At 70.2% G+C, this 114,177-nt stretch carries 101 protein-coding genes and 1 other RNA gene (2 of these 102 only partly in view); 34 read left to right on the plus strand and 68 right to left on the minus strand.

Annotated features, from left to right (window positions below; genetic code table 11):
- A protein-coding gene (locus ABGB18_RS20490; protein WP_347697143.1) for an acyl-CoA synthetase crosses the window boundary here: on the minus strand, window positions 1-704 show its 5' portion. Its footprint begins 844 nt before the window's first position; the window shows 704 of its 1,548 coding nt (coding positions 1-704); the start codon lies at window positions 702-704; its stop codon lies off the left edge, out of view.
- 113 nt (window positions 705-817) lie between these two features.
- Here ABGB18_RS20490 and ABGB18_RS20495 point away from each other — a divergent pair, with 113 nt between their 5' ends.
- Both ABGB18_RS20495 and ABGB18_RS20500 read left to right on the plus strand, forming a co-directional pair.
- Window positions 818-1,627 (plus strand): crotonase/enoyl-CoA hydratase family protein, encoded by an 810-nt coding sequence (locus ABGB18_RS20495; protein ID WP_347697144.1) that lies wholly within the window; start codon window positions 818-820, stop codon window positions 1,625-1,627.
- Between the two features lie 49 nt (window positions 1,628-1,676).
- On the plus strand, window positions 1,677-1,952 hold the full coding sequence (locus tag ABGB18_RS20500; RefSeq protein ID WP_347697145.1) for a PhdYeFM domain-containing protein: 276 nt from the start codon (window positions 1,677-1,679) through the stop codon (window positions 1,950-1,952).
- Between the two features lie 14 nt (window positions 1,953-1,966).
- Here ABGB18_RS20500 and ABGB18_RS20505 read toward each other — a convergent pair whose 3' ends face one another.
- The 4 genes from ABGB18_RS20505 to ABGB18_RS20520 form a co-directional block, all read right to left on the minus strand.
- On the minus strand, window positions 1,967-3,073 hold the full coding sequence (locus ABGB18_RS20505; protein WP_347697146.1) for a nitronate monooxygenase family protein: 1,107 nt from the start codon (window positions 3,071-3,073) through the stop codon (window positions 1,967-1,969).
- 174 nt (window positions 3,074-3,247) lie between these two features.
- Window positions 3,248-4,162 carry a DUF3068 domain-containing protein gene (locus ABGB18_RS20510; RefSeq protein ID WP_347697147.1) on the minus strand — a complete coding sequence of 305 codons (915 nt, stop codon included), beginning with the start codon at window positions 4,160-4,162 and terminating at the stop codon, window positions 3,248-3,250.
- Between the two features lie 245 nt (window positions 4,163-4,407).
- Entirely contained in the window at window positions 4,408-6,642 is a 2,235-nt protein-coding gene (locus tag ABGB18_RS20515; RefSeq protein ID WP_347697148.1) for an acyl-CoA dehydrogenase, read from the minus strand.
- A gap of 72 nt (window positions 6,643-6,714) precedes the next feature.
- The gene (locus ABGB18_RS20520) at window positions 6,715-7,527 is read right to left on the minus strand and encodes a hypothetical protein (RefSeq protein ID WP_347697149.1); all 813 of its coding nucleotides are present in this window, start codon (window positions 7,525-7,527) and stop codon (window positions 6,715-6,717) included.
- Between the two features lie 626 nt (window positions 7,528-8,153).
- On the opposite strand from ABGB18_RS20520, the gene ABGB18_RS20525 reads away from it, so the two are divergent.
- Entirely contained in the window at window positions 8,154-9,584 is a 1,431-nt protein-coding gene (locus ABGB18_RS20525) for an AMP-binding protein (protein ID WP_347697150.1), read from the plus strand.
- An 18-nt stretch (window positions 9,585-9,602) separates the two neighbouring features.
- On the plus strand, window positions 9,603-10,655 hold the full coding sequence (locus ABGB18_RS20530) for a trypsin-like peptidase domain-containing protein (RefSeq protein WP_347697151.1): 1,053 nt from the start codon (window positions 9,603-9,605) through the stop codon (window positions 10,653-10,655).
- Window positions 10,656-10,716: 61 nt separating this feature from the next.
- Here ABGB18_RS20530 and ABGB18_RS20535 read toward each other — a convergent pair whose 3' ends face one another.
- Window positions 10,717-11,685, minus strand: coding sequence for a GlxA family transcriptional regulator (locus tag ABGB18_RS20535; RefSeq protein WP_347697152.1), 969 nt, complete (start codon window positions 11,683-11,685; stop codon window positions 10,717-10,719).
- Window positions 11,686-11,785: 100 nt separating this feature from the next.
- Between ABGB18_RS20535 and ABGB18_RS20540 the strand changes: the two genes are divergently transcribed.
- On the plus strand, window positions 11,786-12,193 hold the full coding sequence (locus tag ABGB18_RS20540; RefSeq protein ID WP_347697153.1) for a hypothetical protein: 408 nt from the start codon (window positions 11,786-11,788) through the stop codon (window positions 12,191-12,193).
- Here the strand turns inward: ABGB18_RS20540 and ABGB18_RS20545 are convergent.
- The 10 genes from ABGB18_RS20545 to ftsE all read right to left on the minus strand — a co-directional run bounded on the left by ABGB18_RS20545 (window position 12,138) and on the right by ftsE (window position 22,408).
- Entirely contained in the window at window positions 12,138-13,355 is a 1,218-nt protein-coding gene (locus ABGB18_RS20545; RefSeq protein ID WP_347697154.1) for a hypothetical protein, read from the minus strand. The genes ABGB18_RS20540 and ABGB18_RS20545 overlap by 56 nt on opposite strands.
- Window positions 13,352-14,731, minus strand: a complete 1,380-nt coding sequence (locus ABGB18_RS20550; RefSeq protein ID WP_347697155.1) for a hypothetical protein — start codon at window positions 14,729-14,731, stop codon at window positions 13,352-13,354. The genes ABGB18_RS20545 and ABGB18_RS20550 overlap by 4 nt, the downstream gene beginning before the upstream one ends.
- Window positions 14,732-14,896: 165 nt before the next feature.
- On the minus strand, window positions 14,897-15,739 hold the full coding sequence (locus tag ABGB18_RS20555; protein ID WP_347697156.1) for a phosphatidylinositol-specific phospholipase C/glycerophosphodiester phosphodiesterase family protein: 843 nt from the start codon (window positions 15,737-15,739) through the stop codon (window positions 14,897-14,899).
- An 88-nt stretch (window positions 15,740-15,827) separates the two neighbouring features.
- Entirely contained in the window at window positions 15,828-16,457 is a 630-nt protein-coding gene (locus ABGB18_RS20560; protein ID WP_347697157.1) for a hypothetical protein, read from the minus strand.
- Window positions 16,454-17,377 carry a hypothetical protein gene (locus tag ABGB18_RS20565; RefSeq protein WP_347697158.1) on the minus strand — a complete coding sequence of 308 codons (924 nt, stop codon included), beginning with the start codon at window positions 17,375-17,377 and terminating at the stop codon, window positions 16,454-16,456. Before ABGB18_RS20565 ends, ABGB18_RS20560 begins: the two co-directional genes overlap by 4 nt.
- Before the next feature lie 185 nt (window positions 17,378-17,562).
- Window positions 17,563-17,946, minus strand: a transfer-messenger RNA (tmRNA) gene (gene ssrA / locus ABGB18_RS20570).
- 427 nt (window positions 17,947-18,373) lie between these two features.
- A complete protein-coding gene (locus ABGB18_RS20575; protein ID WP_347697159.1) occupies window positions 18,374-20,230 on the minus strand; it encodes a penicillin-binding transpeptidase domain-containing protein in 1,857 nt (618 codons plus the stop codon).
- A 7-nt stretch (window positions 20,231-20,237) separates the two neighbouring features.
- The gene (smpB, locus tag ABGB18_RS20580) at window positions 20,238-20,705 is read right to left on the minus strand and encodes an SsrA-binding protein SmpB (RefSeq protein WP_347697160.1); all 468 of its coding nucleotides are present in this window, start codon (window positions 20,703-20,705) and stop codon (window positions 20,238-20,240) included.
- Between the two features lie 86 nt (window positions 20,706-20,791).
- Window positions 20,792-21,697 carry a permease-like cell division protein FtsX gene (gene ftsX / locus ABGB18_RS20585; RefSeq protein WP_347697161.1) on the minus strand — a complete coding sequence of 302 codons (906 nt, stop codon included), beginning with the start codon at window positions 21,695-21,697 and terminating at the stop codon, window positions 20,792-20,794.
- 21 nt (window positions 21,698-21,718) lie between these two features.
- Window positions 21,719-22,408: a cell division ATP-binding protein FtsE gene (gene ftsE / locus ABGB18_RS20590; RefSeq protein ID WP_347697162.1), complete on the minus strand. Its 690-nt coding sequence runs from the start codon at window positions 22,406-22,408 to the stop codon at window positions 21,719-21,721.
- A 203-nt stretch (window positions 22,409-22,611) separates the two neighbouring features.
- Between ftsE and ABGB18_RS20595 the strand changes: the two genes are divergently transcribed.
- Complete coding sequence (locus ABGB18_RS20595) at window positions 22,612-22,803, plus strand: hypothetical protein (RefSeq protein WP_347697163.1); 192 nt, start codon at window positions 22,612-22,614, stop codon at window positions 22,801-22,803.
- A 7-nt stretch (window positions 22,804-22,810) separates the two neighbouring features.
- Here ABGB18_RS20595 and prfB read toward each other — a convergent pair whose 3' ends face one another.
- Window positions 22,811-23,926 carry a peptide chain release factor 2 gene (gene prfB, locus ABGB18_RS20600; protein ID WP_347697164.1) on the minus strand — a complete coding sequence of 372 codons (1,116 nt, stop codon included), beginning with the start codon at window positions 23,924-23,926 and terminating at the stop codon, window positions 22,811-22,813.
- Between the two features lie 47 nt (window positions 23,927-23,973).
- On the opposite strand from prfB, the gene ABGB18_RS20605 reads away from it, so the two are divergent.
- The gene (locus ABGB18_RS20605; RefSeq protein WP_347697165.1) at window positions 23,974-25,017 is read left to right on the plus strand and encodes a hypothetical protein; all 1,044 of its coding nucleotides are present in this window, start codon (window positions 23,974-23,976) and stop codon (window positions 25,015-25,017) included.
- A gap of 134 nt (window positions 25,018-25,151) precedes the next feature.
- Here ABGB18_RS20605 and ABGB18_RS20610 read toward each other — a convergent pair whose 3' ends face one another.
- The 4 genes from ABGB18_RS20610 to ABGB18_RS20625 form a co-directional block, all read right to left on the minus strand.
- On the minus strand, window positions 25,152-30,029 hold the full coding sequence (locus tag ABGB18_RS20610; protein WP_347697166.1) for an NAD-glutamate dehydrogenase: 4,878 nt from the start codon (window positions 30,027-30,029) through the stop codon (window positions 25,152-25,154).
- A 38-nt stretch (window positions 30,030-30,067) separates the two neighbouring features.
- Complete coding sequence (locus ABGB18_RS20615) at window positions 30,068-30,871, minus strand: tryptophan 2,3-dioxygenase family protein (RefSeq protein WP_347697167.1); 804 nt, start codon at window positions 30,869-30,871, stop codon at window positions 30,068-30,070.
- A gap of 84 nt (window positions 30,872-30,955) precedes the next feature.
- Complete coding sequence (locus ABGB18_RS20620; protein ID WP_347697168.1) at window positions 30,956-31,156, minus strand: zf-HC2 domain-containing protein; 201 nt, start codon at window positions 31,154-31,156, stop codon at window positions 30,956-30,958.
- Complete coding sequence (locus tag ABGB18_RS20625; RefSeq protein ID WP_347697169.1) at window positions 31,156-31,710, minus strand: sigma-70 family RNA polymerase sigma factor; 555 nt, start codon at window positions 31,708-31,710, stop codon at window positions 31,156-31,158. The genes ABGB18_RS20620 and ABGB18_RS20625 overlap by 1 nt, the downstream gene beginning before the upstream one ends.
- 108 nt (window positions 31,711-31,818) lie before the next feature.
- Here ABGB18_RS20625 and ABGB18_RS20630 point away from each other — a divergent pair, with 108 nt between their 5' ends.
- From ABGB18_RS20630 to ABGB18_RS20655, 6 genes are all read left to right on the plus strand, one after another.
- The gene (locus ABGB18_RS20630) at window positions 31,819-32,463 is read left to right on the plus strand and encodes a DUF4142 domain-containing protein (RefSeq protein WP_347697170.1); all 645 of its coding nucleotides are present in this window, start codon (window positions 31,819-31,821) and stop codon (window positions 32,461-32,463) included.
- Window positions 32,460-33,986, plus strand: coding sequence for a DUF1996 domain-containing protein (locus tag ABGB18_RS20635; protein WP_347697171.1), 1,527 nt, complete (start codon window positions 32,460-32,462; stop codon window positions 33,984-33,986). Before ABGB18_RS20630 ends, ABGB18_RS20635 begins: the two co-directional genes overlap by 4 nt.
- 67 nt (window positions 33,987-34,053) lie before the next feature.
- Window positions 34,054-34,887, plus strand: coding sequence for a hypothetical protein (locus ABGB18_RS20640; RefSeq protein WP_347697172.1), 834 nt, complete (start codon window positions 34,054-34,056; stop codon window positions 34,885-34,887).
- A 49-nt stretch (window positions 34,888-34,936) separates the two neighbouring features.
- Complete coding sequence (locus tag ABGB18_RS20645) at window positions 34,937-35,404, plus strand: hypothetical protein (protein WP_347697173.1); 468 nt, start codon at window positions 34,937-34,939, stop codon at window positions 35,402-35,404.
- A gap of 6 nt (window positions 35,405-35,410) precedes the next feature.
- The gene (locus tag ABGB18_RS20650; protein ID WP_347697174.1) at window positions 35,411-36,541 is read left to right on the plus strand and encodes an NADH-ubiquinone oxidoreductase-F iron-sulfur binding region domain-containing protein; all 1,131 of its coding nucleotides are present in this window, start codon (window positions 35,411-35,413) and stop codon (window positions 36,539-36,541) included.
- Between the two features lie 420 nt (window positions 36,542-36,961).
- The gene (locus tag ABGB18_RS20655; RefSeq protein WP_347697260.1) at window positions 36,962-37,120 is read left to right on the plus strand and encodes a BBE domain-containing protein; all 159 of its coding nucleotides are present in this window, start codon (window positions 36,962-36,964) and stop codon (window positions 37,118-37,120) included.
- On the opposite strand, the gene ABGB18_RS20660 is transcribed toward ABGB18_RS20655, so the two are convergent.
- Window positions 37,098-38,087, minus strand: coding sequence for a L,D-transpeptidase family protein (locus ABGB18_RS20660; RefSeq protein ID WP_347697175.1), 990 nt, complete (start codon window positions 38,085-38,087; stop codon window positions 37,098-37,100). The genes ABGB18_RS20655 and ABGB18_RS20660 overlap by 23 nt on opposite strands.
- Before the next feature lie 167 nt (window positions 38,088-38,254).
- On the opposite strand from ABGB18_RS20660, the gene ABGB18_RS20665 reads away from it, so the two are divergent.
- Entirely contained in the window at window positions 38,255-38,890 is a 636-nt protein-coding gene (locus ABGB18_RS20665) for a GNAT family protein (protein WP_347697176.1), read from the plus strand.
- 44 nt (window positions 38,891-38,934) lie between these two features.
- Here ABGB18_RS20665 and rhaS read toward each other — a convergent pair whose 3' ends face one another.
- From rhaS to ABGB18_RS20700, 7 genes are all read right to left on the minus strand, one after another.
- Window positions 38,935-40,020, minus strand: a complete 1,086-nt coding sequence (gene rhaS, locus ABGB18_RS20670; protein WP_347697177.1) for a rhamnose ABC transporter substrate-binding protein — start codon at window positions 40,018-40,020, stop codon at window positions 38,935-38,937.
- Entirely contained in the window at window positions 40,017-41,096 is a 1,080-nt protein-coding gene (locus ABGB18_RS20675; protein ID WP_347697178.1) for an ABC transporter permease, read from the minus strand. Before ABGB18_RS20675 ends, rhaS begins: the two co-directional genes overlap by 4 nt.
- Window positions 41,086-42,126, minus strand: coding sequence for an ABC transporter permease (locus ABGB18_RS20680; protein WP_347697179.1), 1,041 nt, complete (start codon window positions 42,124-42,126; stop codon window positions 41,086-41,088). The genes ABGB18_RS20675 and ABGB18_RS20680 overlap by 11 nt, the downstream gene beginning before the upstream one ends.
- Window positions 42,127-42,172: 46 nt before the next feature.
- The gene (locus tag ABGB18_RS20685) at window positions 42,173-43,669 is read right to left on the minus strand and encodes a sugar ABC transporter ATP-binding protein (protein ID WP_347697180.1); all 1,497 of its coding nucleotides are present in this window, start codon (window positions 43,667-43,669) and stop codon (window positions 42,173-42,175) included.
- Window positions 43,670-43,850: 181 nt separating this feature from the next.
- Window positions 43,851-45,818, minus strand: coding sequence for an acetoacetate--CoA ligase (locus ABGB18_RS20690; protein WP_347697181.1), 1,968 nt, complete (start codon window positions 45,816-45,818; stop codon window positions 43,851-43,853).
- A gap of 58 nt (window positions 45,819-45,876) precedes the next feature.
- Entirely contained in the window at window positions 45,877-46,734 is an 858-nt protein-coding gene (locus tag ABGB18_RS20695) for a serine hydrolase (protein WP_347697182.1), read from the minus strand.
- On the minus strand, window positions 46,731-47,660 hold the full coding sequence (locus tag ABGB18_RS20700; RefSeq protein WP_347697183.1) for a LysR family transcriptional regulator: 930 nt from the start codon (window positions 47,658-47,660) through the stop codon (window positions 46,731-46,733). Before ABGB18_RS20700 ends, ABGB18_RS20695 begins: the two co-directional genes overlap by 4 nt.
- 167 nt (window positions 47,661-47,827) lie before the next feature.
- Between ABGB18_RS20700 and ABGB18_RS20705 the strand changes: the two genes are divergently transcribed.
- On the plus strand, window positions 47,828-49,351 hold the full coding sequence (locus ABGB18_RS20705) for a penicillin-binding transpeptidase domain-containing protein (protein ID WP_347697184.1): 1,524 nt from the start codon (window positions 47,828-47,830) through the stop codon (window positions 49,349-49,351).
- Window positions 49,352-49,372: 21 nt separating this feature from the next.
- Here ABGB18_RS20705 and ABGB18_RS20710 read toward each other — a convergent pair whose 3' ends face one another.
- The 11 genes from ABGB18_RS20710 to ABGB18_RS20760 all read right to left on the minus strand — a co-directional run bounded on the left by ABGB18_RS20710 (window position 49,373) and on the right by ABGB18_RS20760 (window position 58,112).
- Window positions 49,373-50,080, minus strand: a complete 708-nt coding sequence (locus tag ABGB18_RS20710; RefSeq protein WP_347697185.1) for a haloacid dehalogenase-like hydrolase — start codon at window positions 50,078-50,080, stop codon at window positions 49,373-49,375.
- Between the two features lie 94 nt (window positions 50,081-50,174).
- Window positions 50,175-50,801 (minus strand): HAD hydrolase-like protein, encoded by a 627-nt coding sequence (locus ABGB18_RS20715; RefSeq protein ID WP_347697186.1) that lies wholly within the window; start codon window positions 50,799-50,801, stop codon window positions 50,175-50,177.
- 88 nt (window positions 50,802-50,889) lie between these two features.
- Window positions 50,890-51,336 (minus strand): DUF2690 domain-containing protein, encoded by a 447-nt coding sequence (locus tag ABGB18_RS20720; protein WP_347697187.1) that lies wholly within the window; start codon window positions 51,334-51,336, stop codon window positions 50,890-50,892.
- Window positions 51,337-51,433: 97 nt separating this feature from the next.
- Window positions 51,434-51,943, minus strand: a complete 510-nt coding sequence (locus ABGB18_RS20725; RefSeq protein WP_347697188.1) for a hypothetical protein — start codon at window positions 51,941-51,943, stop codon at window positions 51,434-51,436.
- A 123-nt stretch (window positions 51,944-52,066) separates the two neighbouring features.
- On the minus strand, window positions 52,067-52,714 hold the full coding sequence (locus ABGB18_RS20730; RefSeq protein WP_347697189.1) for an HAD family phosphatase: 648 nt from the start codon (window positions 52,712-52,714) through the stop codon (window positions 52,067-52,069).
- 176 nt (window positions 52,715-52,890) lie between these two features.
- Complete coding sequence (gene nagZ, locus ABGB18_RS20735) at window positions 52,891-54,189, minus strand: beta-N-acetylhexosaminidase (protein ID WP_347697190.1); 1,299 nt, start codon at window positions 54,187-54,189, stop codon at window positions 52,891-52,893.
- A 78-nt stretch (window positions 54,190-54,267) separates the two neighbouring features.
- Complete coding sequence (ptsP, locus tag ABGB18_RS20740; protein WP_347697191.1) at window positions 54,268-55,935, minus strand: phosphoenolpyruvate--protein phosphotransferase; 1,668 nt, start codon at window positions 55,933-55,935, stop codon at window positions 54,268-54,270.
- Window positions 55,932-56,192, minus strand: a complete 261-nt coding sequence (locus ABGB18_RS20745) for an HPr family phosphocarrier protein (RefSeq protein ID WP_347697192.1) — start codon at window positions 56,190-56,192, stop codon at window positions 55,932-55,934. The genes ptsP and ABGB18_RS20745 overlap by 4 nt, the downstream gene beginning before the upstream one ends.
- 154 nt (window positions 56,193-56,346) lie before the next feature.
- Window positions 56,347-56,793, minus strand: a complete 447-nt coding sequence (locus ABGB18_RS20750) for a PTS glucose transporter subunit IIA (protein WP_347697193.1) — start codon at window positions 56,791-56,793, stop codon at window positions 56,347-56,349.
- Between the two features lie 10 nt (window positions 56,794-56,803).
- Window positions 56,804-57,040, minus strand: coding sequence for a PTS glucose/sucrose transporter subunit IIB (locus ABGB18_RS20755; protein WP_347697194.1), 237 nt, complete (start codon window positions 57,038-57,040; stop codon window positions 56,804-56,806).
- 37 nt (window positions 57,041-57,077) lie between these two features.
- The gene (locus ABGB18_RS20760; RefSeq protein ID WP_347697195.1) at window positions 57,078-58,112 is read right to left on the minus strand and encodes an SIS domain-containing protein; all 1,035 of its coding nucleotides are present in this window, start codon (window positions 58,110-58,112) and stop codon (window positions 57,078-57,080) included.
- A 123-nt stretch (window positions 58,113-58,235) separates the two neighbouring features.
- On the opposite strand from ABGB18_RS20760, the gene ABGB18_RS20765 reads away from it, so the two are divergent.
- From ABGB18_RS20765 to ABGB18_RS20775, 3 genes are all read left to right on the plus strand, one after another.
- Window positions 58,236-58,976 (plus strand): GntR family transcriptional regulator, encoded by a 741-nt coding sequence (locus ABGB18_RS20765; RefSeq protein WP_347697196.1) that lies wholly within the window; start codon window positions 58,236-58,238, stop codon window positions 58,974-58,976.
- Between the two features lie 461 nt (window positions 58,977-59,437).
- Window positions 59,438-60,706, plus strand: a complete 1,269-nt coding sequence (locus ABGB18_RS20770) for a PTS transporter subunit EIIC (RefSeq protein ID WP_347697197.1) — start codon at window positions 59,438-59,440, stop codon at window positions 60,704-60,706.
- 548 nt (window positions 60,707-61,254) lie between these two features.
- A complete protein-coding gene (locus ABGB18_RS20775) occupies window positions 61,255-61,713 on the plus strand; it encodes an Rv3235 family protein (RefSeq protein ID WP_347697198.1) in 459 nt (152 codons plus the stop codon).
- 51 nt (window positions 61,714-61,764) lie between these two features.
- Here the strand turns inward: ABGB18_RS20775 and secA are convergent, their stop codons facing one another.
- The gene (gene secA / locus ABGB18_RS20780) at window positions 61,765-64,554 is read right to left on the minus strand and encodes a preprotein translocase subunit SecA (RefSeq protein ID WP_347697199.1); all 2,790 of its coding nucleotides are present in this window, start codon (window positions 64,552-64,554) and stop codon (window positions 61,765-61,767) included.
- A gap of 223 nt (window positions 64,555-64,777) precedes the next feature.
- On the opposite strand from secA, the gene ABGB18_RS20785 reads away from it, so the two are divergent.
- Both ABGB18_RS20785 and ABGB18_RS20790 read left to right on the plus strand, forming a co-directional pair.
- Window positions 64,778-65,038: an HGxxPAAW family protein gene (locus tag ABGB18_RS20785; RefSeq protein WP_347697200.1), complete on the plus strand. Its 261-nt coding sequence runs from the start codon at window positions 64,778-64,780 to the stop codon at window positions 65,036-65,038.
- A gap of 489 nt (window positions 65,039-65,527) precedes the next feature.
- Complete coding sequence (locus ABGB18_RS20790; protein ID WP_347697201.1) at window positions 65,528-66,817, plus strand: crosslink repair DNA glycosylase YcaQ family protein; 1,290 nt, start codon at window positions 65,528-65,530, stop codon at window positions 66,815-66,817.
- Here the strand turns inward: ABGB18_RS20790 and ABGB18_RS20795 are convergent.
- From ABGB18_RS20795 to mtrA, 6 genes are all read right to left on the minus strand, one after another.
- Complete coding sequence (locus tag ABGB18_RS20795; RefSeq protein ID WP_347697202.1) at window positions 66,810-67,508, minus strand: response regulator transcription factor; 699 nt, start codon at window positions 67,506-67,508, stop codon at window positions 66,810-66,812. The genes ABGB18_RS20790 and ABGB18_RS20795 overlap by 8 nt on opposite strands.
- A gap of 171 nt (window positions 67,509-67,679) precedes the next feature.
- A complete protein-coding gene (raiA, locus tag ABGB18_RS20800; RefSeq protein WP_347697203.1) occupies window positions 67,680-68,345 on the minus strand; it encodes a ribosome-associated translation inhibitor RaiA in 666 nt (221 codons plus the stop codon).
- 614 nt (window positions 68,346-68,959) lie between these two features.
- On the minus strand, window positions 68,960-69,655 hold the full coding sequence (locus ABGB18_RS20805) for a ComF family protein (protein WP_347697204.1): 696 nt from the start codon (window positions 69,653-69,655) through the stop codon (window positions 68,960-68,962).
- 264 nt (window positions 69,656-69,919) lie between these two features.
- Window positions 69,920-71,644: an LpqB family beta-propeller domain-containing protein gene (locus tag ABGB18_RS20810; protein ID WP_347697205.1), complete on the minus strand. Its 1,725-nt coding sequence runs from the start codon at window positions 71,642-71,644 to the stop codon at window positions 69,920-69,922.
- Entirely contained in the window at window positions 71,631-73,376 is a 1,746-nt protein-coding gene (mtrB, locus tag ABGB18_RS20815) for an MtrAB system histidine kinase MtrB (RefSeq protein WP_347697206.1), read from the minus strand. Before mtrB ends, ABGB18_RS20810 begins: the two co-directional genes overlap by 14 nt.
- 18 nt (window positions 73,377-73,394) lie before the next feature.
- Window positions 73,395-74,072 (minus strand): MtrAB system response regulator MtrA, encoded by a 678-nt coding sequence (mtrA, locus tag ABGB18_RS20820; protein ID WP_043620615.1) that lies wholly within the window; start codon window positions 74,070-74,072, stop codon window positions 73,395-73,397.
- A 268-nt stretch (window positions 74,073-74,340) separates the two neighbouring features.
- Here mtrA and ABGB18_RS20825 point away from each other — a divergent pair, with 268 nt between their 5' ends.
- From ABGB18_RS20825 to ABGB18_RS20845, 5 genes are all read left to right on the plus strand, one after another.
- Window positions 74,341-75,612, plus strand: a complete 1,272-nt coding sequence (locus ABGB18_RS20825; RefSeq protein WP_347697207.1) for a glycerophosphoryl diester phosphodiesterase membrane domain-containing protein — start codon at window positions 74,341-74,343, stop codon at window positions 75,610-75,612.
- Window positions 75,582-76,316 (plus strand): DUF4129 domain-containing protein, encoded by a 735-nt coding sequence (locus ABGB18_RS20830; protein WP_347697208.1) that lies wholly within the window; start codon window positions 75,582-75,584, stop codon window positions 76,314-76,316. Before ABGB18_RS20825 ends, ABGB18_RS20830 begins: the two co-directional genes overlap by 31 nt.
- Window positions 76,313-77,500, plus strand: coding sequence for a DUF4350 domain-containing protein (locus ABGB18_RS20835; protein ID WP_347697209.1), 1,188 nt, complete (start codon window positions 76,313-76,315; stop codon window positions 77,498-77,500). The genes ABGB18_RS20830 and ABGB18_RS20835 overlap by 4 nt, the downstream gene beginning before the upstream one ends.
- The gene (locus tag ABGB18_RS20840) at window positions 77,490-78,470 is read left to right on the plus strand and encodes a MoxR family ATPase (RefSeq protein ID WP_347697210.1); all 981 of its coding nucleotides are present in this window, start codon (window positions 77,490-77,492) and stop codon (window positions 78,468-78,470) included. The genes ABGB18_RS20835 and ABGB18_RS20840 overlap by 11 nt, the downstream gene beginning before the upstream one ends.
- Window positions 78,471-78,552: 82 nt before the next feature.
- Window positions 78,553-79,926 (plus strand): DUF58 domain-containing protein, encoded by a 1,374-nt coding sequence (locus ABGB18_RS20845; RefSeq protein ID WP_347697211.1) that lies wholly within the window; start codon window positions 78,553-78,555, stop codon window positions 79,924-79,926.
- A gap of 26 nt (window positions 79,927-79,952) precedes the next feature.
- On the opposite strand, the gene ABGB18_RS20850 is transcribed toward ABGB18_RS20845, so the two are convergent.
- Entirely contained in the window at window positions 79,953-80,945 is a 993-nt protein-coding gene (locus tag ABGB18_RS20850; protein ID WP_347697212.1) for a stage II sporulation protein M, read from the minus strand.
- Window positions 80,946-80,996: 51 nt separating this feature from the next.
- Between ABGB18_RS20850 and ABGB18_RS20855 the strand changes: the two genes are divergently transcribed.
- A complete protein-coding gene (locus ABGB18_RS20855; RefSeq protein ID WP_347697213.1) occupies window positions 80,997-81,974 on the plus strand; it encodes an RDD family protein in 978 nt (325 codons plus the stop codon).
- A gap of 24 nt (window positions 81,975-81,998) precedes the next feature.
- Here ABGB18_RS20855 and ABGB18_RS20860 read toward each other — a convergent pair whose 3' ends face one another.
- Both ABGB18_RS20860 and ABGB18_RS20865 read right to left on the minus strand, forming a co-directional pair.
- Window positions 81,999-83,381, minus strand: coding sequence for a hypothetical protein (locus ABGB18_RS20860; RefSeq protein ID WP_347697214.1), 1,383 nt, complete (start codon window positions 83,379-83,381; stop codon window positions 81,999-82,001).
- A 212-nt stretch (window positions 83,382-83,593) separates the two neighbouring features.
- Window positions 83,594-84,994 carry a hypothetical protein gene (locus ABGB18_RS20865; RefSeq protein WP_347697215.1) on the minus strand — a complete coding sequence of 467 codons (1,401 nt, stop codon included), beginning with the start codon at window positions 84,992-84,994 and terminating at the stop codon, window positions 83,594-83,596.
- A gap of 168 nt (window positions 84,995-85,162) precedes the next feature.
- Here ABGB18_RS20865 and ABGB18_RS20870 point away from each other — a divergent pair, with 168 nt between their 5' ends.
- Window positions 85,163-85,798 (plus strand): DUF305 domain-containing protein, encoded by a 636-nt coding sequence (locus ABGB18_RS20870; RefSeq protein ID WP_347697216.1) that lies wholly within the window; start codon window positions 85,163-85,165, stop codon window positions 85,796-85,798.
- Between the two features lie 117 nt (window positions 85,799-85,915).
- Here ABGB18_RS20870 and ABGB18_RS20875 read toward each other — a convergent pair whose 3' ends face one another.
- Both ABGB18_RS20875 and ahcY read right to left on the minus strand, forming a co-directional pair.
- Window positions 85,916-87,169 carry an adenosylhomocysteinase gene (locus ABGB18_RS20875; RefSeq protein WP_347697217.1) on the minus strand — a complete coding sequence of 418 codons (1,254 nt, stop codon included), beginning with the start codon at window positions 87,167-87,169 and terminating at the stop codon, window positions 85,916-85,918.
- A 247-nt stretch (window positions 87,170-87,416) separates the two neighbouring features.
- Complete coding sequence (ahcY, locus tag ABGB18_RS20880; RefSeq protein ID WP_347697218.1) at window positions 87,417-88,844, minus strand: adenosylhomocysteinase; 1,428 nt, start codon at window positions 88,842-88,844, stop codon at window positions 87,417-87,419.
- Between the two features lie 103 nt (window positions 88,845-88,947).
- Between ahcY and ABGB18_RS20885 the strand changes: the two genes are divergently transcribed.
- Entirely contained in the window at window positions 88,948-89,286 is a 339-nt protein-coding gene (locus tag ABGB18_RS20885; RefSeq protein WP_347697219.1) for a MerR family DNA-binding transcriptional regulator, read from the plus strand.
- Window positions 89,287-89,304: 18 nt separating this feature from the next.
- Here the strand turns inward: ABGB18_RS20885 and ABGB18_RS20890 are convergent, their stop codons facing one another.
- The 5 genes from ABGB18_RS20890 to ABGB18_RS20910 are packed head-to-tail and all read right to left on the minus strand — an operon-like array spanning window position 89,305 to window position 93,320.
- Entirely contained in the window at window positions 89,305-90,237 is a 933-nt protein-coding gene (locus tag ABGB18_RS20890) for a cation diffusion facilitator family transporter (protein ID WP_347697220.1), read from the minus strand.
- A 50-nt stretch (window positions 90,238-90,287) separates the two neighbouring features.
- Complete coding sequence (locus ABGB18_RS20895; RefSeq protein ID WP_347697221.1) at window positions 90,288-91,394, minus strand: SIS domain-containing protein; 1,107 nt, start codon at window positions 91,392-91,394, stop codon at window positions 90,288-90,290.
- Complete coding sequence (locus ABGB18_RS20900) at window positions 91,391-91,558, minus strand: Trm112 family protein (protein WP_347697222.1); 168 nt, start codon at window positions 91,556-91,558, stop codon at window positions 91,391-91,393. Before ABGB18_RS20900 ends, ABGB18_RS20895 begins: the two co-directional genes overlap by 4 nt.
- Window positions 91,555-92,904, minus strand: a complete 1,350-nt coding sequence (locus ABGB18_RS20905; protein ID WP_347697223.1) for a phosphomannomutase/phosphoglucomutase — start codon at window positions 92,902-92,904, stop codon at window positions 91,555-91,557. The genes ABGB18_RS20900 and ABGB18_RS20905 overlap by 4 nt, the downstream gene beginning before the upstream one ends.
- 47 nt (window positions 92,905-92,951) lie before the next feature.
- The gene (locus tag ABGB18_RS20910) at window positions 92,952-93,320 is read right to left on the minus strand and encodes a DUF3499 domain-containing protein (RefSeq protein ID WP_347697224.1); all 369 of its coding nucleotides are present in this window, start codon (window positions 93,318-93,320) and stop codon (window positions 92,952-92,954) included.
- 289 nt (window positions 93,321-93,609) lie between these two features.
- Here ABGB18_RS20910 and ABGB18_RS20915 point away from each other — a divergent pair, with 289 nt between their 5' ends.
- Window positions 93,610-94,050 carry a metallopeptidase family protein gene (locus ABGB18_RS20915; RefSeq protein WP_090930138.1) on the plus strand — a complete coding sequence of 147 codons (441 nt, stop codon included), beginning with the start codon at window positions 93,610-93,612 and terminating at the stop codon, window positions 94,048-94,050.
- A 236-nt stretch (window positions 94,051-94,286) separates the two neighbouring features.
- Here ABGB18_RS20915 and ABGB18_RS20920 read toward each other — a convergent pair whose 3' ends face one another.
- Window positions 94,287-94,547, minus strand: coding sequence for a WhiB family transcriptional regulator (locus ABGB18_RS20920; protein WP_020546325.1), 261 nt, complete (start codon window positions 94,545-94,547; stop codon window positions 94,287-94,289).
- A gap of 319 nt (window positions 94,548-94,866) precedes the next feature.
- On the minus strand, window positions 94,867-96,858 hold the full coding sequence (locus ABGB18_RS20925; protein WP_347697225.1) for a hypothetical protein: 1,992 nt from the start codon (window positions 96,856-96,858) through the stop codon (window positions 94,867-94,869).
- A gap of 181 nt (window positions 96,859-97,039) precedes the next feature.
- On the opposite strand from ABGB18_RS20925, the gene cofD reads away from it, so the two are divergent.
- The 3 genes from cofD (at window position 97,040) to ABGB18_RS20940 (ending at window position 100,248) form a co-directional block, all read left to right on the plus strand.
- Window positions 97,040-97,978: a 2-phospho-L-lactate transferase gene (gene cofD, locus ABGB18_RS20930; RefSeq protein WP_347697226.1), complete on the plus strand. Its 939-nt coding sequence runs from the start codon at window positions 97,040-97,042 to the stop codon at window positions 97,976-97,978.
- Entirely contained in the window at window positions 97,975-99,282 is a 1,308-nt protein-coding gene (locus ABGB18_RS20935) for a coenzyme F420-0:L-glutamate ligase (protein WP_347697227.1), read from the plus strand. The genes cofD and ABGB18_RS20935 overlap by 4 nt, the downstream gene beginning before the upstream one ends.
- A 228-nt stretch (window positions 99,283-99,510) precedes the next feature.
- Entirely contained in the window at window positions 99,511-100,248 is a 738-nt protein-coding gene (locus ABGB18_RS20940) for a lytic polysaccharide monooxygenase (RefSeq protein WP_347697228.1), read from the plus strand.
- Between the two features lie 157 nt (window positions 100,249-100,405).
- On the opposite strand, the gene ABGB18_RS20945 is transcribed toward ABGB18_RS20940, so the two are convergent.
- The 6 genes from ABGB18_RS20945 to ABGB18_RS20970 form a co-directional block, all read right to left on the minus strand.
- A complete protein-coding gene (locus ABGB18_RS20945) occupies window positions 100,406-102,985 on the minus strand; it encodes a bifunctional FO biosynthesis protein CofGH (RefSeq protein ID WP_347697229.1) in 2,580 nt (859 codons plus the stop codon).
- Between the two features lie 51 nt (window positions 102,986-103,036).
- Entirely contained in the window at window positions 103,037-103,933 is an 897-nt protein-coding gene (locus ABGB18_RS20950) for a DNA-3-methyladenine glycosylase 2 family protein (protein ID WP_347697230.1), read from the minus strand.
- Window positions 103,934-104,028: 95 nt separating this feature from the next.
- Entirely contained in the window at window positions 104,029-105,120 is a 1,092-nt protein-coding gene (locus ABGB18_RS20955; protein ID WP_347697261.1) for an NDP-sugar synthase, read from the minus strand.
- A 20-nt stretch (window positions 105,121-105,140) separates the two neighbouring features.
- A complete protein-coding gene (locus ABGB18_RS20960; protein ID WP_347697231.1) occupies window positions 105,141-106,256 on the minus strand; it encodes a glycosyltransferase family 1 protein in 1,116 nt (371 codons plus the stop codon).
- Between the two features lie 94 nt (window positions 106,257-106,350).
- Window positions 106,351-107,364, minus strand: a complete 1,014-nt coding sequence (locus ABGB18_RS20965; RefSeq protein WP_347697232.1) for a lysylphosphatidylglycerol synthase transmembrane domain-containing protein — start codon at window positions 107,362-107,364, stop codon at window positions 106,351-106,353.
- Window positions 107,361-108,188 carry a class I SAM-dependent methyltransferase gene (locus ABGB18_RS20970; RefSeq protein WP_347697233.1) on the minus strand — a complete coding sequence of 276 codons (828 nt, stop codon included), beginning with the start codon at window positions 108,186-108,188 and terminating at the stop codon, window positions 107,361-107,363. The genes ABGB18_RS20965 and ABGB18_RS20970 overlap by 4 nt, the downstream gene beginning before the upstream one ends.
- A 90-nt stretch (window positions 108,189-108,278) precedes the next feature.
- Here ABGB18_RS20970 and ABGB18_RS20975 point away from each other — a divergent pair, with 90 nt between their 5' ends.
- Complete coding sequence (locus tag ABGB18_RS20975; RefSeq protein ID WP_347697234.1) at window positions 108,279-109,238, plus strand: lysylphosphatidylglycerol synthase transmembrane domain-containing protein; 960 nt, start codon at window positions 108,279-108,281, stop codon at window positions 109,236-109,238.
- Here ABGB18_RS20975 and ABGB18_RS20980 read toward each other — a convergent pair.
- The 3 genes from ABGB18_RS20980 to ABGB18_RS20990 form a co-directional block, all read right to left on the minus strand.
- Window positions 109,139-110,200 carry a glycosyltransferase family 4 protein gene (locus tag ABGB18_RS20980; protein WP_347697235.1) on the minus strand — a complete coding sequence of 354 codons (1,062 nt, stop codon included), beginning with the start codon at window positions 110,198-110,200 and terminating at the stop codon, window positions 109,139-109,141. The two genes, ABGB18_RS20975 and ABGB18_RS20980, sit on opposite strands and share 100 nt — an antisense overlap.
- A 2-nt stretch (window positions 110,201-110,202) precedes the next feature.
- A complete protein-coding gene (locus tag ABGB18_RS20985; RefSeq protein WP_347697236.1) occupies window positions 110,203-111,132 on the minus strand; it encodes a glycosyltransferase family 2 protein in 930 nt (309 codons plus the stop codon).
- Window positions 111,133-111,208: 76 nt separating this feature from the next.
- On the minus strand, window positions 111,209-113,200 hold the full coding sequence (locus ABGB18_RS20990) for a hypothetical protein (protein WP_347697237.1): 1,992 nt from the start codon (window positions 113,198-113,200) through the stop codon (window positions 111,209-111,211).
- Window positions 113,201-113,453: 253 nt separating this feature from the next.
- On the opposite strand from ABGB18_RS20990, the gene ABGB18_RS20995 reads away from it, so the two are divergent.
- Window positions 113,454-114,177: the start of a hypothetical protein gene (locus ABGB18_RS20995; RefSeq protein ID WP_347697262.1), read on the plus strand. The gene runs 761 nt beyond the window's last position; only the first 724 of its 1,485 coding nucleotides appear in the window; the start codon lies at window positions 113,454-113,456; its stop codon lies beyond the right edge, outside the window.

Here is a 114,177-nt window from a genome sequence, read left to right on the forward strand (position 1 = left end):
CATCTGTCCATGTAGACGAGCGTGTGGCCCAGGTGCAGGGCACTGCCGCCGAACTGCGTCACCGCGGTGTGGTAGCTCGGGGAGGTGACCAGGTGCGTGTTCGGCCGTCCCGGGGTGATGCCGAACAGTCCGAGCAGGAACGTCATCAGCTCGGCGGCCTCGTCCGGGTCCAGACCGCTCAGGCGGCGCCTGACCCCTTTGGGACGGCCGGTGGTGCCCGAGGTGTAGTGCATGGTGACCCCGGCGGTGCGGTCGGCGGGGGCGGTGTCCGGCTGCCCGCCGGTCAGCTCGCTCACCGGCCGGAACCCCGGCACCCCGTCACCCAGCAGGAAGCGCCGGTGGGGTGCCAGGTCCGCGGCGCCCCTGGCACCCTCCACGGCGTGTCGGGGGTGCACGAAGAACGCCTTGGCCTCGCTGTCGGCGACGATGTAGGTGATCTCGGGGCCGGTCAGGTGCCAGTTGACCGGGGTGTAGTACCAGCCGGCCTGCAGCGCGGCCAGGTAGAGGACCAGGCCGTCGGCCCCGTTCGGGACCAGGCCGCAGATGCCGTCGCCGGCCTTGAGCCCGAGCTCACGCAGGCCGTGCACGAGCCGGTTCGACCGGGCCAGCAGGTCGCCCGCGCGGTGCTCGGTGCCGTCGGGGTCCACGGCCGCGATCCACTCGGGATCCGCCTGTGCGAGCCTCCAGAAACCGAGTGTGCCCATCCGAACTCCTCCGGCGCGAGCAAAACAGGAACCTGTTCTCATTTGTTGCTGGGAGCGTATCCTGGGGCCGAAGTGTGTAGCAAGCGCTTGATTTCGCCACGTCGGAGGCACCCGTGGAACTCCTGCCGATCAGCACCCCCCACTGCCGGATCGAGCGCGACGGCCACGTCCTGACCGTCACCATGAACCGGCCCGAGGCCCGCAACGCGCTCTCCTCGGACATGCTGGTCGGCCTGGCCTCGGCGTGGGCGTACGCGTCCGAGGAGCCAGGAATCCGGGTGGCGATCCTGACCGGCGCGGCGGGCACGTTCTGCTCGGGCGCCGACCTGAAGGCCATGGGACAGCCCTCGACGGACCCGGAGGCGCGGGCCAGGGCCGCCAGGATCGGCAACGTCCACTGGAAGGGCCTGCTGCGCGAGGACCTGCCGACCAAGCCGATCATCTGCGCGGTCGAGGGCTACGCGGTGGCCGGAGGCACGGAGCTGCTGGTGGGGACCGACCTGCGGGTGGTGGCCGAGTCGGCGACGCTGGGCCTGTTCGAGGCCAGGCGGGCGCTGTTCCCGATGGGCGGCAGCGCCGTACGCCTGCCCCGGCAGATCCCCTACTGCCATGCCATGGATCTGCTCCTCACCGGCCGCGCGATCACGGCGGCCGAGGCGCTCCAGATGGGCCTGGTCAACCGGGTGGTCCCGGACGGGCAGGCGCTGCCGGCGGCCCGCGAACTGGCCGCCGACGTGGCCGCCTCGGGCCCGCTGGCCGTGCAGGCCATCCTGCGCGTCTACCGCGACACGCTGGGCCTGCCGGAGCAGGCGGCGCTGAAGGTCTCGGACGAGCTCGGCTGGCCGGTCATCGGCTCCGAGGACGCCAAGGAGGGCACTCGCGCCTTCCGCGAGAAGCGCCCCCCGACCTACCACGGGCGCTGAAGCCCGAATCGGTCGCCCAGGAGGCTGCACGGGGCTACGGTAGCCGCCGATGAAGGTCATCACGCAGCGGGATTTCCGCGACAACTGCGCCGCCGTCCTGGATCAGGTCGAGGCCGGCGAGGTCTTCCGCATCACCCGCGAGGAAGTCGAGATCGCGGAGCTGCGGCCGCTTCCGCGCAGGCGGCGCTTGAGCGCCGAAGAACTCGTCGCCAGGCATCGCGTGCTCCCCGGCGTGGAGCACGCGAAGATGCGCGGGGAGGCCGACGAGTTCTTCGGCTCCGAAGACCGCATCGACGACGATCCCTGGGAACGGCGCAATGGCTGATCGCCCATGTGAGATCAGTCGCGGGTGAGCCTGCTCAGGCGCTCAAGGGCCTCACCGAACTCCTCCACCAGGCCGAACACGACGTCCTTGGTCGAGCGGACCTGGTTGGTGATCCCGATGATCTGACCGGCGGGGAACGTGGCCAGGTCCGAGGACTCCGAACGGCCGATCCGCCGCAGGGCGTCCGACACCAGCATGAACTGCAGCGGCATCGGCAGCGTCCCCGGCGACTCCTCCGCCTCCCACGCCTCCGTCCAGGCGTTCCTGAGCAGGCGGGCCGGCTTGCCCGTCCAGCTCCGCGAGCGCACGGTGTCCCGGGAGGTGGCCTCCAGGATGCGGCGCCGGGCCGTCTCGGGGGTGTCGGCCTCCTCGACGGTGAGCCAGAGGGAGCCGGTCCAGACGCCCTCCGCGCCCAGCGCCATGCCCGCGGCCATCTGGCGGCCGTTGCCGATGCCGCCCGCGGCCAGCACCGGCACGTCCACGGCGTCCACCACCTGCGGTATCAGGACCATGGTCGAGATCTCGCCGGTGTGGCCGCCCGCCTCCATGCCCTGCGCGACCACCACGTCCACGCCCACCTCCACCTGCTTGAGCGCGTGGCGCGGGGTGGAGGCCAGGGCCGCCACCTTGACCCCCCGCTCGTGGGCGAGCCTCACGAGGTCGGCGGGCGGCGGGCCGAGGGCGTTGGCCAGCAGCGCGATCGGGTGCCGCAGCGCGACCTCCACCTGCGGCCGGGCCGTGGCGTCCGTCCAGCCGAGCAGCACCCGGCCGGGCTCGGCGTCCGCGGCGGGCGCCGGAACTCCGTGCCGGGCCAGCAGGTCCTCGACGAACGCGCGGTGCCCGTCGGGGATCATCGACTGCAGGCGGCCGAGCAGCTCCTCCGGGGCGAAATCCGCGCCCTCATACGAGGCCGGCATGACGACGTCCACCCCGTACGGCCGGCCGTCCACGTGGTCGTCGATCCACTTGAGCTCCATCTCGAGCTCTTCCGGCGTGAAGTAGAGAGCCCCGAGCACCCCCATGCCGCCCGCGCGGCTGACGGCGGCCACCACATCGCGGCAGTGGCTGAAAGCGAAGATCGGGAGCTCGATTCCGAACATGTCAGTGACACGTGTCCGCATGGCCCGACAATACGTCCGCAGAACACCTGACTGCAACGCGTTCTAGACTAGAACCTTTCGTCGGTACCGGTGGGTTATCTGACTTGATAACTGGTTCTAGTCAGGCCACCAGACGACATTAAGAAAGGCCCGCGAATTGTCGCGGGCCAGGAATATGGGTAAGCGTTCGGCGGGTTACTCGGCCGGGCGGCGGCCCAGCACGACACCCACCAGCACGAGGACGACGCCCACGGCGAGCAGCACCAGCGGGATGGTGTCGCGCAGCAGGCCGATCCGGTCCTTGCTCTCCTCCGCCTTCCGCACGAGCTCACCGACGGTCCGCTCGGTCATCTTGGCGGTGCCGACGAAGGCCGCCGAGCGCTCCACGCCGTCCTGGGTCTTCAGCACCTCGTGGCGCCGCATCTCCTGCCGCACCGGGAAGCCGGTGACGGGCTCGACCCAGAACGTCGTCTTGCCGTCGTACCAGCGGTCCACCCGCACGTCACCGGTGGCGCCGGCGATGCCGAGCACCCTGGCGGGCAGGGCGCGGGTCTCCGTCCTGGTCGGCGGCACGTCCTGCTCGAAGACGTAGACGGGCAGGCCGTTGACGGTGTCCTCGCGGACGAACGTGGCGCCGAACGCCTTGCGCGCCGTGGCGTTGAACACCTTGTACGTCTGCTTCCGCACGTCGAACGGGAACTTGTAGACCTGACCCTCGATCGTGACCGGCGACTTGTGGACGCTGGTCCCGCAGCAGTTGACGCCGACGCCCGAGTGGCGGTCGAAGGCACTGCGCCGCTCGGTGACGTCGATCAGCGAGCGCGAGTTCGTCACGTCGTTGACCACCGTGGCCTCGTCCCAGACCACCCGGTCGGCGTCGGCCTCTTTCACGTCACCGCGCGTGGTGACGATGATGTCGAGGTCGCCGGTGAGGACCTTCAGGTCCTGCGGCGAGAAGTACCGGGCGTCCTTCACCTCCAACCGCGAGATGAGGAACTGGTCGGCGGGAGCGGAGACGATCTCCCCGGCGGCCCAGAATCTCAGCAGCGGGGCCAGGGTGACGAAGAAAGCGCCGAACCCGATGAGGACCAGCGTCGAGATGCGACCCATCGAGCCTCCGCATGTAGAACATGTTCTCGCCCATGTCGATGTCGGGCAACAAAGTAGGACCGGGGTGGCCCCCGTCACCCGCGCCCCTGCCACCGCAACCAACTCAATAGAAACAAGTTCTGCCGTGGCTCCGGCCTCCTGATCCGGTGTTCGGGACCGTGTGCGGCATCCCGCAATGAGACCACAACCGCGGGCGCCGCCGTCCCCCCACGGCCCGTGGAGGGACGGGCGGCTCGGTCATCCGGCTACTTGCCCGGCTCGGGGTCCCTGGGCAGGCCCAGCATGCGCTCGCCGATGATGTTGAGCTGCACCTCGGTGGTGCCGCCGTAGATGGTCATGGCCCTGGTGGCGAGCACCGCCCGGTTCCAGTAGCCGGCGTCGCCGAGCTTCATGTCGGCGGCCACCACCGCCGCGGGGCCGAGCAGGTCCACGGCCGTCTCCGAGACGTGCTGGGCGTGGGAGGTGGACAGCAGCTTGCGTACGGAGGCGTCGGCGCCCGGCTCGGACCCGGCGAGCTGCTTGAGCGTGACCCGCAGCGACAGCGCGTTGATCGAGTGGCCCTCGCAGACGACCCGGGCGACGTGCTCGGCCTCGGCCGGCGTGAGCTCCCGCCCCAGCCGCCCGATCAGGCCGACCAGGTCGGGCACGGAGGCGCCGGTGCCGCCCGAGCCGGACGACAGCGAGACACGCTCGTTGGACAGCGTGTTGCGGGCCACCTTCCAGCCCTCGCCCACCTCGCCCACGACCAGGTCGTCGGGCACGAAGACGTCGTCGAGGAAGACCTCGTTGAACAGGTTCTCGCCGGTCATCTCGGTCAGCGGCCGGACGGTGACGCCGGGGGCCTTCATGTCGACCAGGAAGTAGGTGATGCCGTCGTGCTTGGAGCCCTCGCTGGAGTTGCGGGCGATGCAGATGCCCCACTCGGCGACGTGGGCGACAGAGGTCCAGATCTTCTGGCCGTTGAGCTTCCAGCCGCCCTCGACCCGCTCCGCCTTCATCTGCAGCGAGGCCAGGTCGGATCCCGCGCCGGGCTCGGAGAAGAGCTGGCACCAGATCATCTCGCCGCTCAGCGTCTTGGGCAGGAAGCGTTCCTGCTGCTCGGGGGTGCCGTAGGCGGCTATGGACGGCACCACCCAGGCTCCGATGATCATGGCGGGCAGGCGTACCTTGGCGGCCTTGAGCTCCTGGGCGATCAGCACCTGCTCCAGCGGCTTGGCGTCGCGGCCCCACGGCCGGGGCAGGTGGGACATGACGAAGCCGCGCCCGGCCAGCTCCCGCTTCTGCTCCTGGCCGTCGAGCCGAGCGATCTCCGCGATCTCGGCGCGGATGGACTCGCGCAGCTCCTCGGCGTCCTCCGGCAGGTCGATCTCCATCGCGCGGGAGACGCCCCGCAGGGCCAGCTCCGTCACCGTGGCCGCCCAGCCGGTCGCGGGGCCGAGCAGGGCGCGCAGGGTGAGGGCGCGGCGGTAGTAGAGGTGCACGTCGTGCTCGAAGGTGTAGCCGATGCCGCCGAACGTCTGGATGGCGTCCTTCGCGCACTGGACGGCGGCGTCGGGGGCCATCATCCCGGCGATGGCCGCGGCGAACGCCAGCTCCTCGGCCGCGCTCCCGTGGGTCCCGGCCGGCTCCGGCCTGGATCGCCGCTCCGCGGCCCTGGTGGCGTCCCACACCGTGGCCCGGGCCTGCTCCAGGGCGACCAGCATGCGGGAGAGCTTGTGCTTGATGCCCTGGAACTGGCCGATCGGGCGGCCGAACTGGACGCGTACCTTGGCGTAGTCGGCGGCCGCCGTGACGCACCACGAGGCCAGGCCCGCCGCCTCGGCGCCGAGCAGGATCGCGGCCAGGTGGCGCACGTCGGCGCTCTCCACGCCGTCCAGCACCCGCTCGTCCGGCACGGTCGTCTCCGCCAGCTCCACCTTGGCCACCGGCCTGGTCAGGTCGAGGGACCTGACCGGGGTGACCGTGGCGGCGGAGGCGTCGAGCGCGATCCACTCCTCGCCCTCGGCGGTGGTCACGGGGAGCACCAGCACGTCGGCCAGCGAGCCGCCGAGCACCGGCTCGGCCGTGCCGGTCACGACCAGGGAGCCGTCGTCGGCCCGGGTGCCGGTGAGCGTGCCGGTCAGGACGCCGGGCAGCGCGACGGCGCCGGTGAGCGTGCCGTCGGCGAGACCTTCGAGCAGCTCGTGCCGCTTGGAGGCGTGGATCACCGCACTGGCCAGCACGGTCGGCACGTACGGTCCCGGCGCCACGCGCTCGGCCAGCGCCTCGATGGCCACGGCGGTCTCCAGCAGGCCGTAGCCGGACCCGCCGGACTCCTCGGACAGGTGCAGGCCGAGGAGTCCCTGCTCGGCGAGGCCCGGCCAGAACGGCGGGCGCCCGTCCACCTCGGCACGGAGCGACTCGGCGGGGATGTTCCGCTCGGCCCAGCCGCGCACCGACTCGCGGAGTGCCTCGTGCTCCTCGCTCAACCCGATCGCCATCTGCTCACCCTCCAGCCAGGTCAAAATCCATGCCCAGAATCATATTCTAGAGCATACTTCTGACCCCGCCACCTAGAGCGGCCGAACCTGCTGCGCCAGGGTGTTCAGATCGCGCCAGTGCGCCTTGTTCGCCTCGGGGATGGAGGCCAGCAACATCGCCGGCTTGGTCTTGCCCACCTCGACGACCGCCAGCATGGCCTGGGCGGTCTGCTTCTTGCCGTCCACGAGATAGGTGACCTTGTAACCGAGCGTCCAGCCCTTGCCCACCGGGATCTTCTGGGAGGCGGTCCAGGAGATCGTGGCGCCCTTGGGGTACTGGGTGAGGATGGTCCAGCGGACCCCCTCGGTGGCGATCTTGCGGTAGTCGGCGTTCGAGGAGGGCTTCTCGGCGGGCGAGTCACCCGGGTACATCGCCGAGCCGATCACCGTGAACGGCATCTTCACCTCGCCGATGCGCTGCGCGATCGTGAACGGCGGGTACGACCTGGCCTTCCACGGCGAGGCCAGCTTGGGGTAGCTGATCCCGTTCGTCTTGTCGGTGATCAGGCCGATGACGGCGGCCTGGGTGCCGGACAGGGTGGCGTACGCCTTGCTCTCGGGCACCGGCGGCAGCACGATCGGGGTCGCGGTGGCCGACGGGGTGGGCGAGGACGTGGGGATGGCACTCGGCGGCACGGGGGCGACGGAGACGGCCTGCTCGGCCTGCCGGTTGGCGGGCACGTCGCCGGAGAACAGCATGAAGATCAGCGCCACCGCCACGATGGTGCCGACGCTGGCGCCGATCAGGTAGACGACTCTGACCGGGATGTCACCGGGGCCCCAGGCGGGCGGCTTGAGCGGCACCTGCTCCGGCAGGTGCTCCGAAGGCCGCGACGGATACCGCACCGGGGGCTGCCCCAGGTGCTGGACGGGTGACTGGCTCGGGTACTGAACAGGCTGCTGGTTCGGGTACTGACCAGGTGACTGGCCCGGATGCTGACCCGTCTGCTGACCCGTCTGCTGACCCAGGTGTTGAGCGGGAGGCTGGCTCGGGTGCTGACCGAGAGGCTGGCTCGGGTGCTGAGCGGGTGGCAGACGGAGGTGCTGGGCCGGAAACGGCGGGGGAAACTGCGGCGGCTGCCCGAAAGGCCGCGCGGCGGCCTGCGGCCCGACCACGAGCGGCGGCTGCACCGGCGGCGGCGTCTCAGCCTGCGGCGGCTGCACCGAAGGCAGCGTCGCAGACTGGTCCGGGGGCGACACAGGGGCCTGCCGCGGGCCCTGGGCCGGGGCCTTCTGCTGGGAGGGCTCCTGCGGGGGGCTTATCGGCATGGACGGCCCGGGAGCCGGGGGTTTGGAGATCCTGATCGTCTCCTCGGCGGGCAGAACAACCTTCGGGAACGGATTGGTGGATGAAGCATCAAAGGAAGGTTTCTGGTCGCCGACGTCCGCCATGGCCTTGAGGTTACGTCACCTGGGCGAGGGATAATTCCGCTATTCCCCCTGCAGAATCTAATTCTGTAAGGTCTGCGGACATGAGGGGTTTCTTCGAGATCGCGGCCGACGACCCTGAACGCCCTGCCCTCCTCGGCGCCGAGGGCACCACCTACGGGGCGCTGCTGACCCGCGTGAACCAGGCTTCCAACGGCCTGACCTCGCGCGGAGTCCGCCCCGGCGACTGCGTGGTCACCGTGCTGAAGAACGGGCCGGACGCGCTGACCATGATGCTCGCCACATACCAGATCGGGGCCTACCTGGTCCCCGTCAACTGGCACTTCACAGCCGAGGAGATCGACTACATCGTCACCGACTGCGGAGCCGGGGTGGTCGTCTCGCCCGAGGCCCTGACGGTCGGCGAGCTGGTGTCGGGGCAGTCCTCCGAGGCGCCCCCGCGCCGGCGGGCCGGGTCGATGATGCTCTACACCTCGGGCACCACCGGCCGCCCGAAAGGGGTACGGCGGCGGCTGCTGGACCTGACCCCGGAGGAGCTGTACCCGATCCTGATGCGCAAGAGCTGGCGCCACTTCGGCCTGCCGCAGGGCGGGGTGCACCTGGTGTGCTCGCAGCTCTACCACTCGGCACCGTACGGGCAGGCCATGATGGCACTGCAGTTCGGGCACTCGATCGTGGCGCCCGAGCGGTTCGAGGCCGCCGAGACGCTGCGGCTGATCGAGCGGTATCGGGTGACGAACGCCTTCATGGTGCCCACGATGTTCCACCGGCTGCTGGGGGTGCCGGACAAGGAGTCGTACGACCTGTCGTCCCTGACCCATCTCTACCACGGAGCCGCGCCGTGCCCGCCGGCCGTCAAGCAGGCGATGATCGACTGGGTCGGGCCGGTGTTGTGGGAGTACTACGGCTCCACGGAGGCGGCCGTGGCGACCATGGTGTCCTCGGAGGAGTGGCTGGCCAGGCCGGGCACGGTCGGGCGGGCGCTGGACGGGATGAAGTTCACGATCGTCGGTGAGGACGGCCGCGAGGCGGACCCCGGCTCGCCGGGGCTGGTCTACATCGGCGGGATCAACCGGTTCGAATACCACGGGGACCCGGAGAAGACGGCGGCGACCATGCGTGAGGGCGAGTACACGCCCGGGGACGTCGGCTACCTGGACGCGGAGGGATACCTGTTCCTGCTGGACCGGCGGACGGATCTGATCATCTCGGGCGGGGTCAACATCTATCCCGCCGAGATCGAGGCGGCGCTGCTCGAACATCCGGCGGTCGCGGACGTGGCCGTGATCGGCGTACCGGATCCGGAGTGGGGCCACAAGGTCGTGGCGCTCGTCCAGCCCGCCACCGGGGTCTCGGCGGGTGCGGATCTTACGGCGGAGCTGCTGCGCCACTGCGTGCCCCGGCTGGCCCGGCTCAAGCATCCGCGGGTGATCGAGTATCGCGAGTCGCTGCCGCGCACGCCGACAGGCAAGCTGAGCAGGCGTAATGTCAGGGAAACGTATCTTTCGCAGTGATTTGGGCAGTCGTCTCCCATGAGGGAGATCGCCGCAGGCATCGCCGCCGCCGTACTGCTCCTCGGCTGCGGTGCCTCCACGGACACCCGGGCACCTTCCCCCACCACCACTGCGTCCGTCACACCCACCCCCGCGGCGTCGCCGCACCCGCTGGAAGCGGCCTACGAGCAGGTCATCAAGGACGTCCTGCCGTCCATCGTGCAGATCAACACCAAGGTCGGGCTCGGCTCCGGCATCGTGTACGACACCGCAGGGCACATCGTCACCAACGCCCACGTGGTCGGTGAGGCCACCGAACTGGACGTCACGACCGCCGGCGGCTCGGCGCTCAAGGCCAAGCTGGTCAAGTCGTTCAGCGCCGGGGACCTGGCGGTCATCAAGGTGGACAAGCCGAGCGGGTTGCGGCCCGCGAGGTTCGGCGACTCGTCCAAGCTCCGGGTCGGCCAGATCGTCCTGGCCATGGGCAACCCCCTGGGCCTGTCGGGCAGCGTGACGAACGGCATCATCTCGGCCCTCGGCCGTACGGTCAGCGAGCCCCAGAACCCCGGCTCGCCCGGCGCCACGATCGCGGGCGCGATCCAGACCTCGGCCGCGATCAACCCCGGCAACAGCGGCGGCGCGCTCGTGGACCTGTCGGGACACGTGATCGGCATCCCCACGCTCGCCGCCATCGACCCCGACCTGGGCGGCAGCGCCGCGCCGGGCATCGGGTTCGCGATCCCCAGCGACACCGTCACGGACATCGCCTCCCAGATCATCAAGCAGGGCAAGGTGACCAAGAGCCACCGGGCCGCGCTGGGCATCCGGGCCAGTACGGTCATCGGCGAGAACGGGGAGCCGGGCGGTGTGGGAGTGGTCAGGGTGGAGCCCGGCGGCGGCGCGGCCAAGGCGGGGATCCAGCCCGGGGACGTGATCGTCTCGATCAACGGGAAGGACACGCTGACCATGGCACAACTCTCTGAGGCCCTCACCGCGCTCAAGCCCGGCGATCAGGCCCGGGTCGGGGTGGTGTACCCGAGCGGCAGGACCGCGACGCTCACGGTGACCCTGAGCCAGCTCTCGGCCGACTGACCCCTGACGCCCCAGCAGCCTCCCCCGCACGAGGGCGGCCATTCCGCCGCGAAATGCGAGCTCACCCCGCCACCGGCCTCTGCGTCAGCCGGTAGCGCGACGGCGGGATGCCGTACCGGTCGATGAACGCCTGCCGCAACGTCTCCGCCGTCCCGAACCCGCACCGCGCCGCCACCGCCGCCATCGTCAGCGAGGTGGAGGCCAGCAGGTGTGCGGCGGCCTCGGTGCGGGCCTGCCTGACGTAGCGGCCCGGGGTCAGCCCCAGGTGCCGGAGGAACAGCCGGGTCAGGTGCCGCTCGCTCACGCCCGCCTCGGCCGCCAGCGCGGGCGTGGTCAGGTCGTCGCGCAGGTGCCGGCCGATGTGGTCGACCACCCGCCTGACCAGGCCGTCGGCGGGCGCGGGCGCGGTGACGAAAATGCTCATCTGCGCCTGGTTGCCGGGCCGCTGCAGGTAGGTGACCAGGTCCCTGGCCGTGTCGCGGGCCACCTCGGGACCGTTGTCCTCCTCGACGAAGGCCAGCGTGAGGTCGAGTGCGGCGGTGACGCCCGCGGACGTGGCCACGTTGCCGTCCCGGATGAAGATCGGGTCGGCGTCCACGATGACCTCGGGGTGGCGCTCCGCCAGCGTACGCGCCGCCTGCCAGTGGGTGGTGGCCCGCCTGCCGTCCAGCAGCCCGGCGGCGGCCAGGACGTAGGCTCCCGTGCACACGGAGGCCACCCGGCGGCTCTCCCGGGCCAGCCTGCGCACGTGCCCGACGACCAGCGGGCTGGCGGCGGCGTCCTCGTGGCCTATCCCGCCGGAGACGAGGAGGGTGTCGAGCGGCCCGGTGACCCGTTCCAGGGCCAGTTGTGGCTGGAGGGTCAAAGCGGTGCCGGTGGAGATGGTGTGGCCCCCGGGGGTGGCCAGGCGGGGCTCGTAGTACGGCTGGGCACCGTACCAGTTGGCGGTCTCCAGCGCGGAGACCACGCAGGCGATGTCGAGCAGTGCGGCGGCTTCGTAGCCCACGACGACGACCCGTCGTTTCTCCATGGCACGACTCTAGGGTCCGTTGGACGAAGGTCCCAAGTTTCCGGACCTCCCGGGCCGCTCTCCTTGGCGGGCGGCCACGGCCCCGGACACAGTCGGGGGCATGACTACGACACCCGCGCACACAGGTCGCCGCTGGGGCAGGTTCGCCCTCCACTACGTCGAGATGATCATCGCGATGTTCGTCGGGATGCTCGTGCTCGGCATGCTGCAGGACGCCGTCGGGCTCGGCGTCTCCCACGACCGGCAGCCGGAGCTCGCCTATCTGGTGATGGCGGCCCACATGTCCGTCGGCATGGCCGTCTGGATGCGGATCCGCGGGCATGGCTGGGCGCCGACGCTGGAGATGTGCGCCGTGATGTTCGCCCCGGTCGTGCCGCTCTTCCCGTTATTGTGGCTGGGCGCCATCGACGCCGGCGGGCTGATGATGATCGCGCACGTGGCGATGTTCCCGCTCATGCTGGCGGCGATGTTCCGCCGTCTGGACGAGTACGCCGGCTGCGCCCACTGAGCCGCTCGGCGCGGGCCCTGCGGTAGCCGTCCAGGACGTCCTGCCGCAGCAGGTGCCCGAACCCGGCCCGCTCCAGCCGCAACCCGAACGCGGCCGGGTCGGTCCCGAGGGCGGCGGCGGTGTCCGGCAGGCTCCAGTCGTGCGCGGCCAGCACGCTCAGCAGGTGGCCGCGCCGGCTCTGCGCCTCGGACAGCCGGAACGTCTTCAGGTAGGCCAGTCGCCCCAGCTCATCGGTGATCGTCTCGCCGATGTGGTTCTCGGTCTTCCGCTCGAACGCGGGCAGGAAGCGGTTCAGCGTGAACCGGCCCATCCGGGCGACCCCCTCCACCTTCGCGGGGGCGCGGAGGAGGCCGTCGGCCATCACCGTGTCGTGGAACCGCGCCCACTCCCGCTCCTGGCGCACGGCCTCGGCCCGCAGGTCGGCCAGCGAGGAGACCTCCGTGTCGTCGATCTCCGCGAGGAAGTCCCTGGCCGGGTAGAACAGGGCATGGTCGTAGACCAGCTCGCCGTACAGGTCGTGCACGAGCGTGGGATGCAGCGCGCGATAGTCGTCCGGGTGCGGCACCACGAAGGCGGCGGCCAGCGTGTCGCCGGTGTAGAGCAGCAGCCCGCACTGGTACGGGTGGATCTCGAAGACCTTGAGCGCGTCGTCCAGCCCGCGTACGTACGCGCCGAGGTAGGCGTCCTCGGCACGAGGGGACAGTCCGTGGGCGATCGCCAGCCGCGACCACTCCTCCCAGACGATCACCGGGCCGCCGAAGTGCAGCGCCAGGAAACCCTCGACGGCCAGGTGCAGCGGCAGGAACCTGAGCCGGTTCTTGTTCGCGTGCCGGGCCTCCCTGCGCCGGGTCCTGACGTACATCTGCCGCCGGGGCTCCCCCAACTGGGTGCCGTACGCCGCCGCGGGGGTGCCGTCGTCGGTCCAGGAGGCCACGAAGGCGTGCGGCACGTACGCGGTGTAGCCGGTCCGGTGCGACAGGCTCACCGTGGCCGGATCGTCGTCGTACACGACCTCGTCGTCGTCCCACATGGCGGCGTGCAGCCGCAGGTCCTCGATGGGCTCGCGGCGCACGAGGGGCACCAGCCGCATCGCTCCCCAGATCTGCGCGGGCCGCGTGTCGAGCCCGGAGAGATCGAGCCTCGAACGCCCGGGACCGGTCATCGCGCCGCCCGGTCCGCCAGATAGGCCCGCAGCTCCGCGAGCCCCGTCCGCCCCTCCGCGAACCTGGCCAGCTCCACCAGCGCGGGCAGGTCCTCGGCGTCGCGGATGCCGGCCGTCGGCACCATGGGCGACAGCCGCCGCACGTCGAACGCGTCGGCGTCGTAGACCGGGTTCATGTGCACGATGCCCACCTCGCCTCCGGGGTCGAGCTTGCGCCGCCAGACGCGCAGCACCTCGGCCGCCAGCCCGGGCGGCGCGTTGTCCCAGCCGTCGGAGACGATGACGAGCATGCCGGGCCGCGTGTCGAGCGCGTCGACGATCCGCAGGCCCAGCGGCGTGGGACCGGCGGCCCGCGCCTGGAGCGGGTCGGTCCTGCGCGACACCCAGACGCCCCGGTAGGCACCGGCCAGCGCCTCCAGCAGGTAGTGGCAGGCCAGCGCGACCGCCAGCGGGCGCCGCCGCTTCACCGGCGAGCCGAACGAGGAGAAGCTGTCGTCGAGCACCGCCGCGACGCTCCCCCAGGTGCCCGCCCGCGCCCCCGCCGCCCGGGCGGCCGCCGCCCGCAGCGCGCCCACGAGCTCGTCCCGGCGCCGCGTCCGCACGTCGGCGGCCAGCGACAGCACGTAGGAGGCCAGCCTGACCAGCGGCATCGCGGCCAGGTCGGCCTCGGTGGCCACGCCCGCGGCGCCCGCGCTCTCCGTCAGCCGCAGCCGCTCCAGCCTGGTCAGCCGGGGTGCGACACGTTCCAGGAAGACCGGCCGGCTGATCCCGTGGCGGGCCGCGAAGCCCTCGGCGACGGTGTACGGCAGGTCGTACAGTGCGCTCTTGTCGTAGTGCGCACGCCGCCAGGTCTCCAGAATGGGCGTCTCGTAGCGGGCCCGGCTGAACGGCGCGAACAGGAAGTCGCCCAGCTCGCCCGTCAGGGTCAGGTGCGCGTGCCGCACCGCCGACTTGACCGCCGAGCGGTACTTCACCGCGTCGAAGGCCAGGTCGGGGCGGCCGGCGAGCCAGTCGCGGATGAGGGCCCTGGTGCGCCGGTTGTTGACGCCGTCGCGGCGCAGCTCCCGGAACAGCCGGTAGACCCGGGGCGGGCTCATCCTGGCCAGCCGCCACGCGATCAGCCGGCCGTCGCCCAGACCCGGCTGCCCGAGCAGGTTTCCGATGATCAGGGCGGCGTTGTGGTCGTTGATGTCGAGGGCCAGGGTGGCGGCGTACAGGTCGGGGTAGTTGCCCTGTGTGTAGCGGTGCAGGAAGTCGAGGGAGAGCCGCTGCTCGCCGGCCGCGCCGTGAAACTCGCGCTGGCCGGTCGAGGTGATCGCCGCGTTGGCGAAGAGCAGCACGTCCTCGCACTCGATCAGGTCGGCGTAGGTGTCCATGCGGCTCCCCCGTGGTCCAGGACTGGCCGGGGAATGGGGGCACGAGCAGCGAAGCATCGCTTTAAAGGCGGGTTCCGGAAGTCGTACCGAAGTCCCGCGGCCAGTCTGGCCTTGGACCTTACTCGGCCTTATGGGCATACGCGACCAATATTCCGACCATCCCGGTCAGGCGGCGGCCCGCTCCGTGTCGTACCGGCTCAGGAACTGCCGCAGCCCGTCCAGGTCGTCGGTGTTGATGTGATCCACGTCCGCCGCCACGAGCTCCCGCCAGATCGCGTCCCGGGCCGGGCCGGCCACGTCGGGGGTGGCCCAGAACCGTACCCGCTGGCCGTCTCGGTGCGCGGTCGCCACCACCTCGCGCAGCCTGGCCCGCTCGGCGGCCGGCATCTCGCCCTCGCCGTTCCAGGTGAAGTGGTTGGTCCAGTTGTCGCTGATCAGCGGGATCAGCGACGCGCCGCCCTGCCCCAGGTCGCTCATCCGCCCGTCGTAGAAGGCATAGCGCCGCTCCTGCGCGGCCATGAGCTCGCGCGGCCGGTCGCCGCTGACGACCACGGTCACCGCGCCGTCCTTGACCTTGCCCTTGGCGTAGGTGGTGAGCATCTTCCGGTACGCCTGCAGCACCCGGTCGAGCTCGGTGTACGTGGCGGCGCCGTTGTTCTTGATGTCCACCAGGAGCTGGATCGGCCGGCGGTCGCGCGGGTAGACGTGCCCGTGCCCCTCCTTGACCCGCCGCGCCAGCGGATCGAGGTAGAGCGACTGGAGGGTACGGCCCGGCCGCAGGTCCTCGGGGTCGTGGCCGACCCGCAGCTCGCCCTCCACCAGGTAGATGTCGGCCTCGACGCTGGTGAAACCGTGGTCGAGGGCGTCCAGGAGCGGGCGTTCGTGCTCGTAGTCGTTGTGCGCGTGGGCACGGGGCAGCGGCTCGGCGCGGACGGCCGCCAGAGCGGGGGTGGCCGTCAGCAGCAGGGCTCCGGCGGCGGCCATCAGGCCCAGGGCTCGACGTAGCATCGCGAACTCCTTACGGAAGTCAGGGGATGCGCGTCACGTTATTTGCGCGAGATGTGACAGGAGTGAAGTTCAGCCCAACTGTCGGAGATCAAGTTCGCGTACCGCTGGGCCGGCGTTGCGGCGATCCGGCCGCCGAGCGGGCCTTGATCTCGCCGATCGTGGCGTGGCCGTCCCGGATGACGGAGATCAGCACGTACGCCACCAGCAGGAGCCCAAGGCAGAGGGCGTCGGCGGCCCACCAGGGGATCTCGGCGAGCAGCAGGTAACCGTCGCTGTCGCTCAGCCACCTGATCACCACCGTGACCACGGCCACCACCAGCGTGACCAGCAGCCAGCTCCCCAAACGCGGCAGGGTTCCCTTGTTCCACAGCCGGATCCGCCAGCCCATGAACACCGCCACCGCGCCGAGCAGGGCACAGAACCCGATCAGCCACCACGGCAGGGCGAAGGCGGTCTGGTCGGCGATCTGCTCCTGCGTCTCGCGCAGCTCGGCCTCGGCCTCCTGCTGGGCCCGTACGGCGGTGTCGAGCTCCTGCTGGAGCTGCGCCACGCTCTTCTCCTGGCGCGGCGGCGGCGCGGCGTCCTCCGTCGGCAGCATCCGTGCCACGACGGTCAGCATGATGGCGACGAAGGCCAGCGCCAGCACGATGGACATGAACAGGTCGATGAAGCGCAGGTCGACCGGCGGCGCGAGCGACCTGGCAGGCCGCCGTCTCACTGCTCCCTCACCAGGGTGTAACGCTGCGGCCGGCTCTCGACGGCGCTCAGCCGCTCCACGGCGGTACGCAGCGCGTCCAGGCCCTTGACGAGCTCCTCGGTCCTGCCCCTGGACGCGGCCAGTTCCTGGGTGAGCCCCTCGGCCCTGCTCCGGGACGCGGCCAGCTCCTGGGTGAGCCCCTGCAGGGCGGGCGACGCCTGCGCGACGGGCCCGGCCTGCTTGGCGGGCAGACGCGCGATGTAGATCAGGAACACCTCGTCCGCCGCCGTCACACTGGCCCGCTCCGCCCGCTCGACCAGGGCCATCGCCCCGAACGCGAGCACGCTGAGGAACAGCGCGATCAGGGTGACGCCGAACGCGGAGGCCAGCTCGGGCAGCACGTGCTGCTTGAGCGCGGTGATCAGCACGCCGGGGTCCCCCTGGCTGTCCAGCGCGTCGGAGAACGAGCTGACCATCGCGGCCATCGTCAGAGCGGTGCCGATGAAGCCGAACACCGGCAGCGCCCAGATGAGCGCGTGGTCGATGTGGTGCTTGTTGGCCATCTCGCTCTCGTCGAGCGCCGAGCGCGCGCTCAGCACCGCCTCGCAGTCGTTCCCCGCCTCGGCCGCCTCCCTGAACAGCTTGAGCCGCCGCGACACCAGCGTGTCCTCGTTCGGCTTCACCGACTGGACGTTCGACGTGGCCCGGGCCGTCGCGGCGCTCTCCCGCCGGATGTCCGGTACGGCCCTGGCGATCCTGAGAACGGTGGTCAGGAACACCGCGATGATGAGCGTGACCACGAGTTGCGCCGCCGCCGGGGCCGTCGTCGACCCCACGGACCGCAGCAGCGCCCCCACTGCCCCGGCCGCCATGAGCACACCCGAGACCACGAGGCCCACCAGGGGCGCGAACCCCGAATGACGCCAGTCGTACCTTGACACCCTATAACCCCACTACGCCACGCGAATTGTCAAAGCAATACCTAACCACATGTAAAGCACTCATCGCGGGCAGTCAGCACGATCCGCCGCAGGATGCCGGCCGAGCGATGCCCGCCGGCACCCGCGAAAACGCCCCTGAACAGCGAAAAGGCCCGATTCCCTCAAGGGAATCGAGCCTCTTGAACTGGTGGAGGTGCCGGGAATCGAACCCGGGTCCTTCAACTCCAGGCTAGGGCTTCTCCGGGCGCAGCCTGCTGTGCTTTTCTCGGCCCCGGCGATCACGCAGGCGAGACGCCGACGGGCCCAGCCACTGTTTGATTTCCCGATCTCCCCCGTGGCCGGGTCGAACGGTTGAGCCTTCTAGCGATGCCAGACACCGGGCCGAAGGCACTCCCGGGCTGACAGTGGTTTCGCTGCTTAGGCAGCGAGGGCCAGGTCAGACCTGGCCGCCACAGTGCTCTTGGAATTGGCACTTGTTGTTTGCGGTCACAGGATTAACGAGGTTATGTCCGCAGTCCTCGGCCCGCTTCCCCTAACTTGCAAAGTCGAAGTCGAAGCCAGTCACCCCCTGTGCAGTTGTCAACACATCCCCGGTGGGGATGAGCAACATGAATGTACATGGGTCAACGCCCTCAACGCCAACTTAATTCCCCGTGCCGCACGTCCGAATCATGCCGAACCCCCGGAGGCGCGGCACAGCAGCACGCGCCCCCGGAGGCCGACCGGCAGGGTCGAGCCGGTCCGGACGGCAGGACTTCCCCCGAGATGAAGTCCTGTCTCATCACGGCGACCGGGTCCGCAACCCCCCGAGCGGGCCCAGTCACTCAGTAAGACGCAGCCGCGCCAGGGGAAGGTTGCTCAGCGTCACGATAATTTCACGAAGCGTCCTACGCGGCCCCGTTCACAGAGAATCCGCGCTCCCGTTCGCGGGGAGCCCCGCGCTCCCGTTCGCGGGGAGCCCCGCGCTCCCGTTCGCGGGGAGCCCCGCGGTCCCGTTCACGGAGAGTCTCGCAGTTCCGTGAAGAAGGCTCCCGCGACCGCCCCGGCGTCGTGGTTTTTCGCCAGCACCGCGATGGCCACGTTGCCCTGCCAGCCCACGAACCACCTCCACTGGCCGCCCGCCGTCGCCGTCACGCCGTAGACCCTGCCCCGGCCCGCCTGGGCGGGCGTGCCGGCCGCACCGGCCTTCATCATCGACGTCAGCGTCTTGCGGACCGTGGGGTCGACGGGCTCCGAGGGCGGCTGGACGATCGGCTCGACCTCGGCCGCCGGGTCGGGCGCCTTGGGCTCGGTCACCAGCAGGGGCGGCCGCCAGGTGCCCGAGCCCACCGCCGCGGCCACCAGCGCCATGCCGAGCGGGCTCATCTGGACATTCTGGCCGGCGATGGCCCTGGCCTTGTCGGCGTCGCTGGACAACTGCGGCAGCGAGCCGCTGAACGACTTGAGCGGCAACCGCCACGGCAGGCCCACGCCGAACGCCTGGGCGCTGCGGGTCAAGTCGGCGGCCGTGACCCGGCGGGCCAGCGAGGCCAGCGCCGTGACACAACCCTTGGCGAAGTTTTCCTCGAACGTGGCCGACGGCGTCGCCCCGGCGGCCTGCCCGGGATGCACGAACTTGGCACCGCCGACCGTGCGCTCCTGCGGGCACGACAGCCGCTGCTTGGGGCTGACGTCGGCCTTGAGCAGCGCGTCCGCTGCCACGATCGAGAACGCCGTGCCGGCCGGGAACTTGCCGGCCAGCGCGTCCTTCTCCTGGTGCATGTTCTTGGTCGCGACCGCGAGGATCTCACCGGTGTCCCGCTGCACCGCCACCAGGGAGCTCGTCTCCGTGCCGGCCACCGCCTGCTCGGCCGCCTGCTGGATGCCGCGGTCGATCGTGGTCTTGACCGAGACGTTCTGCCGCCCCGCCCACTCCTTGAGGACGGTGACCTCCCTGCCGGTCTTGAGGTCCAGAGTGATCACCCTGGTCCGCGTGGTGCCGGTCAGATAGTCCTGGTAGGCCGCCTGCAGGCCGCTCCTGCCGACCGAGTCGCCGGCCCGCTGCGGCCCGCCGAGCTTCTGCTCGGTCTCGGGTGTGAGCGCGCTGACGGTGCCGACGATCTGCTTGGGCGCGTCGGGATCGACGGGCTGGGGTTGCGGATCGATCGTGATCCCGGGGATGCCCTCCAGCTTCGCCTGCATCGACTGGAAGCGTGAGCGTCCGAACGTGACCAGCGGCACGAACTTGTCGGGCGGCGACGACCTGATCCGGCTCAGCAGCCGGTCCTGGGCGTATCCGGTGATCTCCGACAGCCGGGCGACGACGTCCTCGGCCTGGTTGCCCAGCTGGGAGGGACGGACACCGACGACGTAGAGGGTGGTGTCGCTCTGCAGCGGGTCGTCGGCCCGGTCGACCACCGGCTGGCGGGGCTGCGGATCGGTGTCGACCGCGAACCGCTGCCCCTCCTTGAGCTGGGGATGCAGCACCGAAGGCGACCAGTGCACCTTCCATCTGCCGTCCACCAGGTGCAGCGGGAGCACCCCGTCATACTGCCAGAGCGGGTTGTTCTCGCCGAGGTCGACCTCGGCGCGGAAGTCCGCCTGGGACTGCTCGCCGTTCACGGTGATGCTCTGGATCTTGAAGCGGAACGAGGCCGCGTCGAGCTCCAGCTTGGCGTCGGACAACGCCTGGCGCACGGTGGCCCGGTCGCCGTCGGCCCGGCCCGCGGCCAGGTCGTAGTCCTCGGTCTGCCAGCCCACGAGGAAGTCGCGCACCGCGTCGTGCGGCGACGGCTCCTCGAAGCAGCCGGTGAGCGTGGTGCACGCGACCGCCAGGGTGACGGTCGCGGTGAGGGTGCGGCGGGCTCGTCTCATGCCGCTCTCATCGGTTGCGGTGACGCAGGGCCCGGGCCATCTCGCGCTTGGCCTGCTGCTCCGCGAGGGACTGCCGCTTGTCCCAGTCCTTCTTGCCGCGGGCCAGGCCGATCTCGACCTTGGCCCGGCCGTCCTTGAAGTAGAGCGACAGCGGCACGATCGTCAGCCCGCCCTCCTTGGTCTTGGCGGCGAGCTTGTCGATCTCCTTGCGGTGCAGCAGCAGCTTGCGCTTGCGGCGGGCCGCGTGGTTGGTCCACGTCCCCTGGGTGTATTCGGGGATGTGGACGTTGAGCAGCCACGCTTCGTCGCCGTCGATGCTGGCGTAACCGTCGACGAGCGAGGCGCGGCCCTCGCGGAGGGACTTCACCTCCGTGCCCTGCAGCACGAGACCCGCCTCGAACGTGTCCTCGACGTGGTAGTCGTGCCGGGCCCGCTTGTTCTGGGCGATGACCTTCCGCCCGGTCTCACGTGGCATGCTTCGACTTTACCGGCGACCGGAACCGGAGAGAGCGAGCCGGCGGCGCCGGCGGAGGTTCGCCGCGAGCGCGACCGTCGGCACCGCTACACCCGCAGGTACCGGCGGAGCGTCACGAACGACGCCAGCACACAGATGATCACGCCGATGGCCATGGTGATCGTGATGGTCGAGGCCACCGAGTCCCAGCCGAGCTGCACTCCATTGCCGATGAAGCCGGTCAGCTCGTCGAAGAGGAAGACCTTGGTCACGATCAGGATGACCGCCGCGAACACGCCGCCGATGAGGCCGGCGATGACGCCCTCCATCACGAACGGTAGCTGGATGTACAGGTTCGACGCGCCGACCAGCCGCATGATGCCCGTCTCCCGGCGCCGGTTGAACGCCGACAGTCGCACCGTGTTGCCGATCAGCAACGCCGCCGCCAGCACCAGCACGATCGCGACCGTGAGGGCGGAGATGGCCAGTTTGTCGAGCATGGCGAAGAACGGGGCTATCAGCTCTTGCTGGTCGACCACCTGCGCGACGCCCGGCTGGCCTTCCATCGCCTTGATGACGGACTGGTAGTTGTTCGGATCGTTGATCTTGATCCGGAACGACTGCGGCATGTCCTCGACCCTGGTGGCGTCGACGAGGGCCTTGTTGGACGAGTAGGTGTCCGCGAAGTTCTTGTACGCGGTCGGCTGGTCCTCGAAGATCACATCCTTGACCCCCGGGGTGCTGTCGATGTGGGCTTTGAGGGCCGTGAGCTGCGCGTTCGTGATCGCCTTGCCTTTGCACGCCTCGATGGCGGAGTTCCGGCTGCAGACGAAGACCGAGACCTCGACCTTGTCGTCCCAGAAGCCCTTCATCATGCTGACCTGGGCGTTGATCATCAAGCCGACGCCCAGCATCGCCATGCCTACCGCCACGGTGATGACCACCGCGATCGTCATGGTCAGGTTGCGACGGAGGCCGATCCAGACCTCGGAGAAGATGAAATTCGCCCGCATGATTCTGTCTACAGCTCCCTGTCAGTACGCCTGGCCGTAAACGCCACGCGACTGGTCACGGACGATCTTGCCGTCCTCCAGCTCCACGACACGCTTGCGCATGGAGTCGACGATGGCCGCATCGTGGGTGGCCATGACGACCGTGGTGCCAGTCCTGTTGATGCGGTCGAGCACCTTCATGATGCCGATGCTCGTCGCGGGGTCGATGTTGCCCGTGGGCTCGTCGGCCAGCAAGATCATTGGCCGGTTGACGAACGCTCGGGCCATGGCGACGCGCTGCTGCTCGCCGCCGGACAGCTCGTCGGGCATCCGGTGGGCCTTGCCTTCCAGGCCGACCAGCTCGATGACCTCGGGGACCACCTTGCGGATGAACCGCCGGGGCTTGCCGATGACTTCGAGGGCGAACGCCACGTTCTCGTAGACGTTCTTGTTCGGGAGCAGCCTGAAGTCCTGGAACACGCAGCCGATGCGGCGGCGCAGGTGCGGCACCTTGAAGTTGGAGAGGCGGGCCAGGTCCTTGCCGGCGACGTGGATCGCGCCGGAGTTGGGCCGCTCCTCCTTCAGGATCAGGCGCAGGAACGTGGACTTGCCTGATCCCGAGGGACCGACGAGGAACACGAACTCGCCCTTGTCCACGTCAACGGAGACGTGGTCCAGGGCTGCCCGGTTCTGGTTCGTGTAGACCTTGGTGACATTATCGAAATGGATCACGAGAGCATCACGGCATGCCAGTCTAGGGGTCAGGACGGAAGCGAGGGTGGCACATGCCCACTTCCCGCCACCGACCGATCGGTTGGGGTCGTCTTTACCAATGATCGACGTTCCGATTGGCCAGACGACAGTCTAGGGGGAAGACTGGCATGGAACGTCCATAACGGAAACAAAACGATTGTGCGGCTAGACTTGGGGCTGACATGAGTTGCGAACACCTCGTATGCGCGCAGTGCGCCCACCCCGTTATCGAGGGCCGTTGCCCGCTGTGCCGCGCCAACCGCGAGCGGATGCACAACCACGGCTTCGCCGGGTTGTCACCCGCTCTCATCGCCCTGCTGCTGATCGTCCTGCTCTTCGTGACCTTGCTGATCGAGCGGCTGAGCGGGGTCTGAGTCCCGCCTAGGCGGAGTCTGAGTCCTGCCGCCGCATCCAGCGGATCTCCGACTCGATGAACTCGTCGAGGTCGCCGTCGAGCACGGCCGTCGGGTTGCCGGCCTCCGTGCCCGTGCGCAGGTCCTTGACGATCTGGTAGGGATGCAGCACGTAGTTGCGGATCTGCGTGCCCCACGACGTGGTGGTGGCGCCGCGCAGCTCCGACATCTTCTCCGCTTCCTCCTGCCGCTTGACCTCCAGCAGCTTGGCCTGCAGGACGTTCATCGCCGAGGCCCGGTTTTGCAGCTGGGAGCGCTCGTTCTGGCAGGAGACCACGATGCCGGTCGGCAGGTGCGTGATGCGCACCGCCGAGTCGGTGGTGTTGACGCCCTGGCCGCCGGGGCCCGACGAGCGGTAGACGTCGACACGCAGGTCGTCCTCGTTGATGTCGATGTGGTCGGTCTGCTCCACGACCGGCACGATGTCCACCCCGGCGAACGAGGTCTGTCGGCGGCCCTGGTTGTCGAACGGGCTGATGCGGACCAGCCGGTGCGTGCCGTGCTCGCCGCGTAGCGTGCCGTAGGCGTAGGGGGCCTTGATCGTGAACGTGGCCGACTTGATGCCGGCCTCCTCCGCGTAGGAGGTGTCGTAGACCTCGGTCGCGTAGCCCTTGCGCTCGGCCCAGCGCAGATACATGCGCAGCAGCATCTCGGCCCAGTCGGCGGCGTCGACGCCGCCCGCCTGGGAGTTGATGGTGACCAGCGCCTCCCGGGCGTCGTATTCGCCCGACAGCAGGGTGCGCACCTCCATGGCGCCGATGTCGGACCGGAGCACCTGGAGCTCCTTGTCGGCCTCGGCGCGCGTGTCCTCGTCGCCCTCCTCTGCCGCGAGCTCGTAGAGGACCGTCAGATCGTCGAGGCGGCGCGCGACCCCCTCCACGCGGTTGAGCTCCCCCTGCAGATGCGAGAGCTTGCTGGTGACCTTCTGGGCCTGCTCCGGGTCGTCCCAGAGGTCGGGCGCGGCGACCTGCTGCTCCAGCTCCTCGATCTGCTTGCGCATCGCGTCGAGGTCGAGCACGTCTTGGATGCTGCGGAGCGTGCCCGCTAGCTCGTTGATCTCTTCTGCCGGATCGATGCCTGCCACGTCTCCCAAGGGTACGCGACCCTCGCGCGCCCGAATAACATGGCGAGGTGCGTGCATACGGTCGGCGGAAGGCGCTGGCGCTCGCCTTCGGCGTACTGGCCGTGGCGACCGCCTGCTCCGGCGGTGCTCCACCAGCCACCACCAAGTCGGCGATGGCCCTCTCCCCGACCCCGTCGCCCACCGGGGAGCAGCCGGCCGTCACCCTGACCGAGGCGGCCGGGGAGTTCACCAAGATCACCGTCACCGACGACGCCTTCCGCGTGCGGAGCAGGGACCCGGCGTTGCGAGAAGCCCTGAAGGGGCGCCTGCGGATGGCGAAGGACCAGCTGACGGGCGGGCAGGCGTCGCTCACCGAGGCCGCCTACCTGTCGACCGACTACGCGCCGCACCGCTACCGGTGGGGGGCGCCGACGCTGTTCGTGCCCCGGTTCGCCCCGGATGAGAAGGCGCCCTGGTTCAGCGCGCTGGCGACGCGCGACGGGCGCCCGACGCTGCTGACGTTCGCCAAGTCCGACCGCTGGCGGCTCAGCTCCGCCGCCGAGCTCCTGCCCGGCCAGGAGCTGCCGGAGATCGAGCTGGACGACGACGGCTACGCCACGCCGGTGGCATCCGATGACAAAACCATTACGATCAGCCCGCAGTTCATGGGGCCGGTGCACGCCAGCGTGGCCGAGACGGGGTCCGCGGGGGTCACGGCGGGCCTGCTCGCCGCCGGGCCCTACACGACGGAGGTGGCCGAGCAGATCGCCTCGCTCCGGGAGAAGGCCAAGCTCGACGGGTTCAGCTACGACTCGATCTTCAGCGCCGACAACTTCCCCGTCTACGCGCTGCGCACCTCCAACGGCGGGGCGCTGATCCAGTACTCACTGTCCAGGAACACCACGACCAACACCAAGACGGCCGAGAAGGACTTCATCCCGGTGCCCGACTCGGCCCGCTGGGCGATCAAGGACGACGACAAGGTGGTGCGGCGGTCGCTCAAGCTGACCGAGACCCACCAGTACGCGACCGCCGTCCCCCCGCTCACCGCGCCCGCGGCCGCCTCCGTGATCGCCCATGACGGCGCTCTGACCCGGGCGTCCGGCAACTAGCAACGCAGGTTGTCTATTCGGACAACCAACGTTGCTCCATGTCGGCTGATGACATTCCCGTTCCGCGGGAGCCCGCCGACGCCGGCGGCCGTCGCGGGGGGCGGCCCCGGGGTGGGGCCGCCTGTGGGTGGGGGTCAGGACTCCGCGTGGGGGAGGTTGCTGGCGGCCACCAAGGTGCGGATGGCACGCAGGGCGACCGAGAGGGTGGCCAGGTCGAAGTGGTCGCTCTCCCAGATCTCCGACAGCGTCTGCCGGGCCCGCGAGACGGCGGCCGAGTTGTGCTCGGACCACCGCGCCAGCCGTTCCTCGGGTGACAGGCCAGGCGTGCTGTGGGCCAGCACGTCCTGGGTCAGCGAGGCGTGCGCCGCGTACAGGTCGTCGCGCAGGGCCGAGCGGGCCATCGAGTTCCAGCGGTTGTCCCGCGGCAGGGAGATGATCCGCTCCCGGAGCCGGGAGAGCTGCAGGCGGTCCGCGAGGTCGAAGTAGACCTCCCCCACCTCGTTCACCGGACGCCCCGTCAGGGACGAGATCTCCACCAGGTCCAGCGTCGAGTAGGCGGGCACCATCCCGGCCACCCGCTCGGCCAGCTCCTGCGGCACCCCCCGGGCCAGGAACGAGTCCCGGCGCTCCTCGTACGCGGTCAGGTCGGGCCCGGTGAGCAGCTTCGGGATGTGGGCGACGAGCCCGTTGACCCCCTTGACGAAGAAGCTCACGGACCCGGCCAGGTCCAGCGGCGGGCGGCGGTTGACCAGGAGCCAGCGGGCGCCGCGCTCGGCGAGCTTGCGGACCTCCAGCAGCATGGCGATCTGGGTGGCCGTGTCCACCTGGTTGTCCAGGGACTCCACGGCCCGGTGGAAGCTGGGCAGGTCGAAGACCTCGCGCGCCACCAGGTAGGCCCGTACGACGTCCGGCGTCGAGGCCCCGGTCTCCTCCCCGAAGCGGTGCAGGAACGTGGTCCCGGCGGAGTTGACCAGCTCGTTCACCACACAGGTGGTGATGATCTCGCGCCGCAGCGGGTGCGCGTCCATGTACGTCCGGAAGCGCTCCCGCAAAGCCGACGGGAAGTACGACACCAGCCACGACGCCAGATACGGATCGTCCGGCAGGTCTGAGGTCAGCAGCTCGGCGTCGGCCACCAGCTTGGTGTAGGCGAGCAGGACCGAGAACTCCGGAGCGGTGAGCCCGAGCTTGCTCTGGCGCCGCTCGGCCAGGATCTTGTCTGAAGGCAGGAACTCCAGCTCCCGGTTGACCAGCCCGTCCCGCTCCAGCCGCCGCAGGTAGCGGGCGTGGATGTGGAGCATCTCCACCGCCTGCGTACGGGCGGCGGCCAGGACGACGTTCTGCGCGTAGTTGTCGCGCAGCACCAGCTTGGCCACCTCATCGGTCATGGAGGTGAAGACCTGGTTGCGCTGCTTGTCGGTCAGCTCGCCGTCGCGGACGACCTGGTCCAGCAGGATCTTGATGTTCACCTCGTGGTCGGAGGTGTCCACCCCGGCCGAGTTGTCGATGAAGTCGGTGTTGACCAGGCCACCGTTGAGCGCGAACTCGATCCGGGCGAGCTGTGTGAACCCCAGGTTGCCGCCCTCGCCGATGACCTTGCAGCGCAACTGGTCGGCGTTGACCCGCAGCGCGTCGTTCGCCTTGTCGCCGACGTCCATGTGCGACTCGCCCGCGGCCTTGACGTAGGTGCCGATGCCGCCGTTCCACAGCAGGTCCACCGGGGCCCGCAGGATGGCGCTGATCAGGTCGTTCGGGGCCATCGACACGATCCTGGTCGGGATGCCGAGCGCCTCGCGCAACTGGGGCGTGATCTGGATCGACTTGGCGGTACGCGGGAAGACGCCGCCGCCGGGCGAGATCAGCTTGGTGTCGTAGTCGGCCCAGGAGCTGCGTGGCAGGTCGAACAGCCGCTGCCGCTCGGCGAAGGAGCGTTCGGCGTCGGGGGCGGGGTCCACGAAGATGTGCCGGTGGTCGAACGCGGCCACCAGCCGGATGTGCCGCGACAGCAGCATGCCGTTGCCGAACACGTCGCCGGACATGTCGCCGATCCCGGCCACCGTGAAGTCGGTGGTCTGCACGTCCACGCCCATGGTGCGGAAGTGGTATTTGACCGACTCCCAGGCCCCGCGGGCGGTGATGCCCATGGCCTTGTGGTCGTAGCCGATCGAACCGCCCGAGGCGAAGGCGTCACCCAGCCAGAAGCCGTACTCCTTGGCCACGGAGTTGGCGATGTCGGAGAAGGTCGCGGTGCCCTTGTCGGCGGCGACCACGAGGTAGGTGTCGTCGCCGTCGTGCCTGACCACGTCGGGCGGCGGCACGACCTTGCCGTCCACGAGGTTGTCGGTGACGTCGAGCAGGCCGGAGATGAAGGTCCGGTAGCACGCCACGCCCTCGGCCATCAGGTCCTCCCGCGTTCCGGACGCGGGCGGACGTTTCACGACAAATCCACCTTTAGACCCAGTGGGCACAATAACGGTGTTTTTCACCATCTGCGCCTTTACCAGGCCCAAAATCTCCGTACGGAAGTCCTCCATCCGGTCAGACCACCGCAAACCACCCCGCGCAACCTTCCCGAAGCGCAGGTGCACGCCCTCGACCCGCGGCGAATACACGAAAATCTCGTACTTCGGCCGCGGCAGCGGCAGCACACTGATGGCCTCAGGGTCAAACTTGAGCGAAATGTACGGTTTCCGCTCCCCGTTCTCGCCCTTCTGGAAATAGTTCGTACGCAAGGTCGCCTGGATCATCTCCAGGTAGGCCCGCAGGATCCGGTCCTCGTCCAGCGAGGCCACCTCGTCCAGCGCCCCCAGGATCTCCTCCGTGAGCGCCTCCACGAGATCGGCCCGCACCTCGTCGGACCGCCGCGGATCCAGCTTGGCCTCGAACAGGCGGACCAGCAGCCGCGCCAGGCGCAGGTTGCCCAGCAGCACCCGCTCCATGTAGATCTGCGAGAACGTACTCGCGGACTGGCGCAGGTATTTGGCGTAGACCCGCAGGATCTCGACCTGCTCCCAGGTCAGCCCGGCCCGCAGGATGAGGGCGTTGAAGTTGTCGGCCTGCACCCGGCCGGTCCACAACGCGTTGAGCCCGTCCTGGAACAGCCGCTTGAACTCGTCCCGGTCCACGTCCTCGAACGGCATGTAACGCAGCCCGAAGTCGTAGATCCAGGCGTTCTTGGTGTTCGGGTCGTTGTCCCGGTCGATCTCGTACGGCCGCTCGTCCACGACCTCGACCCCGAGCCGCTGGATCAGCGGCAGGGCGTGGGACAGCGAGATCGGCGAGCCGACCTTGTAGACCTTGAGCCGCCGCTCCCCGTCGGGCGCGTCATACGGCTCGTACAGGTTGATGCCCACCTGCTGGTCGTCGCCCTCGGCGACGAGCTCCTCCAGCCGCCGCAGGTCCATCACGGCCACCTTGGGCGCGAAGTCCGCCTTGTACCCCTCGGGGAAGGCCGAGGCGTACCGCCTGATCAGCGTGGGCGCCTCCTCCTCCGAGGTCAGCTCCGCGAGCGCGGTGGCCAGGTCGTCCTCCCAGGAGCGGGTGATGGCGGCCAGCCGCGCCTCCAGCTCCTCCACGTCCACGCCCGGCGGCGGGAGCTGCTTGCCCCGCTCACCCCGCACGACCAGGTGCAGCCGGGCCAGCACCGACTCGCCGATCATGGCGCTGTAGTCGTATGTGGTGCCGCCCAGGGCCTTGAGCAGCACGTCCTGCATCTTCAGCCGGGCGTTGGTGGTGTAACGGTCGCGCGGCAGGTAGATCAGGCAGGAGATGTAACGGCCGTAGTCGTCGCGCCGCAGGAACAGCTTGACCTGCTTGCGCTCACGCAGCCGCAGCACGCCCAGGGCGATCGGCAGGAGCTGGTCCACCGAGGTCTGGAACAGCTCGTCACGCGGGAACGTCTCCAGGATCTCGATCAGGTCCTTGCCGTCGTGGCTGTCGGGCGCCAGCCCGGCCCGCTCCAGCACGTCGGCCAGCTTGCGCCGGAGCACCGGGATCCGGGAGATCGACTCGTTGTAGGCCACGTGCGTGAACAGGCCCAGAAAGCGCCTTTCGCCGGTCACCTCGCCCTCGGGCGAGAACGTCTTCACCCCGATGTAGTCGAGATAGTTGCTCCGGTGCACGGTGGCCCTGGAGTTGGCCTTGGTGATGATCAGCAGTTGCTTCTCGCGTGCCTTGGCGCGCACCTCGGCGGGCAGGGCGGAGAAGCTGTCCGAGCCGACCCTGTCGTCGCGCAGGATGCCCAGCGCGGCCCCCGGCAGGGCGCGCAGCGTCTCGCCCTCGTCGGTGTCCTCCAGCCGGTATTCGCGGTAACCGAGGAAGGTGAAGTGCCCGTCGGCGAGCCAGCGCAGCAGGTCGAGGCTGTCCTCGACCTCCGCGGGCTCCAGCGGCGGCGGGTTCACGCTCAGGTCCTCGGCGGTCTGTACGGCCAGCGCCCGCATCTTCCTGAAGTCCTCGACCGCGTGCCGCACGTCGGTGAGCACCCGCTGGAGGTCGGCTTCGAGCACCTTGAGCTGCTCGGGGTCGGCCTGCCGGTCGATCTCCAGGTGCATCCACGACTCGACCAGCATCTGGCCGGTGACGTCCTCCTGGCCACGGCCGAGCATCCGGCCCGTCATGTCGCGGCGCACCCGCATCTGCGGGTGGACGACGAGGTGGATGCCGAGGCCATGGCGGTCGAGCTCCATGGTCACGGAGTCGACCAGGAACGGCATGTCGTCGGTCACGACCTCGACGACCGAGTGCCCGGGGTCCCAGCCGTTCTCGTCCAGCGAGGGGGTGTAGGCCCGGACGACCGCCCTTCCCTGGGGGCGGATCTCGGCCAGCTTGCGCTGCGACATCGCGGGGCCGTACACGTCAACGGGGTTGCGGTCGAGCAGGTCCTCCGGCGCCACGTGCCGGTAGTAGAACCGCAGGAAGGACAGTGCCTCCTCGGCGCTCACATGTTCGCTGCCCGCCGCGCAACGCTCGGCAGCTCGCTGGAGCAGCTCATCCTTGGCCTCGTCGAGCGGCATTTCGCTCTCACTCCTTTGTGAGGATTCGCCATGGCTGTTCACAGCCAGGCCCTTAGTTCCCACAGCAGCGGGAAGTAGTGCAGGCGCGTTCTACCGCGCAGGTATGGAGCACCGGTCGAGCCGCCCGTGCCCGACTTGGTGCCGATCTGGCGTTCGACCATCTGGACATGGCGCATCCGCCACAACGCGGCGGTCTCGTCATGCGTCAGCAGGTCTTCGGCCAGTTGCCACAGATCGTCATAAGAGCCACGATCCCTGGCCACGGTCAGCAGCGTGCCCATGATTTCCGCGTCGGAGACCGGCAGACCGCGCTGGGAGAGGGCGGCGAGATAGGCGTCCCACAGAGTGGGCTCCGCCAGCCGCCGGCGCAGCCGGGCGAGCTCGACGTCTTCGGCGTGCCGGAAGCTGCCGATGTAGTGCTCGTCCTTGAGCCCGGACAGGAACTCCAGCTCTCTGAACTGCACCGACTGGAAGCCGCTCGCGGGCGCCAGCTTCGAGCGGAACTCCAGGAAGTCCTGAGGCGTCATCGTCTCCAGGACCGCGATCTGCTCGATCAGCACCTTCTCGACCGCGTGGACCCGCCGGAAAAGCTGGCGGGCACGCCAGAACTCGCCCGCGAACATGGCGTCCCGGGCGTTCTCCAGCTCGTGGAGCAGCAGCTTGAACCACAGCTCGTAGACCTGGTGGATGGTGATGAAGAGCAGCTCGTCGGCGGCCTCCGACTGCGGCTGCTGCTGGGCGAGCAGCTCGGGCAGGCGAAGGTAGCCGCCATAGGACAGCCGGCCGCCTTCCTCGCCGAACCGCCGCTGCGGGGGAACGGGCGCATCACCGTCGATGCCCACCGAACACCTCCCCCAAATCGCCCGGCCCTGGTTCACCGAGCGTATGCCTCGCCGTACCGATATCACCCGAAAAGGGCATAGACGTCAACGTGACATCGACATCGGGGGGTCATCGCCCGACGTGGCCGAGGGGCTGTGCTTGAGCTCGTCGAGCTGCTCAGGCAGATCGGCGAGCTCTATCAGCTCAGCCTGACACTGCTCGCACGTGTCGAGGTGGCGTTCGAACGCCTCGTGCTCCTCCTCGTCGAGGACACCGAGAACGTAGGCGGCCACCCCGTCATGCATCAGCCGGCTACCCCCTTGTCCCGCAGCAGTTCGCGGAGAGCCCGAATCCCGTAGTAGAGCCGGGACTTCACCGTGCCCGGCGGTATCCCCAGTATCTCCGCCGCTTCACTTATCGTACGGTCTCGAAGGTAAGTCTGCTCAATGACTTCCCTGTGTTCTTCGGACAGGCTGCGGAGCGCGTCGGCGACAACGATCGCCGACAGAGCCCGCTCCGACCCGTCGGGCACCGCCATCATGTCGACTTCGGGCGGCTCGACCTCGTGAGGCCGGACGCTCTTTCGCCGACGTCCATCAATCACGATGCGGCGGGCCACCGTCAGTAGCCACGCCCATATAAGGCTTGGTTCCCATTGCAGTCTGGCCGAGTTACGCCAGGCCCGGACGAGCGTCTCCTGCACCACGTCTTCGGCCCATTGAAGGTCGTTACCTGTGGACTTGCGGACGTGTCGCAGCAGAGGGCCGCCGAACTCCTGGTAGAGGACCGCAATGCGGGCCTCGGCCTCGGCATCCGCACTCTCGAACCTGCCGTCGAGGTGACCTAGCACGGGGCACATCTTTACACCTTTGTTATCAGTCCGGTAGCCACTCCGATAACTCCAGTCATTTCTAACTATCTCCGGCCATGAGTGAACCAGAAGCGGGACCTCCGCGTACCTCCGACCATGCACAGGCTTTTACGTGGCGAGGTGCTGATGCTCGGCGGGTTCGTCGCCGCGGCAGCGGTGACGATCGTGCTGGTCATGCCGCCGGCCATCGATCCCGCCGCCGCTCAGTGGACGCAGACGACGTCGGGCCCCCTCACTGCCGCCGATCGCGATCTGCTGATCAAGGTGCGGCAGGCCGGGCTCTGGGAAATGCCGGTCGGCGACTACGCCCAGACCCGCGCCGAGTCCCAGCGCGTCAAGGAAGTCGGCAAGCTGCTCATGCAGGACCACATGAAGCTGGACCTGATGACCCGCCAGGTGGCCAAGCGGCTGGGTGTGGCCCTGCCCGACGAGCCCAACGCCGACCAGCAGCGCTGGATGGCCCAGCTCGCCGCGGAAAGCGGTCCCGCCTTCGACAAGGACTTCGCGAACCTGCTGCGTGCCGCGCACGGCAAGGTCTTCACGGTCGTGGCGGCTGTACGGGCCGGGACGCGTAACTCCGAGGTCAGGAAGTTCGCCCAGGAGGGCGTGAACTTCGTCATGAGGCACATGACCCTGCTGGAGTCCACCGGACTGGTCGACCACAACGACCTGCCCGAACCCCCGACGCCCTCACCCGCTCCACCCGTCGCTATGGCGGTCGAAACGAGGAGACACACATGAGGAGACCCAGACGCATGGCCGCGGCCATGTCCGCTTTGGCCGTGGCGGCCGGCGGGCTGGTGTCCGCGGCGGTCATCGGCGTCGGCCCCGTACGCGCCGACCACTGCGACCCGGCGGAGGCCACCGCGACCCCGACGGGCCAGCAGCAGAACAACCAGCCGAACAACGGCCAGGACAACGGGCAGCAGAACGACCAGCAGGGTCAGGATCAGAACCAGCAGGAGCAGGACCAGAACCAGGAGCAGGCCCCCGAGCAGCAGGCGCCTGAACAGGATGACGCGGGCCAGGACAACACCGGCCAGCAGGACACCGCAGGTCAGGAGGGCGCCGACCAGGGCGGCGCGGACCAGCAGGCCCCCCAGGGCGGCGGCATCGCCGTGGACCCGGCCCAGTCTCCCGAGGCCGAGCAGGCCGAGGACCCCGTGAACGCCGAGAACGCCGAGAACGCCGAGAACGCGGACGAGGGCGCCTCGACGTTCTCCCGCCGCGGCCGGCCGACCAGGACCGCCAGCCCGAGCCCGAGCCAGTCCCCGAGCCCGAGCCAGACGCAGACGCAGAACCCCGACGACAACGCCACCGAGGAGCCGTCGCCGAGCGCGTCCCCGACGGGATCCCCCTCGCCCTCTCCCACGCAGACCGGCAACGAGGAAGAGTGCGCCGATCTCGGCCCGTTCCCCGAGGACTTCGTCGACATCCGCCGGGTGTCCTCGGGCCAGAGCGACGCGCGGATCGGCCGGAACGGCTCGCGCGGCACCTTCGTCTCCGAGTGCGGGACGAACCGTGACGGCCACAACAACCCCGACAACTTCATCGTCGCCCCCGGCGTCAGCAACGGCGCCCACCACCTGCACGACTACGTGGGCAACCTGTCCACGGACGCCTTCTCGACCGACGAGAGCCTGGCCGCCGCGAACACCACGTGCCGGCAGGGCGACAAGTCGACCTACTTCTGGCCGGTGCTCCGCGACCGCAAGGTGGACGCCAACGTCAACGACCCGGACGGCAACGTCGGCCAGGTCCTGCGGCCGCGCGACGTGACGCTCCAGTTCCGCGGCAACGCCACCTCCCGGGTGGTCGCGATGCCGCAGTTCATCAGGATCATCACCGGTGACGCCAAGGCGGCCACCAACGGCGGCGCCAACGCCAAGGCCGGATGGAGCTGCTCGGGATTCCAAAATCGCATAAGTCCCGACAAATACACGCTTTGCCCGCGCGGCAGTCAGGTCCTCCGTATTCTGGACTTCCCGAGCTGCTGGGACGGCCAGAACACCGACAGCGCCAATCACCGCACACACGTGGTCTTCCCCGACCAGAGTGGTGCCTGTCCTCAGGGCACCAGAGCGATTCCGCAGCTACGTATGACCCTTTCGTACACCGTGCCTCAGGGTCCTTCGTACGCCGTGGACGCTTTCCCTGAGCAGAAGCACAACCCGATCACGGACCATGGCGACTTCGCCAACGTGATGCCCGATCGGTTGATGCGGACCGTCGTCGATTGCATCAACCGAGGCCGCCGTTGTTGATCTGACCCACCCTCACGGGTGCCCAGCCTTCCGAGTCGCACCCTCACCCGACCTTGGAGGGAAATAGATGCTCCACAGACGACACCCCCGGCACGCCCCCACCACGCTGGACACCAGGAACGTCCGGCTGGGGGCGAGCGCCGCGATCGCCGCGGTCGTGCTGTCAGGCTTCGTCCTGACCCGCACGGAACGCGGGATCGCGCTGCTCGGCCGAGGGGTCAGCTTCCTCGAGTTCTACGCGGGCGTGTTCTCCCTGGTACTGCTGACCGCGACCGTCGCGCTCGGCCTGCTCACCACCGAACGCGTCTTCCTGTCACCGGGCAACCGGGTCAGGGCCCAGCTCGCGCACCGGGCGACCGCGCTGATCGGGCTGGCCTTCCTGGTCACGCACATCACGCTCATGATCAGCCTCGGGCACGTTCCGCTGGGCGCGGCTGTCGTGCCCGTGGCCGGGATCTTCGTGGGCCTCGGCGCGCTGGCCTTCGACCTGATGGTCGTGGCCGTGGCCACCGGAATGATGAGGGGGCACTTCGCGGTACGGAGCAGGCCATGGATGTGGCGGATCATGCACTCCGCCGCGTATGTGGCCTGGCCCATCGCGATCATGCACGGGCTCACCGCCGGCCGTCCCCCGGCCGGCTGGGTGGCCTGGTCGTACGTGGCCTGCATGGCGGCGGTCGGCTCCGCGCTGGTCGTCCGCGTGCTGGCCACGATGCGCCGGCCTCCGCTGCTGCCCGCGCAGGTCGAAGGGCCCGCGGTGGCCTCCCCCGCCGTGGCCGGCGTACCCGTGGAACGGCCGCAGAAGGCGGCCCCCGCGGCGGCAGCGGCCGCCGCGGCCTTGAAGGTCAACGCGCCGGTGAGCCTCGCGGACGCCCGGCGCAGGTTCAGGGAGGCCGGATGACCGCCTCCGGCCCGATCGAACCCGCTCCCGCGACCCCTCAGGAGAGACCGTGATTCCGGCCAGAGTGCCGCGGGTGCTACGCATGGGTCCGGCCCGGCTGACCGCCGGGCTGGACCACTGCAGGCGCCTCGACCTGCCCGCCCACCGCACGCTCCACGGCGCTCCCGAGCCGCGCGAGCTGGACGAGCTCATCTCGCAGGTCAACGAGGTGGACATGCGCGGGCGGGGCGGCGCGGCGTTCCCGTTCGCCCGCAAGCTGCGCGCCGTGGCCGACTCGGCCGGCAACGACGACAGCGTCGTGCTGGTCAACGGCGCGGAGGGGGAGCCCGCCAGCTCCAAGGACGCCATGCTGCTGACCCGGAACCCGCACCTGGTGCTGGACGGGGCGGTGCTGGCGGCCGAGGCGCTGGGGGCCCGCGAGGTGGTCGTCGCCACGGCCGGTGGCGAGGTCGCCGAGGCGTCCGTAGCCGCCGCCGTGGCCGAGCGCCGGGCGGCGAACATCTCGGGCGGCTCCTAGAGCCGGGTGCCGATCCGGGTGGTCGGCATCCGGGAGAGGTTCATCTCCGGCGAGGGCGGCGCTCTCGTCCGCGGCGTGAACGGCGAGGAGGCCATCCCGCCGGGCAGGAAACGACGGGCCGCGACGAGCGGCGTGGACGGGCTGCCGACCCTGCTGTCCAACACGGAGACCTTCGCGCAGTTCGCGCTGCTGGCCGAACTCGGCCCGGAGAGGTACGCCGAGGTCGGCACCAGCAAGGAACCCGGCACGATCCTGCTCACCGTCAGCGGCGGCGCGGCCAACGGCGCGGTCATCGAGGCGCCGACCGGCACCTACCTGGCCGACGTGCTCGCGCTGACCGAGGCCGAGGTCGGCGACGGGGTGCTCATCGGCGGGTACCACGGGGCGTGGCTGCCGGCGGAGGTCGCCCAGTCGGCCGTGATCTCCCGCGAGGGCATGAAGCTGGCCGGGGCCACCCTGGGCGCCGGGATCATCGTCCCGCTGGGCGAGTCGACCTGCTCGCTCGGCGAGGCGGCCCGGGTCGCCGCCTACCTGGCGGCCGAGTCGGCGGGCCAGTGCGGCCCGTGCCGGCTCGGCTTACCGGACATCGCCAGGGCCATGTACGCCCTGGTGGAGGGCACCGGGTCGGTGGACGCGGTACGCCGGTGCGTACGCGGCGTCGAGCGGCGCGGTGCCTGCTTCCACCCCGACGGCACGGCCAAGTTCGTGCTGTCGGCGCTGGACGCGTTCGAGAGCGAGATCGCGCTCCACCTGGAGCACGGCTCGTGCGGGCGCCCGGTACACGGCGTGTTGCCCATGCCCGAGCGCGAGGCCGACCTCGAATATCGGCTGGAGGTCGACTGGTCCCGCTGCCAGGGCCACGGGCTGTGCGCGCACCTCCTGCCGGAGTTCGTGGACCTGGACGACTACGGGTTCCCGTCGTTCCGGAACGTCCCCGGCTGGATGGCCAAGGAGGCCAGGCGGGCGGTCGAGATGTGCCCGGCGCTGGCCCTGCGGCTGGCCCAGACGACCGGGGACGGCCCCCAGCAGCCGGCCGGGTCGCCACTGCGGCTGGTCAAGGACGGAGTGCTCAAGAAGGCTGGGTCGAGCCTGCCCCGGCTGGCGAGCGTCTCACGAGCGGGAGGAACGGCCGGGTGAAATACTGCACGCTGTACAGCGCAGCCCGATGCGGGAAGGCCGTCGCCGCGGGATCCACCCGCCCGATCGCCCCGCCGAGCGCGTCCATCAGCACCGAGTGCCGCCCGCTCCGGGGCCACCCCGGCCACCAGCGCCCGGATCCCCTCGGCGGACAGCTTCCGGTAGGCGATGTGCGACTTGGCGGCGAACGTCTCGCGCGGCAGCCGCCGGCACTCCTCGACCGACATCGACGAGCAGCCCGCCATGATCCGCATGGCGTCCAGGTGCGCGGCCGTCCGCGCCGACCGTGGCCCGGCCGCCCGCGTAGGTGATCGACGCCATCCTGGACACGTCGATCACCAGCCCGGTGCCGGTGGACCAGCCCGCGTACGATACGCGGAAGGTACGGATCGCGGGTGGTTGCGCGGAATTCACAACCAAATGTCCCGATATTTCGGATATCACGCCTATGTGAATTACATTGACCCCGATTTAGAGAATTGGCGGAGCGCTTACTACGGGGCCAATGCGAGGCGGCTGGCCGAGGTGAAGGCGACCTACGACCCCGGCCGACTGTTCAGAATATCGCAGGGGGTGTGATCTCCCCGCGCACGTGCACCGGGTGCCCGATGCCCACCAACCGGTAGAGGCGCTTGGACGTCTCCACCGGCATGCGTACGCAGCCGTGCGAGGCGGGGTGCAGCGGGAGCCGGGTGGCGCCGTGCAGGGCGATGCCGCCCACGAAGTACAGCGAGTTGAACATCGCGCCCAACTGGCCCGTCGTCCAGCCCGGCGCCCGCCTGTTGACCGTGAAGTCCCCCACCGGGGTGACCGCGTCGCCGCACCGCCCCTGGTAGCACCAGCGCACCTCGACGCCCGTGGAGACGTGCGAGTAGAGCACCGGGCGGCGATCGCGGTACAGGGTGAGAAGCTGGCGGCTCAGGTTGACCTCGACCCGGTTGGCGGCGCCGTTCGGGACCAGCGGGCGGACCTTCGGCTTCCTGCGCAGCGCCCGCCACACCTCACTCCCGACCGCCCCCTTCGGCGTCAGCCGGTGGGCCTTCTGCACGGCGTACACGCCGAACTTCGTCTGCTCGTCGTAGACCCCGTTGACCTTGCCGAAGTAGTAGCCGCCGTCGCGCATGCGCCGTTGCAGCAACGTGACGACCTCGCCGCGGTCGCCCGGCCGGAGCACGACCGGTTTGGCGACGGTGGGCGGCTCTTCCGGGACGGTGAGCGGCTCGTCCTGGAGGATGGGCCGCTCCTCCCACCGGAGCACGGGGCTCTCGTCCCGGGAGACGACACCCTCCCCCCGGGCCCCGGGGCGCTCCCCCCGGCCGACCGGCCCTATGCCCCGCACCACCGGGCTGCCCCCCTGGCCCGCCGGACTCGTGCCCCGCACCACGGGGCTCTCCTCCCGGTCCTCGGCGCTGCCACCGGGAGCTTCTCCCCGGGCGACGGGAACCCCTTCCCGGGCGGGGGGCGCCTCCTCCGCCACCGCGGGCACCGGCGTCAGCAGCCCGCATCCGGCGGCGAGAAGGGCAATTCCCGAAACCGTTATCCTCATAATTCGACGCCTACCCAGATAGCCGTAAATGCATCCTCCATGGCGGGCTTCGACGGCAAAATTCGGCAGAATAGTGAATCCCACCGAGACCGGTATTTCGCATTAATAGCATCTATGGCGGAAAACGGGTCGCAGGTCGCCCGGTATGTCTGGGAAGATGCCATACCATGCGTAACTGGCCACTCTTCGACCTGTCCATCACCACCCCACGCCTCGAACTGCGCCTGCCCTCACTCGAGGACCTCGACGAGCTGGGAGACCGGGCGGCGGAGGGTGTTCACGAGCCGGGCTTCATGCCGTTCATGATCCCGTGGACGGACGTCGAGCCGGACCAGCGGGCCAGGGGCACGCTGCAGTACCACTTCCGCACGTGGGGCGCGTTCACCCCCGCGAACTGGTCGATCGATTTCGTGGTCGTCTTCGAGGGCCAGGTCGTCGGCACCCAGGGCATCATGACCAAGGACTTCCCCGTCACCCGCGAGGTCGGCACCGGCTCCTGGCTCGGGCAGCGCTTCCAGGGCCGGGGGATCGGCACGGAGATGCGCCAGGCCGTGCTGCACCTGGCGTTCGCGGGGCTCGGGGCGGAACACGCCACGACGGGGGCGTTCGAGGACAACCACGCCTCGCTGGCGGTTACGCGGAAGCTCGGCTACCGGGACGACGGCATCTCGGTGCACGACCGCCAGGGCAAGCCGGCCGGCATCCTCCGTTTCCGCCTGACCAGGGAGGACTGGACGGAGGCGCCCGGCTTCGAGGTCCACAACCTCTCCGCCTGTCTGCCGCTCTTCGGCCTGGACGCCTGAGCTCCGCCGCGGGCGTACCACCCGGGCACGCCCGCGAGACCGGGTCAGAAGTCGAAATCGTCAATGTTGTCCTTGTTGAATACGGTCGGCTTCCCGAGCAGCACCTCCCCCTTGGCCCCGACCGTGTACTCGCCGAGCTTGCCCGCCTTGAACTTCTCCCCCTCGGCCCCGGTGATCTGCCCGGAGGCCAGCGCGGCGGCCGCGTACGAGGACAGATAGCCCAGATCGGCGGGGTTCCACAGCTCGAACGCCTCGATGGTGCCGTCCTTGACGAACTTCCTGAGCTGGTTGGGCGTGCCCAGCCCGGTCAGCTTGACCTTGCCCTTGGACGGCGAGTCCGACAGGTAGCGGGCGGCGGCCGCGATGCCCACGGTCGTCGGCGAGATGATGCCCGCCAGGTCCGGATAGGACCGCAGCAGCCCCTGCGTCTCGGTGAACGACTTCTGGTCGTCGTCGTTGCCGTAGGCGACCTTGACCAGCTCCATGTCCTTGTACTCGGGCTTGGTCAGCTCGTCCTTCATGAACTCGATCCAGGCGTTCTGGTTGGTCGCGTTCGGGGTGGCGGAGAGCACGGCGATCTTGCCCTTGTGGCCGATCTGCTCGGCCAGCAACTGCACCTCGGTACGGCCGAGGTCCTCGGCGCCGGCCTGGTTGACGAAGATGTGGCGGCCGTCGGCGGCGGTGTCGGAGTCGTAGCTGACGACCTTGATCCCGGCGGCCATGGCCTGCTTGAGCGCGGGCACCACGGCGTTGGGGTCGTTGGCGGAGATGACGATGGCGTCCTGCTTCTGCTGCGTCAGCGTGTTGATGTAGGACACCTGCGAGGACGCGCTGGCATCGGACGGCCCGACCTCCTTGCCCTCGCCGCCGAACTCCTTGGCCGCCGTGATGCCGCCCTCGTTCGCGATCGTGAAGTACGGGTTGTTGACCTGCTTCGGCAGGAACGCGATCTTCAGTCCCTGCTTGAGGGGGGCGTTCGGGTCGGCCGCGGCCGACGACGCGGCGGTGGCCGGGGCGGAGGACTGCTGCTGGGCCACATCGCTCCTGGTGGTGCCGCCACCGCAGGCGGCGGTCAGCAGGACGAGCCCGGTAAGGAGCGCCGCGGGGCGCCAAGGGGTGCGCGTTGTCATGAAACGGACTTCCCTTCCACTTGTGGTGTTGTGCGCCGCCGCCTGACCGCCCCCAGGTTCGGCGCCAGCACGGACGCGACGAGCAGCAGGCCCGTCACGAAGTTGAGGACCTCGTTGGCCACGTCGGCGAGGATCAGCGCGTTACGCACCACGCCGAGCAGCAGCACCGCCATGAGGACGCCGGGCAGCGTGCCCCGCCCGCCGAAGATCGACACCCCGCCGAGCAGCACGGCGGCCACCACGGCGAGCTCCAGCCCCATGCCGTTGTCCGCCCGGGCGCTGGCGTAGCGGAACGTGTAGACCAGGGACGCCAGCGAGGCCATCGTCCCGGAGGCCACGAACAGCCAGAACTTGATCCGCTTGACCCGGACTCCGGCGAAGAAGGCGGCCTCCATGTTCGAGCCGAGCGCGAAGATCGACCGGCCCAGCCCGGTGGCGTGCAGCACCACGGCCGCCACCCCCGCCAGCGCCAGGACCAGCAGCGAGGCCAGCGGGATCGGGCCCAGGGAGGCGGTGGCCAGGCTGGTGTAGGCGGGCGGCAGGTCGGCCACCGCCTGGTCGCCGAGCATCACGTACGCCAGGCCGCGGAACAGCGCGTACGTGCCGATCGTCACCGCCAGCGAGGGCAGGCCGAGCCGGGTGACGAGCAGGCCGTTGAACGCGCCGCAGACGGCGCCGACCAGCAGGCAGATCGGCATGATCGCCTCGATCGGCAGGCCCGCGTTCCAGAGCCAGCCGAGCACCGCGCAGGACAGGCCCAGCGTGGAGGCCACCGACAGGTCGATCTCGGCCGCCACGATCACCAGCGTCATGGTGAGCGCCATCAGGGCGATCTCGGTGGTGTCCAGGAGCAGGAAGGAGACGTTGGAGCCGTTGGCGAAGCCGTCCACGCCGAGCGAGGCCCACAGGGCGACCCCGATCAGCAGGACCAGGATCAGCCCCTCCCACCGGCGCGCCATCCGCCCGGCGAGCCCTTCGCTCCGCCCGGTGTCCGGAGCCGACCCGGGGCGCTCGGCGGACCCGGGGTGCTCGGCGGACCCCTGGGGTTCAGCGGGCCCGGGGTGTTCAGCGGGCATCGCGGAACCTCCTGCGGCGCAGTGCGGCGGCGACGCGTAGCGCGAGCAGCCGGTCGAGGACGATGGCGGCGATCAGCAGCGCGCCGTTGATCGCCGTCTGGGCGAGCGCGTCCACCCGCAGCACGGCCAGCGCGCTGGTGATGCTCGACAGGAGCAGCGCTCCGAGCGCCGCCCCGTACACCGTGCCGCTGCCGCCGAAGATCGCCACGCCGCCCACCACGACGGCCGCGATCACGTCCAGCTCCTTACCGGTGGCCACGGTGGCGTCCACGGTGCCGAACCTGGCCGCCCACAGGACCCCGGCCAGCCCGGCCAGCGCCCCGTTGGCGACGAACGCCGCGACGATCCTGCGGCGTACCCGGATCCCGGCCAGCACGGCGGCCTCGGGGTTGGAGCCGATGGCGTACAGCTCGCGGCCGGCCCGCAGGTTGCCCAGCATCCAGCCGGCGACCAGCAGCACGGCCAGGGCGACCAGGGCGGGCAGCGGGATCCCGAGCACCGAGCGGGTCCCCAGGGCCAGGAAGCCCTCGGGCATGTCGGCGGCGTTCACCTGGCGGCCGCCGGCCCAGGCGTAGTCGATGCCGCGGAAGGCGTACAGGGTGCCCAGGGTGGCCACCAGCGCGGGCACCTTGGCCACGCCGACGAGCAGGCCGTTGACGGCCCCGCAGGCGGCGCCGAGCACCACGCACCCGGCGACCACCACAGGGATGGGCACGCCCGGGCTGTCGGCCAGGACGAGCGCGCCGCCGAACGCCGACAGGCCGACCACGGAGCTGACCGACAGGTCCACGTTCCTGGTGATCACGACGAGCGTCTGGCCGACCGCGAGCAGGGCCACGATGGCGGAGTTCAGCAGGATGTCGCGCAGGCTGGCGTAGCTCAGAAAGCCGGGGTTGACCGCGCCGGTCACGCCGAACAGCACGCCGAGCGCGACCACGATGCCCAGCTCGCGCACCCGCGCGACCCGGTCGACGAGCCGCCGTCCCCCGTTCCGGCGCGCGGCCTGCGGCCTGGTGGCGGTGGCGGTCACGCGTCCTCCCTCCCCGGCAGGCCGCGCGGAAGCCTCCGGACCCGGCTCACGCGGCGCTCCTTCCGGTGGCGGCGGCCATGACTCTCTCCTCCGTCGCATCCCCGCGGGCGATCTCGGCGACCAGCCGCCCCTCGTGCATGACCAGCACCCGATCGGCCATGCCGAGCACCTCGGGCAGCTCCGAGGAGATCATCAGCACTGCCACCCCGTTCCCGGACAGCTCCGACAGCAGCCGGTGCACCTCGGCCTTGGTGCCCACGTCGATCCCCCGGGTGGGCTCGTCCACGATGAGCACCGACGGCCGGCGCGCCAGCCACTTGGCCAGCACGACCTTCTGCTGGTTGCCGCCGGACAGGACGTTCACGGGGTCCGTCAGCCGGGCGAACTTCAGCCGCAGCCGCACCGCCCAGTCCCGGGCCCGCGCCCGCTCGGCCGGCCTGGAGATCAACGGCCCCCGGCGTACGGCGGCCAGCCCGGCGAGCCCGATGTTGCGCTCGATCGACAGGTCCATGACCAGCCCCTGCTGCCGCCGGTCCTCGGGCACCAGCGCCAGCCCCGCCGCCATCGCGGCCGTGGGACTGGCGGGCCGCAGCCGCCGGCCGTCCACCTCCACGCTGCCGGCGTCCCACCGGTCGATCCCGAACACGGCCCTGGCCACCTCGCTGCGCCCGGCCCCGACCAGCCCGGCCAGCGCGACGATCTCGCCCCGCCGCACCTCGAAGGACACATCGGTGAACACGCCCTCGCGGGTCAGCCGGCGCACCTCCAGCGCGATCTCCCCGGCGGTCGTCTCCTGCTTGGGGAACAGGGCCTCCAGCTCCCTGCCGACCATGCGGCGTACCAGGTCGTCGGGGGTGATGTCGGCGATCGGGTCGACGGCGACGAAGCCGCCGTCGCGCAGGGTGGTCACCCGCTGGCACAGCTCGAACATCTCCTCCAGCCGATGGGAGACGAACAGCAACGCGCACCCTTGCTCGCGCAGCGCCTTGGCGACGCCGAACAGCCGGGCGACCTCCTGGCCGGACAGGGCGGCGGTGGGCTCGTCCATGATGAGCACCCGCGCCTGCCGCGACAGCGCCTTGGCGATCTCCACAAGCTGCTGGTCGGCGATCGACAGGCCGCGGGCCGGCTGGTCGGGATCGAGGTGCACGCCGAGCCGGGCGAACAGCTCGGCGGCCTCCGCGCGCATGGCCCGCCGGTCGATGCCGAGGCGGGCGCGGGGCTGGCGGCCCATGAAGATGTTCTCCATGACCGAAAGGTCGGGGAACAGGGTCGGTTCCTGATAGATCACCGCGACCCCGGCCGCCTGCGCGTCCGCGGGCCCGCCGAACTCGACCGGCTCCCCGTCCAGCAGGATCCGCCCCGAGTCGGGCCGGTGCACGCCTGAGAGGATCTTCACGAGCGTGGACTTGCCCGCGCCGTTCTCCCCGGCGAGCGCGTGCGCCTCACCGGGGAACAGTTCCAGAGAGACCTCGCGTACGGCGCGCACCGCACCGAACGCCTTGCTGACCTGTGAGAGGGACAGAACGGGAGTTTGATCCATGTGCCGCGCTCCCGGGCGAAAATCGTTTTAAGCAGTGGGAGGACGGTAGATCAGCAAGCGGTCCGGCGTCAATGGGCGGTCGAGGCGAGGCCCCATTGCGCCCCCGAGCCTGCGCGACCTGCGCAAATTGTTACGTTTTAAGCACTTCGCCCGCGGGAACCGGCAGCCTTCCGCGGCAAGATCATCCTGTTGCCGGCCTGAAGTGCCGCAGCACCTCGGGGTTGGCCATGGCGTCCGGGTTGGCCGCCTCCTCGACGGGCGTGCCGAGCAGGATCTTGCGCACCGGCACCTCCAGCTTCTTGCCGGAGAGCGTGCGCGGGATGCCGGGCACGGCGTGGATCTCGTCGGGCACGTGCCGGGGCGACAGCTCCTCGCGCAGCGCGCCGCAGAGGGAGCGTCGCAGCTCCTCGGTGAGCGTGGCACCGGGGGCGAGCGTCACGTACAGCAGCAGCCGCCCCTCCTGGCCGAGCCTGCCCGTGTCGATCACCAGACTGTCGGCGATCTCGTCGAACCGCTCCACGACCCGGTAGAACTCGCTGGTGCCCATCCGGACGCCGCCCCGGTTGAGGGTCGAGTCGGAGCGCCCGTAGATCACGCAGCTCCCGTCCTTGTTGAGCTTGATCCAGTCGCCGTGCCGCCACACGCCCGGGTAGACGTCGAAATAGCTCTCGAAGTAGCGCCGTCCGCCGGGGTCGTTCCAGAACATCACCGGCATCGACGGCATCGGCCGCGTCACCACCAGCTCGCCCACCTCCCCGGCCACCGGCCGGCCGGCCGGATCGTACGACTCCACCTTCGCCCCCAGCGACCGGCACGGGATGATCCCCGCCCGGATCGGGTGGAGCAGGGTGGCCCCGACGAACCCGGTGCACACGTCGGTGCCGCCGGAGAACGAGCCGACCGGCACCCCGGGCAATTGGGAGGCCACCCACGCGAACCCCTCGGGCGGCAGCGGCGACCCGGTCGAGCCGACGCCGCGCAGCCGTTCGAGCCCTTCGAGCCGGATCCCGGCCTTCTGCGAGGCCATGATGTACGGTGCCCCGACCCCGAAGTAGGTGACCTGCTCGGAGCCGGCGATCCGCCACAGCGCGGCCGCCGAGGGATAGGTGGCCGCGCCGTCGTAGAGCACCGGCGTGGCCCCCACCAGCAGGGCGCCGACGAGGTAGTTCCACATCATCCAGCCGGTGGTGGTGTACCAGAAGAACACCTCGCCCTCGCCCAGGTCCTGGTGGAAGGCGAGCGACTTGAGGTGCTCCAGCACCACGCCGCCGTGGCCGTGCACGATCGGCTTGGGCAGCCCGGTCGTGCCACTGGAGTAGAGGATCCACAGCGGGTGCTCGAACGGCACCCGCTCGAACTCCAGCGGCTCCTGCTCGGCCCGCAGCCCCTCCCAGCCGATCACCTCGCCGTGCGGCGTCTCCGCGGCGGGATCTTCGGCGGGCTCGGCCCGCTGGGGCGCGCGGCCCTCCTCGGCGGCGGCCAGGTAGGGGATCCAGACGGTCGCGCGCAGCGTGGGCAGCGCGGCGGCGATCTCGTTGACGGCGGCCGAGCGGTCGTAGCGCTTGCCGTTGTAGCGGTAGCCGTCGACCGCGATGAGCACCTTGGGCTCGATCTGCTTGAACCTGTCGACGATGCTCGCCACCCCGAAGTCGGGCGACCCGGCCGACCAGACCGCCCCCAGCGAGGCGGTGGCGAGGAAGGCGATCAGGGCCTGCGGGATGTTCGGCAGGTAGCCGGCCACCCGGTCGCCGCGCCCCACCCCGAGCCGGACCAGGCCGGCCCGGACCCGGGCGACCTCGTCACGCAGCTCGGCGCGGCTCAGCTCCTGGCGGGCGCCGTCCTCGGAGACGAACACCACGGCGGTGCCCTCGGCGTGGCGCAGCGCGTTTTCCGCGTAGTTGATCGTGCTGCCGGCGAACCACCGGGCGTTCGGCATCTCCCCGGACACCACGGGCCCGTCGCCACGCTCCCCGAGCACGCCGAAGTAGTCCCAGATCGAGGTCCAGAACTCCGCCGGCCGGTCCACCGACCACTGCCAGAGATCCTCGTAAGGCCCGGACCGGCCCAGCCACTCCAGATAGCGGGTCAGCCTGGCGGACGCGACGACTTCTTCGCTCGGCTCCCAGAGAAGCTCGCCCTCAGCAACCATGTGTCCCATCCTGTCGCCCGATCAAGAGAAAGTCATACCTGACCTTCTCCATAACTTGCTATCTCCGTAGGTGGTCCACCGCCATACGCGCGGCCGTGCCGATCACGGCGTCGGCACGCGGCTGGTTGAGCGCGGTGCTGAAGGAACGGGTGAAGACGGACACCGCGTAGTTCCTGCCGTCGGGATATTCGACGACGCCCGCCTCACAGCGCAACGTCGGCATCGTGCCGGTCTTGCCGCCCACGGCCACGTCGTCGTACGGGAAGCCGGAGGCCAGCCGGTGCGGCCAGACCTGCAGCTTGAACACGCCGCGCATCCAGGCGCACATGGCGGGCGAGGCCGCCTCGTCCTGCCAGATCAGCCGGAACAGCCGGGCCATCTCGCGGGGGGTGCTGCGGTTGGTACGCGCCGGGTCGAGCACCCCCAGCCGCGCTATGTCGTCGGGATCCAGGTACGGCCACCCGTGCCCGGTGTCCTCGCCCATACTGCGGTTCATCGCCGCGCAACTCTGCGTGATGCGCGTGCCGTGCAGCCCGAACGTGTCCAGCATGGCGTTGATCGCCTCGCACCCGACCCGGTCGAGCAGGACGTCGGCCGAGCGGTTGTCACTGACCGCGATCATCAGGTACGCCATGTCGCGCAGCGAGATCGTCACGTCGTCGAGCATCACCGCGATCCCGGTGGGCCCGTGCTCGCGGGCGCCGCCCGCCACGGTCACCCGGGAGGCGGGGTCGAGCAGCCCGGCGTCGGCCTGCCGGCAGAACTCCACCAGCAGCGCCACCTTGAACATCGACGCCGTGGGCAGCGACTCGTCGGCCCCGTGCGCGATCTCCCGGCCGGAGTCGATGTCGGCCGCGTACAGCCAGCCGGTCACGCCCGCCGTCCTGAACAGGGTGTCGAAGTCGGGAGCGCTCATGCCAGCATCCCTGGCCTGCGGCTGATCCGCCGCGGTGACACCGCGCCCTCGTTCGTCATCCCGGCGCTCTCCTTCAACGTCCGTACGGCCACGGCCGAGAAGTCGGCGATCAATTCGTTCGTCGGACTCGTGGTCCCCCGCCAGGCGGTGGAGACCCGGCTGGTGATCGGCGAGCCTAGCAGTGGCCGCCAGGCGAGGCCCGGGTGCTCCCCCTTCGGGCCGAAGGCCACGGCGGCCCCCGCCAGCACCAGCCCGAGCCCGGCGCCCTGGTGCACCTGCGCGGGCACGTAGCCGTGGCGGCGGCACTCCGACAGCGTCTCCGCGTGCAGCCCCGGCTCGCCCTCCAGGGGCGGCATCAGCAGGTCGCGGCCCGCCAGGTCGGCCAGGTGCACCTCGCCCACGCCGGCCAGCGGGTCGCTGACCGCCAGCAGCACGCCCTGGGTCTGCATGAGGACCCGGCCGAAGCTCAGGCCCGGGGCGGAGACCGGGTGGCGGACCAGGCCGACGTCGATCACGCCTTCCGCCAGGGCCGTGACCTGGTCGGCGGTCCAGAACTCGGCGGGCGCGAGGCGTACCGTGGGGTGCGTCTCGCGGAAGCCCGCGACCAGGGCGGCGATCACGGCGGCGGCCAGGTCGGGCGGGACGCCGACCTTGAGCACCGCGCCCTCGCCCTGCCTGGCGAGCTCGTGCAGCCGGTCCACCCGGGCCACGATCTCGCGGGCCTCGCCCAGCAGCAGCCGGCCGGCCTCGGTGAGGCGCACCTGGCGGGCCGAGCGGTCGAAGAGCCGCACGCCCAGCTCCTCCTCCAGGCGCTTGATGCGCTGGCTGAGCGGCGGCTGGGCCATGCCGAGCCGGATGGCGGCGTTGCCGAAGTGGAGTTCCTCCGCGACCACGGTGAAGTAGCGGAGGTGCCGGACCAGGTCCATGACCAGCAAATATATCCAGATTTATATCTGCATGGCGGCCATACCAGTATTGGACATCCTTGTGGCCACCTGGTGTCATATGCCCCATGGCACCACAAAGGGGGACAAGTTATGCATACCTTCAGCCGGAGACGCGGCCGCGGCGGCGGCGCAGGTGGCCGTGGATCGTGGCGGGCCCGCTGGTCCCGGTCATCGCCGCGGGGGGCGTGATCTGGGCACTGCGTACGGAGGGCGCGCCCGAGGAGACGGCCGGCAAATATCTCACGGCCTGGTCCGACCGGAACTACGCGGCGATGCGTGCCCTCGTCGCCGACCCGCCGCCCGACTTCGAGAGCCTGAACAAGCGCTTCTTCACCGACCTCAAGCTCACCCACGCCGACTTCTCCATACCCAGGGCCACCGGCGTCTTCGCCGGCCCGGCGGTGGGCGACGACGGCGTGGCCACCTTCCACGCCAGGCTGACCGGGGCGCGGGACTGGGACTACGACGGGAAGCTCCAACTGGTCGAGCGCGACCACACCTGGAAGGTCGCCTGGACGCCCGCCACGATCCACCCGCTGCTCACCCAGGACCGCACGCTGCGCGTGATCACCCAGCAGGGTGACCCGCTCCAGGTCCTGGCCGCCGACGGCACGCCCGTCAACACCCCGGACGCGCCCGGCTCGGTGCAGCAGCTCGTCGAGGGCATGCGGCAGACCTACCCCGACCGTTTCAAGGCCCAGAACCGCGCCAGGATCGACCTCTACCAGGACGACAAGTTCGTCAGGACCGTGGTGCCGGCCCCCAAGGTCCGGCCGCTGCGGACCACGATCGACCTCAAGGTGCACCGCGCGGGCGCCGCGGCGATGGAGGGGGTGTCGAAGCCCGCCTCGCTGGTGGCGCTGCGGGCCTCCACCGGCGAGATCCTGGCGGTGGTCAACAAGCCGGGCGGGTTCAACCGGGCGCTGCTCGGCAAGTATCCGCCGGGTTCCACGTTCAAGATCGTGACGGCCTCCGCGCTGGTCGCGGGCGGCGTACGGCCCTCCGAGCAGGTCACCTGCCCGGGGGAGAAGAACATCGGCGGCTTCCCCTTCCACAACGCGGGCTTCGAGGACTTCGGCAGTCTGACCTTCCAGGAGGCGTTCGCGCATTCGTGCAACACCACGTTCGGCGAAATGAGCGTGTCCCAACTGGGCGGCAAGCGGCTCGGCGAAGTGGCCAGGAGCTTCGGCTTCGGCACGGTGATCAAGCCGGGCGTGCCCGCCGTACGCGCGGAGTTCCCCGACCCCAAGGACGACACCGACCTCGCCTCCGCCGCGATCGGCCAGGGCCGCGTGCTGGCCAGCCCGCTCAACATGGCCTCGGTGGCCGCGGCCATCGCCTCCGGCGCGTGGATCGCGCCCCGGCTGGTCAAGGACGAGCCGACCTCGTCGGACAACCCGCGGCCGCTGGAGCCGGCCGTGATATCGGCGTTGCGCAAGCTCATGCCCGCCGTGGTCACCGACGGCACGGCCGCGGCCGTGCACTTCCCGGCCGGGACGGCGGGCAAGACCGGCACGGCAGAGTACGGTTCGGGCGCGGAGCCTCCCGCGCACTCGTGGTTCATCGGATACCGGGACGATCTGGCGTTCGCGGTGATCGTCGAGGGCGGCGGCGCCGGCTCCGCGGTCGCGGCCCCCATCGCGGCCCGCTTCCTCGACGCCCTGTCCTGACCACCCTCCGGGCGCGGGGCGTCAGCGGGGCTGGCGGTCCTTCGGGGAGGTCAGAGCCGCGACCGCGGCCACCACCTCGGAGGCGTTGGACAGATCGGGCAGCACCAGGTCTGCCCCCGCCTCGACCAGCTCGCCGGCCGTCGAGCGCCCGGAGGCCACCCCGATCATCGCGGCTCCGCCGATCTTGGCGGCCTGCACGTCCCGCGGCGAGTCCCCGATCACCACCGTGTTGGCCGCGGTGAACGGCGTGCCGAGGCGCTGCTTGGCCCGCCCCTGGGCGACCTGCAACAGCGTCGCCCTGGGGTAGACCTCCTCCCCGTAGCCGCCGAGCTCGAAGTCGATGAACTTGTCCAGCCCGAACGCCTTGAGCTTGTGCACGGCGTTGCCCTTGATCGTGCCGGTCAGCACGGTCTGCACCACGCCGTCGAGCCTGGACACCGACTTCAGCGCCTCCTTGGCCCCCGGCATCATCCGCCCCTCCTTGGCCAGCCGCCCGCGCCGGTCGGCGAAGGCCAGCGCGAGCGCCGACAGGAACCTGGGCAGGTGCTCGTCCTCGGCCTGCACGCCGTTGACGGCGAGCGTCTCGAAGACGATCTCGGAGTCCGGGCGGCCCAGCGGCGGGACGAGCTTGACCAGGGGGCGCCCGGTCACGGTGCGGAACGCCTCGGCGTAGGCGTCCCTGGTCACGATGGCGACGTCGACGAGGGTCAGGTCGACGTTCCAGAGCACAAGGCGGTTGATGGCGGCCTCCTGGGGGGTTCATGCAAGGGTACGGCCGTCACCACCCTCATGGCCCCACCTACGCGATTTCCGCATGCTCCGGCTACACGTAGCCGAGGGCGTCGGCGAGGGTGTCGACCACCGGCAGCCCGGTGCCCTCCAGCTCGGCCCGCGTCGTCATCCCCCCGGTGTAGAGCACCGCCCTGGCCCCCACGTGCCGGGCGGCGAGCCCGTCGTCCACGCTGTCGCCGATCACCAGGATCTCCGCGGCGTCCACGCCGATGGCCTCGATGTGCTCGATCATGTGCACGGCCTTCTCGCCGCCGGTGCTCCCGAGCAGCCCGTCGATCCTGGTGAAATGGCGGGTGATGCCGAAGGAGTCCACCTTCGGCACCAGGTGGGCGTGCGGCGCCATGGAGCAGAGAGACTGGCGGCCGGTCCAGGCGGTCAGCGCGAGCTCGGCGCCGTCGGCCAGCCCGCAGGCGTCGCTCAGCCGGTAGTAGTGCTCGTGGAAACCGACGTCCAGCCGCTCCCACTCGCCCTCGGTCAGGGGGCGGCCCAGCAGGCGCTCGTAGGCGACCCAGATCGGGCGCGTGTAGGCGGCACGGAATTGGTCAGCGGTCAGTTCGGGCAGTTCGTACGCTTTGAAGATCTCGTTGGTGGCCCCGACCACGGCGTCGATGTCGTGGAAAAGAGTGCCGTTCCAATCCCAGATGATGTGCTTTGTCATATCAGGCCAAGCCTAGACCGGCGGGCATGCCTTTCCGATGAACATCACCGGGGGGCGCGGCCACGCGTGCCGCGCGCCCCCCGGCTGGTTACCCGCAGGCCTTGCCGGTGGTGCCGGAGCCGTTCTGGCCCCCCGCGCCGCTGCCCCACTGGACGGAGGCGCTGCCCCAGGCGCACATGTTGTTGGCCCAGACCATGTCGCCCCAGTGCCGCCCGCCGTTGCCGGCCTTGAAGCGGAAACTGGTGTACCTGCCGTCCGCCGCGTACACGCTGATGGTGCCGCGGGCGCTGGAGGCGGTCCTGATCTCGACCCAGTTGGTCTTGCACACGCCGGACCACATCAGTTTGATCGTCCCGACCTCGCCGTTGGCCCGGCTGTTGATCTTGGCGGTCTTCACCACCCGAGCCGATTTGCCGCATCCCGACCGGTACGGGTCCTGGCCGTCGTGCGGCTTGGCCTGCGCCAACGCGGGAGAGCCCGCCAGCAGGGCCACCGCCACCGCTCCGATCACGGTCGTCGCCACTCGAATTTTCACCCGGAACTCGACTCCTTCGGTCAAAAGTAACAACGTCCGGACCCTAGCGAGGCAAAGCCGCACCCGATCAAGGAGCCTGCCCGTTGTGACGGCACCGTTACGAATCGAGCAGATCGGGGATCTCCTGGGTCGCGAACCACATGAGCTCGTGCGCCTCCGCCCCGTCCACGGTGAACTTGGCGTCGTCGTCGCCCGCGTCGGCGGCCGCCAGCGCGGCGACGGCCGCCTCGATGTCGGGGATGGCGCCGAGGTCGTCGATGTGCACGGCGGCCACCTTGGCCAGCGGGATCGGCTGCGCCAGGCGTACCCGCGCGCGTTCCTCCAGATCGGCGCCCGCGGAGACCGACCGCTCCGGCACCTCGGCGGCGACCACCACCCGCCGGGGGGCGGCCACCACGCCGTCGGCGCGGTCGGCGGCCAGCATGCGCAGCGAGGCGCGGGCCGCCTCGGTGAGCGCTACATATTCGAGCTCCTCGGTGTCGCCCGAGGCATACCACTCGGTCAGCGCGGGGGTCACCGCGTAGCCGGTCAGGGGAGCCGGGCCCAGCTCTCCCGCCTCGACCGCGGTGGCCAGGACGAGGAGAGTGCACGGCAGATAGACGCGCATGACGAACCTTTCCAAGCTTGCAAGCGCTCTGCTGAGCGGAACCTGCTTCAGCAGACCGACACCTTACCGATCGAGCCTGGTCAAGGCGTATGTGACGGCCCGCTTGGCCCTGTTACGCATAGATCATGCCCGTCGCAGGGTGAGGCTGAGGAGTGATTCGAGCTCCGCGATGGTGGTGCCCGGGTCCCGGTGGTGGATCCCGGCGATGCCGAGCGTGCGGGCGGCCAGGATGTTGGCCTCGATATCGTCGATGAAGACGCACTCCTCGCCGGTGAGCCCGATCCGGCCGAGCGCGTGGTGGAAGATGCGCGGCTCGGGCTTGCGCATGCCGACCTCGCCGGAGATCACGACCGCGTCGAAGATCTCGTCCCAGCCGTCCCGGGGGTAGCGGTTGGACCAGGAGTTGGACAGCAGGCAGGTCTTCACGCCGTGCAGCCGTACGTCGCGGAGCACATCGTACATGGCGTCGACCCGCTCGAACCCGGCGAACATGCGCTCCAGCAGCCCCTCCGCCACGGGCGGCACCCCGTCGAGGGTGAGCAGCCGGGCGGCGAGGTCGCGCTCGAAGGCCGGCCCATCGAGCTCGCCGCGTTCGAGGGCATGGACGATGCTCTCCCCGTCGCCCTCGCGGTAGGCGTGGTCGATCAGTTCGCGCATCACCCGGCGATACAGGTCGGCGTCGATCCGGTCGGCCGCGATCCAGCGTGCGATGGAGTCGGAGAGGCTGGTGGTGAGCACCCCTCCCCAGTCGATGAGCACACCCGTAAGCATCGTTCTAGGGTAGAGCGTCACGGAAATGGCATTTCCCCCGCAACGCCATTATTGACGGATAAAACCCCATGAGCGGACAGCCCAGTTCCGGCAGGCATTCCTTTTCACCATGCTCGCCGCGATGTACATCGGCAGCGGCCTGCACGGCTCCCACCAGCGCGGGACGCCCCTTCCCACTAGCGCGCCTCGCGCGTGACCTTGGCGGCCAGCCTGCGGTGCTCGGCCGAGCGCAGCACGCGGGCCGCCTCGGTCGCCGAGGCCGGCCGCGGCCCGGCGAGCAGGCCCCTGGCCTGCTTGAGCGTGAGCAGCCGGGTGACCGACTGGTCGAGCCGCTGCTCGGAGATGCGGCCGGACTTCACCGCCGACAGCACCGCCTTGTGGGCCCTGGACAGGTCGTTGGGCATCAGCAGCAGGTCGGCCCCGGCCAGCACGGCGCGCACCGCGATCTCGCCGTCGTTGTACTTCTTGCGCACGCCCTCCATGTTGAGCGCGTCGGTGGAGATCACGCCGTCGAACCCGAGCTTCTCCCTGAGCAGGCCGGTCAGGATGGGCTTGGACAGCGTCGCCGGGTCACCCGACGGGTCGAGCTTGGGGAAGACGATGTGGGCGCTCATGACGGCGTCCACCCCGGCCTCGACCGCGGCCTTGAACGGCGGCGCGTCGATCTTCTCCCACTCCGCCTTGGTGTGCTTGATCACCGGCAGGCCGGTGTGGCTGTCCACGTCGGTGTCGCCGTGCCCGGGGAAGTGCTTGGCCGTGGCGCCCACCTTCGCCTCGCCGAACCCCTTGACCGCCGCCGCCACCATCGTGGCCACCCGCCGCGGGTCGGCGCCGAAGGAGCGCTTGCCGATGACGGGGTTCTTCGGGTTGACGTTCACGTCCGCGACGGGGGCGAAGTCGAGGTTGACGCCGAGTGCGCGCAACTCCAGGCCGGTGGCCTCGGCCACGGCCCGCGACAGGTCGGGGTCCTTGGTGGCGCCGATCTCGGCGGCGCCGGGGAAGTCGGTCATGAGGGCGGCCATCCGGGACACCAGGCCGTTCTCCTGGTCGGTGCCGACCAGGAGCGGGACCTCCTTGGCCGCCCGCTGCAGGCCGTTGGTGAGGCCGACGACCTGCGTGATGGACTTGATGTTGTGCGGGAAGAGGATCACGCCGCCCAGGTGGTATTTCGCGATCACCTTGGCCGGGGTCTGGGCGCCGTATCTGGCCTGGTTCTCGCCGGAGACCGTGTCGGCCGCGGTGCCGTACAGGACGGGCATGAAGAGCTGGCCGACCTTCTCCTCGACGCTCAGCTTCGACAGGACCCGCTGCACCGCGCTCTGCGCGGGCTCCCGGGACGCGCTCATCGCGGGGGTCCGCGGCGACGCGCTCTGCGCGGGGGGCGCGGCCTTGCCTCCTGTCGGGCTCGCGTTCGCCGGGCGGTCGCCGCCGCCGCAGGCGGTCAGCGCGATCATGAGCAGGCCGGCCGTACCCATCCTTCGAAACATGCCTCCAAAGGTATCCAGGCCATGACCCGGTCGTGACCGCGCATTTACCAAAAACCGCCGGTTGCACTATCCAAGCGTGGCCAGCCCGGACAGACGCGCCCGCGCCGCCGTCCGCGCCCGCGCCGCCGTAATCTGCGCCCGCGCGGCCTCGGCCGCCCGCTCGCACTGCTCCAGCGTGTGCGCGGCCAGCGCGGCCCGTACGGCGGGCAACGCGGCGGCCGTCATCGACAACGTCGAGGCCCCGAGACCGACGAGCACGCAGGCCAGCGCCGGGTCCGCGGCCGCCTCCCCGCAGATCCCACACGGCCGGCCCGCCCCGGCGGCGGCGGCCGCGGTCATGGCGACCAGGTCGAGCAGCGCGGGCTGCCACGGATCGTGCAGCGCGCTCATGGCGGCGAGCTGGCGGTCGGCGGCGAAGGCGTACTGGGCCAGGTCGTTGGTGCCGACCGAGACGAAGTCCACCTGCGAGACCAGATCCTCGGCCCGCAACGCGGCCGACGGGATCTCGATCATCACCCCCACGTCCGGCAAGCCCCTGGAGCGGCACTCCTGGACGAACCACCCGGCCTCCTCGGCCGTGGCCACCATCGGCGCCATCACGGCGAGCCGCTCGGACTCCAAGGCCGCGAGCGCGTCCAGTTGCGCCTCCATGACCTCGGGAAACCTCCTGGCCCTGCGCAGGCCCCGCTCCCCCAGCGCCGGGTTCGGCTCGGCGGCGGGCCAGGGCAGGAACTCCAGCGGCTTGTCCGCACCGCTGTCCAGCGTGCGCACGACCATCCGGCCACCGGGGAACGCCTCCAGCGCCGCCCGGTAGGCCTCGCGCTGCTCCTCGGCCGACGGGGGTTCGGTCCGGCCGAGGAAGAGGAACTCGGTCCGGAAGAGACCGACGCCCTCGGCGCCCGCGCGGACGGCGTCGCCAAGCTCGGCGGGACTGCCGATGTTCGCGAGCAGCGGAACCGGATGGCCGTCCGCGGTCCTGCCCGGACCCCGCGCCGCGCCGAGCGCCGCCTGCCTGGCCGTGTCCGCGCCCACCGCGTCGGCCACGTCGGCCGCGGCCGGCTCCACGTGCACCACGCCGGTGGTGCCGTCGGCCATCACCTGAACGCCCTGCGGAATGCCCGTCGCGCCGGGGCAGGCCACGATGGCGGGCACGCCCATCGCCCGGGCGATGATCGCGGTGTGGCTGGTGGGCCCGCCCTCCTCGGTGACGAACGCGACCACCTGCTCCCGCGACAGCAGCGCCGTGTCGGCGGGCGCGAGATCGCGGGCGACCAGCACGTACGGCTCCGCGGGCGCGGTCGGCGCGGCCGGCAGGGCGATCCCGTAGAGCAGCGCGATCACCCGGTCCCTGATGCCGTCCAGGTCGGCGGCCCGCTCGCCCAGGTAGCCGCCCGCCCCGGCCAGCACGTCCCGGTATTTCCCGAAAGCCTCGAACACCGCCCTGGGGGCGGCCAGGCCGCGGTCGATCAGCGATCTCACCTTCACGACGAGGCCGGGGTCCTCGGCCATCAGCGCCTGGGCCTTGAGGATGTCCTCGGCCTCGCCGCCCGCCTGGTGGCCGCGGGCCTCCAGCTCGCCCGCGACCTGCGTGAGCGCGCTCATCGCGCGCTCCTTCTCCTGGTCCGCCTCACCTGTGTAGGTGGCGCCCTCGGGGGGTTCGGGCACGGAGACGGCCAGTACGTAAGCGGGGCCGTGCCCGATGCCCGGGCTGACCCCCACCCCCCGCAGGTTCATGGCGCTCCGGCGATCTCGGCGAGTTCGTCGAGGATCGACTCCGAGCCCTCGCCCTCGGCACTGATCACGACGGTCTCGCCCTGCCTGACGTCGAGCCCCATGATCGCGAGAATGCTCTTGCCGTTGACCGGGTCGCCGCTGTGCGGCCGCGCCACCGAGATGTCCATCGGGGCCTGCTTCGCCCGCTGCACGAACGTCGCCGCGGGACGGGCGTGCAGCCCCACCTCCGCCGACACGGTGACCTTGCGCTCACCCATTTGTTCTGCCTCCTTCGACTGCCGGTCCAGACCAGCCGGACTCCGTCTGTGCAGCCAGCCGATTCCCGGTCAAATCGGCGGCCTGCCTATTGTGACGCGTCCCGCCGATACGATGGGGCGACCGGCGCACCGTGCAAGCCGATCAAGGCCCCTCCTATTCCCATCTGAAGAGCTCGTCTCCCACGTGCACTGCCCCCTCCGCCACCCCGGTCACAGCCTCGGAGACGGCGTCCAGCGCGACGACCGGGCAGACCGGCGAGCGCCCGCCCGCCTCGATCGCCGCAGGGTCCCAGGCCACCACCGGCTGCCCCGCGCTCACCCGGTCGCCCTCGGCCGCCAGCAGTTGGAATCCCTCGCCCTGGAGCTGGACCGTGTCGATGCCGAGGTGCACGAGCACGCCCTTGCCGTCGTCGCCGACGATCACGTACGCGTGCGGATGCAGCTTCATGATTTTTCCCGCTATGGGGGCAACGGCCTTGCCGGGACCCCGCAGCGGATCGATCGCCGTTCCCGGACCGACCATGCCCGCGGAGAACACCGGATCGGGCACGGCGGCCAGCCCCACTGCCGCCCCCTCGACCGGGGCGAGAACAGTCGTCATGGCCTCGCCCTCAGCCGATGATGTCCTCGATGTCGCTGGCTATCGTGTCCGCCTCCGGCCCGACGACGACCTGGACCACGTTTCCCGCGGCCATCACGCCGTGCGCGCCGGCCGCCTTGAGGGCGTACTGGTCGACCTTGGACGCGTCGTACACCTCCGTGCGCAACCGGGTGATACAGGGCTCGATCTCGATGATGTTGTCGGCACCGCCGAGCCCGGCGATGATCGCGTACGCATCCGCCGCCATCCGGTCCTCCCTAGCGCTCGCTTCCGACCAGGCTAGATCAGTCCGTCTGCGTGACCTTGTTCAATCCGCGCGGCGCGTCGGGGTCGATGCCGAGCCTGCGGGCCAGCTCCTCGGTGAGCAGTTGCCCGGGCACGATCAGGCCCATCGGCGCCACCCATTCGGGCAGGTCGGGACCGTTGAGCGCGGCCGTGCCCGCCCGCGCCAGCGCGTCGCCGCCGCCGATCGTGTACGCCGCCGCCCCGGCCGACACGACCCGCTCCGCGAGCGCGACGGTGCCGGCCAGCGTGGGGCTGTTCTCGGCGGCGACCAGCAGCGCCGGCGTGTCGGCGTCGACCACGGCGATCGGGCCGTGCAGCAGGTCGGCGTACGACAGCCCCATGGCGTGCAGGTAGCAGGCCTCCTTGAGCTTCAGCGCGGTCTCCAGTGCGGTCGAGAACGCCAGCCCACGCCCCGAGACCACCACTCCGGGCTTGTCCAGCAGCCCCTCGACCACGGCCGTCACGTCCCCCGGCTCGGCGATGAGCTTCTCCACCGCGTCGGGCACCCGCCGCAGCTCGTTCACGTCGACGTCGGCCCCCAGCCCGAGCGCGAGCACCGCCAGCGCCGCGAGCTGCGTCGTGTACGTCTTCGTCGCGGGAACCGCCTTCTCCTCGCCCGCCACGGTGCACAACGCGACGTCGGCGGCCTGCGCCAGCGGGCTGTCCGCACCCCCGTTGGTGATCCCGACGGTGCCGGCCCCGCAGTCCTTGGCCCAGGCCAGGGTCTCGACGATCTCCTCGGTGCGCCCCGACTGCGAGATCGCCACCGCCAGCACCCCGTCCAGGTCCAGCCGGCGCTTGTACGCCGTCGCTATCGAGGGCGCGGCCAGCGCGGACAGGCGGCCGGCGTGCGACTCGACCAGGTAGCGCCCGTACACGGCGGCGTTGTCGGAGGTGCCGCGCGCGATGAACAGCAGTTGGCGAGCCTGCTCGCCGATGGCCCTCACCTCGTCGACCTGGGAAAGCAGGGAGTCCAGCGTGGCCCGCAGCGCGGCCGGCTGCTCCGCGATCTCGCTGCGCATCTTGGTGGTCATCTTGGGCTCATCCTTAACTCATGACAGCACGGGCTTGACCGTCTTTCACGACATGTGGTCTAGTCCGGACTAGACCAGTACGAACCATAGCCCATTGCCCAGGTCAACACGAGGGGAGGATCCGTGGCGCACATCGATCCGGACAGCCCGGTGCCCAAGTATTTCCAGCTTCGCGAGATCCTGCTGGACCTCATCGACAGCGACGAGCTCAGCATCGGTGCGGCCATCCCGTCCGAGCGCGAGTTGTGCCAGCGTTTCGGCCTGTCCAGAATGACGGTACGGCAGGCCGTCGACCATCTCGTCTCCGAGGGCCGCCTGCACCGCGTGCCCGGCAAGGGCACGTTCGTCGCCCGGCCCAAGATCGAGCTGGCGCTGCAGCTCACGTCGTTCACCGACGACATGCGGGCTCGCGGCATGATCCCGGGCTCGCGCGACCTCGACCGCCGCGTCGTGCGCGCCAGCGCCCACCTGGCCAAGGAGCTGGGGATCCAGCCGGGCGAGGAGGTGCACTTCATCGAGCGCCTGCGTACGGCCGACGGGGAGCCGCTGTCCATCGAGCGGGCCCACATCCCGGTCAAGCTGGCCCCCGACCTGGCCACCCACGACTTGTCCGACAAATCCCTCTACGAGCTGCTGGAGAGCCGCTACAGCCTCGTCATGGACGCCGGCGAGCTCACCATCGACGGCGGCATCGCCGACCCGAGCGACGCCGACCTCCTCAAGCTGCCGCGCGGCGGCGCCGTACTGCTGCTGCAGCGCAGATCCTTCGCGGGCGGCGTCTGCGCGGAACTGGGCGTGTCCACGTACCGCGCGGACCGCTACCAACTGCGCACCCTCCTGGAAATGCCCGCAAGACGCGCCTGAGCCCACCCCCGCCCGGAGCCCCACCCCTGGATCGCCCGTGCCAAACCCACCCCCGGCGGAACCCCACCCGCCCCGGGCGAGGATCCTCAGACGCACCCCGCCCCGCCTTCAACACGCCGAACCCCGCCACTGAACCCCACGCCCCCGGAACCTCCACACACAGGCTTGACCCGTATCAAACCTGCTCCCAAGCCCTTCCAACCCACCGCACACCAGAAGAACAAACAGCACCACCGCTACCAGGACATGCAAGCACCAGCACCAATAAGAGCACTAGCAAGAGCACGAACCCTTGACTCCCCACTCCCGGAGTACCTCGGCTCCCACATGCCTCGGAGGAACGCCCGGTGAACGACACCACCGCCGCCGCGGGCGATGCCGGCAATACCCGTGAAGCCGGCGATACCCGCGATGCCGACGGCAATTCCGCCTCCGCTCGGCCTTCGCCATTCGCCCGCATCATGACGGTGCTCCAGCGGCTGGGCCGTTCCCTGATGCTGCCCATCGCCGCGCTGCCCGCCGCCGCTCTGCTGCTGCGCTTCGGTCAGCCCGACATGCTCGGCTCGAACGGCGCGCAGCCCGGCGGGCTGGCGGACGTGGCGGGGTTCGCCTGGATGAACCAGGTGGCCGAGGTGCTGGCCGCCGCCGGGGCGGCGCTGTTCGAGAACCTGCCGCTGCTGTTCGCCGTGGGGGTGGCGATCGGTTTCGCGCGCAAGTCCGACGGCACCACCGCACTCGCCGCCGTGGTCGGCTACCTGGTCTTCGACCGGGTGACGAAGGTGATGTTCTTCGGCTCGGACATCCGGGACACCGTACTCATCAGGGAGGTCCAGGACCAGGGTGTCAAGGAGATCATCAACTACGGGATGCAGAACCCCACCAAGGTGCTCGGCGGCATCATGATGGGCCTGGTCACCGCCCTCCTCTGGCAGCGCTTCCACCGCATCAAGCTGCCCTCCTGGCTGGCCTTCTTCGGCGGCCGCCGTTTCGTCCCGATCATCACCTCGATCGTCGCCCTGCTCCTCGGCGTGCTCTTCGGCTGGCTCTGGCCGGTGCTCGGCGACTGGATCCGCCACGCCGGCGAGGCCCTGGCCGCGCTCGGCCCCGTCGGCACCGGCATCTACGGCCTGATCAACCGCCTGCTCATCCCCTTCGGCCTGCACCACTTCGTCAACTCGGTCGTCTGGTACGTGGTTCCGCAGTGCGATGTAGGCGGCCGGGTGCTTGGCGGCGACTGGAACTGTTACTTCGGCGGTGCCCCGCACGCGGGCCAGTTCATGGCCGGCTTCTTCCCGATCATGATGTTCGCCCTCCCGGCCGCCGCCCTGGCCATGTGGCGCGCGGCCCCCGTCCACCGCCGCGCCACGGTAGGCGGCATCATGCTCTCAGCGGCCCTGGCCTCCTTCGTCACCGGCATCACGGAGCCGATCGAGTTCGCCTTCATCTTCGTAGCCCCGCTCCTCCTGGTCGTCCACGCCTTCCTCACCGGCCTGGCAATGGCCCTCACCACCCTGATAGGCGGCCAACTAGGCTTCGGCTTCTCCGCCGGCCTCCTCGACCTGGTCCTGAACGCCAGCAAATCCAACACCGAGAACCTCCCCGGCATCCTCCTCCTGGGCCTCATCTACGGCGCCCTCTACTACGCCGTCTTCACCTTCCTGATCCGCAAACTCAACATCCTCACCCCCGGCCGCGAACCCGACCCCGACCCCGACTCAGGCGAAACCTAACCCCATCCCATCACCGCACCACCACACGGTCGCAGCCACCGCAGGGCCGCCCGCCCCACCGCCGGATTGCCACCGCGCCCCGGACCACCGCCGCCGCCCTGCCGCCCAACCACGAAACAACGGCACCACGGCAACTTCCCCGCCACACCGTGCGTCGAGGCCGCGTCGGGCTCCCTGCCCGCCCTTGCCCGGCCGTCCAGAGCCCCGGCCCACTGCCTCAAGCCCAACGCCCCGAAGTCCAAACGCGGAGCCCAGGGTCCCAAGCCCGGAGCCCGGCGGGAGCGGATCACGCCCTTCTCCCGGAAAGGGTGCGCCACTTAACCATCAATAACCTGACCTAAAAGGTTTAGGGCGGTCCACAACCAACCCGATCACGCCCGAAACAAGCCGCCACTCCCCGAAGGGGGAGATCCAACTCCCAAAAACTTTCCTCGCCTAAACGGACAAAGCAGGGCGCCTATCAAGGAAGTTGGCGGCCAATGTATAAATACGCAGGGCCGAAAACTCCTTATAGCGATTCTTCTTCCGCTCAGGAATTTGGAGGATAAGTGTCAGCGATCCCCCGCATCGGCCTGACCCCCGCCCCCGAACCCCCGTACGACGACGAGCAACCCCGCCGCATAGACAAGCACCAACCCCCACAGGTCAGCGGCAACCTGGCCCTCGATCCACATCCCCTGGTATGGGGCCCACCAGGGGCGATCCCCGACGAGCGGAAGCTCCGTTACCTCGGCCAAGCCCTGGCGGAGGTCCTTTCCGGCCGCCGCCCGCCCGAGACGATAGCCGACAAACTAACGGACCGAGCCTACCGGGACCTGGTCCGGGCGGGCCAGATGATACACGCGAGCCGCCCACCGTTCGCGAAAAGCCTGCACGTGATGGAGCCCCGGGACGGTGCCGTGGAAATGTGTGTGCTCGTCCATTGTGGCGACCGAAACCACGTACTCGCCATACGCCTCGAAAGGCGCGGCGTCCAATGGTTGTGCACCGATTTCGAAACGGCATAAAAACGAAACCCCCACCTCCCGCGCGGGAGGTGGGGGCCTCAGGTGAAACGGTCAGGCCGCGTGCTTCGGATCCCCGTGGCAGCGCTTGTACTTCTTGCCCGACCCGCACGGGCAGGGCGCGTTGCGCTCCACGTTGCCGTACGCCGCCCGCTCCGCAGCGGTGGTCCGGACCTTCGTGTGCTCGACCTCACCCTGCTCGCCGGGCGCCGAGTATTCGAGCTCGGCGGGCCGCTCAGGCCCGCGCAGCCCACGCGCGATGATCGACCGCGTCTCCGCGATGACCGCGTCCTCCTCCTCGACGATCGGGTTTTCCTGCACCTCCACTTCGAGGTTGAACAGGAACCCGACGGAGTCCTCCTTGATGCCGTCCAGCATCGCGGCGAACATCTCGAAGCCCTCGCGGGCGTATTCGATCTTCGGGTCCTTCTGCGCGTAGGCCCGCATGCCGATGCCCTCGCGCAGGTAGTCCATCTCGTAGAGGTGCTCGCGCCACTTGCGGTCGAGGACCGAGAGGATCACGCGGCGCTCCAGGTCGCGCGTGGTCTCGGGGCCGAACTCCGCCTCCCGCCGCGCGTACGCCTCCCGCGCGTCCGCCTTGACCTTCTCGGTGATCAGGTCGGCGGACAGCTCCTCGCGCCCACCGGCCTCCTCGATGAGGTCCTCGTAGCGAACCGAGATCGGGAACAGCTCCCCGAACGCCTTCCACAGCTTGTCGAGGTCCCACTCCTCGGCGAAGCCCTCGGAGGTGGCACCCTTGACGTAGCCCTCGACCACCTCGTCGATGAAGCCCTGGACCTGCTCGTGCAGGTCGGCGCCCTCCAGCACACGGTGCCGCTCGGCGTAGATGACCTTGCGCTGGCGGTCCATCACCTCGTCGTACTTCAGAACGTCCTTGCGGATCTCGAAGTTCTGCTGCTCGACCTGGTGCTGGGCGGAGGCGATGGCCTTGGAGACGATGCCGGACTCGATCGGCTGGTCGTCGGGGATGTTGAGCCTGTTCATGATGATCTCGACCCGGGCCGAGTTGAACAGGCGCATGAGGTCGTCGCCGAGCGACAGGTAGAACCGCGACTCGCCGGGGTCACCCTGACGGCCGGAGCGGCCACGGAGCTGGTTGTCGATCCGGCGCGACTCGTGCCGCTCGGTGCCGAGGACGTAGAGGCCGCCGAGCGAGGTGACCTCGTCGTGCTCGGTCTTGACCGCCGCCCTGGCCTTCTCCAGCGCCTCGGCGTAGGCCTTCTCGTACTCCTCCGGCGTCTCGACCGGGTCGAGCCCGCGCTGGCGCAGCTCCAGGTCGGCGCGGAACTCGGAGTTGCCGCCGAGCATGATGTCGGTGCCTCGACCGGCCATGTTGGTGGCCACCGTGACGGCGCCCTTGCGGCCCGCCTCGGCGATGATCGACGCCTCACGCGCGTGGTTCTTCGCGTTGAGCACCTCGTGCGGCACCCCGCGCCGCTTGAGCGCCTTGGACAGCCGCTCCGACTTCTCCACCGAGGTGGTGCCGACGAGCACCGGCTGGCCGGCCTCGAAACGCTCCTTGATGTCCTCGACCACGGCGTTGAACTTGGCGTCCTCGGTCTTGTAGACCACGTCGGCCTGGTCCTTGCGGATCATCGGCCGGTTGGTCGGGATCGGGACGACACCCAGTTTGTACGTCTGGTGGAACTCGTTGGCCTCGGTGGCCGCCGTACCGGTCATTCCGGCGAGCTTGCTGTAAAGGCGGAAGTAGTTTTGCAGGGTGACCGTGGCGAGAGTCTGGTTCTCGTCCTTGATCTTCACGCCTTCTTTGGCCTCGATGGCCTGGTGCATGCCCTCGTTGTAGCGGCGGCCGTGCAGAATGCGGCCGGTGAACTCGTCGACGATCAGGACCTCGCCGTCGGCGACGATGTAGTCCTTGTCCTTCTTGAACAGTTCTTTCGCCTTGAGCGCGTTGTTCAGGAAGCCGACGAGGTGGGTGTGCTCGGGCTTGTAGAGGTTGTCGATGCCGAGCCAGTCCTCGACCTTCTCGACGCCGGCCTCCAGGACGCCGACGGTGCGCTTCTTCTCGTCGACGATGTAGTCGCCGGTGCTCTCCTCGCCGGGGTTCTTCGCCTCGATGCCCTTGCGCAGGCGTGGCACGATCTTGGCGAACTCGGTGTACCACTTGCCCGACTGCTCGCCCGGGCCGGAAATGATCAGCGGTGTCCGGGCCTCGTCGATGAGGATGGAGTCGACCTCGTCCACGATCGCGAAGTTGTGGCCGCGCTGCGCGCACTCCTCGAGCGACCAGGCCATGTTGTCGCGCAGGTAGTCGAAGCCGAACTCGTTGTTGGTGCCGTACGTGATGTCGGCCAGATATTGCTTGCGGCGCTCGTCGGACTGCTGGCCGGAGATGATGCAGCCGACCTCGAGCCCGAGGAAGCGGTGGATGCGCCCCATGGTCTCGGCGTCGCGCTTGGCCAGGTAGTCGTTGACCGTGACCACGTGGACGCCCTTGCCCGTCAAGGCGTTGAGATAGGACGGCAGCGTGCAGGTCAGCGTCTTGCCCTCACCGGTCTTCATCTCGGAGATGTTGCCCAGGTGAAGGTTCGCGCCGCCCATGATCTGCACGTCGTACGGCCGCTGACCGAGCACGCGGCGGGCCGCCTCGCGCACGGTCGCGAACGCCTCAGGAAGCAGGTCGTCGAGCGTTTCGCCGTTGGCGTAGCGCTGCTTGAATTCGTCCGTCAGCGCACGCAACTCCGCATCGGACAGGCTCGTGAAGTCGTCCTCGATGGAGTTGACCTGATCGGCGATCCGCTTGAGCTTGCGCAGGATCTTGCCTTCGCCGGCACGTAGGATCTTGTCGAGAATGGCTGCCACTTTATGTAAAGCTCCTCGCAGGTCTACCCCGGCGCCGCCGCCAGGAGGAGAGGCCGAGACAAACTTCCCCGTTGCCATCGTAGGCGGTTCTGCAACCAGACACAGCCACCGCGACGGCGAGGCCGCCGACCGCGTCTGGGAGAATGCTGCTTGGCAGAGGGTATGCCGGTTGAGTGCCGGCTCGCACCATTAAGCGCGATATCCGGCAAAGGAAGGATTTCTCATGGTTGAGGGGAAGAAGTCGGAGCATACGGAGAATCTCGGCAGCCACGCGGGGCGTGCGTCGTCGTGGCTCGCGGTGACGGTGATGCTGGTGGGCACGGTGGTGGCCGGCTTCGGACTCACGGCCAACAACTGGACGCTCGTCTGGATCGGCGCCGGGGTGTTCGTCGTGGGCGGCGTCCTCGCTCTGGTCTTCGATATCTTCACCGATGTCGTGATCGACGCACCTCGCGTGGGCATGCGCGCTGAAGATCACCGCTGACCCGAGCTCCGCCGGCGGGCACCCGACCCCACGGGCTGCCCGCCGCTCTCTTTCCCACCCACATTTCCGGTACGACTCCACCAGACCCGCTCCCCCCGAACGGACGGCCCACTCCGGCAGCCCCGTCCGCACGATCTCCCGCCCGCACCCACTGAGGTCAACGCAGACCAGCTTCGCCCGGTTCCCCACCGTCGGGCCTCCAGCCGCCGAACGCATTCGCCGTCAGTCCGCCCCCAGGAACGCGAATCCACCGGGCGCACTCCCCGGACTCGTTCCCCACCGCGGCCCCCGCCCCGATCCCAACCAGGTTTGATCTCCGGCTGGGCCACGTCCGACATCCAATCCCACCTGGCTGGCTTGTTCTCCGGCCAGGCCCGCGTTCCCCGGTGCGGTCGGGGCCTCAACGTCCGGCCTGGGCGTCCGGGGGCCCTTTTCTGTCGGTGGCCGTCGCTAGATTGGCCGCATGCATCCCCGTACCCACCCGCATTCATGACCGGTATCACCGATCTGACCGCCGACGAGGCGCGCCGCGTCATTCTGCGCGCCCAGGGACTGATCGGCGCCGACGCGCGCAAGGGCGGGACGCACGCCATGCTGCGCAGGCTCGGCGCCGTACAACTCGACACGATCTCCGTCCTGGCCCGCTCCCACGAGCTGGTCGCCTACGCCCGCCTGGGCGCGGTGGGCAGATCCAAGATCGAGCGCGCATACTGGCACAACCCGGCCCAGAGCTTCGAATACTGGTGCCACGCCGCCTGCATCCTGCCCATCGAGCACTGGCCTCTCTACTCCTTCCGCCGCCGCGCCTACCGTGAGCGGCGCTACCGCTGGCACGAGGTTCCCGACGGCGTCGACAAACTTCTCGACCAGGTCCGCGAGTCGGGCCCGCTGACGACCTCCGACGTGGGCGGCGCCAAGAACGGCGGCCCGTGGTGGGACTGGTCCGAATCCAAGATCGGCCTGGAGTGGCTGCTGGACATCGGTGAGGTGGTCTGCAGCCGCCGCGTCGGCTGGCGCCGCGTCTATGACCTGGCCGAGCGCGTGGTCCCCGCCGACCTCCTGGCCGAGGACCTCTCCGACGAGGAGTGCATCACACGCCTGGCGCGCATAGCGGGTCGTTCACTCGGCGTGGCCAACCGGACCGACCTGATCGACTTCCTGCGCCTCAAGGGCAAACACTCCGCGATCCTCGACGAGGTCCTGCTCAGCGGCGCGGTGGGCCTGACACCCGTGTCGGTCACCGGCTGGCCGGGCAAGAAGGGCCTGGCCAACGCCTGGGCCGACCCGGCGGCCCTGGAGTCCGAGCCGCGCGGCCGTCACCGCACCACGCTGCTGTCCCCGTTCGACTCGCTCATCTGGCACCGGGGCCGCACGCAGCGGGTGTTCGACTTCGCCTACCAGCTTGAGCTCTATGTGCCCAAGCACAAGCGGGTGCACGGCTACTTCACGATGCCGCTGCTGGCGGGCGGCCGCCTGATCGGCCGCGTCGACCCGGCCCGCGCCGGCACCACGCTGGTGGCCAGGCAGCTCAGCCTGGAGCCGGGCCTGTCGGCCGCCAAATGGGCCGACGCCGTGCGGGAGGCCCTGTGGTCGGCGGCGGAGTGGGTCGGCTGCGACACCGTCCACGTCGAACGCGCCACCCCCCCCAGAGCTCCTCCCGATACTGAACGCGACCGGATAGCCTCCACCCCGAAAACCCAGGCCGACGACCAAACGGACCGACCACCGAGCGAGTCGGCCGTTTGCGTCGTCCACCGACACCGGTCCCGCGCTAGGTGATCTCCAGCATGCGCTCCCGCACCGCGTAGACCACCGCTTCCATCCGCGAGTGCAACTGCAGCTTGTCGAGGATGTTGCGCACGTGGTTCTTCACCGTGTTCTCCGAGATGAACAGTTGCTTCGCGATCTCGCGGTTGTTCATCCCCTTGGCGACCAGGCGCAGGACCTCCATCTCGCGGTCGGTCAGCCGCGGCACGGGAAGCTGGGGCGGGCGTTCGGCCTCCTTGCGGCTCATGTTCGCGAACTCACTGATGAGCTTCGCGGCCATCGCCGGATTGATTAACGACTGTCCCTCGTGGACGCCACGCACCGCGGCCGGGACGTCGTTGATCTGGACGTCCTTGAGCAGGTAGCCGGTGGCTCCCGCCTTGATGGCCTCGAAGAGGTCTTCCTCCTCGTCGCTGACCGTCAGCATGATGATCCGGGTGCTCGGCACGGAGGCCTTGATGCCCTTCGTCGCCTCGATCCCGTCCTGCCGCGGCATGCGTACGTCCATGAGCGCGACATCAGGCATGAGGCGATCGGCCAGTTCGACCGCCTCCTGCCCGTCGCTCGCCTCACCGACCACCTCGATGTCGGGCTCTGCTGCCAGCGCCAGCGCCAGGCTCCGCCTGATCAGCTCGTGATCGTCCACGATCAGCACGCGGATCGGCTCGCTCTCCGCCGAGCGGACCTCACCAGACTCGGTCACGAGGCCTCCTTGCTCCGCCTCGCGACTGCCTTACGCTCGTTTCGCTCGCCCATCTGAACCTGACTGAGCTCGCTCACGTCTCCTCCTCGTCGGGGGGGCCAGAGCCGTTGAATCGCAATGATGGCACGAACTGCGGTTCTCGGGTGGTCGAGAAGATCTTTTAGCGCGCGATCAGGGCTCTACGAGCCGCAACACGCCGTAGTTATAGCCGCGTCTGTTGTAGACGACACACGGCTGGCCGCTCTCCTTGTCCCGGAACAGGTAGAAATCGTGCCCGACCAGCTCCATCTCGAGAAGGGCCTGATCGATGGTCATGGGCTCCGCTCGGTGGAACTTCTCTCGCACGATGAGCGGCCCGTCGCCGTCCATCTCGATGGGCACGATGTCGTCGTATCGCTGATCGCTCCGCTGGAGCTCGTCCTCGTCGGGCTCGTCCTGCCGGGCGACGGTGGGCTCCGTCCGGGGAGCCAGGTCCGCGGCGTCAGGGAGCGTCGCGGTGATTTCCGCCACAGAGGGCGGGCAATGGTTGCCGTGGTGAACCTTGCGCCGGTCGGCCAGTCGCCTGAGGCGGCCTTCCAGCTTGTCGAGGGCCATGTCGAGGGCTACGAACCGGTCGTCGGCCGAGGCTTCGGCGCGGATGGCCGGTCCTCGTGAGTGAATGGTGAGCTCGACTCGCTCTCGCTGTCCGGCGAGGCGCGGGTTTCGTTCTTTCGACACCTCCACATCGACGCGGATGAGTTTGTTGTCCAGACGTTCGATCCTGGCCAGCTTGGTCGTCACTTGGTCTCGGAACCGATCATTCACTCCTGTGTGCCGGCCCTTGACGATGATGTCCATGCAACAGCCCCCCTTCGTCTAACGACTGAGCAAGAGCGCCCGACCACCTGCTTGCCGGGCGGGGTCTTCTGCCTGCCTTTCTCTCACCGTTACCCTCTTTCGACTCGGCGTTACCGGGAACTCGTATATGGCACCCGCCCGGCCGACCTGGTCTTCGACCCCACATCCGCCTGCTGAGGGTTTCGCAGCTCTGTTGCCACTACTGCCCTTCTCTCCTGACGGGGGACATCTGGACCCCCGGGAAGGCAGGACTTACCCCTAAGCCGCACCGTGATCGGTCGACAAAGAGTCGCCTTACGTGGACCGTTTTGCCTGCGGCTGGCATCGGCTAGCAGAGCCGGGGACTCCGACCCTGCGCAACCACGGACCCGAACGGGTGCCATGTCAGAACGCTATCCGCATCCAGGGCGAATGTCAGCCGGAGGATCGCCCAAAGGATCACTTTCCGTGATTTTGGAGCGCGCCTCAACGTTGGTTAGGCGGCACGTTTAACCGATCCGCGGGGCATCCGGGAGCGAGCCTCGGATCCGCTGAGCTGCCGTGCCACTCGCTGGAGGGGAGTGATATGTGACCTCCAGGTGAGGATCCCGATTTGGATCTTTCTTTACGCACCGTCACCTTAATGTCTTAAGGGATCTTCGGCGTGTCGCGGCCGCGGTCACGGCCAGCGGTACGTCCACGCCCGCAGCGCGCAGTGCTCTGGCGGCCTCCACCAGGGTGGCGCCGGTCGTGACGATGTCGTCCAGGAGCAGCGCACGGGCCGCTGGAGGGCCTTTCGCGGCTCCCGGCACCCTGAGGGACCCCCGAAGGTTGGCGCCTCTCTCGGCGGAGCTCAGGCCCGCCTGGTCCACCACCCGCCGCGCCTGCCCCAGCCCTTTCCACACGACTGCCTGCATCCCGGACATCCGCAACATCCGTGCCACCAGCACCGCCAACCGCCCCACCGGGTCGTGCCCCCTGGCCCGCAGCGCCCGCCGCCCGCTGGGCACCGGCACGACGGCGAACGGCCCGTCCGGCCCGAAGGCCCCGCTCCTGACCGCCGCCAGCACGGTGAACGCCATGGCCTGTGCCAGCACCGCCGCCAGCGCCACCGCACCCCGCTCCTTGTAGGCCACCACCGCCCTGCGCACCACGCCGTCGTAGACCGCCGCCGACCAGCAGTCGGGCAGCCCGGGCGGCGACGGCTCGGGCAGGCGCCGCGCGGGGGCGGCGGTCAGTGCGGCCAGGCAGCCGGCGCAACAGCGCGTCCCGCCTGCGCCGCAGCCGGCGCAGGCGGAGGGAACGACCAGATCCAGAACGGAGCTCAGCACGCGCCCCAGAATGCCGGGCCCCACCGACAGTTCTCCCGCAACCGCGAACCCACTCCAGCCGCCGGCCGAGGACCGCGCAGGGCCGAGGCGCGGGAAGACCAAGGGTGGTGCAGGTCAGGGTCCGGGGAAGACCGAGGTGCCCGAAGACCGAGATGGGGCACGGTCAGGGCGATGGAAGGTCGGGGTGGGTGCAACAGCGGGGTGCCCAAGGGCCGAGGTGGTGCGAGGGCAGGGGGCGGAAGGCCGAAGTGCCGGGGGGAGGCGTCAGCCGAGGGGGAAGAGGGGGATGCCGTCGGACTCCACCTTGGTGGTCCAGGTCTTCTGGTCCTGGTTGAGCTCGACGACCTTCGCCCCGGTCTTCGTCCGCGCCGCCGCCAGCACCCGGTCCCCCTGCGCCGCCAGCGATTCCAGCGGATCCTTCAGCGGCACCCCCACCGTCTCACCGTCGCCCACGCCGATCTGGTTGAGTATCTGCCCGGCGTTGCTGTCCACCAGCACCAGCACGTGATCGGCGTCCCCCCAGGCCAGGTCCAGGATCTTCTCCCCCGCCTCGGTCGTGGTCAGCATCTGGAAGTTCCCCGGCTCGATCTTGCCGGCGTGTTCGACGAAGGCCCCGATCTGTACGGTGTTCTCCCCGGTCGTCACCGCCACCCGCACCCCGTCCCTGGCGATCCGCAACCGCGTGACGTCCAGCCCCTTCAAGGGGGACTCCACCGGCTCGGCCGCGCCCCGGTTCGCCGGGTCGTACCGCAGCAAGTTCCCGTTCTGGCGGTCGTATGTCCATAGGGACCCATCCCGATGCCAGGTCGGCGCCGTCAGGTCCGCCCCCTGGATGACCTCCTGCCACTGCCCTTCCGGCGTGAGCCCCGCCACCGAGATGCCGGTCGAGGTCTTGGCCGCGATGAGGTCGCCGTCCCTGGACATGGCGAAGTCGGAGTATCCGTCGCGCGGCTCCCCGGCGGGCCCGGGCACGGCGCCGGCCGGGCCGTCCTTGCCCAGGTAGTGGACCGCGCCCCCGCTGGCGTAGTAGGCGGTGCCGCTGCCGTCGTCCAGCCAGCGTTCGTCGGAGTTGGGCTGGTCGAGGCCGTACATCTCCCCGTCCACCTGCACCTCGATGGTGCGGCCCTTGGCGACCTCGTTCCTGTTGAGGCTGTACCTGATCTGGGCCAGCAGGGATCCGTCCTGGGCCGGGTCGAGCGGCCCGGAGAGGTTGACCAGGACGCGGTCCTCGCCGTACCTGATCGAATCGACCTCGGTCCCCGCCGGGAAGCTGGTGGTCACCGCGCCGCCCTGGAGCGCCGAGGTGGGCGGCTTGAGCAGGCGTTCGAGGATGGTCTGCGCGAAGCTCTCCGTGGGCTTCAGCCGCAGCCACACGCGGTCCGCGACGAGCCGGGGGTCCTGCGCGTGGCCGCGGCTGAGGTAGTAGAGGTTCGTGGCCCGGTACGCGCGCGCCACGTCGGCGGCCGTGAGCAGCAGCCCGGAGGGCAGGTCGTTGACGCGGTAGCCGCCCTGCGCGTCCTTCACCAGTTCGAAGGTCCCTCCCTCCCAGGAGCCGATCATGGGTACGTAGGAGTCGTCCTCCCTGATCTTGGCCGCCCAGCGGGCCTTGAGCGAGACCTTCAGCACCGCGTCCGAGCCGTCACGCGGGTCGGGCGGCAGGACCTCGAACCCGTCCTCGATCACCGTCACGGGACCGGAGGGATCCCACTTGGCCAGGGCGCGGGGGGTCAGGTAGCCGGGCAGGATCGTCGGGTCGTCGGGGTAGGCGGCCATGGCGGCCTGCAGGCCCTTGATGATGTCGGTGGGGCCCCAGTCCGGCTGCGGCCTGATGGCGATCATGCGCTGGAACGGCTTGCTCAACGGATCGCCGCCGCCGGCGTCGGCGACGGAGTGCGGGCCGGTCAGGGGGATCACGGCGCACCCGGAGCTCCCGCCGGCCACGACGACCGCCACGGCGACCGCGGCACCCAGCCACCTAGTCCTCGTCATGGTCCGCTCCGTCCCCGGAGGCGGGCAGCAGGACCGGCGTCATCGCCCCGCGCCAGGTGCGCCGCATCTCGATCTCGGGCGGCACCAGCGACAGGGGCGAGCCCCTCAGCTCGGACCCGGCCGTCCTGGGCAGCGTCAGCCTGAACTGCGACCCCTCGCCCGGCTGTCCCCACGCCTGCAGCCAGCCACCGTGCAGGGTGGCGTCCTCACGGGAGATCGCCAGCCCGAGCCCGGTGCCGCCGATGGTCCTGGCCCGCGACGGGTCGGCCCGCCAGAACCGGTCGAACACCATCGTGTCCTCTCCGGCCTTGAGCCCGATGCCGTGGTCGCGTACGGCGATGGCCACGGCGTCCCGGTCGGCCCCCACGGTGACCACGATGTCCCGGCCCTCGCCGTGCTCGATGGCGTTGAACAACAGGTTGCGCAGGACCCGCTCGACCCTGCGGTTGTCGATCTCGGCCATGCAGGGCTCGTGCGGCAGCCGCAGTTCGAAGCGGGTGCCGTGCCGCTCGGCCAGCGCCTCGGAGTCCTCGATCGCGCGCAGCACCACCTTGGTCACGTCCACCGAGTCGAGGTCGAGGGTGGCGGCGCCGGCGTCGTAGCGGCTGATCTCCAGCAGGTCGGCCAGCATCGACTCGAACCTCTCAAGCTGGGCCTGCATGAGCTCGGCCGAGCGGGCGGCCATCGGGTCGAAGTCCTCGCGGGCGTCATAGAGCAGGTCGGCGGCCATCCGCACGGTCGTCAGCGGGGTGCGCAACTCGTGCGAGACGTCGGAGACGAACTGCCGCTGGACCTGCGACAGCTCCTCAAGCTGGTGGATCTTCAGCGTCAGGTTCACGGCCATCTCGTTGAACGAGTTCGCCAGGCGGGCCAGGTCGTCCTCGCCGCGCACCTTGAGCCGTTCGTCCAGGTTGCCGGAGGCCAGGCGCTCGGCGGCCTGGCGCGCCAGCCGTACGGGACTGACGACCTGGCGCGTGACCAGGTACGCGATGGCGGCCAGCAGCAGCACGAGCCCGAAGCCGACCACGACGATGGCCAGCCGGACGTTGGACAGGAGCTGCTCTTCCTCGTCGAACGGGAAGAAGTGGTAGATCTCGTAGTTCTGGCCGGTGGAGGGCACGTGGACGACGCTGCCCACCAGGTAGGTCAGCTCGGGCTGGCTCCTCCCGGCGAACTTGATCTCGTCGACCGACCCGACGGGCTTGTCGTACTCGAACCTCGTGATGTTGCGCTGCAGGCTCAGCCGCAGGCTTTCCGGCACGTCGGCGGGCACCACGCTGCCGGAGGCGCGCGACTCGCCGGGTGTGGTCCGGTTGAGGATCATCACGTCGTAGCGCTTCTTCGAGCCGTCCTCGCTGGTGCCCGTGACGGTGTCCATGACGTCGTCGAGCGGGTTGGCCGAGCCCTTCTTGCCGCCGTCGGCGGGTTTGGTCTGCTCGTCGGGCTCGGGCGCCAGCGCGTCGGCGATCTGCAGCCGGTCGGCGAACGCCTCGCTGGCGGCCGACGACTGGCTGCTCTCCACGACCGACCGGTTGATCTGGTCGGACAGGAACGTGCCCAGCACGACCACCACGATCACGGAGATCACCAGCGTGCTGGTGACGACCTGGAGCTGGAGCGAGCGCCGCCACACGCTGCGTGCCCTGCCCGCCGCACGACGCACCCGCCGGCGGACGCCGCCGAGAATCTGGCGGAGTGTCCGTCGGCGGGCTCTCTTCTTCGTCGGGGGCATGGCGGGGCGGGGCGAGGTTTAGGCTGGGCCGGCTTTGTAACCCACCCCGCGGACCGTCACCACGATCTCGGGGTGCTCGGGGTCCTTCTCGATCTTGGCCCTGAGCCGCTGGACGTGCACGTTGACCAGCCGCGTGTCGGCCGCGTGCCGGTAACCCCACACCTGCTCCAGCAGGACCTCGCGGGTGAAGACCTGGCGCGGCTTGCGGGCCAGCGCGACCAGCAGGTCGAACTCGAGGGGCGTGAGGTTGATCGTCTCCTCGCCCCGCTTGACCGAGTGGCCGGCCACGTCGATGGTGATGTCGCCGATCTGCAGGATCTCGGGGGTCGGCTCGTCGGTACGGCGCAGCCGCGCCCGCACCCTGGCCACGAGCTCCTTCGGCTTGAACGGCTTGACGATGTAGTCGTCGGCGCCCGACTCCAGCCCGAGGACGACGTCGATGGTGTCACTCTTGGCCGTCAGCATGACGATCGGGACCCCGGACTCGGCCCTGATCCTGCGCGCGACGTCGATGCCGTCCGCTCCCGGCAGCATCAGATCGAGCAGCACCAGATCCGGCCGCGTGTCGCGGAAGGCATCCAGGGCCTTGTCACCGTCGGAGACGAACGACGGCTCGAAGCCTTCCCCGCGCAACACGATCCCCAGCATCTCGGCGAGAGCGGCATCGTCGTCGACGACCAGCACGCGACCTTTCATGGCCCCTCATTCGTTCTACGCATTGTGGGACATACCCGCACGATCGCTGAAGGTTACCCTTGGTCGACCCATGTACGTGACATGAGCCCAACAAAAGGCGAATTTTAGGTCCCCCCTGCGATCGCTATCTCAGTCTGCGGTAACAGAGCGACTTTCGGCCATCCCTGGCCGCGAACCTTGTCCAGATTCGCCCGGGAATGCGGGCAAGATGAGGTGGCGAATCCTCCCTGTGACACCACGGCCCCGCGCCGCATGCCAGGATTGGGATATGTCAGACGGTCACGGTCCCCCGCCCGAGACGCCATCAGGCTGGTCGGCCGAACAGCCCCCGCCCTACAGCGCCCCGCCGGCCTCGCCGTGGACCGCGCCGGGCTCGGCACCGCAGACGCCCTACGGCCAGCCGTACGGGCAGGCGCCCGAGCCACCCCCGCAGCACCAGATCCACGGGCCCGGGCCGCAAACACCTTATCCGCCTTATCCGCACCCTCAGGCCGGCCACGGCTTCGTGCCGCCCCCGCCGGCGCTGCGGCCGGGGATCATCCCGCTGCGCCCGCTGGGGTTCGGCGACATCCTCGACGGCACGATCAAGCTGATCCGCTCCAACCCGAAGGCGGTGCTGGGGCTGTCGGCCGTGGCCGCGCTGCTCGCCGCCGTGCCGCTCGCCGTGGGGCAGGCGCTCCTGCTCGACACGACGGCCGGCATGATGGCCGATCCCACGACCGCGGCCACGGCCGCCGAGGACCTCACCAGCGTGTCCGGGATCGCCGCCCAATACGGCGGCGCCCTGATCTCCTACGCGGTGCAGTTCGTCGCGGTGACGATGCTGACCGGAGTGCTGACCCGCATCCTCGGCAGGGCGGTCTTCGGCGGCGCCCTCAGCGCCGGCGACGCCTGGCGACTCGTCAAGGGCCGGGTTCCCGCGTTGTTCGGGGTGGTGGGGCTGCTGACCGTCATCATGCTGGTGCCGCTGGTCGTCTTCGTGATGCTCATCGTGGTGATCTCACTCAGCGTCTCCGCCGACCAGCTCGGCCTGGTGGCCGTGCTGGCGATCCTTTTCATTGGGCTTTACCTGGCCTTCTACCTGTTCATCAGGACCCGCTTCGCCTTCGCGCCCGCGGCGGTGGTGCTGGAGGGGCGAGGGCCGCTCGACGCCATGCGGCGCTCATGGCACCTGGTGACCGGCGACTTCTGGCGGGTGCTCGGCATCCTGTTCCTCACCTCCCTGCTCGTCGGGCTCGTGTCGGGGGTGCTGTCGGTCCCCTTCACGCTGGTGGGCACGGTGCTGGGCGCTTTCGGGGCGGGCTCGGCGGGCTCGATCGTCGCCGCGGCGCTGCTGATCACCGTCGGTGCCACCCTGGGTGCGATGATCACCTACCCGTTCGAGGCCGGCGTCTCCGGCCTGCTCTACGCCGACCGGCGCATGCGCAGTGAGGCCTTCGACCTGGTGCTGCAGACGGCGGCCATCGAGCAGCAACGTCAGGGCTGGGTGCACGGATCGGCCGACGAGTTGTGGCATCCGTCCAACTCGGCCAGGTCGTGACCGGCCCTGTCGGCAGGGATGAGGCCGCGCGCCAGGCGGCGCAGGAGCTCCTCAAGCCCCAGTACGACAAGGAGTCGCTCTTCGACCTGATCTACCGGCGGGTCATGCAGTTCCTGGGCGACCTGGTCGACGCGGCCACGGGTGGCGGGACGGCCGGCGGGATGATCGCGGCCGTAGTGATCGTACTCATCGTCCTCGGGCTGATCGTGCTGATCTCCTGGCAGCTCCGCAAGGCCGCCCACAAGAGAAGGCTGACCGCCGGCGGGCTGTTCGGGGAGCGGGCGATGAGCGCGGCCGAGCACCGCGCGGCCGCCGACCGGCTGGCCGCCGAGTTCCGCTGGACCGAGGCCATCCAGGAACGCCTCCGGGCCATCGCCCGCGACCTGGAGGAGCGCGCGCTGATCGACGGCATGCCCGGCCGCACGGCCGACGAGCTCACCCGCGAGGCGGCGGTGGCGCTGCCCGGCTTCACGAAGGAGCTGGCCGCCGCGGCCCGCTCCTTCGACGACGTGACGTACGGAGGCGCGCCCGGCACCCGGCAGGCCTACCAGGCGATGAGCAGCCTGGACGAGCGGCTCCGCCAGGCCAGACCGATCCTGCTCGGAGCGGGCGGCCCGCCGAGCGCGGGAACGCCGGGCGCGCAGATGCCGGGCACGGGAACGCCGGGTGGGGCGCGGCCCCCGGTGGACGGAGGGGCGCCGTGAGCGTGACCGCGCCTCCCGCGCCTCCGCCTCCCGCCGAGTCCCGCTCGACCTCGCCCACCGCGCGCTCCGTCTGGCGGGCCTGGCGGATGGTCGCGCTGGTCGGCGTGGTCACCGTGCTGGTCTCGGTCATCGCGCTCTTGGTCGGCCCCGACCGCGGGCCGTCGCGTCCGCTCGACCCCGACGACACCACGCTGGCCGGCTCCAAGGCGCTGGCCGAGCTGCTGCGCGCCCGCGGCGTCACGGTGGACCGGGTCGACTCCGTACGGGACGCCGCGGACCTGGCCGCCACCGGCGACCGGCTGCTGCTGATCACCGACATGATGTACTTCGACGAGTTCAGCCTGTCCAGGATCCCCGGTGACCGGCTGATCGTCGGCAACGTCTTCGGCCTGGAGGTGCTGGCGCCCGGCGTTCGGACGAGGCCCGGCCAGGTGCGCGCCCGCTCGCGCGAGCCGGAGTGCTCGCTGCCCGCCGCCGTGGCCGCCGGCAGCGCGTACATGGGCGGCTTCGCCTTCCACGGCCCGTCCGGCACCACCGGCTGCTACCGGTTCGGCGGCGGGTCCACGCTGATCAGCTTCCCCGACTCCGGCAGGACCATCACGGTCGTCGGCGACGGGAGTTTCATGAGCAACCAGCGCCTGGCCGAGGACGGCAACGCGGCGCTGGCGATCAACCTGCTCGACACCGGCCGGCCCGTGACCTGGCTGGTGCGCCCGGACAACCCGCCGAGGCGCGACCTGACGGCCGGGGAGAGCCGCCGGTCGATCTACGACCTGATGCCCGCCGGCATCGTCTGGGCGCTGTTCATGTCGGTCATCGCCCTGGCCCTCACCGCGTTCTGGCGGGGCCGCAGGCTCGGGCCGGTGGTCACGGAGAAGCTGCCCGTCATCGTGCGGGCGGCCGAGACGGTCGAGGGGCGCGGTCGTCTCTACCGGGCCCGGCGCGCCAGGCAGCGGGCGGCCGACTCGCTGCGCGCGGGCACGATCGACCGGCTCACGCCCAGGCTCGGACTCGGCTCGGGCGCGGGGGCGCACGAGGTCGTCGCGGCGCTCGCCGCCCGTACGGGACAGGACCCGCAGCAGATCGGCGCGGCCCTGTACGGGTCGCCGCCGGCGGACGACGCCGGGCTCGTCGGGCTGGCCGGATACTTGGACTTCATCGAAAGGCAGGTCAGTGAACTCTGAGGAGACTTACCGCACGACGATCTCGGGCGACTCGGCCAGAGACGCGCTCGGTGCGCTGCGCGCGGAGGTGTCCAAGGCCGTGGTCGGCCAGGACGCGGTCGTGACGGGGCTGGTCATCGCGCTGCTGTGCCGGGGGCACGTGCTGCTCGAAGGCGTGCCGGGTGTGGCCAAGACGCTGATGGTGCGTACGCTGTCCGCGGCCCTGGCCCTGGACTTCAAGCGGGTGCAGTTCACGCCTGACCTGATGCCGGGCGACGTGACCGGGTCATTGATCTACGACACGAAGACCGCGGAGTTCGAGTTCCGCGAGGGGCCGGTGTTCACCAACCTGCTGCTGGCCGACGAGATCAACCGCACCCCGCCGAAGACGCAGGCCGCGCTGCTGGAGGCGATGGAGGAGCGGCAGGTCAGCGTGGAGGGCTCGGCGCGGCGGCTGCCCGAGCCGTTCGTGGTGTGCGCCACCCAGAACCCCATCGAGTACGAGGGCACCTACCAGCTCCCCGAGGCGCAGCTCGACCGGTTCCTGCTCAAGCTGACCGTGCCGCTGCCGCCGCGCGAGCAGGAGATCTCGGTGCTCGACCGGCACGCCCGCGGCTTCGACCCGCGCGACCTGTCGGAGATCAAGGCGGTCGCCTCCGCCGGCGACCTGGCGGCGGGCCGGGAGGCGGTCGCCCAGGTGCACGTGGCGCCCGAGGTGCTCGGCTACATCGTGGACGTGGCCCGCGCCACCCGAAATTCGCCGTCGCTGCAGCTCGGCGTCTCGCCCCGGGGCGCCACGGCGCTGCTGGCGGCCTCGCGGGCGTGGGCGTGGCTGTCCGGTCGGCACTACGTCACGCCGGACGACGTGAAGGCGCTGGCCAGGCCCGCGTTGCGGCACCGCGTCCAGCTCAGGCCGGAGGCGGAGCTGGAGGGCGCGACCTCCGACGGCCTGCTCGACGGCATCCTGGCCTCCGTCCCGGTCCCGCGCTGATGTCCCTGACGGGAGGCAGCGGGATCGAGGTGACGCGCCCGATGTCCCTGACCGGACGCGCCGGGATCGAGGTGACGCGTCGATGGCTCTGACGGGACGTGCCGGGCTGCTGGCGGCGGTCGGGATCGTGGTGGTGCTGCTCGCGCCGCAGCCGGGGGCCGCGCTGGCCGGGGTGTGCCTGCTGATGGCCGCCGCGATCCTGGTGGACCTGGTGTTCGCGGGGGCCGTGCGCCGGCTCAAGTTCCACCGCTCCGGCGACACGCTGATCCGCCTGGGCCAGCGGGCCACGGTCGAGCTGATCGTGGAGAACCCGGGCTCCAGGCGCGTCCGCGGCGTGCTCAGGGACGCCTGGCAGCCCTCGGCGGGCGCCGGCCCGCGGGTGGCCGGGCTGGACGTGCCCGGCGGCGAGCGCCGCAGGATCTTCATGACGCTCGACCCGACCAGGCGCGGCGACCGCTCGTCCGTCGCGGTCACGGTCCGCTCGGTCGGCCCGCTCGGCCTGGCCGCCCGCCAGGGCAGTCACCAGGCGCCGTGGTCGGTACGCGTGCTGCCGCCGTTCCTGTCGCGCAAGCACCTCCCGTCGCGGCTGGCCAGGCTCCGCGAGCTCGACGGGCAACATCCGGCGCTGGTGCGCGGCCAGGGGACCGAGTTCGACTCACTGCGCGAATACGTGGTGGGCGACGACGTGCGCTCCATCGACTGGCGGGCCACCGCGCGCCGCCACGACGTGGTCGTACGCACCTGGCGGCCGGAACGCGACCGCCGCGTGCTGATCGTGCTCGACACCGGCCGCACCTCGGCGGGCCGGGTGGGGGACGCGCCGATCCCCATGGCGGGTGCCACCCCGAGCGGCGGCGGGCTGCTGGTCAGGCCGGATCCGCGGCCGGCGCCCGGCTGGCCGCGGCTCGACTGGTCGATGGACGCCGCGCTGCTGCTGGCCGCGCTCGCCGCCCGGGCCGGTGATCAGGTGGACTTCCTGGCCTACGATCGGGCCGTACGCGCCTGGGTCGGCGGGGCGTCCCGCACCGAGCTGCTGTCGTCGCTGGTCAACGTGATGGCGCCGATCGAGGCCGAGCTGATCGAGGCCGACTCGCAGGGCATGGTGGCGGCCATCCTCGCCCGGGCCAAGCGGCGCTGCCTGGTCGTGCTGCTCACCGACCTGAACCCGGCGGCCCTGGACGAAGGGCTCATGCCGGTGCTGCCCCAGCTCTCCTCGCGGCACCTGGTGCTGGTCGCCGGGGTGTCCGACCCGCGGGTCGCGGCCATGGCCGGGCGGCGGGGGTCGGCCGAGGAGGTCTATGACGCGGCGGCGGCCGAGCACGCCCAGCTCGGGCGCAGGCGCATCACCGCCAGGCTGCGGCGGCACGGGGTCGAGGTCGTGGACGCTCCGCCGGAGGACATCGCGCCCGCGCTCGCTGACGCGTACCTGGCGCTGAAGGCGGCCGGACGGCTCTGACCAACGAAGGCCAGGCTGTGGGGCGGTCAGGCTGTGGGGGCGACGTCGGGGGCGCGTTCGAGGTCGCCGGTCTCGTGCCGGCTCAGGGCGCGACGCCCGAAGACGATCACGTACGTCAGGAAGGCCACCTCGGCGAGCACCCCGATGCCCACCCGTGCCCACGTGGGCAGCCCCGACGGGGTCACTAACGCCTCGATCAACCCCGACACGAACAGCACCACGACCAGCCCCAGCGCCACGCTCATCACGGCCCTGCCCTGCTCGGCCAGCACCTCCACCCGACGGCGCGGCCCGGGGTCGACCACTTTCCAGCCCAGCCGCATGCCCACGGCCGCCGCCAGGAACACGGCGGTCAGTTCGAGCAGCCCGTGCGGGGTGATCAGGCCGAAGAAGATGTCCAGCTTGTCCCGGGAGGCCATCAGCCCGCCGGAGACGGCCACGTTGGCGGCGTTCACGTAGAGCACGTACGGGATCGGCAGCCCCAGGGCGATCGAGTAAATGATCATCTGCGCCGCGACCCACGCGTTGTTCACCCAGACGCCGCTGGCGAAGGAGGCCGCCGGATTCTCGGAGTAGTAGTCGGCGAAGTCCTCGTTGACGAGCTGGGTGATCTGGTCGGGTGAGGCGATCGACGCCTGCACCTCCGGGTTGCCCGCGATCCACGCGCCCATCACCCACGCGACCACCATGAACGCCGTCGCGCTGCCCAGCCACCACCACCGCGCCCGGTAGGCCACCACGGGGAACGACACCGTGAAGAACCTCACCAGCTCCCGCCAGGCGGGCGCGTGCGCGCCGGTCACCGCGGACCTGGCCCGCGCCACCAGCGCGGACAGCCGCCCGGTCAGCATGGGATCCCTGGAGGAGGAGCGGACGATGGACAGATGCGTCGACACGCGCTGGTAGAGGTCCACCAGCTCGTCCACCTCCGCGCCGGTCAGCGACGAACGGTGCTTGACCAGGTATTCGAGCCGGTCCCAGACGGGGCGGTGTGCCGTGACGAACGCATCGATGTCCACCCGACCATTCTGGCCGCTCGATCAGCGGCACATAGCCGTTAGGCTCCACATATGTCAGAGGTTGTGACCGGTGACGCCGTCGTCGTCGAAGTGCGGGTGGCGCAGATGCCCTCCCGCGCGGTGGCGATCATCATCGACATGGTCGTCCAGTTCTCCCTGCTGGTCGCCGGCTACATGCTCGTGGGCGCCTTCGCGTTCGTCAGCGACCCCGCCATCTTCACGGCCGTGATGGTCGCGATGCTCGTCCTGGTGACGGTCGGCTACCCGGTGATCTTCGAGACCGTCAGCAGGGGACGCAGCCTCGGCAAGCTGGCGCTGGGGTTGCGCGTGGTCAGCGACGACGGCGGCCCGGAACGCTTCCGGCAGGCGCTGTTCCGCGGGCTGGCCGGATTCCTGGAGCTCTGGACGCTCTCCGGGGCGCCCGCGCTGATCTCCTCGCTGGTCTCGCAGCGGGGCAAGCGCCTCGGCGACGTCTTCGCCGGCACCATCGTGATCTCCGAACGGGGTCCGCGCGACACCGGGCAGTTCATCGAGATGCCGAAGGAGCTCGCGAGCTGGGCGGTCATGCTGGAGCTCTCCCAGCTCCCCGAGGAGCTGGTGCAGGCCGCCAGGCAATACCTGTTGCGCTGGCGCGACCTGTCGCCGCAGGTCCAGCACGAGATGGGGGTGCGCATCGCGACCCAGACGGCGGCCTTCGTCACACCGGCCGCGCCCGCGGGGGTGCCGCCGCACGCTTACCTGAGCGCCGTCCTGGCCGAGCGCCGCCGCCGGGAGCAGTTGCGTTTCGCGCGCCGCGCGGGCAACGGCCTGCCGCCCCAGGGGCCGTATCCGCAGCAGGCGCCACCCCCTCAGGGGTATCCCCAGCAGGCACCGCACTCTCAGGCTTATCCGCAGGGCCCGGCTCAGCAGCCCGGCCGCTACGCGCAGCCGCAGCCGTATCCCCAGGTGAGCGCGCCCTATCGGGCTCCCGGCGCACCCGCGCCGGAGCCGCCGAAGGCGACTCCGGGCGGGTTCGCTCCGCCTCAGTGAGCGCGGTCAGAGGGGCAGGGCGAGTCAGCCGTGACCGTGGTTCCGGTACGACTCCTGCGTCTGCACGTTCAACCGGTCGGTACGAACGTTCCTGGCGCTGTTCGTCCGCCAGTCATCGATCTTGATGACGTCGAAGCCCTCGTGGAAGTCGGCCGCGTAGATGTAGCCGTTGTAGTAGTACGCCGACCAGACACCGCCGCCGTCACCGGCCGCGCGCGGACCGCGTTCGAAGTAGCCGATCTCCTTCGGGCGGGAGGCGTCGGTGAGATCCCAGATCGACACGCCGCCCATATACCAGGCCTGGACCATGATGTCGCGGCCCTTGACGGGGATCAGCGAGCCGTTGTGCGCCACGCAGTTCTCACTGTCGTCCTGGTAGCGCGGGATCTTGAAGTAGCTCTTGAACCTGAGCTGGCCCCTGGAGATCTCGTAGATCGCGTCCGCGCCGCGGTTGGGACCGACGGTCGCGTTGCAGGTGGCCTCGCCACCGCCGCCGAGCTCGTCGGTGAAGATCACCTTCCGGGCGTCGTTGGTGAACGTGGCCGAGTGCCAGAACGCGAAGTTCGGGTCCGTGGTCCGGGCGGTGACCTTCGGGTCCAGCCGGTCGGAGATGTCGAACAGCACGCCGTCACCCATGCAGGCGCCCGCCGCGATGTCCCTCTCCGCGAACACGGTGATGTCGTGGCAGCCGGTGGTCGGCACCAGCAGGCCCGGCTGGGTCTCGTTGCCGCCGTCGGGGAAGACGACCGGGGTGGCCGCGACCGCCGCGTCGGTCGGGTTGCGCAGCGGCACCTTGATGATCGAGATCTTGTCGTGCGGCGGCAGGCAGTCCGGGAAGTTGTCGGCCGGCAGGTAGGACGAGACGTAGATGTAGACGTTGCGGTCCCGGTCACGGCCCTTGCCCGGGACGAGGGTCAGGGTGTGGGAGCCGCAGTTGGTCTCGACCGACTTGATGTAGCGCGGGTTCGTCTTGTCGGAGACGTCGAAGATCCGCACGCCCTCCCACGACTCCTTGACCGCGGCGGACTGGCCGGTGCTGGCGCACGAGTCGTTGTTGCGGGAGGAGTCCACGGCGGTGAACAGCAGGTCCCCGTACACCGCGACGTCCATCTGGGCCCCGGGGCACACGACGGAGCTGACCGCCCTGGCCTGCTTGGGGTTCCTGATGTCGTAGATCGAGAATCCGCCGTAGTTCCCGACGTACGCGTAGTTGCCCTGGAAGGCGACGTCAGTGTTGATGGTGCCGGCGATGGGGGCGGGCTTCGGGACATTGCCGACATGGGTCACGTTCGAGCTGGTGACCACGGTGTCGGGCGGCGGGATGTCGTTGGCCTGTGCGGGCATCGCCGTCAGCGCTAACGCGACGGCCGCCCCGGCTACGACGAGGGCACTGCGCGGATTGAACACTTCTGAGCCTCCTTGATCACATGTGTCCTAATCGCAGACACAAGTGAACTGAATGGTGAGCCTCGTCTTCGTCCCTGGCCAGAGGTCACCTTGTCAAGAAATTTCATGACTTGATGGGTTGAATGGCTTTTGTCGCAGATGTACTATTTTCGGCTTTTTCCACGCCGCAGGCGGCGAGGACCCGGGGTCCCCGCCGCCTGAGGGAGGTGGGATCAGTGATCGTGGCCGTGACCGCGCCCGCCGTAGGACGGCTGCGACTGGACGTTCAGCGAGTCCATCCTCACCTTGTCCGCACCCTTGGTACGCCAGTCATTGATCTTCAGCACATCGAGGCCCAGGTTGAAGTCGGAGCCGTAGATGTAGCCGTTGTAGTAGTACGCGGACCAGAAGCCGCCCGACAGCGCAGGGGCGGTGTTGTCCGGGCCGCGCTCGAAGAAGGCGATCTCCTTCGGGTTGGCGGAGTCGGTGAAGTCGACCACCGAGATGCCGCCCTGGTACCACGCCTGCACCATGATGTCGCGCCCCTTGACCGGGATCAGCGAGCCGTTGTGCGCCACGCAGTTCTCACTGTCGTCCTGGTAGCGCGAGATCTTGAAGTAGCTCCTGAACTGGAGCTGCCCTCGTACGATGTCGTAGTACGCGTTGGCGCCCCGGTTCGGCCCGATGGCCTCGTTGCAGGTGGCCCGGGAGCCGCCGCCGAGCTCGTCGGTGAAGATCACCTTCGTGCCGTCGTTGTTGAAGGTGGCGGAGTGCCAGAACGCGAAGTTCGTCTCGTCGCGGGCGGTGGCGGTCACCCTGGGCTGCTCGGGGTCGCGGATGTCGAACAGGACACCCTCACCCATGCAGGCACCGGCCGCGATGCCACGCTCCGGGTAGGCGGTGATGTCGTGGCAGCCCGAGGTGGCGGACTTGCTGTCGGGATAGGAGCCCGGCACGCCGGGGAAGCCTCCGTCGGGGAACAGCACCGGCGTCGCGACGACCGAGGCGGCCGTCGGGTTCCTCAGCGGCACCTTGACGATCGAGATGAGGTCGTGCGGCGTCTTGCAGTCCGGGAACGCGTCGTTCGGGCCGTAGGACGAGATGTAGATGTAGACGTTCTTGCCCCACCGGTCAGGCACGAGGGTGTGCGTGTGCGAGCCGCAGTTCGTCTCCACCGACTTGATGTACTTCGGGTTCCGCTTGTCGGAGACGTCGAAGATGCGGATGCCCTCCCACGACTCCTTCACCGACGCGGGCTGGCTGGTGCTGCTGCAGGAGTCGTTGTTGCGCGAGGAGTCGACCGAGCCGAACAGCAGGTCACCGTAGACCGACATGTCCATCTGGCTGCCGGGGCAGACAACGGAGCTGACCACCTTGGTCCGCTTCGGGTTCCTGATGTCGTAGATCGAGAACCCGTAGTAGTTGCCCACGTACGCGTAGTTGTCCTGGAAGGCGATGTCCGTATTGATATCGGCCAGTGCCTCAGGCTTGGGCACGTTCGTGACGTGCTCCATGTTCTGGCTCATGACGATCTCGCCGGGAGCCGGGATGTCCGCGGCCTGGGCCGGCACGGTGGTGCCGGCCATCGCGACGAAAGCCGCGAGGAGCACGATGGCTCTTCGGGGGGTGAACACTCGGGAACCTCCGATAAAGGGGGCATAAATCTAAGCAATCTTCACCCCACCCAAGCCCGCCAGACCAGCGTGCAATCTGTCAAACTTTGTTCCGATTCGCCCCCTTCCAATTGGCCCCATTTAGCCCTAAAGTGCCCATTCTCGACTGGGTCCTGCTAGGGAGGCTGGGTGCGCGCCGCGCTCGTTGTCATCGTGGGCACGGTGGTTGCCCTGTCCGGCTGTACTTCCGGCACCGCCCCGCAGGTGACCCGAGCCGACTCCACCGCACCCGTGATCGCCCCCGGGCGCCCCGGCGAGCAGGCGCAGACGTTGTCACCCGCCGAGGCCGCCACCGCGGTGCCGTCACCGACCGCGAACGCCGCCGACGTCACGTACGTCCAGGACATGATCGTCCACCACCAGCAGGCCCTGGACATGGCGCTACTCGCCCCGAACCGGGCCGAATCCCCCCAGGTCAAGGGCCTGGCCGACCGGATCAAGGCCGTCCAGGGCCCGGAGATCCAGTACATGACCACCTGGCTGCGTCAGCAGGAGCAGAAGGTGCCCGACCACCACGCGGCGCACGACGGCATGCCGGGGATGGCCACGCCCGAGCAGATGGAGGCGTTGAAGGTGGCCACCGGCAAGGAGTTCGACCGGCAGTTCCTGCAGCTCATGATCAACCACCACCTGGGCGCGATCAAGATGTCGGGGCAGGTGCTGACCAGCGGCTCCCACATCAAGATCGAGGAACTGGCCACCGACGTCAGCGTGGAACAGACGGCCGAAATCCGCCGCATGCAACAAATGCAGACAACCCCGTAACTTCGCCCGCCGCCAGAGTCTCCACAAGCCCAGCCAGGACCGCCGCCGACGTCCCCCACAAGCCCGGCCGAGCCCCCTCCGCCGTCAGGACTCCGATACCCCCGGGCGGCCTGGCTGTCAGGAGCCCACTCGCCAGGAGTGCAGGTAGGCCTCCTGCTCTGCGGTGAGCGTGTCGATGCCGATGCCGGTGGCGGCCAGCTTGAGCCTGGCCACCTCGTGGTCGATCTCCGGCGGCACGTCATAGACGCCAGGCGCCATGTTCGCCCGCTCGCCGACCAGCCACTCCACGGCGAGGGCCTGCGCGGAGAACGACATGTCCATGACGGCCGCCGGATGGCCCTCGGCGGCGGTGAGGTTGACCAGCCGCCCCTCGGCCAGCAGCAGCAGCCGGCTGCCGTCGGGCATGACGTACTCGTCGGTGTTGGGCCGCACGCCCCGGTGCACCTCGCCGGCCATCTCGTCCAGTGCCCGCACGTCGATCTCCACGTCGAAGTGCCCCGCGTTGGCCAGGATGGCGCCGTCCTTCATGACCGACAGGTGCTCGGCCCTGATCACGTCGCGATTGCCGGTTACGGTGACGAACAGGTCGCCGAGCAGCGCCGCCTCGGCCATCGGCCGCACCTCGTAACCTTGCAGGGTCGCGTCCAGCGCCTTGACGGCGTCGATCTCGGTCACGATCACCCGCGCCCCGAACCCCTTGGCCCGCTCGGCCACCCCGCGCCCGCAGTAGCCGAACCCGGCCACGACCACGGTTCGCCCGGCCAGCATGGTGTTGGTGGCTCGCATGATCCCGTCGAGCGTGGACTGCCCGGTGCCGTACCGGTTGTCGAACATACGCTTGGTCCGCGTGTCGTTAACCGCCACCATGGGGAACCGCAACGCGTTCTCGGCGGCCATCTGGCGCAGCCTGATGATCCCGGTGGTGGTCTCCTCGCACCCGCCGGAGACCCGTTCGAGCAGGTCGGTACGCTCGGTGTGCAGGATGTTCACCAGGTCGCACCCGTCGTCGAGCACGAGGTCGGGCCCGAGATCGAGGGCCTGGTGAATGTGCCGGTAGTAGGCGGCCCGGTCCACCCCCGCCCGCGCGTACACGGCCATCCCGTAGGCCCGCAGGGACTCGGCCACGTCGTCCTGCGTGGACAGCGGGTTGGACGCGGCCAGGGCGATCTCGGCGCCCCCCGCCAGCAGGGCGCCCATCAGCACGGCCGTCTCGGCGGTGACATGCAGGCAGGCGGCGATCTTCACCCCGGCGAGCGGCCGTTCGAGCCCGAACCGCTCCCCGATCGCCGTCAGCACCGGCATCGAACGAGCGGCCCAGGAGATCTGCCGCTCACCGCTATCGCTGAGGTCCATGGCCGGGCTTTCCCCCATCACGGCGCTCCTCCGGAGCGCTCAACCGACAATCATCTTGTACGCGGGCCAGGTTGCCCGCACGCGCCGACGCCAGTGACCGTCCGTCCTGGCCGGTCGTGAAGGCTCACGGGTCGCTCGCCGTGACGAAGCGCACGCTTGCCCGCCTTCTTCGCTCAAAGCCCCCACGAGACCGCGTCGGACCTTGGATACGGGAAAGCTCCGGAAGGGCGGAACCCCTCCCGGAGCACTTCTCGAAGAAGACGATCTAGTAGCGGTAGTGGTCGGCCTTGTACGGCCCCTCGACGTGGACACCGATGTAGGCCGCCTGCTCCTTGGTGAGCTCGGTGAGCTTGACGCCCAGCGCGTCCAGGTGCAGCCGGGCGACCTTCTCGTCCAGGTGCTTGGGCAGCGTGTAGACGTCGATCGGGTAGTCCGCCGTCTTCGAGAACAGCTCGATCTGCGCGATCACCTGGTTGGTGAACGAGTTGGACATCACGAAGCTCGGGTGGCCGGTCGCGCAGCCGAGGTTCATCAGGCGGCCCTCGGCCAGCACGATGATCGAGTGGCCGTCCTCGAAGACCCACTCGTCGACCTGCGGCTTGATGTTGTTCCTGACCACACCGGGGGTCTTGGCCAGGCCCGCCATGTCGATCTCGTTGTCGAAGTGGCCGATGTTCGACACGATCGCCTGGTGCTTCATCTTCGCCATGTGGGCGGCGGTGATGATGTTGAAGTTGCCGGTGCAGGTGACGAAGATGTCGGCGATGCCGACGACCTCGTCGAGCGTGGTGACCTGGAAACCGTCCATGGCCGCCTGCAGCGCGCAGATCGGGTCGATCTCGGTCACGATGACGCGGGCACCCTGGCCGCGCAGCGCGTCGGCACAGCCCTTGCCGACGTCGCCGTAGCCGCAGACCACGGCCACCTTGCCGCCGATCAGCACGTCGGTGGCGCGGTTGAGGCCGTCGATGACGGAGTGGCGGCAGCCGTACTTGTTGTCGAACTTGGACTTGGTGACCGAGTCGTTGACGTTGATGGCCGGGAAGAGGAGCTGGCCGTTCTTGTGCATCTCGTAGAGGCGGTGCACGCCGGTGGTCGTCTCCTCGGTGACGCCCTTGATGCTCTCGGCGATCGTGGTCCACTTCTTGTCCGAGCCGACCGTGCGGGTGAGCAGGTCGACGATGACGTGCCACTCCTCCGGGTCCTCGGCGGTGGCGGGGGGCACGGCGCCGGCCTTCTCGTATTCGGCGCCCTTGTGCACGAGGAGCGTGGCGTCGCCGCCATCGTCGAGGATCATGTTGGGCGCGTCACCGCCGGGCCAGGTGAGGGCCTGCTCGGTGCACCACCAGTATTCCTCCAGCGTCTCGCCCTTCCAGGCGAACACCGGCACGCCCTTCGGGTCGTCGACGGTGCCGTCGGGGCCGACGACCACGGCGGCGGCGGCGTGGTCCTGCGTGGAGAAGATGTTGCAGCTCACCCAGCGGATCTCGGCGCCGAGCGCCACCAGCGTCTCGATGAGGACGGCCGTCTGGATCGTCATGTGCAGGGAGCCCATGATCTTCGCGCCGCGAAGGGGCTGGGAGGCCGCGTATTCCTTGCGAACCGCCATGAGGCCGGGCATCTCGTGCTCGGCGAGCCGGATCTCCTTGCGACCGAACTCGGCCAGTGAAAGGTCTGCGACCTTGAAGTCCATCGGGTGTCCCCTCGCGTCACGGATGTTTTCCGCTAGCGAGTGTAGGTGGCATCACGTCGCGGGCGCACCTCCAGAATGCTGAAACTGACGTAAGAATGTAAGGATGCGCATCACGGAAGCCGCCAAGCGGCTCGGCATGTCCCCACGAATGCTCCGATACCGGGAGGCACTCGGCCTGCTGCCCCCGGTGCGGGAGCAGGGAGCACACCGGCGGTTCGGGCCCGATGAGCTGACCGCCGTGGCGCAGGGGGTGGAGCTGGAGAAGCGGTTCGACGTGTCACCCGCGGAGCTGGCGTTCGCGCTGCGGGTGCTGAGCGAGCCCGCGGTGGCGGCGGCCGTGCGCGACCTCGGCGTGCGGATCGGGCGCATCCAGGCGCCGCGCAGGGCCCTCGATTTCGAGAAGGAGAAGGCCCTGCGACTGCTGCACCCGCCCGGCAGGTGACCCTCCGGCGCGCCGGTCCTACTGGCGGGCCGTGGTGCTGGGGGACCTGTCCAGATCCGGCTCCAGGTAGATGACGCGGGCGATCGGCACGGCCTCGCGGATGCGCCGCTCGGCCTCGTCGATCCCCCGGGCCACCTCGCCCGCCGTGTCGTCGTGGGCGACCGCGATCTTGGCCCCCACCAGCAGCTCCTCCGGGCCCAGGTGCAGCGTGCGCATGTGGATGATCCGGTCCACCTCGGGCGCGCCCTCCAGCGCGGCGCGGATCTGCTGCTCCATCTCGGGCGTGGCACCCTCGCCGACCAGCAGCGACTTGGTCTCCATGGCCAGCACGACGGCGATCACGGCCAGCAGCACGCCGATCATCAGGGTGCCGATGCCGTCCCAGGTGCCGTCCTGGGTGATGACCGCCATCGTCACGCCGAACAGCGCGAAGATCAGGCCGAGCAGCGCGCCCAGGTCCTCCAGCAGGATGACGGGCAGCTCGGGCGACTTGGACCGGCGGATGAAGGAGACCCAGGTCTGCCGGCCGCGTACGGCGTTGGACTCCTTGATCGCTGTGCGGAACGAGAACGACTCGGCCACGATCGCGAAGATCAGCACCGCGAACGCCCAGATCGGCGCCTCCACCGGGTGCGGATCGGAGAGCTTGTGCACGCCCTCGTAGATCGAGAACGCCGCGCCGATGGTGAACAGCACGACGGCCACCACGAAGGCGTAGAAATAGCGTTCGCGGCCGTAGCCGAACGGATGCTCCTTGGTGCTGGCCCGCGCCGCCCGCTTGCCGCCGACCAGCAGCAACACCTGGTTGCCCGAGTCGGCGACCGAGTGGATGCCCTCCGCCAGCATGGACGAGGAACCGGTGAAGGCCGCGGCCACGAACTTGGCCGCGGCGATCGCCAGGTTGGCGCTCAACGCCGCAATGATTGCCTTCGTACCGCCGCTCGCGCTCACCGGTCGTCTCCACTCATAAGATCACTTATCGCAATGCCCAAAAGGGGATCCTATTGCGTAATTCGGGCCTTCAGCTCAGCAATCGCCGACACTGGTGTCGGGTCGACACCGTATCCCAGCGCCAGGTACGTGCTGGCGTAGTCGCCCAGTGCGACCAGTGAGGCGATCCGCTCCAGCGGGTGCACGCCCTCGGCCGTGAGCTCGCTGACCGCCACGTCCCGCTCGTGCGCCAGCCGTACGGCCGCCTCGCGCCGCCGCGTCACCTGGGGATGCTCCTCCACGTCACGCAGCACCACGAGCCTGATCGCGGGGCCCGGCGCGTCGGCGAAGATGTCGCGCTCGGCCAGCGGCCCGTCGAGGGCGACCACCTGGTTGTGGCAGGCCTCGGGCAGCTCGCCGTGCATGGCGGGATATTTCGCGTTGGTGTTGAGCTGGCAGGCCAGCCGGTACGCCGCCACGCCCGCCACCGGCGACGACCCCCAGATCATCGGCAGGTTCTCGGCCAGGTCCATGGCCAGCGACTTTCCGGGGTTGATGAACGACTCGCTGGACGGCCGGCACCGGTGCGCCATGTCCTCCAGCGACTTCGCCACCCGCTCGTAGAGGTCGGCGTCGGCCGGGAGGAGCCGCAACTCGGCCAGGGCCACGATCAGCGGGATCGTCAGCAGCCAGACGTTGGCCCGGGACTGGCCGGTGACGGGCACCGGCACGTAGACCGCCGAGGCCTGGGTGGCCACGGCCTCCAGTTGGGAGCCGGGCGCGCCCACGCCGAGCAGCGTGCAGCCGCGCCGCACCGCCTGCACGGCCACGGACACCGTCTCCTCGGCCTCGCCCGAGCCCGACACCACGATGACCAGGTCGGTCGCGCCGACCCAGCCGGGAAGCTGGTAGGAGCGCAGCGGCACGATGGGCAGCGGCGCGCCGTTGCCGACCACGGCCGCGAGGATGTCACCCGGAATGCCCGAGCCGCCCATGCCCGCGACCACGACGGCCCGCGGGCGCCCCTGGCTCGCCAGGCGAGCGACGTGGGACTCGACGGCGATGCGGTAGCCGGTGCGTACGTGAGCGGCGGAGGCGGCGACCGCGAGCAGCATGCCGCCCGGATCTCCCTCGGAGAGGTGCCGCTGATCGTCGAGCCGCGCCGGCTCCCAGGTCACGGCTTCCTGGCCTCGTCGACGAGCAGGACGGGGATGTCATCCCGGACGGGGTAGATCAGGCCGCAACCGGTGCAGGCCAGCTCCTCGGCCTCGGTATCCGCGCGCAGCGGAGCCTTGCAGGCCGGGCAGGCCAGGATCTCCAGCAACCAGTCGTCGATCTTCACTCTGACACCTTTCCGACTATGGCGAGGACCTCGTCCCTGATCGCCGACATCATGCCAGCGTCAGCGGCCTCCGCGTTCAGCCTCAGCAACGGCTCGGTGTTGGACGCCCGCACATTGAACCACCAGCCGGGCCCGGTCACGGTCAGTCCGTCGAGCTCGTCGAAGTCACCGCGCCCCGCGAACGCCTCCCGCACCCGCCGCAGCGCCTCGCCCTGGTCGGCGACGGTGCTGTTGACCTCACCCGAGGAGTGGTAGCGCGAGTAGGCGGCCACCACCTCGGACAGCGACCGGTCCTGCTCACCCAGGGCGGCCAGCACGTGCATGGCCGCCAGCATCCCGGAGTCCGCGAACCAGAAGTCGCGGAAATAGTAGTGAGCCGAGTGCTCGCCGCCGAAGACCGCACCCGTCCGGGCCATCTCGGCCTTGATGAACGAGTGCCCCACCCGCGTACGCACCGGGACGCCGCCGTGCTCGCGCACGATCTCGGGCACGCCGAGCGACGTGATCAGATTGTGGATGATCGTCGCCCCGGGGTGCTTGGCCAGCTCACGCACCGCGACCAGGGCCGTGATGGCCGACGGCGAGACCGATTCCCCACGCTCGTCGATCACCCAGCACCGGTCGGCGTCGCCGTCGAAGGCCAGCCCGAGGTCGGCGCCGCTCTCGACCACCGTCCGCTGCAGGTCGACGAGATTCTGCGGCTCCAGCGGGTTGGCCTCGTGGTGCGGGAAGTTGCCGTCCAGCTCGAAGTAGAGAGGGATCAGATCCATCGGCAGCCCGTCGAAGGCGGCCGGGACGGTGTGCCCGCCCATGCCGTTGCCCGCGTCCACGACCACCTTGAGCGGCCTGATGCCGCGCAGGTCGACGAGCGTGCGCAGATGGTGGGCGTAGCCGGACAGCAGATCCTTCTCGATCAGCGATCCGACCGGCGTGACGGTGGCCCCGACCAGCTCGGCGGCCCTGTCACGGATCTCCGTCAGCCCCGTGTCGCCGCCGATCGGCACCGCGCCGGAGCGGCACATCTTCATCCCGTTGTATCGGGCGGGGTTGTGGCTCGCGGTGAACATCACGCCCGGCAGCCCGAGGCTCCCGCTGGCGTAGTAGAGCAGGTCTGTCGATCCCAGACCGGCGTGCACGACGTCGGCGCGGCGCGAACGCGCGCCACGGATGAACGCCTCGGCCAGCGGCGCCGACGACCCACGCATGTCGTGGGCCACCACGACAGACTCGGCTCCGGTGATTTCGACGAAGGCCGCACCCACGGCCTCGGCGGTCGGCTCGTCGAGCTCGTCGGGGACCACCCCGCGAACGTCATACGCTTTGAAGATCTTGGCGAGGTCGCCCACTCTCCAGCTCCGCCCCTAGGTCGTCGTTTCCTCCATGTTGAACGAGCCTACCGGTCGCGATGCTGCTGGGCCGACCTCAGAACGCGCAGATGCCCGCGGCGGCCGACCTCCACTCCCTGGCCGACCGGTTCGCCGCTGCCGGAGGGTGCGGGCCGCGCGGCCTCCCTGACCGCGTTGGCCAGCGCCTCCAGGTCGTCGGAGCTGGGCGAGGCGCCGTCCGTCGGCAGGCGCACGACCTCCCAGCCACGGGGAGCGGTCAGCCGGTCCGCGTGTTCGGCGCACAGGTCATAGCAGTGTGGCTCCGCGTACGTCGCCAGGGGGCCGAGGACAGCGGTCGAGTCGGCGTATACGTACGTGAGCGTGAAGACGGCAGGCTGGCTGCATGCTGTGCGGGAACAGCGGCGGACGGGGCTCACGGAGGGACCGTATCCGGTAAGAGTGCCAGGCGCCACTATCTGAGCGCTCTTTACGAGCGTGTCGCCACAATTCGGACACCTGTCGCAGCCTTTCCACCCACATGCCCGATGCCACCGGCGTTCCGTGACATCCCCCGTCCGGCTCACAGACCCCCGCGAACGCCCTGGGCACCTCTGCCACTACCACCACTTCGCTCACTCCAAACCCAGGAGTTTCCCCGGATACCGGCTCGCGCGACCGCGACGGCGCTCCCCGTAACCGCCCGCCCCTCCCCGTACACTTGCTGTCGTGAATCACAAGCGCGGTCCCAGACGGCGCGACCGCCACGGCCGCGGCCTCCGCGGCCCCCTCGCCCCCTCTCACGTGCCCCTGGCCAAGTCCCGCAGCGAGCGCTTCGACGACCTCGTCCTCGACGCCGTCGATCGGCTCCGTCCCCGCTGGGAGCGGCAGCTTTCGGTGGTGGAGTTCGCGGTCGAGGAGGTGCCGCCGCTGAGCGAGCTGGGTGACGGGCCCGGCCTGACCTCCGATCCGATCCCCTTCGGCCGCGCGGACACCGCCACCGGCCAGCGTCCGGCCGCGATCGTCATCTACCGGCGCCCGCTGGAGGCCAGGGCCAGGGACCGCGACACCCTGGGCGCCATGGTCCACGACACGGTGGTGGAGCAGGTGGCCACGCTGCTGGGCATCTCCCCGGAAACCGTCGACCCCGGCTACGACGACCGCCGCTGACCCGTCGGGGGGGGGCTTCGACGCTCCCGGGCTCGAAGTCTTCGCGACGCGGGAGGCTCCGCGTGACCCGAGTACGGCTCGCGGTGACGGACGGCCGGGACATGGGTGGACGACTCCTGGGAGTTGATCAGCGCGCTCACCGTATCGGTCAAGCGGGCTCACCATGCCGGTCAAAGGCCATCACGCATGCTAGAAGGGGCCACACGGCAGCCCGCGTGACCCCTTCGGCCATATACCTAAACGGCCTGGCGCTTGATCCGTCTGCGCTCCCGCTCGGACAGTCCACCCCAGATGCCGAACCGCTCATCGTGCTCGAGTGCATATTCCAGGCACTCGGCACGGACCTCGCACGATCGGCAGACCTTCTTGGCCTCTCGAGTGGAGCCGCCCTTTTCCGGGAAGAACGCCTCCGGGTCAGTCTGCGCGCACAACGCACGCTCCTGCCAGCCGAGTTCTTCAGCGTCAAGCTGATCCTGTGCGATGACCGGATCGGTCACTGCACACCTCCCTGCCGCCCGCCCGCAATGGAGCCCCCCATGGACGCCTTCCTTAGTACCCACCCATTGGAAGGCGTAACAACATGGTTGTAATTACACGCGTGTGCTGTAGGCGCCGTCAAGCGGCATGCAGGTATCCGGGGAAAGACCAGATCTCGCCCCGGTGTGCTTGGCATGTGATGTTCGCCCCCTGCCGCGGCCCGTCCGCGCTTGGCTTCGGCAGGGGTTGCTCAACGCTGTCAGCGGTCGGAACCGTACCAGGGCGGGATAGACGCCCGCCCCCGGCCCACCTTCTCTCTAGCCGTTCATTGCCGGTCCGTTACCTGCGTGGCTCATTGGGGGTGTATATGGCGGTCGGGTCGATGGGGTCGTCACCCGGGCGGCGCTGGTCGCCGCCGAAGGCGTTGCCGCCGCCGAAGGGCGAGGCGTCGAGCCGCATCGTCGAGTCGCCGTGGGGCTCGGGCCAGCCCGCCTGCTGCCCCGGGGCCTGACCCGGGGCCTGGTGGGTGGGCTGGTACTGGCCCTGCTGGGGCTCGTACTGCTGGGGCTGCTGCTGCGGGTGGCCGAAGGGGTCGTCGTAAGGCCGCCCGGCCTGGCTGGGGTAGTCGGGCACGCGTGCCTCGGGCTGGGTGCCGGCAGTGGTGGAGTGCTGGTAGGTCTCCGCCTGCTGGTAGGCGTCCATGAGCTGCTGCGAACGCGGGTCCACGGGCAGGTCGGGCTCCTGGTATGCGTTCGGCGTGGCGTACTCGTGCCCCGAGTAGCCGGTGAACGGCTGACCGGCCTGCTGGGGGGCGGGCTGGTCGAAGGCGCTCTGGCCGAAGTAGGAGCCCTGGTCCGCCTGGGGGTAGCGGACGTCGGGGGTCGTGTCACCCGGCGGGAGCTGCTGCTCGGTCTGGGGGGCGAAGGCGCTGGGCGCGCCCTCCGCCGGCGCGAACTGGCCGCCCTGCTGCTCCGCGCCCGGGGCGTAGGGGCTGGGCTGGTCGTTCGCGGGGGCATACGGGTTCGGGCTCGGCTGGCCGTAGGCGTTGGGCTGGCTGTCCGCCGGGACGTACGGGGCGGGCTGGTAGTCCGCGGGCGGGGTGGCGTACTCCTGGGCCGGGGCCGAGGGGCCGGCGGGCAGGGCCGCCCTGATGGGCTGGTACGGCTGCTCGGGCTGCGGCTGCTGGGCGTAGCCCGCCTGGGGGTCGGGCTGCTGGTGGTCGGCCGGCGGCCCGTACGGGGACTGCTCGGGCTGCCCGCCGAAGCTCGGCGGCTGCTGACCGTAACCGGGCTGCTGACCCGACGGGAACTGCTGACCGTAATCGGGCTGCTGACCGTAATCGGGCTGCTGGCCGGTCGGGGGCTGCTGGCCATAGCCGGGCTGCTGACCCGACGGGAACTGCTGACCTGACGGCGGCTGCTGGCCATAGCCGGGCTGCTGACCGGACGGGGGCTGCTGGCCATAGCCGGGCTGCTGACCGGACGGGGGCTGCTGGCCATAGCCGGGCTGCTGGCCGGTCGGAGGCTGCTGGCCATAGTCGGGCTGCTGGCCGGTCGGAGGCTGCTGACCGTAGCCGGGCTGCTGACCCGACGGGAACTGCTGACCTGACGGCGGCTGCTGGCCATAGCCCGGCTGCTGACCGGACGGGGGCTGCTGACCATAGCCGGGCTGCTGGAAGGACACCGCCGCGGGATCCTGCTGGCCGTAGCCGGCGCCCGACGGGTCCTGCTGGCCGTAACCGGGCTGCTGGCCCGAGGGGGTCTGGCCGTAGCCGGCGGGGGGCTGCTGGCCGTAGCCGGGGCCCTGCGGGGGCTGCTCGGGGTGGCCGAACTGCTGCTGCGGCTGGCCGAAGTAGGGAGCCTGCTGGCCGAACTGGGGCTGGTGATAGACCTGCGCGGCCGACCGCTCGGGCAGGACCTGCGGCAGCAGGTAGACCAGCGCGATGGCGGTGAGCGTGAGCAGCGGCACACCCTGGAGCACGAACTCCAGCACCGAGCGGGCACCGCCGCCGGCGAACAGGCCGAGCAGGAGCGAGAGCACCCCGAACACCGTCTGCAGCAGCAGACCGGCCGCCGCACCGTACGTGATCGGCTTCGCCTTGGGCGAAGGGGTGCCGACCTTGGTGACGAGCAGCACGGAGCCCAGGAGCAGGGCCGTCACGACCGGGTTGGTGAGCGCCGGCATGTTCATCTGCGCGCTCTCGGTGAGGGACACACCGGTGATCGGCGAGATCAGGATGTGGCCGATCAGCACCAGCACGTTCACCAGTCCGGTGACGAGCATGACCCAGGCGCCCGGCTCTCTCAACCGGGCGACGTCGAATTTGCTCACAAGTACCCCCATCGGACCCTTTGGCCCGAAGGGAGTTTGCCACAACACCGGCGCGCCTCGCGGGAGTCCCAGAAACCTCTTCGCTAACAAATCCAGCAGCCATCGGCGGTCCGGCCCTGCGAGAAAGGCGAAAAGGACTCCCGAAGCGGCTCTGTCGGGGCCCGATGGAAGACTGGGGCGCATGCACATCGTGTCACTCGCCGGCGGCATCGGCGGCGCCCGTTTCCTGCGCGGCCTGCGCGCGTCCGAGCCAGCGGCCCAGCTCACCGTCATCGGCAACACGGGCGACGACATCACACTCTTCGGCCTGCGGGTCTGCCCCGACCTCGACACCGTGATGTACACGCTGGGTGGCGGCATCGACGAGGAGCAGGGCTGGGGCCGGGCCAAGGAGTCCCACGTCGTCAAGGAGGAGCTGGCCGCGTATGGCGTGGAGCCGCAGTGGTTCGGGCTCGGCGACCGCGACCTGGCCACCCATATCGTGCGCTCCCAGATGCTGGAGGCCGGCTACCCGCTCTCGCAGATCACCGAGGCGCTGGCCGCGCGCTGGCAGCCGGGCGTGCGGCTGCTGCCGATGAGCGACGACCGCTGCGAGACCCACGTCGTCATCGAGGACGAGCAGGGCAGGCGGGCCGTCCACTTCCAGGAGTGGTGGGTGCGTCTGCGCGCCTCGGTCCCGGCCCGGTCGTTCGCGCTGGTGGGAGTCGACACGGCCAGGCCCGCGCCGGGCGTGCTGGAGGCCATCGAGGAGGCCGACGTCGTCATCCTGCCGCCGTCCAACCCGGTGGTGAGCATCGGCACGATCCTGCAGGTCCCCGGCATCCGCGAGGCCCTGCTGCCCAAGACCGTGGTCGGGGTCTCGCCGATCATCGGCGGCGCGCCCGTCCGGGGCATGGCCGACGCCTGCCTGACGGCCATCGGGGTGGAGACCACCGCGCAGGCCGTGCTGGAGCTCTACGGCTCCGATCTCATCGACGGCTGGCTGGTGGCCGAGGAGGACGAGGGGGTCGCCCTCGACGACGTCCGGGTGGTCGCCCGGCCGATCCTCATGCACGACGTGGCCGCCGCCACCGAAATCGCCCGCACCACCCTCGACCTCGCCCAGGAGCTCGCCCGATGACACACCTGCCCGCCGACCACGCCCAGGACCAGGCCGCGCCCCGGCGGCTGGAAGTGATCGCCGTGACCGGCATCGGCGAGGTGCGGCCGGGTGACGACGTGGCGGCCCTGCTCAAGGACGCCGACGTGCGCGACGGCGACATCGTGGTGGTCACCTCCAAGATCGTCAGCAAGGCCGAGGGCCGCGTCCGGCAGGCCCCCGACCGCACGGGGGCGATCGAGGAGGAGACCGTACGCGTGGTCGCCAGGCGCGGCGACACCGTGATCTCCCAGACCCGCCACGGCTTCGTCATGGCCGCCGCCGGGGTCGACGCCTCCAACACCGAGCCGGGCACCGTGCTGCTGCTCCCCGCCGACTCCGACGCCTCGGCCCGGCGCATCAGGCAGGGCCTCGGGGTGCGGGCGGGCGTGATCGTCTCCGACACGTTCGGGCGGCCGTGGCGCAACGGCCTCACCGACGTGGCCATCGGGGTGGCGGGCGTGCGACCGCTCGACGACTACCGCGGCACGTCCGACGGCTACGGCAACGCGCTGAGTGCCACCGTCACGGCGCTGGCCGACGAGATCGCGGCGGCGGCCGAGCTGGTCAAGGGCAAGCTCGCCGGAGTGCCGGTGGCGATCGTGCGCGGGCTCGCCCACCTGGTCACCGAGGACGACGGGCCGGGGATCAGGCCGCTCATCCGCGGCGCCGACGACGACCTGTTCCGTTACGGGTCGCGGGACGTGGTGTTCGCCCGCCGTACGATCAGGGAGTTCGCCGAGCGGCCCGTCGATCCGGCGGCGGTGCGCAGGGCGGTGGCGGCGGGCATCGCAGCGCCCGCGCCGCACCACACGACCCCGTGGCGGTTCGTGCTGGTCGAGTCGCCGCAGACGCGGACCAAGCTGCTCGACGCGATGCGCGAGGCGTGGATCGCGGACCTGCGGGGCGACGGGTTCACCGAGCAGTCCATCGCCAAGCGGATCAAACGCGGTGATGTGCTGCGCAACGCGCCCTACCTGGTCGTGCCGTGCCTGGTGATGGAGGGCTCCCACACCTACCGGGATGATCGGCGCAACGCCTCGGAGCGGGAGATGTTCGTGGTGGCCACGGGCGCCGGCGTGGAAAACTTCCTGATCCAGCTCGCCGTCGAAGGGCTCGGCTCGGCGTGGGTGTCGTCCACGATGTTCTGCCGCCCGGTCGTACGAGAGGTGCTGGACCTGCCCGGCTCGTGGGACCCGATGGGATGCGTGGCCGTCGGCCACGCGGCCGCCCCGCCCCGCGACCGCGCCCCACGCGACCCGGCGGACTTCATCCTCACGCGCTGACCGGGGCCCACCGGCTCGCCCCGGCCGGCCCAGGCCGGGGGCGGCTCGCCCCGCGCGGCCCAGGCCGGGGGCGGCTCGCCCCGCGCGGCCCAGGCCGGGGGCGGCTCGCCCGGCCCTGTTGCGCCGTCACGCGCTGACCAGCGGCGAAACCCATCGTCAGCGAGACGTTTACCGTTAGGAAAGTTTCCTTTACATTTGGAGCATCCCCCCATGTAAAGGAGCCGCTTCATGAGAAGGACTCTCACGTTGGCCGCCGCGGTGGTGATCGCCCTCGCCACCACGGTGTTCAACACGGCGCCGGCGTTCGCGCACGGCTACGTGAACTCGCCCCCGAGCCGGCAGGCCAACTGCGCCCAGGGCAGGGTGTCCGGCTGCGGCAACATCATCTACGAGCCGCAGAGCGTGGAAGGACCCAAGGGCCTGCGTAGCTGCCACGCCAACCTGTCGCAGTTCGCCCAGCTCAGCGACGAGAGCAAGTCGTGGCCGGCCGCCTCGGTGGGCAGCACGGTGACCTTCACCTGGACGTTCACCGCCCGGCACGCCACCTCCAACTTCGAGTACTACATCGGCAACAACCGGGTGGGCGTGTTCTCCGGCAACAACCAGCAACCACCGCAGACGGTCTCGCATCCGGTCAACCTGTCCGGCTACTCGGGCAGGCAGAAGGTCCTGGCGATCTGGAACATCTCCGACACCGCCAACGCCTTCTACTCCTGCGTCGACGTGCAGATCGGCGGCGGTGGCGGCAACCCGACGCCCACCCCCACCCCGACCGTGACCCGCACGCCCACTCCGACGCCGACGGTCACCCCCACGACGCCTTCCGGCACGTGGCGGGCCGGTACGACGTACGCGGTGGGCAACACGGTGACCTACAACGGCGCCACGTACCGGTGCGTCCAGTCGCACACCGCCATCGCCGGCTGGGAACCGCCCAACGTCCCCGCACTCTGGCAGCGGACCTGACCCGGAAGGGGGCGCTCAGGCGCCCCCTTCCCCGATCAGGTCGTCGGCTCGCAGGCGGGGGTGGCACAACCTGCGGGCCAGGGCCGCCAGGAAGAGGTCGGTGGTCTCTCCCCGCTTCTCGGCCCCGTGCAGCGAGCCGTCGATGGCGGAGGTGACGCTAGGCCATCGGCAGGACCCGCCGGACGCTCCCGCACACCCCGTCGCTCGCCGCGGCGGCCCGCAGCCGCTCGGGGGCCGGCTCGCCGTACTCGGTGGTGCGCTGCCGCACCGGTCGCCCGGTGACCGCCACCATCTCGCGGAGCTCGGTGATGGTCTTGTACGAGCCGTTCTCCGAGCCCGCCATCCTGCTGATGGTCTCCTCCATCAGGGTGCCGCCGAGGTCGTTCACCCCGCCCTGGAGCACCTGGCGGCACAGGTCGTCACGGAGTTTCACCCAGGAGCACTGGATGTTCTTGATCGCGCCGTGCAGGAGGATCCTGGCCAAAGCATGCACGGCCCGGTTCTCCTGCGCCGTGGGGCCGGGCCGGGCGATGCCCGCCAGGTAGATGGGCGCGCTGGTGTGCACGAACGGCAGCAGCACGAACTCGGAGAACCCGCCGGTCTCCTCCTGCAGGCGGCGGATCAGCTTGATGTGCCTGACCCAGTGCAGGTGGTTGTCGACGTGCCCGTACATCATGGTCGACGTCGTGGGGATGCCCACCTGGTGGGCCGTCGTGATGACCTCGACCCACTCCTTGGCCGGCAGCTTCCCCTTGGTCAGCACCCAGCGCACGTCGTCGTCGAGGATCTCCGCCGCCGTGCCGGGCAGCGAGTCCACCCCCGCCTCCTTGGCCGCCTCCAGCCAGCCCCGGATGGACATGTTCGTACGGGCCGCGCCGTTGATGACCTCCATCGGGGAGAACGCGTGCACGTGCATGTCCGGCGTCCTGGCCTTCACCGCCCTGGCGATCTCGAAGTACGCGGTGCCGGGCAGGTCCGGGTGGATGCCGCCCTGCATGCACACCTCGGTCGCCCCGGCCTCCCACGCCTCCCACGCCCGCTCGGCCACCTGGTCGAGGCTCAGGGTGTAGGCGTCGGCGTCGGTCCTGCGCTGGGCGAACGCGCAGAAGCGGCATCCGGTGTAGCACACGTTGGTGAAGTTGATGTTCCTGTTGACGACGTAGGTGACCTCGTCCCCGACGGCCTGCCTGCGCAGGTCGTCGGCGATGGCGGCCAGCTCGTCCAGCGCCTGGCCGTCGGCGGACAGCAGGGCGACCGCCTCGGCGTCGGTCAGCCCGGCGGGATCGGCCGCGGCCCGCCGGAGCGCGCCGCGCACCTCGCCCGCGGTCACCCCACCGGCCGCCGCACCACTCGCGGCCACCGCCCGATCAGAGCCGTCGCGGCGGTCGCGCAGGGCGTTCCAGTCGCCGTAAACGTGGTCGAAGTCGTCCCGGCGATCATGGGTGCGGCCCGACGTGTCCACCTCCACGTGCAGGTCCACCCGCCCCGAGGCGACGAACCCGCCGTCCGGCTCCTGCCAGGGCCGCCCCTCCAGCACGGCGTCCTCCCTGGCCAGCCCCGTGTCGGGGTCCGCCAGGGCGGCCACGTGGCCGAGCAGCCGGGGGTCCAGCCAGGGCTCGCCGGCCAGCACGTACTCGGGATAGATGGTCAGCCGCTCGCGCAGCCGGAACCCAGCCGCCTCCGTACGGGCCGCCAGGTCGTCGATCTGGGGCCAGGGCCGCTCGGGGTTGACGTGGTCGGGGGTCAGCGGGGACACACCGCCCCAGTCGTCGATGCCGGCCCGGATCATGAGGGCGTACTCGTCGTCCACCAGGTTGGGCGGCGCCTGGACGCGGGCCCGGGGCCCGAGGACCAGGCGGGCGACCGCGATGGTGGCGGCCAGCTCCTGGAGGTCCGCGTCGGGCAGCCCGCGCATGGCCGTGTCCGGCTTGGCGCGGAAGTTCTGCACGATGACCTCCTGGATCCCACCGTATTCGCGGGCCACCCGCCGGATCGCGAAGATCGACTCGGCCCGGTCCGTGACGGTCTCGCCGATGCCGATCAGGATCCCGGTGGTGAAGGGCACGTTCGTGCGGCCGGCGTCCTCCAGGACGCGCATCCGTACGGCCGGGTCCTTGTCCGGCGACCCGTAGTGCGGCCCGCCCTTCTCCTCGAACAACCGCCGCGACGTCGTCTCCAGCATCATCCCCATGGACGGCGCCACCGGCTTGAGCCGCTGCAGGTCACGCCAGCTCAGCACGCCCGGGTTGAGGTGCGGCAGCAACCCGGTCTCCTCCAGCACCCTGATCGCCATGGCCCGCACGTAGGACAACGTGTCGTCGTAGCCGTGCGCGTCCAGCCACTCGCGGGCCTGGTGCCAGCGGTCCTCCGGCCGGTCCCCCAGCGTGAACAGCGCCTCCTTGCATCCCATCGCCGCCCCCTGACGGGCGATCTCCAGCACCTCGTCCGGGCTCAGGAACGGCGCGTCCAGCTTGTGCGGCGCGGTGGCGAACGTACAGTAACCACACCGATCCCGGCAGAGCCGGGTCAACGGGATGAACACCTTCCTGCTGTACGTGATCACCCCCGCCCGGCCGACGGCCCGCAGACCGGCGTCGCGCACGCGGGAGGCGTGTTCAAGGAGGGTGTCGAGTTGCTCGCCCCGGGCCTGCAACAGCACGGTCGCCTCGGTGACGTCGAGGGCCTTGCCGTCTCTGGCCCGGGCGAGAGCGCGGCGGAGCGCGGAATCAGAGCTCATAAAGGCACAGTACGACGGGCTGAGTTCGCCCCTCGCACTCAGGGGCGGCCGTCAGAACGATCTGTAGTCCCTTACCGGCATCCGGGGCCCGCGCGCGGGCGGGCGCAGCCCTGTGAGCCACACGTAGACCGACGCGCGGTGCCGATGCCCCCGGTACGGCTCCAGCAGCCGCAGCATCCCGTGGTCGTCGGTCTTCTCTCCGGCCAGGGCGTAACCGACGAGCTTGGCCAGGTGGAAGTCACCCACGCTGACGGCGTCCGGGTCGCCGAGGGCCCGCTGGCGCACCTCGGCCGACGTCCACACCCCGATCCCCGGCAGGGCGCGCAGCAGCCGGTCGAGCTCCTCCGTGTCCGCCGCCGCCTCCAGCTTGGCGGCGTGCCAGGCGGCGTTGGCGATCGTCCTGGCGCGTACGGCCTCGGCGCCCGCGCGGTGCCAGTGCCAGGTCGGGATCTGCCGCCACACCACGGTCTCGGGCACGACCCGCAGGCCCTCGGGCGCGGGCCCCGGCGCGGGCTCGCCGTAGCGCTGCAGCAACCACCGCCAGGCCCGCCACGCCTCCCGCCCGACGACCTTCTGCTCCAGCACGGCGGGGATCAGCGCTTCCATGACCCGGCCGGTCCGCCCAATCCGCAAACCCGGATTTTTCCTGACAGCATCCGCCAGGACATCATGTTGCACAACAAATTCGGAATCGTCGTCGTACGCCCCCAACAACCCCGGCAGCGCCTCCAGCGCCCACCCCGCCCCCGGCCCCCAGGCCTGCCCCAGCACCTCCCCGCCCTTGACGCTCACCCTGAGCGTGCTCGGCCCGTCGGGCGTCCTGGAGGTGCGCCACACGGCGCCGTCAGGGGTCTGCCGCCACGTGGGATCCCCGCTGCCCCGCTTGTGCGGCCCCAGGGCCAGCCCCACGTCCACCGGGTATTCGGGCACCCACCTACGCTCCTCCACCCGTCCAGTGTGCCGCGCCCGAACACCCACCGAGCCACGTCAGGACATCGCGAACAGCAGTGAAGACCCCTGAAAAGAACCCCGCTTGAGCGACCTCAGACGTCGCTGGAGAAACGCATCGCCCGCTCGGGCAGCTCGATGCCCGGCCAGATGCGTACGCCGTGCTGCAACTCGTTGCCCGGCCCCACGATCGCCCCGTCCCCGATCACCGCGTCGCGCACCACCGCGCCCGAGCACACCCGCGCCCCCGTGCCCACCACCGAATCCGTCACGGAGGCCCCCGCCTCGATGACGCAGTCGTCGATCAGCACGGAGCCCACCACCGAGGCCCCCGCCTCGACCACGACCCGCGCGCCCACCGCCGTGCCGCCCTGGACCTTGGCCTCCGGCGAGACCCTGGCCCCTTCGAGCGCCAGGTGCTCGCCGGTCGGCCGGGGCAGCGCCGGCGAGGCCAGCCGCCCCAGCACCAGGTCCCGCGACCCCCGCACGAACGCGGCCGGCGTGCCCACGTCCAGCCAGTAGGTACGGTCGGCGTAGCCGAGCACCAGCTCCCCAGACTCGATCATCCCGGGGAACGTCTCCCGCTCCACCGACACGACCTGCCCCTGCGGGATCTGGTCGATCACCGACCGGGTGAACACGTAACACCCGGCGTTGATCCGGTTGGTGACCGGATTGGGGGTCTTCTCCAGGAACGCGGTCACCCTCCCGGTCTCATCGGTGGGCACGCAGCCGAACCGGGTGGGATCGTCCACTTCTGTCAAATGGAGCGTTACAGCGGCCTGCCGTGCGCAATGGACGCGCACCTGATGGCCGATGTCGTGCCCGGAAAGCACGTCCCCGTTCAGGATGAGCACCGGATCGGACGACCGCGACGTGAGCGCCTCGGCGGCGTTGCGGATGGCGCCGCCGGTGCCCAGCGGCGTCTCCTCCGTCATGTATTCGAGCGAGAGCCCGAACTTCTCCCCGTCGCCGAAGGCCGGCTCGAACATCGCCGCCTTGTACGAGGTCGCGAACACGATCCGGCGAACGCCGAAAGACCGTGCACGGGCGATCTGGTGGGCCAGGAACGGCACGCCGGCGGTCGGCAGCAGCGGCTTGGGCGTGCCCAGTGTCAGCGGACGTAGGCGCGTTCCCTGGCCCCCGACCAGGAGGATCGCCTCTAGGTCTGGCAAAGAGCTCTCCATCACTCCGTGAGGTTACCGAACTATTCGATGGCGCGTTGATAAGAGCTGAGATGCGCCTCGGCCGAGGCGTCCCAGGTGAATTCACCCGCCCTGGCCAGCCCCGCCTGCCGGAGTTGTGCGCGCCGCTCGGGGGAGGCCAGCAGTTGTCCGATCGCCGCGGCGATGCTCCCGGCGTCCGGCTCGGTGTAGGCCACGGCATCTCCGCCGACCTCGGGCAACGACGTACGGCATGTCGTCAGCACGGGGGCGCCGCAGGCCATGGCCTCCAGCACCGGCAGCCCGAACCCCTCGCCGCGCGAGGGGAAGGCCACCACGAGCGCCCCGCCGAGGAACCCCGGCAGGTCGGGCGCGCGCAGGTAGCCCGGCCGTACCACCTTGACGGTGGCCTCGACCTCCCGGCAGGCGGCGTCCACGTCGTCCTCGTGCACCCCGCCGCCGAGCACCAGCGCGGGCGGCTTCTCCAGCGCCTTCACGGCGGAGGCGAAGCCGCGGATGAGGTTGGGAACGTTCTTACGCGGGGCGAGGGCCCCCAGGAACGCCACATAAGGCTGACCGTGCAGGCCGCATCTGGCGGCGGCCCGGTGGACCTCCTCCTCGCTCGGCGGGTGGAACTGCATGAGATCCACCCCGTGGTAGGCGACGTCGATGCGGGTCGGGTCGGCGGAGAGCACGCGGACGAGCTCGTCCCTGGTCGCCTTGGACGGCACGATCACCCGCTGGGCATGGCGTACGGCGGTGCGGGTGGCGGACCTGAAGAACGACGCCCGCGGGTTGTGACGGTCGTGCTCGGTGAACCACGTGGCGTCGTGCACCGTCACGACGATCGGCAGGCCCGAGCGGATCGGGATGGAGTAGTAAGGAGCGTGGATCACGTCGGCGCCCACCTGGCGGGCGAGCAGCGGAAGCCCGCTCTGCTCCCAGGCGAGCCGGGCGGCCCTGTTGGTGATGGCGACAGGGCCGGTGAGGACATGCGCGGAGGGTGCGAGCAGCCGGTATCGTTCCGCTTCGGCCCGTTGGCAGACCACCGCGAGGTCCGCTCCGGCCCGGTGGAGCGCGGCCACGAGCCCGTCCACATATCGGATCAACGCGCCACGGTCCGCGGGGACCGCCGCCGCGTCGACAAGCACTCGAGGCATTACGTAGATCTTCTCCCCTCAAGATCAACGTGGGATCGGATATCCCCCTCTAAAGTTCAGCTTATGACCAGCCTCCCCTAAATCGTGGGCCAAATCACACCGAGTCGCGACGCGCCGCGATTCCCGCCAAGCCCGCGCAGATCAGATCCCCCAAGACGATGACAATGCGGGATGAAAGGGCCACCGCAATCGCCGCGCCACGGTCCAGATGGGGCGCCAGCACCACGACCATCACGGCCTCCCGCACACCCGCGCCCGCCGGGACGACGAAGGTCATGATGCCCAGGCACCACGACAGCGCGAACGCGCCGATGGCGAAGAGCGGCCCACCCTGCGGGGCCACGAAGTACAGGTGTACGCCGTAGGCGGCCCAGCCGGCCAGCGCCCAGCCGAGGGCGGTGAGCATGCCACGCCGGGTGAGCGGGTGGTCCAGCGGCTCGCGCTTGAGGCGGCGCAGGGCGTAGCCGATGAGGCCGTTGATGACCTTGGGTTCGAGCACCACCAGGAGCGGCGGGATGAGCAGCAGCAACCAGCCGTAGCGGTCCCAGCCGAGCGTGACGAGGGTGACGAGCAGGCCGGTGGCCAACTGGATGGGCATCATCAGGAAGAACGCCGCCGCGCTGCGCGGGCGCGGCACTCCGAGGTCGCGGCCCATCTCCATCTGGGCGAGCACGGGCCAGACGGCACCGGGGATGTATTTGCCGAGCTGTCCCACGAAGAACACCTTGGCGGCGGGCCTGAGCGGCAGCGGAGAGCCGAGGTCGGCCAGCAGCCTACGCCAGGTGAGCATGGCCCCGAGCAGCGCGGCGACCACGGCGACCAGCGACCCGGCCAGCGCGACCCACGACAACCGGGCGAACCCGGCCACCACCGCGTCCCACTCCGAGGCCACGGCCCACCCGCCGAACCCGAGCGCGACCAGCAGGAACCCGAACCGCAACGCCTTGCGCGCCACCGACCGCCGCGGCACCGCGGGCTCCCCGCCGGATCGCACGGCCTCCTCACCGGGCGAGGCGGCGGGCTTCCCACCGGGCGGCACGGCGGCCTCCTCACCAGGCGAGGCGGCGGGCTCCTCGGCGGGCGCGTGCCCGGGACCGGTGGCGCTCACAGCGGGCGCACCCGCTCGGGCGGCTGCGGCAACCCCGCGCCCGCCGGACGCCGCGGGGTCTTGGTGGCCACCCACAGGTAGGTCGGCACCACCGGCAGCAGCATCCTGAGCACCTCGCGGGGCATCCCGGCCAGCACCGTCCGCACCACCCGGCCCAGCACCCCGGGGAACAGCTCACCTCCGGCGAACCTGGTGGGCGTGGCCAGCACGGGGAAGGTGTAGTCCCACACGTGGAAGGCCCGCAGCATCCTGCGCAGCCCGCGCCGCGTCCTGAACCGCTCGTAATAGTGGTCGGCCCGCCCGAAGGCCCGCACGTAGCGGTCGGCCAGCGCGGGCGGCAGGTAGGACAGGAAGGGCAGCTTGTAGTGCGGCTCCATGACCCCGAGCCGGTTGCCCAGCCCCAGGTAGAGCACCCCGTCGTCGGACAGCACCCGGTGCATCTCGGCCACCACCGCGTCGGGGTCGACCACGTGCTCGTAGATGTGGTTGAACACCAGCACGTCCACCGACCCGTCGGGGAACGGCAGCGCCGTGCCGTCACCGCACACGAACGCCACCCGCTCGCCGAACCGGTCGGCCGCCTTGCGCAGCCCCGGCACGTCGATGTCGATGCCCAGCGTGTGCCCGGCCCCGGCCCGCGCCAGCTCGTCGGCGATGAACCCTGCGGAGCAGCCCACGTCGCCCACGGTCAGTCCAGCGAGCGGCCCGTGGAAGTGCTCCAGCACCGCGATGATCTTCGCGGCCTTCCGCCTGCGCTTCTCCTCGTCGAGCATGGCGGACTGGAACTCGCTGTATTCGAGCTGCGCGACGCGTTGCTTCCCCACGCCGCCCAACAGTACCGACCTGCTCGCCACGCCGGTGCCCATCGCCGCGATCGCCTGGTCTGCCCGGCGCCCTCCGCGTAGCCTGAGCCAATGATCCGCCGCCTGCTGCGTGTCGTCCTGGCCCTGGTCGCCGTCGGTTTCCTCGGCTACGGCCTGGCCCTGCACTGGGACGAGACCACCCGAGCCGTGGCCGCGATGTCGCCGTGGGCGGTGCTCGGGACCTTCGCCGCCGTGCTGCTCGGCCAGTTCTTCATGCTGGTGGCCTGGCGGGAGATCCTGGCGGGGCTGGGCACGCGGGTGCCGTTGCGGGTGGCCGGGAAGATCATGTTCGTGGGGCAGCTCGGGAAGTACATCCCGGGGGCCGTCTGGGCGTACGCGGCGATGATGGACCTCGGGCGGGACCACGGCAGCCCGCCGCGGCGCACGTTCGCGACGATCTCGCTGAGTCTGGTGATCAATCTCGGGGTGGCCATCTCGATCGCCGCCGCGGCGCTGGGCTCGCAGGAGGCGGTGCGGCAGGCGTGGTACCTGGTGCTGCTCGTGCCGGCGATCATCGTCTGCCTGCATCCCAAGGTGCTGACCTGGGGTCTCAACCTGGCGCTGCGCATCGCCCGCAAGGAACCGCTGGAAAGCGTGTTGCCCGGCCGCACGGTGGTGGTCGCGGTGGCGTGGACCACGCTCGGCTGGCTCGTGTACGGCCTTCACACCTGGCTGCTCTCCGGCCGCCTGGATCTCTACGTGGTGGCCACCGGGGCCTACGCCTTCGCCTGGGCCACCGGCATCCTCACCGTCGTCGTCCCGGCCGGGGTCGGGATCAGGGAGGGCGCGCTGGTGCTGGTGTTCGGCCCGATCATCGGCATCCCCGCGGCGCTCGCGGTGGCGATCGTGTCACGGCTGGCGTTCACGCTGGCCGACACCACGGCCGCGGGCCTGTCGTTCCTGCTCGGGCGTCAGGTCGCCAGCAACGCGCCCGCGTACGCCGACCAGAACGGCTCCGGATCGACCGCCTTGACGCCCGACCGCAACCTCTCGGGCTCGCCCGAGGCGTAGAACCGCTCGATCGCCCGGCGCAGCTCCCCAGCGTCACCCGGCTCGACGAGCAGCCCGTCCACCCCGTCGGTGACATGGTCGGCGAGCGCGCCGACCCGGGTGGCGATCACCGGCACGCCGTGCTCGTGGCCGAGCCAGACGTTCTGGCTGGCGGTGGCGCTCCGGTACGGCAACACCAGAGCGTCGGCCGCGGCGAACAGCTTGGGCACGTCCTCGGCGGCCACGTAACCGGGCCGCAGCTCCACCCGGTCGCCGATGCCCAGCTCGGCGATCAGCGCCTTCGTCTCGTCGATCGAGCCCCAGAACTCGCCCGCCACGGTCAGCCCGATCCCCTCCGGCAGGGCCCGGAGCAGCAGGTCGAGCCCCTTGTACGGCCGCACGATCCCGAAGAACAGCAGCCGCCGGTGCACTCCGGTGGATTTCCCGGCGTTCGTCGAGGGCAGGTGCGGCGGCAGCGCTGCCACCCGGACCGGCTTGCCCGTGAGCCTCCTGGCCAGCTCGGCCTGCGGCTCGGAGTGGGTCAGCGCGCCGTCCACCCGCTTGAGCAGCGCCCTCATGAGCGGCTCGTCGTAGGGCTTCCGCTCGTGAGGCAGCACGTTGTGGCAGAGCGCAACTGTCCTGACTTTTCGCCCCATCCCGTACAAGATCCCCAAGTATGCGGGGACCTGTACCGGGCTCAACACCGCCAGCACCACCAGATCCGCCGCCCGCGACCGCCGCCCCGCCGCCACCCACCCGTCGGGCCGCCGCCAGTCCAGCCGCCGCACGGTCCCCGGATAGGGCGTGCCCTCCGGCACGGAGATCGTCTGCTGCCCCGGATAGAGGAACGACGGATACTGCGCCCGCCACGACTCGATCACCACATCGTGCCCGAGGCCCGCGAGCCGGTGCGCCAGCTCGGTGGTGTGCTGCGCCCCGCCCCCCTTGTACGGATAGGTCGGGCCGACGATCACGATCCGCAACGTCACTCTCCCCGCGAGCGCACGATCAGGTCGGCCAGCAGCGCGACGGACCCGATCAGCATCCCGGACAGGAAGATCATGACGGTGTTGGCGGGGAAGTAGAACGGGTGCTGGATCATGTCCCAGACACCCTTCACGAACCCGACGCCCACCAGCCACAACGCGGGCGGCATCAGCACCTTGAGCGGGTTGAAGTACATGATCATCCGCAGCACCTGCAGGATGTAGCGGTAGGCGTCGGACACGAAGCTGAACTTCGACTTACCGGCCCGCTTGGCGTAGTCGATCGGCAGGTAGTGGACGTCGTGCTGGTTGGACAGGAACGACAGCGTGATGGTCGTCACGCAGGAGAACCCGGGCGGCAGCAGCCGCAGGTAGGGCCGGGCCACCGACTTGCGGAAGGCGCGCAGCCCGGAGTTGAGGTCGGGGATCTTCTGCCCGGCCAGGATCTCGGCCACCTTGCGGATCACCCACTTGGCCGGCACCCGCAGGAGCTTGTGCGAGCCCTCCTCGCTGGTGCGCGCGCCGACCACCTGGTCGATCGACGGGTCCTTGTCCAGGATCTGCACCAGCTCGGGGATGCGCTCGTTGGGGTAGGTCATGTCGGCGTCGGTCCACACGACGATCTCGCCCCTGGCCTCCTGCGAGCCGATCCGCCGCACGGTGCCGGAGCCGCCGTTGCGGAGGAAGGCGCGGATGCGCAGCCGGGGATAGTCGGGCGCGGCCTGCTTCAGCCTGGCCAGCGTCTCGTCGGTGGAGCAGTCGTCCACGGCCACGAGCTCATAGGTGTAGCCGCTGGAGTCCATCGCCTTGGTGATGCGCTCGACCTCGTCGATGACGTGATCCTGCTCGTTGTAGCAGGGCAGGACGATCGTGACGTACGGCGGTTCATCCACGTCAGGTCCACTCTTGGAGGTCTCAAGCGTGCTCACGGGGGTCGAGGTTACTCTGCCCACCGTAACGCCGGGTCCACATCGGTGCAGCGGGAACTCCGACTTTCAAGATCATCTAATTCGCCACGGCCATCCACACGTCGATCCGCAGCGACCACGTGCCGTTCGGCGCGTCGATCAGCGAGCGCTCGTCCTGGCGCGCGACCAGGCCCATCACCTGCGTGGCCGGCCCGTACGTCGCGACCTGCCGGGCCTCGGCGCCCAGCACGACGGGGACGCGGCCGGCGGCGCGCACCCGGCCGGCCAGGCGGCGGACCTCGGCCACCGGCGCGACCTCCGCGTTCCCGCGCCGCACCCTCACCGCCGGGCGGCCGCACATCCCGCGTACGAGCTGGGTGAGGCGGTCTCCGGTGACCCGTTCCACGATCAGCACCGAGGCGTCCGGCGGGATGCGGGCGCACATGGCCTCGACCGCCGCCGCCTCGCCCCGCTCGACCGGCGTGAACGCGGTGCCGATCGAGGTCACGGCCGGCGGCACGAGGACGAGCAGCACGGCGGCCGCCACACCCCAGCGCCGCCCGCGCTCCGGCAGCCGTTCGCGGCCCCGGGCCAGCGCCCAGGTGGCCAGCAGGATGAGCCCGGGGATCACGACCGGGACGAGGCGGCGGGCGGCCCACGGGTGGTCGGGGGTGATCTCGGGCCGGATCAGTGTGGTGACCGTGGTCCAGCCGACCACCGCAAGGGGCAGCAGCCACTCGAAGGGGGTGCCGTCGCGCAGCAGCCGGCGGACGAGCAGGGCCGCCGCGATCGTGGCCAGCACCACCACCGGGAGGCCGACGTACCAGACCACCCAGTGCAGGGAGTTCTCGAAGTAGAGCCTGGTGCCGTCGAGGGGCAGGCCGTTGGCACGCTGGGTCTGCTTGATCATCTCGTACGTGCGCAGGTCGTCCGCGTTCACCGGCTGGCGGGTCACGGTCTGGAACCACGGGCGCGCGTACAGGGCCGCCATGAGGAGCACGACCGCCGCGGCCCCGGCCGTGGGCGCCCAGCGGGGCAGCCGGAGCCGGGACAGGATCGGGGCGAGGGCCGTACCGGCGACGGTGAGCACGAGGACGGCGCCGCAGATGAGCAGCAGCGGCCGGACCGAACCGGACAGATAGCTCAGATATTGGCGGGCCAGCAGGTAGGCCGCCAGCAGCCCCAGACCGGCGCCCGCCACCAGGCCCGCCAGCAGCGGCGGCCCGAGTGCCGCCCGTGCCCTGGCGGAGCGGCGCATCGCGATCAGCAGCCCGGCGAAGGCCAGCACCGGCAGCACGTCACGCAGGCCGTCCACCCTGACCAGCACCGCGAGCCCGGCCACCAGCCCCGCCAGCAGCGCGCGCGCCCGGTTCGGCCCGGCCAGCGCGTCGTGCGCCAGCGCCAGCCCGCCGAACAGCAGGATCATCGACGGGATCTCGCTGAACGTGGTGCGCGAGGTGTAGAGGATCGGCATGCTCACCGCGAACGCGAGCGCCGCCGGCACCGCCCAGCGCGCTCCCGCCAGCCGCGCCACCACTCCCGCCAGGGTGAGCGCGGCCAGCGCCCCCAGCAGCGGCGGCACCAGGAACGGCGCGCCCAGCCAGTCGCCGGCCGCGAACAGCATCGGCGGCCCCGGCATGAACTGCGGCACCACCGCCCCGTCCGCCGGGTAGAACCCGACGCTGTCGAACAACAGCCAGGGGTCGGCCCCGCCGAACGCCTCCGCCTGGACGGGAACGGGCAGCGAGCCGTGGCCCGCGATCCACGCGGCGTACTGGGCGTAGGTGGCGGGATCGCGCCGGATCACCACCTGCTCGGAGTGCATGAGCAGGTTGAACGCCCCGGCCGTCACGGCCACCGCCACGACCCCCGCGACCTGCCAGGGTGTGGCCGTCACGAGCTTGCCGAGCCGCCGCGTGCCCGCCCAGCACAGCAGCCCGGCGGCGGGCAGGCCGAGCAGCAGCAGCGGCAGCGGCGCGTACCAGCCGAGCAGCAGCAGCGGCAGGCCCGCGAGCAGCCAGCCCGCCACGGCGAGCGCGGGCACCACCGAGAGCGCGGCCAGCACCCGGCCGGGTCGTTCGAGGTCCATCGGAGAGCGAGCGTATCCAACCCCGGCACCACGAACGTCCCGCCACGACGCCACTCACCCTCCGGCGCCCTCGGCCCGTCCTCGGCTCGCCCTCGCCGAGCGGAGGGCGAGCCGGGGACGAGCAGGGGGGCGAGCGGGGGGTGTGGCGCCCGTGGCACGGGGTCCGCGCAAACGCGGGTAGCGTACGACCGACCGCGGCTAGCGGGCTTTGCACTTGTCGGCGTGCCGAAGGAGCGGGGAGGACGTGCGGGTGATGGCGGAGGTGCCCGCGAGGACCGGCCGTGGCAGGCGTCGGCTCCCGCGCGAGCCTCACGGCCTGCTGCCGCGGCGGCTCGCGCGCGAGGCCCACCGCCTGCTGCGGCGGCACGGGTGGTTCGCCGCGGTCCTCGGCCTCGGCACCGTGCTGCGCGTCCTGACGATGCTGGGCTACCGGCCCGCCCTGTGGTTCCCCGACACCTACACCTACGTCGTCACCGTCTTCAAGCCCAGCCCCGACCTGGTGCGCCCGGCGGGCTACTCGATGTTCCTGAAGCTGCTGGAGCCGTTCCACTCCTTCGGTGTGGTGGCGGCCACCCAGCACCTGCTCGGCCTGGCCACCGGGGTGCTGATCTACCGGGTGGCGCACCGGGCGCCCCGGTGGGTGCGGACGCTGGCCACGGTGCCCGTGCTGCTCGACGCGTACCAGATCGAGCTGGAGCACCTGCTCGTCTCGGACACGTTGTTCATGTTCCTGGTCGTGGCCGCCGTGGCGCTGTGCATGACGGCGCGGCCGGTCACCGTCGCCGCCGTCGGGCTGCTGCTGGCCGCCGCCACGCTGACCAGGACCGTCGGCCAGCCGCTCGTCGTCGTGGCGGCCGCCTGGTTCGTGCTGCGCAGGCGGGTCGGCCTGGCCGGGGTGCTGGTGGCGGCCGCCCTGGTGCCGATCCTCGCCTACGGCGCCTGGTTCTACGCCACCCACCATCGCGTCGGGCTGGTGG

The sequence above is a fragment of the Nonomuraea sp. B12E4 genome (assembly GCF_039871825.1).
Lineage (GTDB): Bacteria > Actinomycetota > Actinomycetes > Streptosporangiales > Streptosporangiaceae > Nonomuraea.

Excerpts from the sequence above, each read along its gene's own strand:
- ABGB18_RS20500 (WP_347697145.1), top strand. The coding sequence starts at position 1,677 with ATGAAGGTCATCACGCAGCGGGATTTCCGCGACAACTGCGCCGCCGTC.
- ABGB18_RS20505 (WP_347697146.1), bottom strand. The coding sequence starts at position 3,073 with ATGCGGACACGTGTCACTGACATGTTCGGAATCGAGCTCCCGATCTTC.
- ABGB18_RS20510 (WP_347697147.1), bottom strand. The coding sequence starts at position 4,162 with ATGGGTCGCATCTCGACGCTGGTCCTCATCGGGTTCGGCGCTTTCTTC.
- ABGB18_RS20515 (WP_347697148.1), bottom strand. The coding sequence starts at position 6,642 with ATGGCGATCGGGTTGAGCGAGGAGCACGAGGCACTCCGCGAGTCGGTG.
- ABGB18_RS20525 (WP_347697150.1), top strand. The coding sequence starts at position 8,154 with ATGAGGGGTTTCTTCGAGATCGCGGCCGACGACCCTGAACGCCCTGCC.
- ABGB18_RS20530 (WP_347697151.1), top strand. The coding sequence starts at position 9,603 with ATGAGGGAGATCGCCGCAGGCATCGCCGCCGCCGTACTGCTCCTCGGC.
- ABGB18_RS20535 (WP_347697152.1), bottom strand. The coding sequence starts at position 11,685 with ATGGAGAAACGACGGGTCGTCGTCGTGGGCTACGAAGCCGCCGCACTG.
- ABGB18_RS20540 (WP_347697153.1), top strand. The coding sequence starts at position 11,786 with ATGACTACGACACCCGCGCACACAGGTCGCCGCTGGGGCAGGTTCGCC.
- ABGB18_RS20545 (WP_347697154.1), bottom strand. The coding sequence starts at position 13,355 with ATGACCGGTCCCGGGCGTTCGAGGCTCGATCTCTCCGGGCTCGACACG.
- ABGB18_RS20550 (WP_347697155.1), bottom strand. The coding sequence starts at position 14,731 with ATGGACACCTACGCCGACCTGATCGAGTGCGAGGACGTGCTGCTCTTC.
- ABGB18_RS20555 (WP_347697156.1), bottom strand. The coding sequence starts at position 15,739 with ATGCTACGTCGAGCCCTGGGCCTGATGGCCGCCGCCGGAGCCCTGCTG.
- ABGB18_RS20575 (WP_347697159.1), bottom strand. The coding sequence starts at position 20,230 with ATGAGACGAGCCCGCCGCACCCTCACCGCGACCGTCACCCTGGCGGTC.
- smpB (WP_347697160.1), bottom strand. The coding sequence starts at position 20,705 with ATGCCACGTGAGACCGGGCGGAAGGTCATCGCCCAGAACAAGCGGGCC.
- ftsX (WP_347697161.1), bottom strand. The coding sequence starts at position 21,697 with ATGCGGGCGAATTTCATCTTCTCCGAGGTCTGGATCGGCCTCCGTCGC.
- ABGB18_RS20595 (WP_347697163.1), top strand. The coding sequence starts at position 22,612 with ATGAGTTGCGAACACCTCGTATGCGCGCAGTGCGCCCACCCCGTTATC.
- ABGB18_RS20610 (WP_347697166.1), bottom strand. The coding sequence starts at position 30,029 with ATGCCGCTCGACGAGGCCAAGGATGAGCTGCTCCAGCGAGCTGCCGAG.
- ABGB18_RS20620 (WP_347697168.1), bottom strand. The coding sequence starts at position 31,156 with ATGCATGACGGGGTGGCCGCCTACGTTCTCGGTGTCCTCGACGAGGAG.
- ABGB18_RS20625 (WP_347697169.1), bottom strand. The coding sequence starts at position 31,710 with ATGTGCCCCGTGCTAGGTCACCTCGACGGCAGGTTCGAGAGTGCGGAT.
- ABGB18_RS20630 (WP_347697170.1), top strand. The coding sequence starts at position 31,819 with ATGCACAGGCTTTTACGTGGCGAGGTGCTGATGCTCGGCGGGTTCGTC.
- ABGB18_RS20635 (WP_347697171.1), top strand. The coding sequence starts at position 32,460 with ATGAGGAGACCCAGACGCATGGCCGCGGCCATGTCCGCTTTGGCCGTG.
- ABGB18_RS20640 (WP_347697172.1), top strand. The coding sequence starts at position 34,054 with ATGCTCCACAGACGACACCCCCGGCACGCCCCCACCACGCTGGACACC.
- ABGB18_RS20655 (WP_347697260.1), top strand. The coding sequence starts at position 36,962 with ATGTCCCGATATTTCGGATATCACGCCTATGTGAATTACATTGACCCC.
- ABGB18_RS20660 (WP_347697175.1), bottom strand. The coding sequence starts at position 38,087 with ATGAGGATAACGGTTTCGGGAATTGCCCTTCTCGCCGCCGGATGCGGG.
- ABGB18_RS20665 (WP_347697176.1), top strand. The coding sequence starts at position 38,255 with ATGCGTAACTGGCCACTCTTCGACCTGTCCATCACCACCCCACGCCTC.
- rhaS (WP_347697177.1), bottom strand. The coding sequence starts at position 40,020 with ATGACAACGCGCACCCCTTGGCGCCCCGCGGCGCTCCTTACCGGGCTC.
- ABGB18_RS20675 (WP_347697178.1), bottom strand. The coding sequence starts at position 41,096 with ATGCCCGCTGAACACCCCGGGCCCGCTGAACCCCAGGGGTCCGCCGAG.
- ABGB18_RS20685 (WP_347697180.1), bottom strand. The coding sequence starts at position 43,669 with ATGGATCAAACTCCCGTTCTGTCCCTCTCACAGGTCAGCAAGGCGTTC.
- ABGB18_RS20690 (WP_347697181.1), bottom strand. The coding sequence starts at position 45,818 with ATGGTTGCTGAGGGCGAGCTTCTCTGGGAGCCGAGCGAAGAAGTCGTC.
- ABGB18_RS20695 (WP_347697182.1), bottom strand. The coding sequence starts at position 46,734 with ATGAGCGCTCCCGACTTCGACACCCTGTTCAGGACGGCGGGCGTGACC.
- ABGB18_RS20700 (WP_347697183.1), bottom strand. The coding sequence starts at position 47,660 with ATGGACCTGGTCCGGCACCTCCGCTACTTCACCGTGGTCGCGGAGGAA.
- ABGB18_RS20715 (WP_347697186.1), bottom strand. The coding sequence starts at position 50,801 with ATGACAAAGCACATCATCTGGGATTGGAACGGCACTCTTTTCCACGAC.
- ABGB18_RS20725 (WP_347697188.1), bottom strand. The coding sequence starts at position 51,943 with ATGCGCGTCTATCTGCCGTGCACTCTCCTCGTCCTGGCCACCGCGGTC.
- ABGB18_RS20730 (WP_347697189.1), bottom strand. The coding sequence starts at position 52,714 with ATGCTTACGGGTGTGCTCATCGACTGGGGAGGGGTGCTCACCACCAGC.
- nagZ (WP_347697190.1), bottom strand. The coding sequence starts at position 54,189 with ATGGGTACGGCCGGCCTGCTCATGATCGCGCTGACCGCCTGCGGCGGC.
- ptsP (WP_347697191.1), bottom strand. The coding sequence starts at position 55,935 with ATGAACCTGCGGGGGGTGGGGGTCAGCCCGGGCATCGGGCACGGCCCC.
- ABGB18_RS20745 (WP_347697192.1), bottom strand. The coding sequence starts at position 56,192 with ATGGGTGAGCGCAAGGTCACCGTGTCGGCGGAGGTGGGGCTGCACGCC.
- ABGB18_RS20750 (WP_347697193.1), bottom strand. The coding sequence starts at position 56,793 with ATGACGACTGTTCTCGCCCCGGTCGAGGGGGCGGCAGTGGGGCTGGCC.
- ABGB18_RS20755 (WP_347697194.1), bottom strand. The coding sequence starts at position 57,040 with ATGGCGGCGGATGCGTACGCGATCATCGCCGGGCTCGGCGGTGCCGAC.
- ABGB18_RS20760 (WP_347697195.1), bottom strand. The coding sequence starts at position 58,112 with ATGACCACCAAGATGCGCAGCGAGATCGCGGAGCAGCCGGCCGCGCTG.
- ABGB18_RS20770 (WP_347697197.1), top strand. The coding sequence starts at position 59,438 with ATGACGGTGCTCCAGCGGCTGGGCCGTTCCCTGATGCTGCCCATCGCC.
- ABGB18_RS20785 (WP_347697200.1), top strand. The coding sequence starts at position 64,778 with ATGGTTGAGGGGAAGAAGTCGGAGCATACGGAGAATCTCGGCAGCCAC.
- ABGB18_RS20790 (WP_347697201.1), top strand. The coding sequence starts at position 65,528 with ATGACCGGTATCACCGATCTGACCGCCGACGAGGCGCGCCGCGTCATT.
- raiA (WP_347697203.1), bottom strand. The coding sequence starts at position 68,345 with ATGGACATCATCGTCAAGGGCCGGCACACAGGAGTGAATGATCGGTTC.
- ABGB18_RS20810 (WP_347697205.1), bottom strand. The coding sequence starts at position 71,644 with ATGACGAGGACTAGGTGGCTGGGTGCCGCGGTCGCCGTGGCGGTCGTC.
- mtrB (WP_347697206.1), bottom strand. The coding sequence starts at position 73,376 with ATGCCCCCGACGAAGAAGAGAGCCCGCCGACGGACACTCCGCCAGATT.
- mtrA (WP_043620615.1), bottom strand. The coding sequence starts at position 74,072 with ATGAAAGGTCGCGTGCTGGTCGTCGACGACGATGCCGCTCTCGCCGAG.
- ABGB18_RS20825 (WP_347697207.1), top strand. The coding sequence starts at position 74,341 with ATGTCAGACGGTCACGGTCCCCCGCCCGAGACGCCATCAGGCTGGTCG.
- ABGB18_RS20845 (WP_347697211.1), top strand. The coding sequence starts at position 78,553 with ATGGCTCTGACGGGACGTGCCGGGCTGCTGGCGGCGGTCGGGATCGTG.
- ABGB18_RS20855 (WP_347697213.1), top strand. The coding sequence starts at position 80,997 with ATGTCAGAGGTTGTGACCGGTGACGCCGTCGTCGTCGAAGTGCGGGTG.
- ABGB18_RS20875 (WP_347697217.1), bottom strand. The coding sequence starts at position 87,169 with ATGGGGGAAAGCCCGGCCATGGACCTCAGCGATAGCGGTGAGCGGCAG.
- ahcY (WP_347697218.1), bottom strand. The coding sequence starts at position 88,844 with ATGGACTTCAAGGTCGCAGACCTTTCACTGGCCGAGTTCGGTCGCAAG.
- ABGB18_RS20885 (WP_347697219.1), top strand. The coding sequence starts at position 88,948 with ATGCGCATCACGGAAGCCGCCAAGCGGCTCGGCATGTCCCCACGAATG.
- cofD (WP_347697226.1), top strand. The coding sequence starts at position 97,040 with ATGCACATCGTGTCACTCGCCGGCGGCATCGGCGGCGCCCGTTTCCTG.
- ABGB18_RS20935 (WP_347697227.1), top strand. The coding sequence starts at position 97,975 with ATGACACACCTGCCCGCCGACCACGCCCAGGACCAGGCCGCGCCCCGG.
- ABGB18_RS20940 (WP_347697228.1), top strand. The coding sequence starts at position 99,511 with ATGAGAAGGACTCTCACGTTGGCCGCCGCGGTGGTGATCGCCCTCGCC.
- ABGB18_RS20945 (WP_347697229.1), bottom strand. The coding sequence starts at position 102,985 with ATGAGCTCTGATTCCGCGCTCCGCCGCGCTCTCGCCCGGGCCAGAGAC.
- ABGB18_RS20955 (WP_347697261.1), bottom strand. The coding sequence starts at position 105,120 with ATGGAGAGCTCTTTGCCAGACCTAGAGGCGATCCTCCTGGTCGGGGGC.
- ABGB18_RS20960 (WP_347697231.1), bottom strand. The coding sequence starts at position 106,256 with ATGCCTCGAGTGCTTGTCGACGCGGCGGCGGTCCCCGCGGACCGTGGC.
- ABGB18_RS20975 (WP_347697234.1), top strand. The coding sequence starts at position 108,279 with ATGATCCGCCGCCTGCTGCGTGTCGTCCTGGCCCTGGTCGCCGTCGGT.
- ABGB18_RS20990 (WP_347697237.1), bottom strand. The coding sequence starts at position 113,200 with ATGGACCTCGAACGACCCGGCCGGGTGCTGGCCGCGCTCTCGGTGGTG.